General features: G+C 66.4%; 103 protein-coding genes and 1 riboswitch (2 of these 104 running past the window's edge). Of the genes, 52 read left to right on the plus strand and 51 right to left on the minus strand.

The window, feature by feature from the left end; genetic code table 11:
• The 4 genes from QX041_RS26100 to QX041_RS26115 all read right to left on the minus strand — a co-directional run.
• On the minus strand, window positions 1-143 hold the beginning of the coding sequence (locus tag QX041_RS26100) for a bifunctional [glutamine synthetase] adenylyltransferase/[glutamine synthetase]-adenylyl-L-tyrosine phosphorylase (RefSeq protein ID WP_316167009.1). Its footprint begins 2,815 nt before the window's first position; the window shows 143 of its 2,958 coding nt (coding positions 1-143); the start codon lies at window positions 141-143; its stop codon lies off the left edge, out of view.
• The gene (locus tag QX041_RS26105; protein ID WP_315716154.1) at window positions 140-1,600 is read right to left on the minus strand and encodes a sensor histidine kinase; all 1,461 of its coding nucleotides are present in this window, start codon (window positions 1,598-1,600) and stop codon (window positions 140-142) included. The genes QX041_RS26100 and QX041_RS26105 overlap by 4 nt, the downstream gene beginning before the upstream one ends.
• Window positions 1,584-2,264 carry a response regulator transcription factor gene (locus QX041_RS26110; protein ID WP_315716199.1) on the minus strand — a complete coding sequence of 227 codons (681 nt, stop codon included), beginning with the start codon at window positions 2,262-2,264 and terminating at the stop codon, window positions 1,584-1,586. Before QX041_RS26110 ends, QX041_RS26105 begins: the two co-directional genes overlap by 17 nt.
• A gap of 288 nt (window positions 2,265-2,552) precedes the next feature.
• On the minus strand, window positions 2,553-4,136 hold the full coding sequence (locus tag QX041_RS26115; RefSeq protein ID WP_315828278.1) for a Do family serine endopeptidase: 1,584 nt from the start codon (window positions 4,134-4,136) through the stop codon (window positions 2,553-2,555).
• A gap of 1,238 nt (window positions 4,137-5,374) precedes the next feature.
• Here QX041_RS26115 and QX041_RS26120 point away from each other — a divergent pair.
• Window positions 5,375-6,076, plus strand: coding sequence for a hypothetical protein (locus QX041_RS26120; RefSeq protein WP_315828277.1), 702 nt, complete (start codon window positions 5,375-5,377; stop codon window positions 6,074-6,076).
• Between the two features lie 422 nt (window positions 6,077-6,498).
• Here the strand turns inward: QX041_RS26120 and QX041_RS26125 are convergent, their stop codons facing one another.
• The 11 genes from QX041_RS26125 to QX041_RS26175 all read right to left on the minus strand — a co-directional run bounded on the left by QX041_RS26125 (window position 6,499) and on the right by QX041_RS26175 (window position 19,498).
• On the minus strand, window positions 6,499-8,502 hold the full coding sequence (locus QX041_RS26125) for a methyl-accepting chemotaxis protein (RefSeq protein WP_316167010.1): 2,004 nt from the start codon (window positions 8,500-8,502) through the stop codon (window positions 6,499-6,501).
• 569 nt (window positions 8,503-9,071) lie between these two features.
• Window positions 9,072-10,415, minus strand: a complete 1,344-nt coding sequence (locus QX041_RS26130) for a HAMP domain-containing methyl-accepting chemotaxis protein (protein ID WP_316167011.1) — start codon at window positions 10,413-10,415, stop codon at window positions 9,072-9,074.
• Window positions 10,416-10,745: 330 nt separating this feature from the next.
• Window positions 10,746-11,231, minus strand: coding sequence for a cytochrome c-type biogenesis protein (locus tag QX041_RS26135; protein ID WP_316167013.1), 486 nt, complete (start codon window positions 11,229-11,231; stop codon window positions 10,746-10,748).
• A gap of 5 nt (window positions 11,232-11,236) precedes the next feature.
• A complete protein-coding gene (locus QX041_RS26140; RefSeq protein WP_316167015.1) occupies window positions 11,237-13,216 on the minus strand; it encodes a heme lyase CcmF/NrfE family subunit in 1,980 nt (659 codons plus the stop codon).
• On the minus strand, window positions 13,213-13,731 hold the full coding sequence (gene ccmE, locus QX041_RS26145; RefSeq protein WP_315753052.1) for a cytochrome c maturation protein CcmE: 519 nt from the start codon (window positions 13,729-13,731) through the stop codon (window positions 13,213-13,215). Before ccmE ends, QX041_RS26140 begins: the two co-directional genes overlap by 4 nt.
• A 31-nt stretch (window positions 13,732-13,762) precedes the next feature.
• Window positions 13,763-14,866, minus strand: a complete 1,104-nt coding sequence (gene ccmI, locus QX041_RS26150) for a c-type cytochrome biogenesis protein CcmI (protein WP_315716146.1) — start codon at window positions 14,864-14,866, stop codon at window positions 13,763-13,765.
• A 138-nt stretch (window positions 14,867-15,004) separates the two neighbouring features.
• On the minus strand, window positions 15,005-15,274 hold the full coding sequence (locus QX041_RS26155; RefSeq protein WP_315716145.1) for a hypothetical protein: 270 nt from the start codon (window positions 15,272-15,274) through the stop codon (window positions 15,005-15,007).
• Window positions 15,275-15,380: 106 nt separating this feature from the next.
• The gene (locus QX041_RS26160) at window positions 15,381-16,847 is read right to left on the minus strand and encodes a hypothetical protein (RefSeq protein ID WP_316167017.1); all 1,467 of its coding nucleotides are present in this window, start codon (window positions 16,845-16,847) and stop codon (window positions 15,381-15,383) included.
• 110 nt (window positions 16,848-16,957) lie between these two features.
• On the minus strand, window positions 16,958-18,334 hold the full coding sequence (locus QX041_RS26165) for a sensor histidine kinase (RefSeq protein ID WP_316167019.1): 1,377 nt from the start codon (window positions 18,332-18,334) through the stop codon (window positions 16,958-16,960).
• Window positions 18,335-18,396: 62 nt separating this feature from the next.
• Complete coding sequence (locus QX041_RS26170; RefSeq protein WP_006614547.1) at window positions 18,397-19,071, minus strand: response regulator transcription factor; 675 nt, start codon at window positions 19,069-19,071, stop codon at window positions 18,397-18,399.
• 274 nt (window positions 19,072-19,345) lie between these two features.
• The gene (locus tag QX041_RS26175; protein WP_315756472.1) at window positions 19,346-19,498 is read right to left on the minus strand and encodes a hypothetical protein; all 153 of its coding nucleotides are present in this window, start codon (window positions 19,496-19,498) and stop codon (window positions 19,346-19,348) included.
• Between the two features lie 255 nt (window positions 19,499-19,753).
• Between QX041_RS26175 and QX041_RS26180 the strand changes: the two genes are divergently transcribed.
• From QX041_RS26180 to QX041_RS26195, 4 genes are all read left to right on the plus strand, one after another.
• On the plus strand, window positions 19,754-20,728 hold the full coding sequence (locus QX041_RS26180) for a Ku protein (RefSeq protein WP_315828270.1): 975 nt from the start codon (window positions 19,754-19,756) through the stop codon (window positions 20,726-20,728).
• A 468-nt stretch (window positions 20,729-21,196) separates the two neighbouring features.
• A complete protein-coding gene (locus QX041_RS26185) occupies window positions 21,197-22,198 on the plus strand; it encodes a LysR family transcriptional regulator (RefSeq protein WP_315753057.1) in 1,002 nt (333 codons plus the stop codon).
• A 60-nt stretch (window positions 22,199-22,258) separates the two neighbouring features.
• A complete protein-coding gene (locus QX041_RS26190) occupies window positions 22,259-22,609 on the plus strand; it encodes a hypothetical protein (protein ID WP_316167021.1) in 351 nt (116 codons plus the stop codon).
• The gene (locus QX041_RS26195; protein ID WP_315753059.1) at window positions 22,606-24,102 is read left to right on the plus strand and encodes a porin; all 1,497 of its coding nucleotides are present in this window, start codon (window positions 22,606-22,608) and stop codon (window positions 24,100-24,102) included. Before QX041_RS26190 ends, QX041_RS26195 begins: the two co-directional genes overlap by 4 nt.
• 214 nt (window positions 24,103-24,316) lie before the next feature.
• Here QX041_RS26195 and QX041_RS26200 read toward each other — a convergent pair whose 3' ends face one another.
• Window positions 24,317-24,481: a Flp family type IVb pilin gene (locus QX041_RS26200; protein ID WP_315716136.1), complete on the minus strand. Its 165-nt coding sequence runs from the start codon at window positions 24,479-24,481 to the stop codon at window positions 24,317-24,319.
• A 382-nt stretch (window positions 24,482-24,863) separates the two neighbouring features.
• Between QX041_RS26200 and QX041_RS26205 the strand changes: the two genes are divergently transcribed.
• The 4 genes from QX041_RS26205 (at window position 24,864) to QX041_RS26220 (ending at window position 32,157) form a co-directional block, all read left to right on the plus strand.
• Complete coding sequence (locus QX041_RS26205) at window positions 24,864-26,396, plus strand: thymidine phosphorylase family protein (protein WP_316167022.1); 1,533 nt, start codon at window positions 24,864-24,866, stop codon at window positions 26,394-26,396.
• Between the two features lie 46 nt (window positions 26,397-26,442).
• Complete coding sequence (locus QX041_RS26210; protein WP_316167023.1) at window positions 26,443-28,035, plus strand: MBL fold metallo-hydrolase; 1,593 nt, start codon at window positions 26,443-26,445, stop codon at window positions 28,033-28,035.
• Window positions 28,036-28,293: 258 nt separating this feature from the next.
• A complete protein-coding gene (locus tag QX041_RS26215; RefSeq protein WP_316167024.1) occupies window positions 28,294-30,411 on the plus strand; it encodes an OmpA family protein in 2,118 nt (705 codons plus the stop codon).
• A 12-nt stretch (window positions 30,412-30,423) separates the two neighbouring features.
• On the plus strand, window positions 30,424-32,157 hold the full coding sequence (locus tag QX041_RS26220) for a cell envelope biogenesis protein TolA (protein WP_316167025.1): 1,734 nt from the start codon (window positions 30,424-30,426) through the stop codon (window positions 32,155-32,157).
• A gap of 195 nt (window positions 32,158-32,352) precedes the next feature.
• Here the strand turns inward: QX041_RS26220 and QX041_RS26225 are convergent, their stop codons facing one another.
• Together QX041_RS26225 and QX041_RS26230 are read right to left on the minus strand one after the other, a co-directional pair.
• Window positions 32,353-33,936 carry an MDR family MFS transporter gene (locus QX041_RS26225; protein ID WP_316167027.1) on the minus strand — a complete coding sequence of 528 codons (1,584 nt, stop codon included), beginning with the start codon at window positions 33,934-33,936 and terminating at the stop codon, window positions 32,353-32,355.
• Between the two features lie 168 nt (window positions 33,937-34,104).
• Complete coding sequence (locus QX041_RS26230; RefSeq protein ID WP_315753066.1) at window positions 34,105-34,617, minus strand: YcgN family cysteine cluster protein; 513 nt, start codon at window positions 34,615-34,617, stop codon at window positions 34,105-34,107.
• Between the two features lie 342 nt (window positions 34,618-34,959).
• Here QX041_RS26230 and QX041_RS26235 point away from each other — a divergent pair, with 342 nt between their 5' ends.
• The 5 genes from QX041_RS26235 (at window position 34,960) to QX041_RS26255 (ending at window position 40,638) form a co-directional block, all read left to right on the plus strand.
• Window positions 34,960-37,239: a PBP1A family penicillin-binding protein gene (locus tag QX041_RS26235; RefSeq protein ID WP_316167029.1), complete on the plus strand. Its 2,280-nt coding sequence runs from the start codon at window positions 34,960-34,962 to the stop codon at window positions 37,237-37,239.
• 14 nt (window positions 37,240-37,253) lie between these two features.
• A complete protein-coding gene (locus QX041_RS26240; protein ID WP_315716128.1) occupies window positions 37,254-37,835 on the plus strand; it encodes a DUF1214 domain-containing protein in 582 nt (193 codons plus the stop codon).
• A complete protein-coding gene (locus tag QX041_RS26245) occupies window positions 37,832-38,416 on the plus strand; it encodes a DUF1254 domain-containing protein (RefSeq protein ID WP_315716127.1) in 585 nt (194 codons plus the stop codon). The genes QX041_RS26240 and QX041_RS26245 overlap by 4 nt, the downstream gene beginning before the upstream one ends.
• 119 nt (window positions 38,417-38,535) lie before the next feature.
• A complete protein-coding gene (locus QX041_RS26250) occupies window positions 38,536-39,039 on the plus strand; it encodes a CYTH domain-containing protein (RefSeq protein ID WP_315828263.1) in 504 nt (167 codons plus the stop codon).
• Window positions 39,040-39,147: 108 nt separating this feature from the next.
• Complete coding sequence (locus tag QX041_RS26255; RefSeq protein WP_315753069.1) at window positions 39,148-40,638, plus strand: acetyl-CoA hydrolase/transferase family protein; 1,491 nt, start codon at window positions 39,148-39,150, stop codon at window positions 40,636-40,638.
• On the opposite strand, the gene QX041_RS26260 is transcribed toward QX041_RS26255, so the two are convergent.
• A complete protein-coding gene (locus QX041_RS26260; RefSeq protein ID WP_315828262.1) occupies window positions 40,625-41,473 on the minus strand; it encodes an MBL fold metallo-hydrolase in 849 nt (282 codons plus the stop codon). The genes QX041_RS26255 and QX041_RS26260 overlap by 14 nt on opposite strands.
• 97 nt (window positions 41,474-41,570) lie before the next feature.
• Here QX041_RS26260 and QX041_RS26265 point away from each other — a divergent pair, with 97 nt between their 5' ends.
• Entirely contained in the window at window positions 41,571-42,470 is a 900-nt protein-coding gene (locus QX041_RS26265) for a LysR family transcriptional regulator (RefSeq protein ID WP_316167031.1), read from the plus strand.
• Here the strand turns inward: QX041_RS26265 and QX041_RS26270 are convergent.
• Together QX041_RS26270 and QX041_RS26275 are read right to left on the minus strand one after the other, a co-directional pair.
• The gene (locus tag QX041_RS26270) at window positions 42,467-43,228 is read right to left on the minus strand and encodes a hypothetical protein (protein ID WP_315828260.1); all 762 of its coding nucleotides are present in this window, start codon (window positions 43,226-43,228) and stop codon (window positions 42,467-42,469) included. The genes QX041_RS26265 and QX041_RS26270 overlap by 4 nt on opposite strands.
• A 19-nt stretch (window positions 43,229-43,247) precedes the next feature.
• Window positions 43,248-43,436 (minus strand): hypothetical protein, encoded by a 189-nt coding sequence (locus tag QX041_RS26275; protein ID WP_315716121.1) that lies wholly within the window; start codon window positions 43,434-43,436, stop codon window positions 43,248-43,250.
• 398 nt (window positions 43,437-43,834) lie between these two features.
• Between QX041_RS26275 and QX041_RS26280 the strand changes: the two genes are divergently transcribed.
• Window positions 43,835-44,788: a DUF2336 domain-containing protein gene (locus tag QX041_RS26280; protein WP_315828259.1), complete on the plus strand. Its 954-nt coding sequence runs from the start codon at window positions 43,835-43,837 to the stop codon at window positions 44,786-44,788.
• Window positions 44,789-44,820: 32 nt separating this feature from the next.
• On the opposite strand, the gene QX041_RS26285 is transcribed toward QX041_RS26280, so the two are convergent.
• From QX041_RS26285 to QX041_RS26295, 3 genes are read right to left on the minus strand one after another with little or no spacing between them, the layout of a single operon-like run.
• The gene (locus QX041_RS26285) at window positions 44,821-45,171 is read right to left on the minus strand and encodes a DUF1491 family protein (protein ID WP_315716119.1); all 351 of its coding nucleotides are present in this window, start codon (window positions 45,169-45,171) and stop codon (window positions 44,821-44,823) included.
• Between the two features lie 50 nt (window positions 45,172-45,221).
• The gene (locus QX041_RS26290) at window positions 45,222-45,908 is read right to left on the minus strand and encodes a peptidoglycan-binding domain-containing protein (protein ID WP_315828258.1); all 687 of its coding nucleotides are present in this window, start codon (window positions 45,906-45,908) and stop codon (window positions 45,222-45,224) included.
• The gene (locus QX041_RS26295) at window positions 45,901-47,664 is read right to left on the minus strand and encodes a PAS domain-containing sensor histidine kinase (RefSeq protein WP_315828257.1); all 1,764 of its coding nucleotides are present in this window, start codon (window positions 47,662-47,664) and stop codon (window positions 45,901-45,903) included. Before QX041_RS26295 ends, QX041_RS26290 begins: the two co-directional genes overlap by 8 nt.
• A gap of 451 nt (window positions 47,665-48,115) precedes the next feature.
• Between QX041_RS26295 and QX041_RS26300 the strand changes: the two genes are divergently transcribed.
• Both QX041_RS26300 and QX041_RS26305 read left to right on the plus strand, forming a co-directional pair.
• Window positions 48,116-48,577, plus strand: coding sequence for a DUF5330 domain-containing protein (locus QX041_RS26300; protein ID WP_315753074.1), 462 nt, complete (start codon window positions 48,116-48,118; stop codon window positions 48,575-48,577).
• A gap of 74 nt (window positions 48,578-48,651) precedes the next feature.
• On the plus strand, window positions 48,652-49,077 hold the full coding sequence (locus QX041_RS26305; protein WP_316167032.1) for a SufE family protein: 426 nt from the start codon (window positions 48,652-48,654) through the stop codon (window positions 49,075-49,077).
• A gap of 9 nt (window positions 49,078-49,086) precedes the next feature.
• On the opposite strand, the gene QX041_RS26310 is transcribed toward QX041_RS26305, so the two are convergent.
• Window positions 49,087-49,503 (minus strand): MucR family transcriptional regulator, encoded by a 417-nt coding sequence (locus QX041_RS26310; RefSeq protein ID WP_315716114.1) that lies wholly within the window; start codon window positions 49,501-49,503, stop codon window positions 49,087-49,089.
• A 230-nt stretch (window positions 49,504-49,733) separates the two neighbouring features.
• Complete coding sequence (locus QX041_RS26315) at window positions 49,734-50,651, minus strand: hypothetical protein (protein WP_316167034.1); 918 nt, start codon at window positions 50,649-50,651, stop codon at window positions 49,734-49,736.
• Window positions 50,652-51,092: 441 nt separating this feature from the next.
• On the opposite strand from QX041_RS26315, the gene QX041_RS26320 reads away from it, so the two are divergent.
• Together QX041_RS26320 and QX041_RS26325 are read left to right on the plus strand one after the other, a co-directional pair.
• Window positions 51,093-52,745, plus strand: coding sequence for a glycosyltransferase family 39 protein (locus QX041_RS26320; protein ID WP_315716112.1), 1,653 nt, complete (start codon window positions 51,093-51,095; stop codon window positions 52,743-52,745).
• A gap of 105 nt (window positions 52,746-52,850) precedes the next feature.
• A complete protein-coding gene (locus QX041_RS26325) occupies window positions 52,851-53,630 on the plus strand; it encodes a class II aldolase/adducin family protein (RefSeq protein WP_316167036.1) in 780 nt (259 codons plus the stop codon).
• Between the two features lie 108 nt (window positions 53,631-53,738).
• Here QX041_RS26325 and QX041_RS26330 read toward each other — a convergent pair whose 3' ends face one another.
• The 5 genes from QX041_RS26330 to groES all read right to left on the minus strand — a co-directional run bounded on the left by QX041_RS26330 (window position 53,739) and on the right by groES (window position 57,534).
• Window positions 53,739-54,272 (minus strand): hypothetical protein, encoded by a 534-nt coding sequence (locus QX041_RS26330; RefSeq protein ID WP_315828255.1) that lies wholly within the window; start codon window positions 54,270-54,272, stop codon window positions 53,739-53,741.
• A 90-nt stretch (window positions 54,273-54,362) separates the two neighbouring features.
• Window positions 54,363-54,812, minus strand: coding sequence for an Hsp20 family protein (locus tag QX041_RS26335; RefSeq protein ID WP_315716109.1), 450 nt, complete (start codon window positions 54,810-54,812; stop codon window positions 54,363-54,365).
• Window positions 54,813-55,062: 250 nt separating this feature from the next.
• The gene (locus QX041_RS26340) at window positions 55,063-55,293 is read right to left on the minus strand and encodes a hypothetical protein (protein ID WP_315716108.1); all 231 of its coding nucleotides are present in this window, start codon (window positions 55,291-55,293) and stop codon (window positions 55,063-55,065) included.
• A 261-nt stretch (window positions 55,294-55,554) separates the two neighbouring features.
• Complete coding sequence (gene groL, locus QX041_RS26345; RefSeq protein WP_316167038.1) at window positions 55,555-57,177, minus strand: chaperonin GroEL; 1,623 nt, start codon at window positions 57,175-57,177, stop codon at window positions 55,555-55,557.
• Between the two features lie 42 nt (window positions 57,178-57,219).
• Window positions 57,220-57,534 (minus strand): co-chaperone GroES, encoded by a 315-nt coding sequence (gene groES, locus QX041_RS26350; RefSeq protein ID WP_316167040.1) that lies wholly within the window; start codon window positions 57,532-57,534, stop codon window positions 57,220-57,222.
• A 222-nt stretch (window positions 57,535-57,756) separates the two neighbouring features.
• Between groES and QX041_RS26355 the strand changes: the two genes are divergently transcribed.
• Together QX041_RS26355 and QX041_RS26360 are read left to right on the plus strand one after the other, a co-directional pair.
• The gene (locus tag QX041_RS26355; RefSeq protein WP_315753079.1) at window positions 57,757-58,851 is read left to right on the plus strand and encodes a trypsin-like peptidase domain-containing protein; all 1,095 of its coding nucleotides are present in this window, start codon (window positions 57,757-57,759) and stop codon (window positions 58,849-58,851) included.
• Window positions 58,852-58,996: 145 nt separating this feature from the next.
• On the plus strand, window positions 58,997-60,208 hold the full coding sequence (locus QX041_RS26360; protein WP_316167041.1) for a GGDEF domain-containing protein: 1,212 nt from the start codon (window positions 58,997-58,999) through the stop codon (window positions 60,206-60,208).
• Between the two features lie 59 nt (window positions 60,209-60,267).
• Here the strand turns inward: QX041_RS26360 and QX041_RS26365 are convergent, their stop codons facing one another.
• Together QX041_RS26365 and QX041_RS26370 are read right to left on the minus strand one after the other, a co-directional pair.
• The gene (locus QX041_RS26365; protein ID WP_315828252.1) at window positions 60,268-61,671 is read right to left on the minus strand and encodes a M20/M25/M40 family metallo-hydrolase; all 1,404 of its coding nucleotides are present in this window, start codon (window positions 61,669-61,671) and stop codon (window positions 60,268-60,270) included.
• Window positions 61,672-61,830: 159 nt separating this feature from the next.
• Entirely contained in the window at window positions 61,831-63,441 is a 1,611-nt protein-coding gene (locus QX041_RS26370; RefSeq protein WP_315716102.1) for a helicase HerA-like domain-containing protein, read from the minus strand.
• Window positions 63,442-63,776: 335 nt separating this feature from the next.
• Here QX041_RS26370 and QX041_RS26375 point away from each other — a divergent pair, with 335 nt between their 5' ends.
• The 11 genes from QX041_RS26375 to QX041_RS26425 all read left to right on the plus strand — a co-directional run bounded on the left by QX041_RS26375 (window position 63,777) and on the right by QX041_RS26425 (window position 73,511).
• Window positions 63,777-63,983: a hypothetical protein gene (locus tag QX041_RS26375; protein ID WP_316167043.1), complete on the plus strand. Its 207-nt coding sequence runs from the start codon at window positions 63,777-63,779 to the stop codon at window positions 63,981-63,983.
• Between the two features lie 68 nt (window positions 63,984-64,051).
• Window positions 64,052-64,459 (plus strand): DUF4332 domain-containing protein, encoded by a 408-nt coding sequence (locus tag QX041_RS26380; RefSeq protein ID WP_315716100.1) that lies wholly within the window; start codon window positions 64,052-64,054, stop codon window positions 64,457-64,459.
• Window positions 64,460-64,534: 75 nt separating this feature from the next.
• The gene (folP, locus tag QX041_RS26385; RefSeq protein WP_316167045.1) at window positions 64,535-65,392 is read left to right on the plus strand and encodes a dihydropteroate synthase; all 858 of its coding nucleotides are present in this window, start codon (window positions 64,535-64,537) and stop codon (window positions 65,390-65,392) included.
• The gene (gene folB, locus QX041_RS26390) at window positions 65,389-65,757 is read left to right on the plus strand and encodes a dihydroneopterin aldolase (RefSeq protein WP_315716098.1); all 369 of its coding nucleotides are present in this window, start codon (window positions 65,389-65,391) and stop codon (window positions 65,755-65,757) included. Before folP ends, folB begins: the two co-directional genes overlap by 4 nt.
• Window positions 65,758-65,762: 5 nt before the next feature.
• A complete protein-coding gene (gene folK / locus QX041_RS26395; protein WP_316167231.1) occupies window positions 65,763-66,254 on the plus strand; it encodes a 2-amino-4-hydroxy-6-hydroxymethyldihydropteridine diphosphokinase in 492 nt (163 codons plus the stop codon).
• A gap of 100 nt (window positions 66,255-66,354) precedes the next feature.
• Window positions 66,355-68,217 (plus strand): methylmalonyl-CoA mutase subunit beta, encoded by a 1,863-nt coding sequence (locus tag QX041_RS26400; RefSeq protein WP_316167046.1) that lies wholly within the window; start codon window positions 66,355-66,357, stop codon window positions 68,215-68,217.
• Window positions 68,218-68,219: 2 nt separating this feature from the next.
• Window positions 68,220-68,684, plus strand: a complete 465-nt coding sequence (locus tag QX041_RS26405; protein WP_315716096.1) for a GFA family protein — start codon at window positions 68,220-68,222, stop codon at window positions 68,682-68,684.
• A gap of 17 nt (window positions 68,685-68,701) precedes the next feature.
• Window positions 68,702-70,858 carry a methylmalonyl-CoA mutase gene (scpA, locus tag QX041_RS26410; protein WP_316167047.1) on the plus strand — a complete coding sequence of 719 codons (2,157 nt, stop codon included), beginning with the start codon at window positions 68,702-68,704 and terminating at the stop codon, window positions 70,856-70,858.
• 201 nt (window positions 70,859-71,059) lie between these two features.
• Entirely contained in the window at window positions 71,060-71,833 is a 774-nt protein-coding gene (locus tag QX041_RS26415; protein ID WP_316167048.1) for an RsiV family protein, read from the plus strand.
• A gap of 35 nt (window positions 71,834-71,868) precedes the next feature.
• A complete protein-coding gene (gene meaB / locus QX041_RS26420) occupies window positions 71,869-72,858 on the plus strand; it encodes a methylmalonyl Co-A mutase-associated GTPase MeaB (RefSeq protein WP_315753091.1) in 990 nt (329 codons plus the stop codon).
• Entirely contained in the window at window positions 72,855-73,511 is a 657-nt protein-coding gene (locus QX041_RS26425; protein ID WP_316167049.1) for a pyroglutamyl-peptidase I, read from the plus strand. Before meaB ends, QX041_RS26425 begins: the two co-directional genes overlap by 4 nt.
• Before the next feature lie 40 nt (window positions 73,512-73,551).
• Here the strand turns inward: QX041_RS26425 and QX041_RS26430 are convergent, their stop codons facing one another.
• Entirely contained in the window at window positions 73,552-73,839 is a 288-nt protein-coding gene (locus tag QX041_RS26430; protein ID WP_315716090.1) for a GlsB/YeaQ/YmgE family stress response membrane protein, read from the minus strand.
• Window positions 73,840-74,067: 228 nt separating this feature from the next.
• On the opposite strand from QX041_RS26430, the gene QX041_RS26435 reads away from it, so the two are divergent.
• Window positions 74,068-75,441: a TIGR03808 family TAT-translocated repetitive protein gene (locus QX041_RS26435; protein WP_316167051.1), complete on the plus strand. Its 1,374-nt coding sequence runs from the start codon at window positions 74,068-74,070 to the stop codon at window positions 75,439-75,441.
• Between the two features lie 4 nt (window positions 75,442-75,445).
• Here QX041_RS26435 and QX041_RS26440 read toward each other — a convergent pair whose 3' ends face one another.
• From QX041_RS26440 to QX041_RS26455, 4 genes are all read right to left on the minus strand, one after another.
• Entirely contained in the window at window positions 75,446-76,105 is a 660-nt protein-coding gene (locus QX041_RS26440) for a TIGR03809 family protein (RefSeq protein ID WP_316167053.1), read from the minus strand.
• A gap of 436 nt (window positions 76,106-76,541) precedes the next feature.
• A complete protein-coding gene (locus QX041_RS26445; RefSeq protein ID WP_316167054.1) occupies window positions 76,542-78,185 on the minus strand; it encodes a S8 family serine peptidase in 1,644 nt (547 codons plus the stop codon).
• A 33-nt stretch (window positions 78,186-78,218) separates the two neighbouring features.
• The gene (locus tag QX041_RS26450) at window positions 78,219-79,067 is read right to left on the minus strand and encodes a hypothetical protein (protein ID WP_316167057.1); all 849 of its coding nucleotides are present in this window, start codon (window positions 79,065-79,067) and stop codon (window positions 78,219-78,221) included.
• Window positions 79,064-79,633 carry a sigma-70 family RNA polymerase sigma factor gene (locus QX041_RS26455; protein WP_008961196.1) on the minus strand — a complete coding sequence of 190 codons (570 nt, stop codon included), beginning with the start codon at window positions 79,631-79,633 and terminating at the stop codon, window positions 79,064-79,066. Before QX041_RS26455 ends, QX041_RS26450 begins: the two co-directional genes overlap by 4 nt.
• A 322-nt stretch (window positions 79,634-79,955) precedes the next feature.
• Between QX041_RS26455 and QX041_RS26460 the strand changes: the two genes are divergently transcribed.
• Window positions 79,956-81,119: a GGDEF domain-containing protein gene (locus QX041_RS26460; protein WP_316167058.1), complete on the plus strand. Its 1,164-nt coding sequence runs from the start codon at window positions 79,956-79,958 to the stop codon at window positions 81,117-81,119.
• On the plus strand, window positions 81,116-82,225 hold the full coding sequence (locus tag QX041_RS26465) for a DUF2336 domain-containing protein (protein ID WP_316167060.1): 1,110 nt from the start codon (window positions 81,116-81,118) through the stop codon (window positions 82,223-82,225). Before QX041_RS26460 ends, QX041_RS26465 begins: the two co-directional genes overlap by 4 nt.
• A gap of 12 nt (window positions 82,226-82,237) precedes the next feature.
• Here QX041_RS26465 and QX041_RS26470 read toward each other — a convergent pair whose 3' ends face one another.
• Both QX041_RS26470 and QX041_RS26475 read right to left on the minus strand, forming a co-directional pair.
• Entirely contained in the window at window positions 82,238-82,876 is a 639-nt protein-coding gene (locus QX041_RS26470; protein WP_316167061.1) for a DUF1109 domain-containing protein, read from the minus strand.
• A 2-nt stretch (window positions 82,877-82,878) separates the two neighbouring features.
• The gene (locus QX041_RS26475) at window positions 82,879-83,424 is read right to left on the minus strand and encodes a sigma-70 family RNA polymerase sigma factor (RefSeq protein ID WP_315753097.1); all 546 of its coding nucleotides are present in this window, start codon (window positions 83,422-83,424) and stop codon (window positions 82,879-82,881) included.
• Between the two features lie 324 nt (window positions 83,425-83,748).
• Between QX041_RS26475 and QX041_RS26480 the strand changes: the two genes are divergently transcribed.
• The 6 genes from QX041_RS26480 (at window position 83,749) to QX041_RS26505 (ending at window position 89,204) form a co-directional block, all read left to right on the plus strand.
• Entirely contained in the window at window positions 83,749-84,138 is a 390-nt protein-coding gene (locus QX041_RS26480; RefSeq protein ID WP_315753098.1) for a hypothetical protein, read from the plus strand.
• An 84-nt stretch (window positions 84,139-84,222) separates the two neighbouring features.
• Window positions 84,223-85,002 carry an enoyl-CoA hydratase gene (locus QX041_RS26485; RefSeq protein ID WP_315828241.1) on the plus strand — a complete coding sequence of 260 codons (780 nt, stop codon included), beginning with the start codon at window positions 84,223-84,225 and terminating at the stop codon, window positions 85,000-85,002.
• Window positions 85,003-85,250: 248 nt separating this feature from the next.
• On the plus strand, window positions 85,251-86,669 hold the full coding sequence (locus tag QX041_RS26490; RefSeq protein WP_315753100.1) for a TolC family outer membrane protein: 1,419 nt from the start codon (window positions 85,251-85,253) through the stop codon (window positions 86,667-86,669).
• Window positions 86,670-86,754: 85 nt separating this feature from the next.
• A complete protein-coding gene (locus QX041_RS26495; protein WP_316167063.1) occupies window positions 86,755-88,419 on the plus strand; it encodes a caspase family protein in 1,665 nt (554 codons plus the stop codon).
• Window positions 88,420-88,509: 90 nt separating this feature from the next.
• Window positions 88,510-88,827, plus strand: a complete 318-nt coding sequence (locus QX041_RS26500) for a DUF3303 domain-containing protein (RefSeq protein ID WP_315768158.1) — start codon at window positions 88,510-88,512, stop codon at window positions 88,825-88,827.
• Window positions 88,812-89,204, plus strand: coding sequence for a hypothetical protein (locus QX041_RS26505; RefSeq protein WP_315716076.1), 393 nt, complete (start codon window positions 88,812-88,814; stop codon window positions 89,202-89,204). Before QX041_RS26500 ends, QX041_RS26505 begins: the two co-directional genes overlap by 16 nt.
• 34 nt (window positions 89,205-89,238) lie before the next feature.
• Here QX041_RS26505 and QX041_RS26510 read toward each other — a convergent pair whose 3' ends face one another.
• Entirely contained in the window at window positions 89,239-90,438 is a 1,200-nt protein-coding gene (locus QX041_RS26510; RefSeq protein WP_316167065.1) for an adenylate/guanylate cyclase domain-containing protein, read from the minus strand.
• A gap of 205 nt (window positions 90,439-90,643) precedes the next feature.
• Window positions 90,644-91,993, minus strand: a complete 1,350-nt coding sequence (locus QX041_RS26515; RefSeq protein ID WP_316167067.1) for a carbohydrate porin — start codon at window positions 91,991-91,993, stop codon at window positions 90,644-90,646.
• 963 nt (window positions 91,994-92,956) lie between these two features.
• Between QX041_RS26515 and QX041_RS26520 the strand changes: the two genes are divergently transcribed.
• Window positions 92,957-93,595: a leucine-rich repeat domain-containing protein gene (locus tag QX041_RS26520; protein WP_316167069.1), complete on the plus strand. Its 639-nt coding sequence runs from the start codon at window positions 92,957-92,959 to the stop codon at window positions 93,593-93,595.
• 171 nt (window positions 93,596-93,766) lie between these two features.
• Here QX041_RS26520 and QX041_RS26525 read toward each other — a convergent pair whose 3' ends face one another.
• From QX041_RS26525 to alaS, 3 genes are all read right to left on the minus strand, one after another.
• Complete coding sequence (locus QX041_RS26525) at window positions 93,767-93,898, minus strand: hypothetical protein (RefSeq protein ID WP_315828236.1); 132 nt, start codon at window positions 93,896-93,898, stop codon at window positions 93,767-93,769.
• A 531-nt stretch (window positions 93,899-94,429) separates the two neighbouring features.
• Window positions 94,430-95,659 carry a cyclic nucleotide-gated ion channel gene (locus QX041_RS26530; protein ID WP_316167071.1) on the minus strand — a complete coding sequence of 410 codons (1,230 nt, stop codon included), beginning with the start codon at window positions 95,657-95,659 and terminating at the stop codon, window positions 94,430-94,432.
• Between the two features lie 2 nt (window positions 95,660-95,661).
• Complete coding sequence (gene alaS, locus QX041_RS26535; protein WP_316167232.1) at window positions 95,662-98,358, minus strand: alanine--tRNA ligase; 2,697 nt, start codon at window positions 98,356-98,358, stop codon at window positions 95,662-95,664.
• 181 nt (window positions 98,359-98,539) lie between these two features.
• Window positions 98,540-98,651: riboswitch (glycine riboswitch) on the plus strand.
• 145 nt (window positions 98,652-98,796) lie between these two features.
• On the opposite strand from alaS, the gene gcvT reads away from it, so the two are divergent.
• The 3 genes from gcvT (at window position 98,797) to gcvP (ending at window position 103,348) form a co-directional block, all read left to right on the plus strand.
• A complete protein-coding gene (gene gcvT / locus QX041_RS26540; RefSeq protein WP_316167073.1) occupies window positions 98,797-99,945 on the plus strand; it encodes a glycine cleavage system aminomethyltransferase GcvT in 1,149 nt (382 codons plus the stop codon).
• A gap of 9 nt (window positions 99,946-99,954) precedes the next feature.
• On the plus strand, window positions 99,955-100,320 hold the full coding sequence (gene gcvH, locus QX041_RS26545; RefSeq protein WP_315716067.1) for a glycine cleavage system protein GcvH: 366 nt from the start codon (window positions 99,955-99,957) through the stop codon (window positions 100,318-100,320).
• 154 nt (window positions 100,321-100,474) lie between these two features.
• On the plus strand, window positions 100,475-103,348 hold the full coding sequence (gene gcvP, locus QX041_RS26550) for an aminomethyl-transferring glycine dehydrogenase (protein ID WP_315716066.1): 2,874 nt from the start codon (window positions 100,475-100,477) through the stop codon (window positions 103,346-103,348).
• Here gcvP and QX041_RS26555 read toward each other — a convergent pair.
• Together QX041_RS26555 and recA are read right to left on the minus strand one after the other, a co-directional pair.
• Window positions 103,327-104,538, minus strand: coding sequence for a DUF1835 domain-containing protein (locus tag QX041_RS26555; RefSeq protein WP_316167075.1), 1,212 nt, complete (start codon window positions 104,536-104,538; stop codon window positions 103,327-103,329). The two genes, gcvP and QX041_RS26555, sit on opposite strands and share 22 nt — an antisense overlap.
• A gap of 165 nt (window positions 104,539-104,703) precedes the next feature.
• The gene (gene recA / locus QX041_RS26560) at window positions 104,704-105,798 is read right to left on the minus strand and encodes a recombinase RecA (RefSeq protein ID WP_315828231.1); all 1,095 of its coding nucleotides are present in this window, start codon (window positions 105,796-105,798) and stop codon (window positions 104,704-104,706) included.
• A gap of 582 nt (window positions 105,799-106,380) precedes the next feature.
• On the opposite strand from recA, the gene QX041_RS26565 reads away from it, so the two are divergent.
• Together QX041_RS26565 and QX041_RS26570 are read left to right on the plus strand one after the other, a co-directional pair.
• Window positions 106,381-106,674: a hypothetical protein gene (locus QX041_RS26565; RefSeq protein ID WP_315716194.1), complete on the plus strand. Its 294-nt coding sequence runs from the start codon at window positions 106,381-106,383 to the stop codon at window positions 106,672-106,674.
• Window positions 106,675-107,935: 1,261 nt separating this feature from the next.
• Window positions 107,936-108,175 (plus strand): DUF6894 family protein, encoded by a 240-nt coding sequence (locus QX041_RS26570; RefSeq protein ID WP_012045383.1) that lies wholly within the window; start codon window positions 107,936-107,938, stop codon window positions 108,173-108,175.
• A 339-nt stretch (window positions 108,176-108,514) separates the two neighbouring features.
• On the opposite strand, the gene QX041_RS26575 is transcribed toward QX041_RS26570, so the two are convergent.
• Both QX041_RS26575 and QX041_RS26580 read right to left on the minus strand, forming a co-directional pair.
• Window positions 108,515-108,760: a hypothetical protein gene (locus tag QX041_RS26575; RefSeq protein WP_315828229.1), complete on the minus strand. Its 246-nt coding sequence runs from the start codon at window positions 108,758-108,760 to the stop codon at window positions 108,515-108,517.
• A gap of 120 nt (window positions 108,761-108,880) precedes the next feature.
• Window positions 108,881-109,177, minus strand: coding sequence for a hypothetical protein (locus QX041_RS26580; RefSeq protein WP_316167077.1), 297 nt, complete (start codon window positions 109,175-109,177; stop codon window positions 108,881-108,883).
• Between the two features lie 260 nt (window positions 109,178-109,437).
• Here QX041_RS26580 and QX041_RS26585 point away from each other — a divergent pair, with 260 nt between their 5' ends.
• Window positions 109,438-109,896 carry a PaaI family thioesterase gene (locus tag QX041_RS26585; protein ID WP_409977944.1) on the plus strand — a complete coding sequence of 153 codons (459 nt, stop codon included), beginning with the start codon at window positions 109,438-109,440 and terminating at the stop codon, window positions 109,894-109,896.
• Window positions 109,897-110,039: 143 nt separating this feature from the next.
• Window positions 110,040-110,291, plus strand: coding sequence for a PilZ domain-containing protein (locus QX041_RS26590; protein ID WP_315716061.1), 252 nt, complete (start codon window positions 110,040-110,042; stop codon window positions 110,289-110,291).
• A 15-nt stretch (window positions 110,292-110,306) separates the two neighbouring features.
• Here QX041_RS26590 and QX041_RS26595 read toward each other — a convergent pair whose 3' ends face one another.
• A complete protein-coding gene (locus QX041_RS26595) occupies window positions 110,307-112,280 on the minus strand; it encodes a pyrroloquinoline quinone-dependent dehydrogenase (RefSeq protein ID WP_316167078.1) in 1,974 nt (657 codons plus the stop codon).
• 279 nt (window positions 112,281-112,559) lie between these two features.
• A complete protein-coding gene (locus QX041_RS26600) occupies window positions 112,560-114,071 on the minus strand; it encodes a caspase family protein (protein WP_316167079.1) in 1,512 nt (503 codons plus the stop codon).
• A 222-nt stretch (window positions 114,072-114,293) separates the two neighbouring features.
• Here QX041_RS26600 and QX041_RS26605 point away from each other — a divergent pair, with 222 nt between their 5' ends.
• Window positions 114,294-114,716, plus strand: coding sequence for a hypothetical protein (locus tag QX041_RS26605; RefSeq protein ID WP_316167080.1), 423 nt, complete (start codon window positions 114,294-114,296; stop codon window positions 114,714-114,716).
• Window positions 114,717-114,923: 207 nt separating this feature from the next.
• Window positions 114,924-115,343 carry the start of an HD-GYP domain-containing protein gene (locus tag QX041_RS26610; protein ID WP_316167081.1) on the plus strand. It continues 627 nt past the right edge of the window, so 420 of the gene's 1,047 nt are visible here — the first part of the coding sequence; its start codon is at window positions 114,924-114,926; its stop codon lies off the right edge, out of view.

A 115,343-nucleotide genomic window follows, 5' to 3' on the forward strand; every position in this document is an offset into this window, starting at 1 on the left:
GAGGCGGCCAAGGACGGCTCGAGCTCGGCGAGCCACTCGTGGAGGCGCTGTTCGGCTTTGTCGGGCGCACGGACATGTGGGCCGGCAACGAAACGTTCGGCCAGCATCTGCCCGTCCGCGTTTCCCGGCGCGGATGAGATCATGCGGCCTTCTGTGGCACATCCTGCGCCGGCGCCGCAAGCTTCGCGGGCACGCCGGCACCAGCCGGCAGCACCAGCGTCGCGATCAGCCCCGGCCTGGCATCGGCGAGCCGGAGCTCGCCGCCATGCAGGGTCGCGACGGCGGACGCCAAGCTGAGACCGAGGCCGGAACCGGGCAAAGTGCGGCTCGCCTCCAGCCGCACGAAACGCTCGACGGCGCGCTTGCGCTCGGCCTCGGGAATGCCCTCGCCATGATCGGTCACGCTGAGCAGCACCTGTCCGCCCTCGCGCCGCGCCTCGATCAGGATTTCGCGGCTATCAGCGGCGGCGGCGGCATCGAGCGGCAGCGCCGCCGGCTTGCCGTATTTGATCGCGTTCTCGACGAGATTGGCGAGCGCCTGGCTGATCAGCTCGCGATTGCCATGCACCGGCGCGGCCGCGGCCTTGACCCGCAAGGTCATCTCATTGTCCTCGGCCAGCGGCTCGTACAATTCGTGGATGCCGCCGGCGACCTCGGCCGCATCGAACTCGACCATGTCGCCGCGCGCCTGCCCGGACTCCGCCCGCGCGATCATCAAGAGCGCGTTGAACGTGCGGATCAGGCCGTCGGATTCCTCGATCGTGCGCTCCAGCGCCGCGCGATATTCGTCCTCGGAGCGCGACTTCGCCAGCGCCTCCTCGGCGCGGTTGCGCAACCGCGTCAGCGGCGTCTTGAGATCATGCGCGATGTTGTCGGAGACCTCCTTGAGGCCGGTCATCAGCGCCTCGATGCGCTCCAGCATCGCGTTGAGATTTTCCGCCAGGCGATCGAGCTCGTCGCCGCTGCGCCCGACCGGCAGACGGCCGGAGAGATCGCCATCCATGATCCGCCGCGTCGTGCCGGTCATGGCATCGATCCGGTGCAGCACGCGCCGCGCGACAAAGATGCCGCCGCCGATGCCGAGCACCACCACCACCAGTACCGACCATTGCGCCGCCTTGGCGACGATGCCGAACAGGCGGCGGCGCTCCTCGAGATCGCGGCCGATCAAAAGCCGAAAACCGCTGGAGAGCTGCGTGACATACACCAGCGCGCGATGGCTGTGCTCGGTGCTGTCGTCGAGCCGCCGGTAGAACGTCTCCGACCAGCCGGACGAGCCCATCACGCCCGGCGCCAGCGAGCCGACATTGCCGGCGATCGCCTGCCCGGTCGGCGTGGTGATGAGATAGAGATTGGCGCCCGGCCGCAGCGCGCGGCTCTCGATCGCGCCGACGATTCCGCGCAGGCCCCAGCGGGCGAAGATGTCGGTCATCTCGCTGATCTCGGAGGTGACCGTGGTCGAGATCTGCTCGGTGATGAGCCGGCGGGTGTTCCAGGCGAAATAACCGAGCAGCGAGGCGGCGAACAGCGCAAACAACAGCAGATAGACCAGCGTCAGCCGGAACGCCGTGGTGCGGATCAGCTTACCGAAGGCCGTCACGGATCATGTACCCCGCGCCGCGGATGGTGTGGAGCAGCGGGCGGTCGAACCCCTTGTCGATCTTGGAGCGCAGCCGCGAGATGTGGACGTCGATCACGTTGGTCTGCGGATCGAAATGATAGTCCCAGACGTTCTCCAGCAGCATCGTGCGCGTCACCACCTGCCCGGCATGCTTCATGAGATATTCGAGCAGGCGGAACTCGCGCGGCTGCAGCGTCAGCTCATCCTTGCCACGCGCGACCCGGTGCGACAGGCGATCGAGCTCGAGATCGCCGACCTTGTAGGTGGTCTCCTCGGCCGGGCCGCCGTGGCGGCGCGACAGCACCTCGACGCGGGCGAGCAGCTCGGCGAAGGCATAGGGCTTCGGCAGATAATCGTCGCCGCCGGCGCGCAGGCCCTTGATGCGGTCATCGACCTGGCCGAGCGCCGACAGAATGAGCACGGGCGTCCGGTTGCCCTTGTCGCGCAGCGCGCCGATCAGCGACAGGCCGTCGCGCTTGGGCAGCATGCGGTCGACCACCAGCACGTCGTAATCCCCGCTGTCGGCCATGGCGAGCCCCTCCTCGCCGTCGCTGGCGAGGTCTGCGACATGTCCGACCTCGCGGAACGCCTTGACCAGATAGTCGGCGGACTCGCGGTCGTCTTCGATGATCAGGAGGCGCATTGCGGAAACGGGGGCGGCGGTCACGGTTCGATGTCCATCTACATGGACCGGCCGCCGTTTCCGTGCAAGGCGGCATGGGCCCGGGGTTGATCGGCAGCAAAGTGGGCGGTGAGGCTGGGGGACCTCACCGCCCGAGTTCCTTCCGACGGAGGGGGGGCGTTGTCCAACGGAAGGTTTGCGGGAGCGGAACTTTAAGCCCGCCCCCAGGAAGAGCCACCGGCGCGGGGGCACATGCCGGCGGTCTCCCATCTCGTAAGGGCCTTATCTCGTAAGGGCCTTGGCCCTCGCTCAGCCCTTGGCCAGCGGCACCGCGACGAAGCGCGACTGCCCGCCGCTCTTCACACGCATCAGCACGCTGTTCTTGTTGTCGGCCTTGGCGGCGTTGATCGCTTCGCGCACGTCACCGGCCGAGGTCACCGACTTGCCCGCGACCTCCAGGATGACGTCGCCTTCCTTGAAGCCGCGATCGGCGGCCGCGCTCTTCGGATCGACCTCGGTGACGACGACGCCGTCCTTGCCGGCGCCGGCGACGCTCGACGCGGGCGCCACGGTCATGCCGAGCTTCGGCACGTCGGCGCCGCGGGTCGGGCTCGCATTGTCGCCGCCGGTGTCGGCCTTGGCCTCGATCGTGTTCGGCAGCTTGCCGAGCGTCAGGTTGATGGTCTTGTCCTCGCCCTTGTGCAGGACGTTGAGCTTGACCGAGGCGCCCGGCGCGATGCCGCCGATGGTGCGGGCGAGCTCACGCGCGTCCTTCACCGGCTCGCCGTTGACCGCGGTGATGACGTCGCCGGACTGGATGCCCGCCTTCGCCGCCGGGCCGTTGGCCTGGGGCTCGGCGACCAGCGCGCCCTCGGCCTTCTTCATGCCGAGGCTGTCGGCGATGTCCTGCGTCACCGGTTGGATCTGCACGCCGATCCAGCCGCGGCTGACCGAGCCGTTGTCCTTGAGCTGCGCCACCACGCTCTTCACCGTCGAGGCGGGGATCGAGAACGCGATGCCGACGCTGCCGCCGGAGGGCGAGTAGATCGCGGTGTTGACGCCGACGACATTGCCGTCGACATCGAACGCCGGACCGCCGGAATTGCCCTTGTTCACGGGCGCGTCGATCTGGATGAAATCGTCATACGGGCCGTTGCCGATGTCGCGGCCCACCGCCGAGACGATGCCGGCCGTCACCGTGCCGCCGAGGCCGAACGGGTTGCCGACCGCCAGCACCCAGTCGCCGATCCGCGGCTTGCCGTCGGCGAGCTTGGCGAACGGGAAGTTCGTGCTGCCCTCGACCTTGATCAGCGCCAGATCCGTGCGCGGGTCGGTGCCGATCACCTTGGCGCTGTAGGTCTTGCCGTCGTCGGTCGTCACCTCGACCTTGTTGGCGCCGTCGACCACGTGGTTGTTGGTCACGGCATAGCCGTCGGCGGAGATGAAGAAGCCGGAGCCCTGCCCGGTCACGGCGCGACCGCCACCGCGGCCGCCGCGACCCGGCATGCCGGGAATGCCGTTCTCACCGCCGAAGCGGCGGAAGAAGCGCTCCATCGGCGAGCCCGGCTGGAACGGCGTATCGTCGTCGCTGTCGTCCTTGGCGACCTTCTCGGCGATGTTGACCTTGACCGAAATCACCGACGGCTTCACCCGCTCCACGATGTCGGCAAAGCCGACCGGGCGCGCGACCTTGCTGACCTCGTTGGCGACCTGCGCATGGGCCGAGGTCGAGAACAGGTCGAGCGGCGCCCCCTGCGGCGACAGGCCATAGGCGGCGACGCCGAGGCCCGCGACGACGGAGGCCATCAGCGCGAACTTGCGCGCCGAGAACAGCCCGCGCCGGGGCTGGCGATAGGACGGAAGGGAGGACAGGTCGGTCGGACGGTCAGTCATACGGTTTTCTCCGCAAGCGATTTTGGTCAAGGTCTAAAACTTGGGTCCCGGGCTGTGCGCCCCGTTCGCCAGTGAAGATGGGGGCTGCCGCCTTACGGCGTGCTGGCTGCGGCGTTAAACTTCTGTAATGGATGGACACGAACACTGCGGCGGAATGGCGCAGATGGTGGAGCGAGGCGGAAAAGCCTTGCGAGACCAGGGGCTTGCCCACGTCCCGGCCGCCCCGTAGCGGCCATCATTTTGGCCGGTCCGACCAAAGTCGTAACCCCCGTAGGGCGGGTTGGCCGCAGGCGTAACCCGCCGCCTTTCCAACAGCCCCGATCCAGCCGCCGCACATCCGCCCGCACCTGAGCCAGCCCCCGGCGGATGACGCTTGCGCTCATCCGCCTACCCGTCCGGTGCGCTCGCAATGACGCCCGGAGCAACTATCCTGATCCCCACTATCAAACAGCATGTGGAGAAAACTAACCGCGCGTCGAGCCTCCACATCCTCGCGACGCATCCCGCGCCCGAGTCATGCCCTTCAAACTCGCACCCTCGCATCGAGGGCACAGGGAAGGCCGGGCGCTGGCCGCGCCCGTGGCCCGCCTGCGGAAAAAAATGCAGGCGGCAGGTACCACAGGTCTGGCCGAACACGCCCGGCCCTCCCTGTGCGATGGTGTTAACGGTTATACGTGATCTCCCCGGGGACCGGCTGTCTTGCCCCCGTCACCGGCGGATCATCACCACCGGCTTGGCCGCAGCATCGGGCGACCAGGACCACACGATTTCACATCCGTGATCCGCCGTTCGTCGGCGAGGCCAAAGCCCCGCTGCGGCAGCCCGCGTCCATCGCATTCCGCAACCCGCGTCCGTGACGATCGCGATACGCTCCCTCAGCGGTACGGAACGCGGTGGAAGATACGGGTGATTTGGGGGAGAACGCAAGAGGATTTTTGATTTTCGGAATAAAGCCACCCATTTTACGACCCCACGATTTGGCTAATAGGAAGGGCCGCAACGAAATTCGGGAAACGATCAGCCGTAATCCCTATAAATTTTCGGGATTGCAACTTCAGGCAACACCCCGCTCCGAATGAACTCTGATACTCTAGCTTGCGATTCAATTCGCCAGTCATTGCATTGCTGTCAGGCATCTCCAATCAGCTTGACGACGCCGCGAAGCGAGCGCCCCAACAGTGATACGCAATCTCACATTATGGGTCGGAGCTTCTGCTGTACGTGTGGGAAGACTATGGGTGCCTGCTCGCAACACTGAAACGGTGCTGGCGAGGTACACCAAGCAAACTTTCTGTCTCACTGGCCACGAGCAGTTCCCATATTGTTTTCTAGGCTCCGCAACGGCAGTTCGATGGCACGACAAGTACTTTCTTTTATGGTGTCGCCACCAAACGAAAGATTACGCACCTGATGATGTCACGATCCCAATCGAGGACGGAAAGATACTTGTGTCGGGATCGCGCCTTCTTTTCGTAAGCACCGATAGCAGCAGTATTGACGAAGATTTCAACGATCTACAGGCAATGGAGTTCGTGCCTGAAAACTATCAATCTCCAAATCTTGAATCGGCATTCTTTCCAATCCAGGAGAGCGATGCGTGGAACGGAAATTCCGACACTCAATTCTACCTGTTTGGTTATCCTACGGAGTACCGAAGCGTTGACTACGAGATCCCGCATGTACATCTAAAACAGGTAGTCACCACCGGAAACTACATCGGAGCGAGCCATGCCCGGCATGTGCATCGTATAAAGATCACAGGCAAGACGCCTTTTTCTCAAGACGGCTTGAGTGGCGGCCCCATCTATCATATCGCACGAGACAGGAATTCCTACTTCGTAGGACTTGCTGGAATAATGATACGCGGTGGAAATCAGCACGTTTACTTCATCGACGTCCGGTTTATTTTGTCGCTTCTCCGATCGGCTTGGCCAGCATGATCAGGAGCAAGCACAGCCGGACGAACGTTGCGACACCAAGGTTTATCTCTGAAGCTCGTGTGTTCCCGGATCGCGCCATGTATTTTCAGCCGCAGGTGTGACGCGAGCAGCCGCCACAAACTCCACCGTCGTCCCCGCGAACGCGGGGACCCATAATCCGCGGCGGTCCTTGCTTAGAACGACTGGTCCCACATCTCGCCAACGACATCTTCCTGTGGTTATGGGTCCCGGATCGGCGCGTGCTGCGCACGCTTGTCCGGGACGACAGCGGAGCGCTTGGTGACGGCTCGCCCATCGACGATCCGAAGGGCGGCTTAGCCGAAGACGTAAGCCGCCGCGTTAGTGGTCGGGTGGCGATGGCGGATTACGCTGCGCTAATCCGCCCTACTCGTCCGACGCCGGAGCTACACACCGTGCTCCCATCACGCCACCTGCAACGACCCAAGGAACCTGCTCACCTCGCGCTTCAGCCGCCCGCTCTCCGCCGACAGCGACCGTGCCGCCGACAGCACCTGCGACGACGCAGACCCCGTCTCCGACGCTCCCCGCTGCACGTCGTCGATGTTGCGGGAGACGCGCTGGGTGCCGTTGGCGGCGTGCTGGACGTTGCGGGAGATTTCTTGCGTCGCGGCGCCCTGCTCTTCGACGGCGGCGGAGACGGCCGCTGCGATCTCCGACAGGCGGCCGATGGTGCTGCCGATCTCCTTGATCGAGCCGACCGACTCCGCGGTGGCGGCCTGGATGCCGGAGACCTGCTGGGCGATCTCGCCGGTGGCCTTGGCGGTCTGCTCGGCCAGCGCCTTGACTTCGGCCGCGACGACCGCGAAGCCGCGGCCGGCTTCGCCCGCGCGCGCCGCCTCGATGGTGGCGTTGAGCGCCAGCAAATTGGTCTGGCCGGCGATGCTACTGATCAGCTCGAGCACGTCGCCGATGCGGGTCGCGGCCTTCGACAGGGTGCCGACGCGCTCATTGGTGCGGTTGGCCTGCGCCACGGCCTCGCTGGCGATGCGCGCGGATTCCTGCACTTGGCGGGAGATCTCGCTGACCGAGGACGACAGCTGCTCGGCGGCGGAGGCCACCGTCTGCACGTTGGACGAGGCCTCCTGCGAGGCGGCGGCGACGTCGGCCGACAGGTCCTGGCCGCGCGCGGCCGTGCTGGTCAGCGTCCCGGCAGAGGCTTCGAGCTCGCTAGAGGCGTGCGACACCGCATCGACGATCTCGCCGACCGCCTGCTCGAACTGGCGGGCGAGCTTCGCCATGTCGTCCCGGCGCTCGTGCTCGCGGCGCGCCTCGGCGTCCGCATGCTCGGCGCGCAGCCGCTCGGTCTCGGCCATGTTGTCCTTGAACACCTGGATCGCCGTCGCCATGGCGCCGATCTCGTCGCTGGCGCCGCGGCCGGGAATTTCGACGGCGACGTCGCCGCTCGCGAGCCGCCCCATCGCCCGCGTCATCGACGCCAGCGGGCCGACGATGCTGCGCGCGATCAGGACCGCGACGAGGCAGCCGAACAGGATGGCGGCGGCGCCGACCAGCATCTGCAGCGAGATGGTGCTGTCGATGGCGCCCTCGGCGCGCGCGCGAGAAGCGTGATAGTCGGCATTCACGCCGGCCTCGGCGGCCTTGAGCGTGTCGATGCTCCGGGCGATCAGCGGCTCGATCGCGGTGGCGTAGATGTCCTCGGACTTCAGCGCGGCGGCGGCGGTGGCCTCGAACGCGGTCTTGTTCAGCTCCAGCGAGGCCCTCACCGGCGCGATCGCGGCCAGCACGCCCGCCGGCGGCGACGCGCCCTCCAGCGTGGCGAGCCGCTGCTCGACATTGTCGACGCCGGCGCGGAAGGCGGAGGCGGACTTGGTGTCGCGCAGCGCCAGGAAGCGCCAGGTCGCGATGCGGACGAGCTGCAGGCGGGCGTCGATGTCCGCGACCGCGGTCATGACCTCCGGCTCCTTGCTGATGCGCGCGGCGATCGACAGCTTGGCGGCCTTGGCGGCGAGGTCCTCGCCGCCCGGCAGCAGCGCGGCGCGGCCGGTCTTCATCTGCTTGACCGCATCCTGCAACTGATCGCGCTGGGTCTTCATCTGCGCGATCTCGCCGGTGAGATCGCCATAGAGCTTGCGCTGCTCCGCCGACAGCCAACCGGCGGTGGCCGCCTGCAGCAGCGCGGTCGCCGCCGCCTCGCGCTCGGCGGCCTCCTTGAGCGCCGGCTCGTTGGCGTCGTGGATGTAGCGCAGGTTGGCGCGCTGGATCGCCTGCAAATGGTTGGAGATCTGCAGGATGCGCGCGGTCGCGTCCGACAGCGCCGACATGCTCGCGACCTGGTCGCGCACGGCCCACAGGTTCCACACCGCCACGGCCGCCATCACGGCACCGGCGACGATGAGCGCCGCAAAGCCGGCGTAGAGACGCCCCCTGATCTTCAAGCTCATCATGTCCTCGTCCGCTCCCCCAAGAGCGGCAGGCGGGCGAACTGACGTCGCCACGCGCCTGCCCCGCAGCATCGGCCGCCTGGCTGGCGACTCACAGCTATGCTGTATGCACGATGGGGGATATTTACTAATAGCGGGTTAGACGGCCGCGGCTCGCAGCTGCCGGTGTGACGCGAGCGGCCTCCACCAACTCCGATGTCGTCCCTGCGAACGCAGGGACCCATACTCCGCGGCGGTTGTCGTGAAACAAGACTGGTCCGACATCCCGCACAACAGCATCTCCCTGTGGCTATGGGTCCCTGCGTTCGCAGGGACGACAGCGGAGGACTGGGTGACGGCTTCGCGTGATGGCGGGGACGACGCTCTCTCCGCCGTCATTCCGGGGCGCGCGTGAGCGCGAGCCCGGAATCCATAGCCACGACTCGCAGTTGGTGGAGCAATACGCCGAAACGGCCCGTCGCCACCACAACCGCTCGTGGTTATGGATTCCGGGCTCATTCGCGTGCCGCGAATGCCCCGGAATGACGGCGGAGATGATGGCTGGCTGTTGTCGTGCGGCGCTAGCCGCCCGATCAGCTTGCCTTCACGCTCACGATGAACGCATCCACCTCGCGCTTCAGCGTCTCGGCCTGTTGCGACAGCTCGCCGGCGGCGTCGCGGGCCTCAGAGGCGAGGCGGCCGGTTTCGGCGGAGGTGGAGCTGATCTGGGCGATGTGGTTGGAGACGTCGAGGGTGCCGCGGGCGGCTTCCTGGACGCTCCGGGAGATGTCCTGGGTGGCGTTGCGCTGCTGCGAGGTGTCGACCTCGATGCCGGACATGATGGCGCTGATCTCGCTGAGCGTGGTCGAGATGCCGTCGATGGCGCCGCGGGTCTCGGCGGTGATGCCCTGGATGCTGGCGACGTGGGCCGAGATCTCGTCGGTCGCCTTGCTGGTCTGGTTGGCGAGGTTCTTCACCTCCGAGGCGACGACCGAAAAGCTCCGGCCGGCCTCGCCGGCGCGGGCGGCCTCGATGGTGGCGTTCAGCGCCAGCAAATTGGTCTGCGAGGCGATCGCCTGCACGAGCTGGACCACGGCCCCGATCTTCTCGGCGGCGTCCGACAGCGCGTGGATGGTGTTCTTGCTCTTCTCGGCCTGCGAGGCCGCGCCCTCGGCGCGCTGGGTGGCGTCGGAGACGCGGCGGCTGATGGTGCCGATCGAGCTCGTCATCTCCTCGGTCGAGCCGGCCACGGTCTGGACGCTGCGATTGGCGTGGTTGGCGGCGGCCTCGACCGCATTGGCCTTGGCCGAGGTATCGTTGGCGGCGCGCGACAGGGTCTCGGCATTGCTCTTCAGCCGGATGGCCGAGGACGCCACGCTGCTGACGACGCTGGCGACGAGGTCGTTGAAGGAATGGATGCGGCCGTCGAGAAAGCGCGAGCGCTCGCCCTGGCGCTGCGCCTCCTGCAATTCGCGCGCGGTGAGGCGCTGGCGCTCGATGCCGTTGGTCTTGAACACCTCGAGCGCGCCGGCGAGCTGGCCGATCTCGTTGCTGAGGCCGAGGCCGGGAATGCGCGTGTCGTATTTCTGGTCGGCGACGTCGCGCATGGCCGAGACCATCGCGGCGAGCGGGCGCAGGATGCCGTTCTGCACGGCGGCATAGGTCATCAGGCAGACGGCGCTGGCGAACACCGCGATGGCCGCGCAGGCCATCAGGAAGTAGGAGAACGCCGACTGCGCCTGGTGATAGATCAGCATCGCATGATCACGCGCCGGGCCGCTGAGATTGGCGAAGTCCGACGACAGGCTGGTGATCTGGTTGTTGAGATAGAGCACCGCGATGAAGCCGGTGCCGCCGCCGATCGCCAACAGCATGAGGAGAGAGGCGACGACGCCTCCCACGAGGAAGCGGATCGTCAGATTGCTGTTGGAGAACATCGGCTTTGCCCGGGTACGTCAGACGGAATGTCAACGCACACTTCCAGACAAAGGTAAAATAAGCTGAAAGCGCGGGTAGGTGCGGAGCACGGGAAAGCACGGGGGTTTTGCGGATCGACGGCGCGTTCTCATTTGCTGCGCACGCTTCTTACTCGCGACAGCCGGCCTTCGCACCACGCGCGCTTTCAGCCCGCCTCTCTCCGTCGTCATGGCCGGGCTTGACCCGGCCATCCACGTCGTCCGGCACTCTGGGATCCACGTGGATGCCCGGGTCAAGCCCGGGCATGACGGAGTAACTAACTGGCAGGGGATCGTGGCGTTAGCGGATCATCACGTCGCCGGCGGCTTCTCGGCGGCCATCAGCGCGGCGAGCCGCGCCTCCTCCTCGGCCGTCAGCTTCGGCGTGGCCTCCGCGCCGCGCTGGCCGCGGCGGCGGACCTGCCACCACAGCGCCAGGCCACCGCCGAGCAGCAGCACCGGCGGCAGCAGCCACAGCAGGAGGGTCTGGCGCTCGAACCGCGGCTTCAGCAGCACGAACTGGCCGTAGCGCGCGACCAGGAAGTCGAGCACTTGATTATCACTATCACCGGCGGCGAGACGCTCGCGCACCAGCAGGCGCAGGTCGCGCGCCAGCGGCGCGTCGGAATCGTCGATCGACTGGTTCTGGCAGACCATGCAGCGCAGCTCGCGCGACAGCGCGCGGGCGCGCTGCTCCTTGGCGGTGTCCGACATGACCTCGTCGGGCTGCACCGCATGCGCCACCGGCGAGCTCAACAGCAGCAGCGCGAGCGCGAGGAAGCCAAGACTGCGTCGCATCCGCCCTACTCCGCCGGCTGCAGCGCGCGCGCGGCACGCGCCGGCCGCGGCGCGCCGACGCGCAGGCGCCGGTCGGACAGCGACAGCAGGCCGCCGAACGCCATCAGCACCGGACCGAACCAGATCAAGAGCACCAGCGGCTTGTGATAGATGCGCACGGCCAGCCCGCCGTCGGCGGTGGCATCGCCGAGCGAGACGTAGAGCTGGCTGACGCCGCGCGTCATCAGGGCGGCTTCCGTCGTCGACATGCCGCGGGTGGCGAAGCTGCGCTTGCTCGGCGTCAGGACGCTGAGCTGCCTGCCGTCCTCGCTGATGACGAAGGTGCTGACGACCTCGCTGAAATTCGGGCCCTGGCGCTGGCTCATGCCGTCGAACTTGATCTGGTAGCCGGCGAGATTGCGGACGTCGCCCGGACGCAGCGTACTGATCAGCTCGCTGTTCCAGGTGGTCTCGCAGACGATGCCGAGCAGCGCTATGCCGAGGCCGGCATGCGCGAACGCCGTGCCCCACACCGAGCGCGGCAGGCCGGCCGTCCGGTGCAGCGCGGTCCTGAACGGCACGCGGGCCACGCCGCTGCGCTCGACCAGATCGACGACCGAGCCGGTGATGACGAACACGCCGAGACCGATGCCGAGCGGCGCCAGCGCGCTGCCGCCGCGCGCCCAGGCCCAGACGATCGCGATCGCCACCAGCGCCACGACGCCGGCCGCGAGCAGCCGTTGGGTCGCCGCGACGAGGTCGCCGCGCTTCCACGCCAGCATCGGGCCGAACGGCACCATCAGCAGCAACAGCGCGAACAAGGGGCCGAAGGTGATGTTGTAGAACGGCGCGCCGACCGAGAGCTTGAAGTCGAGCGCCTCCATGATCACCGGGTACAGCGTGCCGAACAGCACGGTGGCGCAGGACACGGTGAGCAGCAGATTGTTCAAGACCAGCGCGCCCTCGCGCGAGATCGGCGCGAACAGGCCGCCCTGCTTCAGCGCGGTGGCGCGGCCGGCGAACAGCGTCAGGCTGCCGCCGATGAACAGCACGAGGATGCCGAGGATGAACACGCCGCGCGTCGGATCGCTGGCGAAGGCGTGCACCGAGGTGATGACGCCGGAGCGCACCAGGAAGGTGCCGAGCAGGGACAGCGAGAAGGTCAGGATCGACAGCAGGATGGTCCAGACCTTGAGCGCGTTGCGCTTCTCCATGACGACAGCGGAGTGCAACAGCGCGGTGCCGGCGAGCCAGGGCATCAGCGAGGCGTTCTCGACCGGGTCCCAGAACCACCAGCCGCCCCAGCCGAGCTCGTAATAGGCCCAGTACGAACCCATGGCGATGCCGAGCGTCAGGAAGATCCAGGCCATCAGGGTCCACGGCCGCACCCAGCGCGCCCAGGCGGCATCGATACGGCCTTCGAGCAGGGCTGCGATTGCGAACGAGAACGAGATCGAGAAGCCGACATAGCCGAGATAGAGCATCGGCGGATGCACGGCGAGGCCGATGTCCTGCAGCACCGGATTGAGATCGCGGCCCTCGATCGGCGGGTTGGCGAGCCGCGCGAACGGATTCGATGTGGTCAGGATGAAGAGATAGAACGCGGTCGCCACCCAGGCCTGGACCGCGAGCACGCGGGCGCGCAAGGACAGCGGCAGGTTGTTGCCGAAGGCCGCGACCATGGCGCCGAACAGCGCCAGGATCGACACCCACAGCAGCATCGAGCCTTCGTGGTTGCCCCACACGCCGGTGATCTTGTAGAGCAGCGGCTTCATCGAATGCGAGTTCTCGAACACGTTGGCGACGGAGAAATCCGAGGTCACGTGCAGGGTGATCAGCGCGATGAAGGAGAGACCGGCGAACAGCAATTGCGCCAGCGCGGCCGAGCGGCCGACATTCATCAGGGCGACGTCACGCTGATGCGCGCCGAGCATCGGCACGGTGGACTGGATCAGCGCCAGCGCAAGCGCCAGCACCAGGGCGTAATGTCCGCTCTCTGCAATCACTGCGTCGCTCCTGCCGCGCTCTTGTCAGTGCCCTCGCGCATCGACACCGGGCCCGGTTTGGCGCCGCCTTTCGGCTTGCCGTAATCGTCCTTCCAATGGCCCTGCTTCTTCAGGGCATCGGCCACTTCCTTCGGCATGTAGGTCTCGTCGTGCTTGGCGAGCACGGTATCGGCCTTGAACACGCCGTCGGCATCGAGCGCGCCCTCGGCGACGACGCCCTGCCCTTCGCGGAACAGATCCGGCAGGATGCCCTTGTAGGCGACCGGCAGCTTGGCGCCGCCATCGGCGACCTCGAAGCTGACGGCGAGATCGTCGCCGCGCTTCAGCGAGCCCGGCTGCACCAGGCCGCCGAGCCGGAAGCGCTTGCCCGGGCCGATATGCTTCTCTGCGACCATGGTCGGGGTCGAGAAGAACACGATGGAGTCGCGCAGCGCGTTGAGCACCAGCCCTGCGGCGACCGCGAGCACGAACAGCGCCCCGCCGATGATCGTCAAACGCCTCTGCTTGCGTGTCATCCCTTGATCCCGTTGGCGGCGGAAGCGCCGCTCATCCATCCAAGCCGAAAGTCTTCACGCCCTCGTTGAGCTGCCGCAACCGCTCGGCATCGCCGGACACCGCCTGCCGCGCATCCGACAACGCCCCCTTGGCCTTGTCGAGATCGCCCATCACGACATAGGCGCGCACCAGGCGCAACCAGCCCTCGACGTCGTCGCCATTCTGCTTCAGCCGCGCCGCCAGCCGGTCGACCATGCCGCGGATCATCGTCTCGCGGTCACCGTCGCTCATGCTCTTGGCCGCGGCCATCGCCTCGCTCGGCAGCGCCGGCACCTCGCCGCCGCCGACCCGGCCGAGCGCCGCCGTCACCAGCGGCCGCCACGGCGCATCCGCCGGCGCCTTGCCCAGCATCGCCCGCCAGATGTTGGCCGCATCGTCCTTGCGGCCGTCCTGCTCGGCGGCGAGACCGAGATAGTAGTTCGACTTCGGCTCGTCGGCCTCGAGCGCGTGAGCCCGCTCGAACTCCGCCTTGGCCTCGGCAGTGACGACGCCGCCAGCGGCGGCCGTGATCATCTCGCCGAGATCGGCGCGCTTGGCCGCGCCGTCGCCGGCATAGGTGATCATGTTGCGATAGGCCCGAATCGCGTCATCGGTGCGGCCGAGCCGCGCCAGCACCGGGGCGAGCACGGTCCAGCCGCGGCCGTCGGTCGGGTTCTTCTGCAGGTGCTGCTCGACCTGCGCCACCAGCGTTTCCAGCGGCTGCGTCCCGTTGGGCGGCGCCGCGCGTGCGGTGAGCGGGAAATCCGGCAGTTGCGGCGAGCCGAGCGGCAGGTAGACCGCGAGCGCCACGATCGGCACCCCGATCAGCGCCAGCACGGCCGACGCGCGGCGCAGGCCGAGGCTCGGCTTCCCCGCGGCCTCGCCCTCCTGGTCCGCGGCGGCCAGAAGGCGGCGGCCGATCTCGACCCGCGCGGCTTCCGCCTCGACCTTGCCGATCAGCCCGGTTTCGACGTCGCGCTCGATCTCGGCCAGCTGATCCTTGTAGACGACGACCTCGCGACCGCCAGACGCGGCCCGCGCGCCCAGGCCGAGCGGCAGCAGGACGGCGAAGATCGCCGCGGCCGTCATCACGGCGAACACGAACCAGAGAGTCATCGGACAGAGTTCCAGTCAGCGCCCACCGGCAGGCGCGCCTCGCGCCGCTTTTAACCAGCACCGTTCCCGGCGGCAATTCACATTTGCCGCCGTGGTAGCGCAACCGTCCGCGCCAAAAAACTCAGGAGGATTACGTAATTAGGGGACCTCGAACTCAGCGCTCTTGGCGAGATAGCTGCCGTGCCCGTTCAGGGCCATAAGGAAATAGGTGCCCGGCCGGACATGGTCGGTGAGCCTGATCCGCAGCGACCCGACCGGGACCGGAGAGGCGATGGTGGTGACGGGATCGGGAAGTGGCGCCCCGCTCGTCTTGTCGACGAGCACGACCTTGGCCTTGATCATGAGGTTGCGATAGGTCGCGCGGACGACGCGGTTCTCGACCTCGACGAAGTTGATGACGGAAATCATGGTCTTGATGAAAATGGATGGAACTTGGCGGAACCTATGCGTGGCCCCGGGGCGAGGTCAACCTGAAATTGCAAAATCAAAAACGTCGACAGACTAGCAGAAAATCTCAACCGGCGCGCGAGGATTTTCGCTCGCCGTTCATCGCGTTCTCGGCCGACCTGCTCATCAATTGGGCGTAGTCGTTGCCGAACAGGACGTGACAGAAGCGGATCGCCGCCGACACCTGCGACTGCCGATAGGCGCGCGCCCGCGCGTCGCCCGAGCGCAGCGACTGCACCAGCGCTTCGGTGGCCTTCTCGACATATTGCTGCAGATCGGAATAGGTCCGCAGCGTCACCTCGTTGATCGCGAGCTCGCTGGCATAGTTGCGGCAGACGGCAACGAACTCGATCAGTGCCGCCACCTCCTCGACCTCGCTGCCATCGACGCCGGCGCCGGCCGGAATGTCCTTGTCGGCGCGCTGGCGCAGGATGCGGCGGACGCGGCCAGGCACGCTGTCGATCTCCGATTGCAGGGCATTGGAGATGTCGGCGCGGATCGCGGTGAGCTGCTTGCCCCAGTTCGAATCCGAGCGCAGGTCGAGCTCGGTGCGCAGGCCGCGAACGCCGTCATGCAGCGTCTTCAGCGTATCGCCGAGATCGGAGAAATGACCGCGCCGGATGTCGGCGCGCAGCACCGAGGCGAGACCGGCGAGATCGTTGAGCGCGATGGTGACGGCGACGCCGAACGGGGTCGCGGCGACCCTGATCTCGTCATCGGAGGCGGCGATCTTGGTGGCGAGACGGATGATCTGCCAGGGCGCGGCGAGCCGCTGCATCACCAGCGACAGTGCGAACGGCAGCATCGAGGGCGTCTGCAGCGACGGCACGTTGATGGCTTCGGTGACGGAGGCAATCTGCGAATCGCCGAGCACGCGGATGATGCCGGGCAGCCGGCCGTTGAGGCCGTCGAGCGCCTCGCGGTTCTGCAGCACCAGCGCGATCGGCAGCAGATCCTCGATCACGCTGGGGGCGCCGATGCGGGCCAGCGCGCGCTGGCGGTCGCCGGTCGCGTTGGGGCCGACGAGGTTCATCAGCGCCTCGGCGGCGGCGCGCTGCAGCTTGCGTGCGGCCATCTCGACCTCGCGCGAACTGTCGCCGGAGACCGACATCGCGGCCTCGAATTCGGCGTAGCGCTCCGGCGCGCCTTCGCGACCGAGCCACTGCCAGACCGGCAGCAGCGAGGCACGGCGGATCTGGCCGGGACGGAGAGGACCGGTGGAATCGGTGAGGAACGGGTCGAGCGGCCGGAACAGCCGACGCGGGCCATCGCCGCTCTGGCGGCGCTCGTCGCGGCCTTGCGGACGGGCGACCTCGATGGCGGGTTGGGGCCGCGCCGGGTCGGCTGCTGGAGCGGGAGCCGCCGGCGCGACGGGCCGCACCACCTTGCGCAGCTGCTCGAGCACCAGGGTCGCCACGGCGACGTCCTGGCCGCGCTCGATGGCGCGCTCGAATTCGCGCATCAGGAGCGACTGCGCGTTCGGCGGCAGCTGCCCGAGATATTCCCTTAACCGCTCGTGAGCTGTCTGACCCATGCGCCGGCGTGCAAATTTCCACGGCGAGAGCGCACATCGCGCACCCCTGCCCGAACCATAGCGTCCGCGGTATTAAGAACACCTTTAGGATGGCGAAATTCGCCGCCCCGTCAAACGCCGGGAAGTCTCAGCTCCGCCCGCAGTCCCCCGGTCGGGGCATCGCCCAGGGTCAGGCGGCCGCCATAGAGCGCAGCCAGATCGGTGACGATCGACAGCCCGAGCCCCGACCCCGGCTTGGATTCGTCCAGCCGCTGGCCGCGCCGCAGCACCTGGGCGCGCTCGGCCGCCGAGAGGCCGCGGCCATCGTCATCGACCACGATCCGCAGCATCGGCGAGGCCCCGGACTGGGCCGGCGGCTCCACGGTGAGCTCGACCGAGACCCGCGAAGCCGCCCATTTGCAGGCATTGTCGACCAGATTGCCGACCATCTCCTCCAGATCCTGGCGCTCGCCGCGAAACCTCGCGGCGGGATCGGCGGTCGCCTCGACCACGATGCTGCGGTCGCGGTAGATCTTTTCCATGGTGCGGCGCAGCGCCTCGACGGCCGGCGCCACCTCCGTCACGGTGGACACGATGGTGACGCGCGCGGCGATCCGCGCCCGCTCGAGGTGGTGAGCGACCTGGTCGCGCATGACGTCCGCCTGCTCCATCACCTTGGCCGCGAACGGGTCCGCCGCATGGGTCGCCGCTTCGTTCACGATGACCGAGAGCGGCGTCTTGATGGCATGGGCGAGATTGCCGACATGCGTGCGCGCCCGCTCGACGATCTCGCGATTGGCGTCGATCAGGGCATTGGTCTCGCGGGCCAGCGGCGCGATCTCCACCGGAAACTCCCCTTCCAGCCGCTCGGCGCGCCCGGACCGGATGTCGGCGATCGATTCGGAGATGCGTTTCAGCGGCGCGAGGCCATAGCGGACCTGGAAGATGGTCGTGAGCAGCAGCACGATCCCGAGCGCGGTGAAGGTGCCGCCGAGGTAGTAGTCGAAGCTGCGGGTCTCGTCGAAGATCTCCGAGGCATCGCCGGCGACGCTGACCAGGAACTTGCCGTCGGAGCCGAGATCCACCGGGCGCTCGACCATGCGCAGGTCCTGGTTCTCCGGCCCTTCGACATAGCCGATCCGGATCCCGGCCGCCGTCAGCTCGATCCCCTGCTCCTCCAGCTTGGGCAGCTTCTTGTCCCACAGCGAGCGCGAGGCCCGTACCTCCGGCTTCTCGGCGTCGGTGCGGGTGATCTGCCAGTACCAGCCGGACAGCGGCAGCTCGAACAGCGGCTCGCCCAAGGACTGGAATTGGCGGTCCGGCGGATCGTCGGGGGTGGCGACCTCGGCGATCAGGGTGCGGAGATAGAGGTTGAGCCGGCGATCGAAGGCGCGCTCGGTCGCATTGCGATACACCGAGGACAGCACGATGCCGGTGATGGCGAGGATGACCACGAGCCACGCGGTCGCGGACAGGAACAACCGGGTGGCAAGTGAACTCTGGCGCATGACCGCAAACTAGCGAAACGGCCGGCGCCCGGCCACCTCGAATGGCTGGCTCCGGAAACGGATCAGGCGCCTGCGGCCGGCGGCGGGGTCAGCAGGTAGCCGAGGCCGCGCACGGTCTGGATGACGTCGCAGTCGAGCTTCTTCCTGATGCGGCCGACGAACACCTCGATGGTGTTCGAGTCGCGGTCGAAGTCCTGGTCGTAGAGATGCTCGACCAGCTCGCTGCGCGAGACGACGCGGCCGGAATGATGCATCAGATAGGATAGCAGGCGGTATTCGTGTGAGGTCATCTTGACGGGGTTGCCCGACACGCTGACCTTGCCGGTGCGGGTGTCGAGGGTGACCGGCCCGCAGGTCAGCTCGCTCTGGGCGTGGCCGGCCGAGCGGCGCAGCAGCGCGCGGATGCGCGCCAGAACCTCTTCCAGGTGGAAGGGCTTGGCAACGTAGTCGTCGGCACCGGCGTCGAAGCCCTGGACCTTGTCGCTCCAGCGGTCGCGCGCGGTGAGAATCAAGACCGGCATCGCCCGGCCATTGCGCCGCCACGCCTCCAGCACCGAAATGCCGTCCATCTTGGGCAGGCCGATGTCCAGCACGACAGCGTCGTAGGGCTCGCTGTCGCCCAGATAGTGCCCTTCCTCCCCATCGAACGCACGGTCCACGACGTAGCCGGCGTCGCTCAGGGCCGTGGTGAGCTGACGGTTGAGATCCGGATCGTCCTCGACAACGAGCAGACGCACGCTTGCCTCCAAAGCTGAACTGCACGATTTCCGCCCTCAAGATGAACCGGAAGGCCGTGAACCGTGCATGAACGGAACCCGAGCGACCAGGTTACTTTTTGGTCATCTCGATCGGGACCGCCGGCAGGGGCCGACAGAATTGGGGCGGATATAAGCTCTGAAAGACGGGCATGAGAAGACCCGCCGCACGGATGGCGGGGCTCGAACGCGGATCTGAGGGACGCGGACGGACGTTACCCGGCCACGCAATGGAGCGGATCGAACGGTCCTCGCGTCAGGTGCGGAAGAACACGAACCAGATCAGGCCAAGGACGAGCAGCGCCAGTCCGGTGGAGATGGCCAGGATCGCCAGGACGGACGGTCCAGGCTCGCCCTGCCGCGCTTCGGTGGGGGTCTCGACGATCTGCGTCGGTCGTCTGGCTGCCATGGTGCCCTCAGCTCACTGTTATTCGCATTCCGAGCGGTGAAGCGGTCTGTCACGCACTCCCGTTGGCAACGTCGGCAGCCAGATGATGTTCCGGGGCGGCGCCCCCTGCGACGGGTTAACGCCGATCCGAGAATCTGCCGGCCAGCTTGTTGAATCCGCAGCCTCGGGTGTTATCCTCGCGGCTGCCGCGAGAACGACGCCCGCAGCAGTCCGGTTCGGAGCAAGCCGTTAGTTCGGAGTTAAGTGGAGTAGGTCATGGCCCCGCGCGCCAATTGGAAGGGTTTTCTGCGCCTGTCGCTCGTGACCTGTCCGGTCGCGCTCTATCCGGCGACGTCGGAGTCCGAGAAGGTCTCCTTCAACCAGATCAACCGCAAGACCGGCCACCGCATCAAATACAGCAGGGTCGATGCCGAGACCGGCGAGGAAGTCGCCAATGACGACATCGTCAAGGGCTACAAGGTCGACACCGACACCTACATCGAGGTCACCAAGGACGAGCTCGAGGACATCGCGCTGGAATCGACGCACACGATCGAGATCGACGAGTTCGTGCCGCGCACCGACATCGACAGCCGCTATCTGATCCGTCCCTATTATCTCGTCCCCGACGGCAAGGTCGGCCACGACGCCTTCGCGGTCATTCGCGAGACCATCCGCAGCATGGACAAGGTCGCGATCGGCCGGGTCGTGCTCACCAATCGCGAGCACATCATCTCGCTGGAGCCGCTCGGCAAGGGCCTGATGGGAACGCTGCTGCGCTACCCTTACGAGGTGCGCAACGAGGAAGAATATTTCGACGACATCCAGGATGTGAAGATCACCAGCGACATGCTGGATCTCGCCAAGCACATCGTCGAGAAGAAATCTGCCGACTTCCAGCCGGAGAACTTCGAGGATCACTACGAGGCCGCGCTGATCGAGCTCATCAACAAGAAGCGCAGCGGCGTGACCATCGCCGCCAAGGCTGCACCGAAGTCGAGCGGCAACGTCATCAACCTGATGGACGCCCTGAAGCGCAGCCTTGCCAGCGAGGGTGACAAGGCGCCCGCCGCTGGCGCCCCCGCGCCGAAGGCCAAGGCCAAGAAGCCGAAGAAGCGCGTCGAAGGCCAGCGCGAGATGCTGCTGCCGATCAGCGGCAAGAAGGCCAAGGACGAGCCGAAGAAGGCCGAGGAGCCGAAGAAGTCGGAGAAGCCGGCACGAACCACCGCACGCTCACGCAAGGCCAGTTGAGGCTTCGATACGGCGAACGACATCTGAACCTTCGCGCGGCGCACGGGTCCCTGTGCATAACGGTCGCTCGACCGCGACTACGGCGAGTTCCAGCTGTTGCCGTGGGCACGCCATCGCGCGTGGTGTTGCGGGTCATCCACCAAGGACACCGCATCGATCGTCCCCCCAATTGGTGGAAAAAATATCTGCCTAGGTCAGGTAAGTCGATCCTGCGATGGTGGTCCGGCGATCAGGCGCGGATTTGTGATCGTTTCGACATCACTTCGATGCTTGCGGAATGATCACGTCGCACCTAGCTCTGCGGCGCGGGATGGTGATCCGGGCGTAAGCTTCCTGATGGAAGATTGATGTGCCTGATCGGTCGGGACGACGCTGGCGAAGTCGTCCCAGCCGCACGACGCGGCGTATCAGGGGGATGTGGATGTTTCAGCACGATGCGGACCAACGCCGGGCGCAGTACGCCTAGCGATGGCACGGGTTCAGCTGTCCGAGCTCTCCGCTTTCGCAGCCGTCGCGGATTCGTTGAGCTTCACCAAGGCGGCCGCTCATCTCGGCTGCTCCTTGCCGACCATCAGCCAGACCATCAAGAGCCTCGAGGAGCGGCTGGACGTCAGGCTGTTCAACCGGACGACGCGCAGCGTGGCCCTCACCGAGGCCGGCGAGCGCCTGCTGGCGGAGATCCAGCCGATTCTCGAACGGGTCGACCAGGCCATCGAGAGCATCAACGCGTTCCGCGACAAGCCGATGGGTACCCTGCGCCTGACCGTATCCCGTGTGTTCGCCGTGAGAGGGCTCGGGCCCCTGATCAGGTCATTCCTGGCCGAATACCCGGACATCCATATCGAACTGGCTGTCGACGACACCAACAGTGACATCGTGCGCAATCGCTTTGATGCCGGCATCAGATCCGGCCACCGGGTGGAGCGCGACATGAAGGTCATCCGCGTCTTCGACGAGTGCAGCTTCGTTGCGGTTGCCGCCCCCGGCTATCTCGCGGCGCATCCCGCGCCGGCCGTGCCCGAGGATCTCCAGGCCCATAATTGCATCCGACATCGGGTCCCTGCCGACGATACGCTGCAGCCCTGGATCTTCGAAAAGGGCGGCGAGCGCACCGAGATTGCCGTGGACGGCTCCCTTATCGTCAACGACTTCGATCTCGCGCTGAATGCCGCGCTCGACGGCATCGGCGTCGCGTATCTCGTCGAGCCGATGATCGAGTCGCATCTGGCCGACGGACGGCTAATGCGGCTGCTGCCCGGCTGGCGCTACGCGACGCCCGGACTGTTCCTGTACCATCCGAGCCGCCGGCAACCGCCGATGCCGCTGCAGGTCTTTCTCGACTTCGTCAAGCGCTGGCGCAGCGGCGTCACGCTGGACGCAATGTCGCGCGCGGCGGATTACGACGCACGCGGGTTGGTAGCAGCGACGTCACATCGAACGTCGATTCACGTCGAGCCCAACCGTCGCTGAGATCGCGTTGCGAGGCTGGAGAGGTCAATCGCGCGTCGGCAGCGGCGCTGCGAACGCGCCATGATGTACGCAGCTTTCGATGTGCACCGGGATTGTTCGGGATTCCCATCTAACCTATTCACGATTATCACCATTAACAAATCGACACCGCGAGGCCAAAACCGCGGCGTGACTGCGTCGATGCTGGTGCGTGCGAGCAGCGTGTTAACGACGATCGAGTGGGCTTCGAACAAAGCAGAGCGCATTCATCAAATTGAAATTGGCTCATGCACACTTCATTCAACCATTCCGCCGGCCGCGCTGATCGAGCCGTCGTCGGAATCAGAGGTGTGGGAGCGGCAATCTGGCGAAGCCAGGGGCGACACGCGGGGGGCCGTGTGCATCGCCATCAACCGGAGAAACGGGAAATGAAGACGTTGAGGGGCCTGCTACTCGGAACGGGAGCAGTGATATTGTCCGCCGCGGCGGCGCAGGCTGCGGATCTTCCACTGAAGGCCAAAGCCGTCGAATATGTGAAGGTGTGCTCGCTGTACGGCACGGGCTTCTACTACATTCCCGGTACCGACACCTGCATCAAGCTCGGCGGCTATCTGCGCGCCGAGACCGCGCTGTGGACCAACAGCAACTATGGTGGCGCCTATTCAGGCCAGGCCGGCGCCGATAACCGCCTGAGCAACCGCTATCAGACCCGTTCGCGCCAGGATCTGAACATCGATACGCGCACCGCGACCGAATATGGCGTGGTGCGTACCTATTTCGAGACCGTGCTGAACTGGACCTCGGGCTCCTATGGCGGTGCGGGCGCCGGCGCGACGTCCTACACCGGCGACGCCATCTCGGGCGGCATCGTCGGCGTCTACTACGCCTTCATCCAGTTCGCCGGATTCACGATGGGCAAGGCCGTGTCGACCTTCGACGCGCCCTGGACCAACTATCCTGGCAACAATTTCGACGGCCTGGTCGGCGGCAGCGGCTCCAACAACGGCGTCAACCAGTTCACCTACACCGCCGATTTCGGCCAGGGCATCACCGCCGCGGTCTCGCTGGAAGACCAGACGCAGTTCTTCACCACCAACATCTGGAACACCTCGGGCATCACCGCGGCCGGCGTGCTCGGCGGCAATTATGGCTCGAGCAGCTTCGGCGGGACGGTGTCTCCCGACATCATCGGCATGGTTCGCGTCGACCAGGCGTGGGGCATCTTCCAGGCGTCGTTCGCCGCGCATGACAATCATGCCGCCTATTACGGCGCGTCCGAGACCTCGGGTCATCCCTCCGACAAGTGGGGCTGGGCCGCGCAACTGGCGCTGTCGATCAAGAACATCCCGACCGGTCCAGGCGACGTCGTCAACCTGCAGGCGGTCTACACCGACGGCGCGAGCCGCTACAACTTCCAGAGCCTCGCCAACACGACCTATTCGATGTATGGCAGCACGGGCGTAGCCGGCGCCTATCAGAGCATCGGCTTCGCCGGCGTCGGCGACGCGGTGTTCGGCACCGGCACGGGCCTGTCGACCGTGCAGACCTGGGGCATGCGCGGCGCCTTCACCCACAATTGGGATCCGCGCTGGAATACGGCGCTGTATGGCGCCTATGCCCAGGTGCGCTATGGCCAGACGGGATCGAGCCTCATCTGTGCCGGCATCGCCGCCACCGGGATGCTGACCGCGGGCTCGACCTGCAATCCCGACTTCAATCTCGGACAGATCGGCCTCATCACCCGATGGACGCCGGTCAAGGGCCTCACCTTCTCGGCCGACGTGACCTACAGCCACCTCGACCAGAAATATTCGGGCACGGCGATTGCTCCGGCCGTCACGAGCACGGCAAAGCCGGCCGCGATCTACCAGCTCAAGGACCAGGACACGGTGAGCATGCTGCTGCGCGCCCAGCGCAACTTTTGAAGCTGGACTGTTGAACCTCTGACTGCTCGACGAGCTTCCGGCGATGCCCCCGCCGGAAGCTTCGTTCGTGGAGACAGGCGGCGCGTCGCACGCAACAGAATGGGATGGGGCACAATGCAGCAGGCGTCGTGCACAATCACGACGCCTGTGACTTGATCGGCCAATGAGTTGATCACGCGCCGACTTGATCGCGCGGCAATTTGACCGGCGGGCTCTACTTGATCGAGGTGTTGATCGCGGTGAACTTGCTGCTCAGTCCCGAGCCCAGGCCATTGACGGCCGCCAGGATCACGATGCTCAATCCGCCGGCAATGATGGCGTATTCGATCGAGGTCGCGCCAGCCTGATTCTTCAGGAAGCTCGCAATCAACTGCCGCATCTACCTCTCCGGTCGGGCTCGATCATCTGACGCGCCGGAAGGGCGCGCCGAGGCCGGGATGGACGCCCCGCCGGAAACCCTCCGTCATCGGCTTGAACAATCGGTTAACCCGATGAGGTACCTGCGCGGCCCAGATTCGGAGCCGGCATTCCATCGCAGGCCCGCCCTCGCCCGACCTCCGAGATCCGAACCGGAGTGCAAGCAACTGAACTTGCTTCGCTTTATTCTCAGTCCGCGGCCCCCGGCCGGTTGGCGGCAAAGCCGAGCCGCTGAATCCTCGTCCGACACATTCAGAAAAAATTCGGCTTATCCGCCAGATGCCACGTCATGATCTGGGTCAACGGCGATGGCGTGGACCGCCTTAAAGGTTATCCTGGTCGCTATGAGCACAACAGATTCCGCCCGTCCCCAGCTCAAGATCCGCAGCGTCGCGCTCGACACCGGCCGCGAGAACGTGGTCGTGATCTCCCGCCGCTCGAAGGCGTTGCGGCCCGAGGTGTTCCGCGGCTTCAGCCGCGTCGAGCTGCGCTGCAACTCGCGGACGCTGCTGGCGACCCTTCTGATCACCGACGACGACGCACTGGTCGGCCCCGACGAGATCGGCCTGTCGGAACCGGCGATGCGGCGCTTCGCCGAGCCGGCCGGCACGCGGGCGACGGTGTCGCCGGCGACCCCGCCCGAGAGCATGGAAGCGGTGCGCGCCAAGATCCGGGGCGAGACCTTGAGCGACCAGGCGATCGCTGCCGTGATCGAGGACCTCACCCACTACCGCTACTCCGACATGGAGATCGCGGCTTTCCTGATCGGCTCAGCCAGCTTCATGAGCTCCGGCGAGCTGCTGGCGCTGACGCGCGCGATGGCCAATGCCGGCACGCAATTGAAATGGCCCGAGCCGGTGGTGGTCGACAAGCACTGCATCGGCGGCATTCCCGGCAACCGCACCTCGATGGTGGTGGTGCCGATCGTCGCCGCCCACGGCCTGACCATTCCAAAAACCTCCTCGCGCGCGATCACCTCGCCAGCCGGCACCGCCGATACGATGGAGGTGCTGGCGCGGGTGAATGTCGGCGCCGACGAGATGAAGTCGATCGTCGCGGCCTGCAACGGCTGCGTGATCTGGGGCGGCCACGTCAATCTGTCGCCGGCCGACGACGTCCTGATCTCGGTCGAGCGCCCGCTCAGCCTCGACACCCGCGAGCAGATGGTCGCCTCGATCCTGTCGAAGAAGCTGGCCGCCGGCTCGACGCATCTGCTGCTCGACCTGCCGGTCGGGCCGACCGCCAAGCTCACCAGCGGCGCGGAGGCGATGCGGCTGCGCAAGCTGTTCGAATTCGTCGGCGACCGTTTCGGGCTCAAGGTCGAGGTGATCACGACCGACGGCCGCCAGCCGATCGGCAACGGCATCGGTCCGGTGCTGGAGGCGCGCGACGTGATGGCGGTGCTGGGCAACGAGCCGTCGGCGCCTGCGGACCTGCGCGAGAAGTCGCTGCGGCTCGCCGCGCATCTGCTCGAATATGATCCGAAGCTGCGCGGCGGCGCCGGCTATAACAGGGCGCGCGAGCTGCTCGACAACGGCGCGGCGCTCAAGCAGATGCTGAAGATCATCGATGCGCAGGGCCCGCCGGAATGCCGCAGCGAGCTCGGCGATCTCGCCTTCGACGTCAAGGCGGAGCGCGACGGTGTCGTGTCCGCGATCGATTGCCTGCGGCTCAATCGCCTGGCGCGTACCGCCGGCGCGCCGGTGAACAAGGGCTCCGGGATCATGCTGTTCAAGAAGATCGGCGATCGTGTCGATCAGGGTGAGCCACTCTATCGCGTGTTCACCTGCGATCCGTCGGAGCATGATCTGGCCGCAGCCGCAGCCGCCGCCAACCACGGCTATGGCTTCGCCGACGGCGCGAATGGTCGTTCGTGATGAACCGTCGTCGAGCATCGATCCATCGTCCTCGGGAGACCGCCGCATGAGTGTGACCGTTCGCTTCTGCGGTGCCGCGCATACCGTCACCGGGTCCTGCTATCTGGTCCAGACCGACAACGGCCAGATGCTGATCGACTGCGGGCTGTTCCAGGGTCCGAAGACGCTGAAGGAGCTCAACTACGGCGACTTCCCATTCCGTCCCGCCGATATCGACGCAGTGCTGCTGACGCATGCGCATATCGACCATAGCGGCCTGCTGCCGAAGCTGGTGCGCATGGGCTTCGACGGCAAGATCTTCGCCACGCGCGGCACCATCGATCTCTGCTCATGGATGCTGCCCGATGCCGGCAACATCCAGGAGCAGGAGGTGCTGGCGCTGAACCGCCGCAACATCGCGCGCGGCCGCGGCGAGGTCAGCCCGATCTACACCCAGGCCGACGCCATCGCCGCTCTGCAATACTTTCAGCCCGTCGCCTACGAGACCTGGACCGACGTCATGCCGGGCATTCGCGCCCGCTACTGGAATGCCGGGCATCTGCTGGGCTCCGCCTCGATCGAGATCGAATTCGCAGGACAAGGCGCCGATGGCGGACCGCTGCGGTTGCTTGCCTCCGGCGATGTCGGGCCCGACGCCAAGCTCTTGCAGCCGGACCCGAAAGCGCCGGAGGGCTTCGACTACGTGATCTCGGAGGCGACCTATGGCGACCGGATTCGCGAGCCGACCACGCCGGAGCTGCGCCGCGGCCGTCTGGCCGGCGAGGTGCGCGACGCGGCGGCGGCCAAGGGCGCGCTATTGATCCCGGCCTTCGCGGTCGAGCGGACGCAGGAGCTGATCGTCGATCTGGTCGGCCTGATGGAGCGCGGCGAGATTCCGGCCGCGCCGGTGTTCCTGGACTCGCCGCTGGCGATCCACGCCACCGAGGTGTTTCGCGCGCACACCGAGAGCCTCGACGGCGGCAGCGATGTCGGCCGTCTGTTGTCGTCGCCGCATCTGCGCTTCACCGAGACGGTCGATGAAAGCAAGGCGATCGCCAAGCTGACCGGATTTCACATCGTCATCGCCGCCAGCGGCATGTGCGATGCCGGTCGCATCCGCCATCATCTCAAGCGCTGGCTGTGGAACAACCGCGCCACCGTGCTGCTGGTCGGCTATCAGGCTACCGGCACGCTGGGGCGCTTCCTGCAGGACGGCGTCAAGGCGGTTCGCATCCAGGGCGAGGAGATCAAGGTCGCGGCCCGCATCCGCATGATCGACGACTATTCCGGCCACGCCGACGGCGCCGAGATCGCCCGCTGGATCGCGGCCCGCCGCCCGATCGCGCGCGGCCTTTTTCTGTCCCACGGCGAGGATGCCGCGATCGCGGCGCTGGCAGCGCGCGTCGCCGAGCGGATCGTGCCGACCGCGAAAGTGTTCTCCCCCCTGCTCGACGACGTCTACGAGCTGACGAGCGCGGTGCCGACGCCGCTCGACGTCGCGCGCCGGCGGCGGCTGGCACCGGAGGCGGTCACCCGGCTGGACTGGCACAACGACATGTCGGGCCTGCTGCTCGACATCCACGAGCGGATCGAGCAAGCCGCCGACGATCGTGCCCGCGGCGTCATCATCCGCCGCCTGCGCCGGGCGCTGGAAGAGTGATGCGAGCGGCGTAGCCGCGAAGGCTGCGCGCCTGCGATGTTCGTCGTCGAACGGTCACACTTTGATCGCACCTTGAGGACCATCAGGTGCGGTGCGAAGCTCGCAGACGGCGACGCTCTCGCAGCTTGTGCATATTGAAACACACAACGTGCCGACGGCTGGTCTCCGAGAGCTGTTCTGATAGGCTCGACACGTGGTTCATGACAACGGAACGATCCGGGTGAACCGGGCGCAGGTGGGGAAACGAGGGGCTCTCACATGCATCAACCATCGAAATGGTGGGCGGGACTGATCGCTGTTGCCGTGCTCTGGCTCGCGGCCGTGAGCTTCAAGACGGCTGATGTCGAGGACGACATTGGGCCGCGGGCACGCGCCGCCGTCGCGGCCGCCGTCCCGGACACAGCCGCGGCCCTCAAGGTCACGGTCGCGGGCCGTGACGTTCGCATCGCAGGGCCGGAGTTCAGTCCCGATCAGTCGACGAAACTGGAGGACGCCGCATCGGTCAGCGGCGTCCGGCTCGTCGAGGGCACCTACGACAAGCTGCCGACACCGAAGCCCTATGCCTTCCGCGCCACGCGAAACGGCGGCCAGCTCGTGCTCGAAGGCGCGGTGCCGACGCCCGCCGTTCGGAATGCCGTGCTCAATGCCGTCCGTTCGTCCGGCGGTGAAGTGGTCGATCGCCTCTCCTATGCGCTGGGAGCTCCGGCCGACTTCGCGGCCATCGCGAGCCATGGATCGGTCCAGGCCGCCAAGCTCAATGGCGGCACGTTCGCGCTCGCGGACAAGGCCTATTCGATCGCGGGTGCCGCCGCCTCATCGGACGTCTATGAGGCTGCCGTCGCGGCGACGCGGCAGCTGCCGGGCGGCGCCGTGCTCGACAAGGTGGCGATCCTGCCGCCGGAGGCAAAGCCGTTCATCTGGAGCGCGGTTCGCGAGGGCAACACGCTGGTGATGTCCGGCGTCGTTCCGAATGACGATATCAGGCGCGCGCTCGAGGCCGCCGCGATCAAGGCCTGGCCCGGCGCGTCGGTGATGCATCACATGCAGATCGCGCGTGGCGCGCCTACTGGCGATTTTGGCGCCTACACGTCCTATGCGCTGGCGGAGCTTACCAGGCTGAGCACGGGCCGCGTCGTCATCTCCGACGCCACCTACACGATTTCGGGCGAGGCGCCCTCCACCGCCGCCTACGATGAAACGATGGCCGGGATCGGCAAGCTGCCGACCGGGCTGAGCTTGGCGAAAGCCGAGATTCTGCCGCCGGAGATCAAGCCCTATCGCTGGTCGGCGGAGTTCGACGGCACCGGCTTGAGCCTCACAGGTCTCGCGCCGAACGGAGCGGCCCGCGATGCGATGCTGGGCTCCGCCAGTGGACAGTTCGACGGCAAGCCGATCAAGAGCCAGATCGGCATCGCCCGCGGCGCCCCGGATGGCGACCTTGCCAAAGCGAGCGCGAGCCTGCTGCAGCAGCTCGCCAGGCTGTCGCAGGGGCGCGCCGAGATCAGCGACACCCAGGTCTCGCTCAGGGGCGTCGGGCTTGCCAACGTCACCGGCGCAGCCGTGCGCGAGCAACTGGCCGGCGCCCTGCCCGCGCCGTTCGCGCTCGCGTCCATCGACGTCCGCGACGGCCCGGTCTCGCCTTACGCGTTCGGACTGCAGAAGCAGGACGGCCGTGTTATGCTGAGCGGCTACGTGCCTGATGACGCCGCCCGCCGCGATCTCGTCGACGCCGCCACGACGACCTTCATCACCGAGACGGTCGAGGACGGTCTGAAGATCGGCGACGGTGCGCCAAAGGATTACGTGCAGTCGCTGAAGGCGACGTTCCCGGCGCTGGCGCGGCTGTGGTCCGGCGCGCTGACGGCAAAGGACGCGGCGATCACGGTCGACGGGCTCGCCATCTACGACAAGTCGGCCGAGCAGGTCCGCAAGGAGCTCGCCGAGGCGGTCGGCAGCGGCTTCAAGCTCGACGACGTCAAGATCGGCGTCAAGCCGGAAGGCCCGCCACTCGCGGTCGCGGAGTGCCAGCCGGCGTTCAACGGGCTGCTCGCCAAGGGCCGCGTCCGCTTCAGCACCGGCAGCGCCGAGCTGAGCCGCGCCTCGCTGGCGCTGCTCGATCACCTGATCGAGGTTGCGCAGCGCTGCAAGGATGCCGAGATCGCGATCGAAGGCCACACCGACAATGTCGGCGACGAAGCTGACAACATGGACCTCTCCAAGCGCCGGGCGGCGGCGGTGGTCGGCTATATCGGCGACGCCGGCATCGACACCTCGCGCATGACCTCGGAGGGTTACGGGCAGACCAAGCCGGTCGCCTCCAACGACACGGCCGAAGGCCGCGCGCAGAACCGCCGCATCGAATTCGTCGTCAAGTGAGGCGCTGACATCATGATGTACGACCTTGCGACATTTCCGTTCTGGATCATCCTCGCCGTCGGCATCGGCGGCTTTGTCGGCTGGCGCACCTGGTCGGACGAGCCGCGGCCGGACTGGCTGAGAAGCTGGCTGCTGCCGGCGACGCTCGCCCTCGTCATCGGGATCCTGATGGCGCTGCTGACAGTGCTGCCCGGACGTGCCGGCCTGTGGCTCGAGGTCGGCCTGCTGATGGTCGGCGCCTATGTTCTCGGCTGCCTGATCGGCGGACAGCTCAGGGAATATGTCGGGCTGGGTGACACCAGTGCGATGTCGCCGGGCGGTCCTGGAAACAGCGTCGCGTTCGCCGGCGCAACCGCGGCGGCTCGTCCTTGGGCGGACAGCCCATCCCCGGCTGCGCAAGCCGCAGCCAGCGTCGAGGCCGATCGCCTTGCCACTGAAGCTGCCGCGAAAGCCGAAGCCGAACGTGTTGCGGCCGAAGCCGCTGCAAGGGCGGAGGCCGAGCGTCTAGCCGCCGAAGCGGCCGCAAAGGCCGAGGCTGAGCGGCTCGCCGCGGAAGCCGCGGCAAGGGCCGAGGCTGATCGCCTGGCGGCTGAAGCCGCAGCGAAGGCCGAAGCCGAACGTCTCGCTGCCGAGGCGGCGGCGAACGCCGAGTCCGAGCGCCGTGCTGCGGAGGCCGCCGCGAAAACCGAAGCCGACCGCCTCGCTGCGGAAGCAGCCGCGAAAGCAGAGGCCGATCGTGTTGCGGCGGAAGCGGCTGAAAAGGCCGAAGCCGAACGCTTGGCCGCCGAAGCAGCGGCGAAAGCCGAAGCAGACCGTCTTGCGGCAGAGGCCGTTGCGAAAGCCGAGGCGGAAGCCCGGCGTCTCGCGGCCGAAGCGACCGCGAAAGCCGAGGCCGATCGCCTCGCCGCCGAAGCGGCCGCACGCGCGGAAGCCGATCGCCTTGCCGCCGACGCCGAGGCGGAACGGCTTGCCGCCGAGGTCGCCGCATCATCGGCCCCGGAGAGCCCGGCCTCGGCCGACGACAGGCCGCCGGCCCTGCCCGCGCCCGAGGGCGCCGCTGACGATCTCAAGCTGATCAAGGGCATCGGACCCAAGAACGAGCGCATCCTCAATGACATCGGCGTGCATCATTTCAGCCAGATCGCGGCATGGTCGCCTGACCATGCGAGCTGGGTCGGCCACCACATGGCCTTCCCCGGCCGCATCGAGCGCGAGCATTGGATCGCGCAGGCCAAGCTGCTCGCCGCCGGCCTCGACACCGCGCATTCCAGCGCGGTGAAGTCCGGCGCGATCACCATCGACGAACACGCCGACGCGCCGCTGAGCGAGGACGAGGCGAGCTACCTCCTGGCCCACCTGCCGGCGCTGATGCCGCCCGTCGAGAACGAGGACGTCCATGGCGGCGCCCGCCCGCTCGGGCTCGTCGCGCCGCGCGGCGGCCAGGCCGACGATCTCAAGCTGATCAAGGGCATCGGCAAGCAGAACGAGGCGCGGCTGCACGGCCTCGGCATCTGGCATTTCGCGCAGATCGCGGCCTGGACCGCCGAGCACGCCAAATGGGTCGGCTCGTATCTGGCGTTCGCAGGACGAATCGAGCGCGAGCAATGGATCAGTCAGGCCAAGGAGCTCGCAGGCGGCGCGACCACGGAATTCGCCCGCCGCGTCGAGGCTGGTCTGGTCAAGTCATCCGCCGACGACGGCTCCCGCGGGCAGGACAACGTCGAGATCGTGCAACCACGCGAGTAGCGGCGCCAACTGGAGCATGATCCGGAAAAATGGAAACCGGTTTTCCGAAAAGATCATGCTCAAACAAAGAGATGAGATCATGATGCGCTTCCGTGGAATCGCATCATGATCTAAACGAATCGTCGGGTATGCAAAGGCGCTGACTTGCCCTCTCGTCACGCGCGATGGTGATGGCGCCGTGCCCACCCTGCTTTCCTACTCGGCGAGCTCGACCGCCTCGCTGCGCGACGGGCCGGCCAGCGGCCGCTCCTCCATCAGCATCATGCAGACCGAGGCGCAGGCCAGCATCGCGGTGGCCGCGGCATAAACGAAGCGGAAGGCATGGATCATGTCGGCTTCCGCGATGCCGCTGACCGCGCCATGGGCGCCCTCCGCCAGCGAAATGTCGGCGCCCAGCGCCATCAGCAGGATGGCGCTGAAGGCCGCAACCGTGAACGAGGACATCATCGAACGGAAGAAGTTCATCGCGCCGGTGATGGTGCCGATCTGGGAGCGGTCCACCGCGTTCTGCAGCGACACCACCGAGATCGGGAACGCGGTGCCGAGCCCGATGCCGTAGATCGACAGCAGCACCATCAGCCCCCACAGCGACGGCGTCGTCACCGTCATGACCGCGGCGGCGATGGTGCCGATGATCGTGCCCACGATGGCGACGCGCTTGTAGTGCTTGACGCGGGCCATGGTGCGGCCGGCAATCGCGGCACCGAAGGTCGAGATCGCCGCGATCGGAATCAGGCCGAGGCCGGCCTGGCTCGGGGTCAAGTGATAGACCAGCTCGTAATAGAGCGGCAGATGGACCGTGAGCCCGATCAGGGCGCCGAGTGCGCAGCCGCTCGCCAGCATGCCGTAGGGCACCACCGTTCCGCCCATCAGCGACAGCGGCAGGAACGGCTCATCGGCCCGCTTGGCGTGCCAGACGAAGGCCAAGCCGAGCGCCACCGCACTGCCGATCATCGCCAGCAGCGTCGGCGACAACCAGGCCAGCTTGTGGCCACCCCAGGTCAGCACCAGCATGAACACGACGGCCGAGGCCATCAGCAGCAGGCCGCCGGCCCAGTCGACCTTGCGCAGCCGGTGGTAGACCGGCAGCCGGCCCATCTTGGGCAGCAGCAATGCGAGCGCCGCGATCGCGAGCGGGACATTGATCCAGAAGATCATCGACCAGTGCAGATGGTCGGCGAAGAAGCCGCCGATCACCGGCCCGAGCAGGCCGGCGAGCAGCCAGACCCCGCTGAAATAGGCCTGGTACTGGCCGCGCTCGCGCGGGCTGACGACGTCGGAGATCACGGTCTGGACCACCGGCATGATGCCGCCGCCGCCGAGCCCCTGCAGGCCGCGGGCGAGGATCAGCACCGGCATGTTCGGCGCCAGCGCGCAGACCACCGAGCCGACCACGAACAGGCTGAGCGCGGTGATGATCATCGAGCGGCGGCCATAGATGTCGCAGAGCGTGCCGAACACCGGCGCCACCGCGGTCGACGCCAGCAGGTAGGCGGTGATCACCCAGGAGAGATTGGTGACGTCCTGAAACTCGCGGCCGATGGTCGGCAGCGCGGTCGCCACGATGGTCTGGTCGAGCGCGGCCAGGAACATCGTCAGCAGCAGGCTCATCAGGATGGTGCGCACCTCGGCCTGGGTCAGCGGCACCGGCGGCGCAAGCGACGGCGCATCCTCGATCGCCTGAACCTGCGGCGGAATGGCCGGCAGCTCGGCGGCGATCTCTTCGGGCAGGGATTGGGACGCGGCAGGGTAATGCGTCTGCCGATCAAACTTGTTCATGGGATGAATGCCGTGCCCGGGCGCGACGACGCCGCGCGGATTCGCTGTCTGGCGAACTACTTAAGGCATAATTTTCCCGTGCGGCAGCGGGTCGGGTGCATGGGTGCATTCCGACAGCACGGGAACGGTCGCATCATCGTGACTTGCTGCGGGTGCGAGGTGATCGCGCTATTTCGGCCGTCGCTTCAACTTGGCCCGCTTCGGCAGCAGCACCGGCCACTGCACGATGTGGTCCTCGAGCTGGTCGTCCGGAACGTCGTCCTCGGTGCCCTCGACCCGGCCGCGCACCGAGACGCCGGCTTCATGGACCGTCTGAGGATCGCCCGAGATCAGGGGATGCCACCAGTAGAGATCGCGCCCCTCAGCCACGAGGCGGTAGCCGCAGCTCGGTGGCAGCCAGGTCAGCGTGCGGACGTTCTCAGGTGTCAGGCGAACGCAATCCGACACCTGTTCGGAACGATTCGGGTAGTCCTTGCAGGCACATAGCCCGGCATCCAAGAGCTTGCAGGAAATGTGGGTGAAGTAGATGTCGCCGGTATCCTCGTCTTCCAGCTTCTCCAGGCAGCAGCGCCCGCAGCCATCGCAGAGGCTCTCCCATTCCACCTCGGACATCTCTTCCAAGATCTTGGTTTTCCAGAACATTCCCTCCTGGCCCGAGGGACGTTTGAGCGGTGCGGTCATCGGGCGATTCTCAAAGAGGGCGTGAGGTGGCCGCCATCTAGGTGCCCGGCCCCGAGCCGCGCAAGGGGCTTTGCCGATTACGGCGGCACGTTAGCATTGTGCATCAAATTATGAGCGGAACCATTGGTTTGTGACCCCCGCTCGGCTAGATAGATGATTGAGTCACTCCGGCGGCGGCGCCGGCAATGCGGCTTGGGGTCAGGTGCTCGGGTTCGGGCGGCTGACTGTGCAGTGCCATGGGTTTGCCGCAACAATCGCGCAAGACCCTTCGATGGCCCCCAGCCCCACTTGCTGAGTGCTTTCGAAGCCAGCTGACACGCTTTCGAAACGACCAGGGTTCCCGTGCGGCAGATCATTCCAGACGATTGGAAGAAGCGGATCAACAATTTCCGCCTGGATCTCGACGCCCGCTTCGATTCGGCGCTGTTCTCCTCCCTGCGCGGCACCCGCGAGCTGTATGAGCGCTATTCGGCGTTCATGGACCGCTTCTATGTCGGCGGCTGGAAGCGCTGGGTGTTCGTCGAGCCGTTCTCGGAGGCGGCCACGATCGGGCTCGGCTGCCTGGTGCTGATGCTGGCGCTCGCGATCCCCGCCTTCCGGGAAACTGCCGATGAGGACTGGCTGAAGAAGTCCGACCTCGCCGTCACCTTCCTCGACCGCTACGGCAACCCGATCGGCAGCCGCGGCATCAAGCACAATGATTCGATTCCGCTGGAGGACTTCCCGGACAATCTGATCAAGGCGACGCTCGCCACCGAGGACCGCCGCTTCTACGACCATTTCGGCATCGACATTGCCGGCACGGCGCGCGCCCTCGTCACCAACGCCCAGGCCGGCGGCGTCCGCCAGGGCGGCTCCTCGATCAGCCAGCAGCTCGCCAAGAACCTGTTCCTGTCCAACGAGCGCACCATCGAGCGCAAGGTCAACGAGGCGTTCCTGGCGATCTGGCTGGAAACCCGGCTGACCAAGAACGAGATCCTCAAGCTCTATCTCGACCGCGCCTATATGGGCGGCGGCACCTTCGGCGTCGACGGCGCGGCACACTTCTATTTCAACAAGTCGGTGCGCGACATCAACCTCGCCGAAGCCGCGATGCTTGCCGGGCTGTTCAAGGCGCCGACCAAGTTCGCCCCCCACATCAACCTGCCCGCCGCCCGCGCCCGCGCCAACGTCGTGCTCGACAATCTGGTCGATGCCGGGTTCATGACCGAGGGCCAGGTGTTCGGCGCCCGCCGCAACCCGGCCTTCGCAGTCGACCGCCGCGACGAAAGCTCGCCGAACTACTTCCTCGACTACGCCTTCGACGAGATGCGCAAGCTGGTCGACACGTTCCCGAAATCCTACACCGAGCGCGTCTTCGTGGTGCGGACCTCGATCGACATGACCGTGCAGCATGCGGCCGATGAGGCGATCGAGAACCAGTTGCGCCAGTTCGGCCGCGACTATCACGCGACCCAGGCGGCAACCGTCGTCTCCGACCTCGACGGCGGCATCCGCGCCATGGTCGGCGGCCGCGACTATGGTGCCAGCCAGTTCAACCGCGCAGTCGACGCCTACCGGCAGCCAGGATCGTCGTTCAAGCCTTACGTCTACACCACCGCACTGCTGAACGGCTTCAAGCCGACCTCGATCGTGGTCGACGGCCCGGTCTGCATCGGCAACTGGTGCCCGCAGAATTATGGCCATTCCTATTCCGGCTCGGTGACGCTGACCCAGGCGATCACCCGCTCGATCAACGTTGTCCCGGTCAAACTGTCGATCGCGCTCGGCGGCAAGGAGGGTCCGAAGGCCGGCCGCGCCAAGATCATCGAGGTCGCGCGGCGCTTCGGCCTCAAGGCGCCGCTGCCCGACACCCCGTCGATGCCGATCGGCTCCGACGAGGTCACGGTGCTGGAGCACGCGGTCGCCTATGCGACCTTCCCGAACAAGGGCAAGGCGGTGACGCCGCATTCCGTGCTGGAGGTCCGCACCGGCGCCGGCGATCTGGTCTGGCGCTGGGACCGTGACGGGCCGAAGCCGAAGCAGGCGATCCCGGCCTCGGTTGCCGCCGACATGGCGGGCATGATGAGCCACGTGGTCAGCGAAGGCACCGCACGCCGCGCCGCACTCGACGGCATTCCGACCGCCGGCAAGACCGGCACCACCAACGCCTATCGGGACGCCTGGTTCGTCGGCTACACCGGCAACTTCACCTGCGCGGTCTGGTACGGCAATGACGACTATTCGCCGACCAACCGTATGACCGGCGGCTCGCTGCCGGCGCAGACGTGGCACGACATCATGGTCGCCGCGCATCAGGGCGTCGAGGTGAAGGAGCTGCCCGGCGTCGGCATGGGCGAAAAGCTGCCGCAGTCGGCGTCCGCCGCGATGGCACAGGCCGGCCAGCCGAAGACGCTGGAGATCAAGCCCGGTCCGCCGCCGATCCTGACCCGCCGCGGCGCCGAGGTGCTGGTTCAGGTCGAGAAGATGCTGGACGATGCGGCGCGCCTCGCCGAGAAGGCCGCGCCTGCCGATCCGCGCAAGCCCGGCAAGCCGGTCTCATCGAGCGCGCTGGCCTTCCCTGAGAACTACGCCGCGGCAACGGCCGACGGCGTCACCACCCCTGCCCTGCGCAAGAACTGACGTCAGCGATCCCCGTGCGGCTGCTCTTCATCACCTTGGTTACGCTCCTGATCGCCACCGGCGTCGGCATCGGCGCGACGTGGATGACGACGACCCGCGGCACCGAGTTCGGTACGCTGACGATCGGCGCCTGGACGGCGCGTCCGAAAACCGGCACGGCCGATGTCGACCCCTATGCGCGCGCGACCATCACCCGCAATGGCGAATTGCCGATCGGCACCGGCGACGGCGTGGCCTTCACCGCCACCACGGACGACAAGAGGAAGCCGCTCGACGGGCGCTGCGACATCCTGGTCAGCGGCGTCACGCCACCCGCCCGGTTCTGGACGCTCACGCTCTACGACCGCAAGGGCCACCTCGTCGCCAACACGCTGCAGCGCTACGGCTTCACCAGCCAGGAGCTGGTACGAGGTGCCGATGGCTCCTTCGAGATTCGTGTCGCCGCGCGCTCGCGCTCCGGCAACTGGCTGCCGACCGGCGGCATCGAGCGCTACGCGCTGATGCTGCGGCTCTACGACACGCCGGTCGGCGTCGCGACCCGCACGCAGCGCGACGCACCGATGCCGTCGATCACGACAGTAGGTTGCCCATCATGATCCGGCTGCTGTTCACGGTCGTGGTCGGCGTGCTGCTCGGCGGCGTGGTCCATCTCGTCAGCGTGCTGGCGCTGCCGCGGATCTCGACCCAGGACGCCTACTCCCGGCTGACGCCGATGACCAAGCTGAACGCCGTGACGCAGTTGCCATTGGCCGATCCCGGCAATTCACCGATGCCGTTCATGGATCCGGCGTTCGCCATGGCGATCTGCCGCTATGATCTGTCCGACGGACCGCTCAAGCTCACGGTTCCGGTGAGCCAGGCCTATACGTCGGTATCGTTCTACACGCGCAACGAGATCGCCTACTACGCCATCAACGACCGCTCCGCCGGCAAGCGCGTGATCGAGCTCAACCTGATGACCGAGGCGCAGCACGAAGACCTGCCCGAGGACGAGGAGATCACGGCCGCCGACCGGCTGATCATCGATTCGCCGACGACGACCGGGTTGATCGTGCTGAAGGCCCTGGCCGCCGAGCCCGGTCTCATGCCGCAGGCGCAGGCCTCCCTTGCAGCGGCAAGCTGCGGCGTACAGACCGAGGCACCGGCCAAGGCCGAGAAGCCGCGCGGCAAACGATAAGTCAATACGACGTCCTAGACGAATTCGACAACACTCTCTTCATCCTTGGTGGCATAGTCGTTGTCGCGCGCCGCTGCTATGATGGATCAGGACGGCGGCGCTTCGCTCAACATCAGGTCATGCCTCTCGAAATCGAACGGAAGTTTCTCGTCAAGTCCGATGCTTGGCGGGATCAGGCGACGCACAGTGAACGCCTTCGCGACGGCCTCGTCGCACGTCAGGACGGCCTCAAGGTCCGCGTTCGCTGCTATGGCAACCGGACGACGCTGTGCGTGAAGAGCGGCCGCCGCGGCCTGATCCGAGATGAATTCGAGTACGATATTCCCGCGGACCACGCCGCGATGCTGTTCGCGCATTGCAGCGGACGCATCCTCGAGAAGACGCGTCACTATGTGCCGGCCGAAAGCGGCGTCTGGGAAGTCGACGTCTACCACGACGCGCTCGAAGGCGTCGTCATCGCCGAGATCGAGCTGCCGACCGAAACGACCATCGTGACCCTTCCCGACTGGGTCGGCGACGAGGTCACCGGCGACCCGCGCTACAGCAAGGCCAACATGCTGACGGAGCGCTCGCGGGCGGCGAAAGTCCGGGAGCTGCGGCGCGCGCGCCTTGCAGGGCTGTGATGCACGCACGGGCCGTTGCGGCTTGACCCCTGTCAAATCACCCGTCGAGGGCACACCTTAAACAGCGCGGACTTGGCGGTCTGAACGATCGCGCATGGAGTTTGCACGATGAGTTCATCGCAGGTGATGTCACAGGCGCTGCGCGCCAAGATCATGTCGGCCGACGAGGCGGCCGCGCTGGTCGAGCCCGGCAACCATGTCGGCATGAGCGGCTTCACCGGGTCGGGCTACCCGAAGGCGGTGCCGCTCGCGCTGGCGCGCCGGATCGAAGCCGCGCATGCGCGCGGCGAGCCGTTCCGCGTCGGCGTGTGGACCGGGGCGAGCACCGCGCCCGAGCTCGACGGCGCGCTCGCCCGGGCTGATGGCATCGACCTGCGCCTGCCCTATCAGTCCGATCCGGCGACACGACAGCGCATCAACGCCGGCAGCATCGACTATATCGATCTGCATCTCAGCCATGTCGCACAGTTCGTGTGGTTCGGTTTTCTCGGCCATCTCGACGTCGCCGTGATCGAATGCGCCGGCATCCTGCCCGACGGGCGGCTGATCCCCTCGACCTCGATCGGCAACAACAAGACCTGGCTCGATCTGGCGGACCGCGTCATCATCGAAGTCAATTCGTGGATGAACCCGGCGCTGCTCGGCATGCACGACGTCTATTACGGCACCCGCCTGCCACCGCATCGCAAGCCGATCCCGATCCTGGCGCCCGGCGACCGCATCGGCGAGACCACCTATCGCTGCAATCCGGACAAGGTCATCGCGGTCGTCGAGACCCACGCGCCCGACCGCAACACGAGCTTCGCCGCCCCCGACGACGTCTCCGGCGCGATCGCCGGGCACATCCTGGAGTTCTTCGCGCACGAGGTGAAGCAGGGCCGCCTGCCGCGCAATCTGCTGCCGCTGCAATCGGGCGTCGGCAACGTCGCGAACGCCGTGATGGCCGGGCTCGACGACGGGCCGTTCCCGCATCTCACCGCCTACACCGAGGTGCTGCAGGACGGCATGCTGAACCTGATCCGCTCGGGGCGGATGGATCTCGCCTCCGCGACGGCATTGTCGCTGAGCTCGGAAGCGGCGATCGAATTCAACCGCGAGATCGAGTTCCTGCGCGACCGCATCGTGCTGCGGCCGCAGGAGATCTCCAACCACCCCGAGGTGATCCGCCGGCTCGGCGTCATCGCCATGAACGGCATGATCGAGGCCGACATCTACGGCAACGTCAACTCGACCCACGTGCGCGGCAGCAGCATCATGAACGGCATCGGCGGCTCCGGGGACTTCGCCCGCAACGCCTATCTGTCGATCTTCATGACGCCCTCGACGGCGAAGAATGGGACGATCTCCTGCATCGTGCCGATGGTCACCCATGTCGACCACACCGAGCACGACGTGCAGGTTCTGGTGACCGAGCGCGGCCTCGCCGATCTGCGCGGCCTGTCGCCCAAACAGCGCGCCCGCACCATCATCGATCAGGCGGCGCATCCAAAATTCCGGCCGGCGCTGGCGGATTATTTCGAACGCGCCTGCCGCGATTCGACCGGCAAGCACACGCCGCATCTGCTCGAGGAGGCGTTCCGCCTGCTCAGGCCGGAATGAGCGCTGCGGCCCGATCACCGCAGCGGCACGCCTCGTAGGCGACGGGATCGTGGCTGTTCACGATCGTGACCCGGTCGCCATGGTCGCATTTCAAGCGCCGCAGCCGCTCCTGGTTGGCGATCCGCATCGTGCGATCCTGATCGCCCTTGCGCTGGAACAGCCCGAGCAGCAGCGGCATCCGTGGCCGCGGATCGAGCTGGCCGTGGAAGAAATAGGCATCGCCGGCGTGCAGCAGCCATTTGTCGCCGCGTCGCACGGCGACGCCGCAATGGCCGCGGGTATGGCCCGGCAGAGGAACGATCAGGATGTCGCCGCTGCGATCCACGGCAGCGCGGACACCGCGAAAGCCGAACCAGTCCTCGCCGTCGTCGCCGTAGAACTGCCAGTCGGGACGATGCCGCCATTGGCCGGCGACATAGCGACCGCGCGGCGGCGCCGGAGACCCCTCGACGGCCATCGCATGCTCCCCGCGATGAACGTGCACCTTGGCCTTCGGGAAATCGCCGATGCCGCCGGCGTGGTCCCGGTCGAGATGCGTGAGCAGGATGTGCCTGACGTCGTCGGGCGAGAAGCCCAATGCCTTTACCTGCTGCAGCGCCGTCTCCGACGCATCGAGAAGCGGCGCAGCCTGCCTCACCCAGCGTGCCCCCAATCGTGCGGGCGCCGCGATGTCGCCGGTGCCGATACCGGTGTCGACGAGGACCAGGCCGTCATCACTCTCGATCAGCAGGCAGTGGCAGACGAGGCGGGCGCGCGCGAACAGGCCGCCGCTGCCGCTCACCAGCCGGCCGCCGCGTGGGCACATCGTGCCGGTGTTGAGGTGGTGGACGCGCATCGATCTTCTCCTTCATTGCCGATATCGGGCGCATCCTTGCGGGCCGGGCAGAGATAAGTAAAATATTGATCAGTGATACGCATCATAGGCTGCTCCTATGGATATCCGCGAGCTCCGCTATTTCTCCGCCGTGTTCGAGGAACGCAGCCTGACCAGGGCAGCGGCGCGCTGCTTCATCTCGCAGCCATCGATTTCGCTGGCGATCGCCAACCTCGAGGCCGAGCTCGGCACCGAGCTGTTCCTCCGCCACCGCAAGGGTGTCGTGCCGCTGGAGGCGGCCGAGCGCCTGCAGCCGATCGCGCGCCGGATCGTCGGCGAAGCCGATGCCGCCCGCAACCTGTTCCGGCACGGCGCGCCGAAGCAGGCGCTCAAGCTCGGGCTCATGCGCACCCTCGACGGCCGGCGCGTGACCGCGCTGCTCAAGCCGCTCACGGCGCGCGAGGATCTCAGGCTTCACATCGTCGGTCCGACCGAGCGGGCCGACGGACGCATCGTCTCAAAAAGCCTGGTCGGCGACGGCGAGCATTTCCTGCCGCTGTGGAGCGAGCGCTATGTCGCGGCTTTGCCGCTTGCGCATCCGCTCACGCTGAAGCCGCGCCTGCGCGCGGCCGACCTCGCCGACGTCGCCATGATCGACCGCTGCCATTGCGAGCACAGCGCGCTGGCGCGACGCAGCGGCGGGCCGCGCGAGATCGCCGCCATCGCCGAAACCGAGGATTGGGCCCTGGCGCTGGTCGCAGCCGGCGTCGGCGTCGCGATCGTTCCCGAAGGCGTCGTGCACGGCCGAAGCGACGTTGCGGTCCGCGAGATCGAGATGACGTTGAAGCGCCAGGTCGGACTCGCCTACTCCGCCGCGCGTGCTCCATCCGAGGCGCTGAAGATCTTGATCGCGACGCTGCGCGCGGCAGCGCCGCAGAAGCTCCGTGCGACAGCAGGGCGGCAAAAGGGAGCACCGGCCAAGCCAGGCCGGCGCCGGAGCAAGGTCGCGCCGGGCTAGCCCCGCGTCGTCAGCGGCCGTTCGATCAGGGGCCGCGCGGCGACCGGCGGATTGGCGGTCTGAGCCGCCAGTTCGTGGATCAGGCGATCGGCCTCGGCGGCCATGCCGTCGGGCGCCTGCAGCACCAGGCGCTCCAAGGCCCAGCGGTAGGACGAGACGCGCTGCTCCAGGCTGATCTGCACCCATTGCACGATCAGCGAGTTCTCCTGCATGCGCGCGACGGCATCGGCTTGCTCGCGCGGCGAGAGCTCGGTCATGTATTTCATGCTGGCATCGCGCTTGCGATCGAGATCGATGACGCGGATGGCCGACGCGAAGAACGGCTCGAAGCGGGTGATGTCGTCGCGCACGTCGTCGATCAGCTGGGTGTAGCGCGAGGCGTGCGAGCGGTGCGGCTCGTCGATCAAGGCCCGCCCATAGGCTGTGCGGTCGAACACGACCTTCTGGCGCCACGGCGAGGCCGACGGCTGATAGTCGCCGAACACGCTCTTCCAGGCAGGGCGCGAATGCGGTGGCTCGATCAGCGGATAAGCGAGATCGCGCAGCTGGCGCTCATTGTCGGTCAGTTGGAACTGCGACGGCTTGACGCCGACGCTGGCGGTGGCTTCCGCCCCGATCCATTTGTGCATGTCGTCATTGCGCATGTCGGCGCGGGTGCGGCCGAAATCGCCGCCGCTGCAGGCGCCGAGCAGTCCGCCGACGAGAACGAGTGCGAACACCGGCAGCGCGCGCCGGACCGGATTCACGATGGCCGGCATTCCCCTTTCCCCCGACCTGTCAGCGGCGACGGCGACGGCGGCTTGGCGCTGTGCCCTCGCGGGGTCCGCTATCGTCGGTCGTGGTCTCGCGCTCGATCCGAACGACGGGAAGAATCAGGATCGTTCCCATGCCCTCCTGCGGCGCGCCGGTCACGGCAGGCCGCGCGCGACGCGCAACGTCCGCCGGGAATTCAATGATGGTCGCCATGTCCACTCTCTTTCGTGCCCGAAGTTCTTACCCCCTGAAAACTCCCCGTCGCCCGAACTTCGCAGGCAAGAGGGCACGCAGAACTGACGATCACGAATGCCGGCGCATGAAGCTGCACGTTGGCATTCGGCGCGGCGAAGATCAGGCTGGCCGCGTGACGCGGCCAAGGCGAGATCATCGAACGGATCGATTAAGATCAGGACGTGGTTAAGAGGATATTAATGCGCGGGCCGCCCGACACGGATCGCGTGCACCGGCGGGAGAGAAGGCAAGCCAGCGTTGCGCCTTTGTCTCACCGGGTCATTTCGGCCCATCTTCACCGATTGTTTTCCTTAACGCCGTATTAAAACAACTCCGCTCTAATCGGCGCAACGATTGCCGAAGTTGCGTACCCCGACATGACAAGATCATCGCTGTTCCCCGGCTTCGACGGGTTGCTCACGCTCTCGCGCCGCGAGGGCGTCGACATCAAGCCCACTCTGCTGCGCGTCCTGACCGACCTCTATGTCCAGGCGAACGCGCATTCCGCCGACGAGGAGCGGCAGTTCGTCGAATTGGCCTCCCGTCTGGTCGACGACGTCGACGATGCGACCCGTGCGGCGGTGCGTGCGCGGCTGGCGATCTATCCGGCGACGCCGATCGAGATCCTGAACAAGCTGGGCTTGCGCCCGGCGCAGAGCGAGCCGACGCCGCCGCTCGCCGGCCCCATTCCCGCATCGCTTCGCTCGTCGCCTCCGATCCCGCCGCGCGACGACGCGGCGTCCGGATTGTCGATGCAGCCGAAGGATGCCGCCGAGCTCAGCGAGATGTTCATGCGCGCCGCCTCGCACGAACGCATCGCCATCCTGCAGAACCTCGCCACCACGCCGCTGAGGCCCGCCGCGCCGACGCCGTTGCACCGCGCGGTGCATGCGATCGAGGCGCTGGAGATGGCCGCGTTCAACGCCGACGTCGAGACGTTCACGATCGAGCTCGGCGAGAGCCTGATCCTGCCCTCACGCATGACCCACGAGGTTGTCAACGATCCCCATGGCGAGCCGCTGGCCTGCGCCGCAAAGGCGCTCGGCATGCCGGCGCCGGTGTTCGAGCGCGTACTGCTGTTCCTCAAGCCCGAGATGGGCCAGTCCGTCCAGACCGTGTTTCGGCTGTCACGCTTCTACGAGCGGCTCAGCGAGCGCGCGGCGCTGATCATGCTGGCGGCCTGGCGCGGCTCCGGGATGGCCGCGATCAGGGCCAAGCATCGCACGGCGCTCTATGACGACGAACGTCAGCACGTCCGTGGCAGCACGGCGCGGGCCGGCACCGCGACGAGGCCGATCGTGCGCACGGGGACCGATGGCTTCAAGCGCTGACGCGCGATCGCTGTCCCGAATCTTAGCGATGATCAGGGACGCTCGCGCACGAGATCGAGAAAATGACGGCCCTGCCTGTCCTCGGTCTCGATGATCCAGGCGTCGGGATCGAAGCGCAGCTCCTTGACGAGCCGCTCCTCGATCTGCGCTTCCGCGATCGGCTGCGGCGATATCGGTACGAAGAAGCGGTCGATCGGCTGGCTGTCGTCATAGACGGTCTGCGGGGCGGGGACATAGAGCTGGGCCGTGCCATCCATCATCGCGACCTTGACGAAGACCGCGCCGGCTTCCTCCGCGCCACGGTGGCGGATCGCGCTGAACGCGCCGGCCGACTGGCAACGCCGCAGATAGGCGCTCACCCAGATGCTGCTCTTCAATCGCATGATGGTTCGATGCAGGTGCAAGCGCGCTGCACGTCGCAGCCGCCCCTGCTCTATTCGATCGGATGACCGATGACAATCGCAAGCTCGCGCACCAGGCGGTCCGACACCTGGCCCGTTACCGGCAGCTTGCGCTCGCGCTCGAACTTCTGGATCGCGGCCAGGGTGTCGGAGCCGACCATCCCCGTCGGCTTCAACTGGCCATAGCCGTATTCGGTCAGCGCACGCTGGACCGCGGCGACACGACGGACATTGCCGCCCTGCTGCGTCGGTTGCGGACGCGGCACGTTGCCCTGACCGCCGCTGACCGAGCGGACGAGATCGGCCAGAGGATCGGCATATTTCTGATCCGGACGCGGCTCGGTGGCGCGTTGCTCGACCGCCCTCTGCTCCGCCGCCCTGGTTTCGGCGGGCCGCGTCTCGATCACCTTCGGATCCAAAGGCGAGATGTCCATCGGCCGGGGCCGCGGCAGCGGATTGGAGCTCGTCAGATGGGGCGGAATGGTCACAATGGACCCGAACATCGGCGCCGGATGCGGTCCCGATTGCAGGAACACGGCATTGACGACGATGGCGCTGCCAGCCGCGCAGGCCAGCAGGCCCGCAAACAGATCCTTCGGACTGTAGAGCATGGCCCGCAGCAGCCAGCCGCGCCCCTCCGCCACGTCGACGACGGCCGCAGCGGCGCGCTTGCGACGGCGCGGCGGCGCCGGATCATCCTCTGCAGCTCGTCTAGGCACTCTTCTTCACCTGCATGACCTGCCCTGGCTGGGCGGAGCGCGAGGGTGACAGCGGCGTGACGGTGGCGCCCGCAGCGGCCTCGGCCACGAAGTTGATCGGCAGCGCGATCGTGACCGTGGTCCCCTCGTCGATCTTGCTTTCTATCGACATTTCGCCGCCGTGCAAGGTCACGAGGCTCTTGACGATCGACAGCCCGAGGCCGGTTCCCTCGTGACGGCGCTGGTAGGTCTTGCCGGCCTGGAAGAACGGATCGCCGATGCGCTTGAGATCATCGGCGGCGATGCCGACGCCGGTGTCGGTGATTCGCAGCAGCAGGCGCGCGCCGTCGACGCCCGCCGAGACTGTGACATGGCCGCCGCGCTCGGTGAACTTGATGGCATTGGAGACGAGGTTGAGCACGATCTGCTTGAAGGCGCGCGGATCACCGGTGACCATCGGCAGGTCCTGCGGCACGTCGGCCGACAGATCGACACCGTTCTCGCGCGCCCGCAGCGCCAGCAGGTTGCAGCAATTGATAAGCGCCACTCGCGGCGCAAACGGCTCCGGCGTCAGCTCGAAATTGCCGGACTCCATCTTCGACATGTCGAGGATGCCGTTCACGACCGACAGCAGATGCTGGCCGGAATCATTGATGAGCTGCGCATATTCGCGGCGCCGCGCCGCGTTCAGCACCAGCACCTGCTCCTGCATCAGCATCTCGGAGAAGCCGATGATGGCGTTCAAGGGCGTGCGCAGCTCGTGACTCATGGTGGCGAGGAATCGCGTCTTCGCGGCGTCGGCGCGCTCGGCGGCGCTGCGCGCCAATTCGAGCGCCTGCTCCTGCAGCTTGCGATCGGTGACGTCGCGCATGACCGCGACCACCTCCTGCTCCGACCCGCCCGGCGCCACGCCGATGCGGTCGAGCGGGCGGCAACGCATTTCGACCCAGATGAAATCGACCGGATGATGAAAGCCGCGGCCCTCGCCCGGCGCATCGCGACGCAGGCGGAACTCGACACTCGAGGCTTCGCTGCCGCCCGCCGCTTCCGACAGCGCCGTGAGATAGGCCGGCCGGTCGGCGACATGGACCCGTTCGAACAGGCCGTGGCCGTGCAGCTGCGCGACCGGCGCGCCGAGCAGCGTCTCGGCCGCCGGCGAGATGAACATGACCGCGCCGTTGCGGCGGTGACGGGAGATCACGTCGCTCATATTACGCGCGAGCAGGCGATAGCGCTCCTCCTCCATCGACAGCAGCGTCACGCTGGTGCGCGCGAGCGTGTCGGCGGCAAACGCGAGCACGGCCGCATAGAGCGTGGCTGAGGCGACGCCGAACGCGAGCAGCCCGGTGCGCAAGGCGGGGTTGGTCTCGGGCTTCGGCAGCCAGCCGAAATGACCGATGAGGATCAGCAGCAGCGCGCAGCACAGTGCGAGCCCCGCGGAGAACACGACGACGCGGCGCGAGGCCGAGAACGAGGCTTCCAGGGGGACGACGATCAGCCACACCGCGGCAAAGGATTCGATGCCGCCGGTCTCGATCGACACCGCCATGATCAGCGCCGACAGTGCCAGCGACGACAGCGCGCAGGCGCTCTCGTAGCGGCCGGTGCGCGACAGATACCAGGACAGCAGAATGGGCGCGATCAGCCAGGACAGCGCGCCGACCTCGAGCGCGCTCGGCGCACCGCGCATCGCGAGAAAGGCAGGAAACACGGCGAAGGCGGCGAGGCTGCCCAGCAGGCGCGGCGCGATGAAGGCGCGATGGCGCGCGCGCGTCATCGCATCAGTTCGAGCCGATGGATGCAATAACGCATCGAGACAATCGCGGATGATACTCAACACACTCACGGCTCTCGCGCCTCGGCCTGTCGGTGGTTCTCACAAAGAGAACGCGCCGGGACGCCCCCTGTCGTCGGAAGTCACCGTGTCAGACTCGCATTAAGCGAACGCTAAGGGCCAGACTGCGGTGAGCCCGCCATTCGGCCGGGATGGTGAATGCATCGTTTCCGGCCGGGCCTGCGGTTGCGAAAGCGGCGCGATCTACAGCCGGTTGCACGGCGCGTGCGCCCGGCGCCAATGAAAAATTTACTCCGAAAAAAATCCAGCGCCCGACTTCGCGAAATCTCAACCAATTAAGCCCAATGCAAGCAGTCGCGACATAGAACAATCAGCTGCGATCCCGTTGCGCGACTTGAGCACGCGAGATCAGCAGCACGGTCGGGGTTGCGTGATGTTCTTTCTGCTTCGGATGGCATTCTGGCTCGGACTCGTGCTGGTGCTGCTGCCGCGCGAGAAGAGCCCGGACGCCGACAAGCTGCCGCAGATCAATGCGCACGAAGCCGTGCAGGCCGCGACCGCGGCCGTCTCCGACATGAGCCAGTTCTGCAAGCGCCAGCCGCAGGCCTGCGAGGTCGGCGGCCAGGCCGCGACCGTAATCGGCCACCGCGCCCAGGAAGGCGCGCGCAAGATCTACCAGATCATCACCGACAAGTCCGACGCCGCGGAGAAGCCGGCCGGCGCCGACAAGTTCATCGGCCCGGTGAAGCCGGCCAGTCTCGACAAGCGCGGCAACGATCACACCGGCTCGATCGACGCCCCCGTGCTCGAGGAGATTCCGCCGGGTGACGCGCCGGCCGATACGCTCTCGGCCGACGATCTCGCCGCCGAATGGCATCTGCCGCCGACGCCCTGAAGCGACGGAACCGACTGTCGCTTTCGTCCTCCCGAACGCCTATATGAAGGCCGACATCGGGACCGAAGAGCATCATGACGATCGACGACATCCGCGACAATTTCGCCCTGCTGGACGACTGGGACGACCGCTACCGCTACGTGATCGAGCTCGGCCGCACCCTGGCGCCGATGCCAGAGTACGAGCACTCCGCCGCGAACAAGGTGCAGGGCTGCGCCAGCCAGGTCTGGCTGTCGAAGCACGTCGATCACAGCGGCGCCGTGCCCGTGCTGAACTATCTCGGCGACAGCGACGCCCACATCGTTCGTGGTCTGATCGCAATTCTGCTGACACTGTATTCCGGGCGGACTCCGCAGGAGATCATGACCATCGATGCGCCCGCGGTGTTCGACGAACTCGGGTTCCGCGAGCATCTGACGCCGCAGCGCTCCAACGGCCTGCGCTCGATGGTCGAGCGCATCCGCGCCGACGCTCGCGAGGCGCTCGCCACGGCGTCCTGATCGGTTCGGCTACTTCTCCCGCTCGGGCCGCTGCTGGCCCAGGCCCATCTTCTTGGCGAGCTGCGAGCGGGTGACCGCGTAGTTCGGCGCCACCATCGGATAGTCCGGCGGCAGGTTCCATTTGTCGCGGTATTGTTCCGGCGTCATGTTGTACTGCGTGCGCAGATGTCGCCGCAGCGACTTGAAGCGCTTGCCGTCCTCGAGACAGACCAGATAGTCCGGGTGAATCGATTTCTTCACCGGGACCGCTGGCCGCGCCGGCTCCGGCGCGGGCTCGCTTCGTCCCGCTGCGACCCGCGTCAGCGCCGCATGCACCTGGCTGATCAGAGAGGGAATCTCCGCCGCCGGTGTCGGGTTGTTGCTGAGATAGGCCGACACGATGTCGGCCGTCAGATCGATAAAGCTCTTGCCGACCGCTTCGGTCATCGAACCCTCATCCCGCTCCGCCCTGCGACCGTCGATCGCAAAGTATCCCTCGATCGCAAGTATCACTCGCGCCGAGTGGCAGCGTTGTCTCGCGATTCTGCAAGCAATATGGGCAAATGACTGGCAAAATAACAAGATAGTGAGGACTTCTTCTTGAGAAGTCTGTCACCCGCCAAGTACTGCGTACCGTACGCCAGCCGAATTCAACCTGACCGTGTGATCCGGCCGCGTCAGGTCCGGCCTTCGAGATGGGTGCGCAGCTCGTCGATCGACGCAAAGCGCATCATCCCTTCGGGCATCTGCGCCTCGATCGAGCCGTCGGAATAGAGCGAATAGGCCATCCCATCCACCACACCCGACTTGACGATGCTGACGGCCGGCGCGTCCAGGTCCTTCGGCTCAGGCAGCGGCGGGGTTGGCTCGGGTTCGACGAAGGCCGGGGCGGCCCGCGCCAAACGCCGCGGGAACGGCGGGCGCAGAGGCTCCGGCGTCCGCTCCGGTCGAGACCAGCCGTCCGACGGGCCCGACTCGGTCGCGGCAGGCTCGTCCAGCGGCACGGGCGGCGGTGCGCTGAGGGGCGGTGACCGGAAATCCGTCGGCAACGGCTCGGCGCCGCGCTTCTCCGCGCGCTCCCGTTCCCGCCGCGACGACGACGCAAATAGCAGGTTGCGCTTGGGCCGCTCGGCGGGTTCGGCTGGCGGCTCGTCCGGCGCCGGCAAGGGCTCGGAGGCGCGCAGCGAGCCTGACAAAGGAGACGAGGACAGAGGCGACGACAACCCCGAGGACAGGGGAGACGACAGGTCCGGCATGCGGGGACGCGGACGTGGCGAGCCCCCCTCGCGCCAGACGTCCTCCGTCGGCGGCACCGGGGCGGTCTCGAAGTCGGTCTTGCTGGCGCCGAGCGGGAGCTGCAGAGGCTTGGCCTCGGACTCGGCGCCCGGACCCGACCTCAGCCGGCTCGAAATCACCTTCAGTTCGCTGAGGACGGCCGCCAGTCCGAACAGGATCAGCCCGCTGCAGACGCCAAGGGTCCCCGACAGGATCAGCGTATTGCCGACGCTGAACTCCTTGACCGGAATTCCCCAGGCGATCGCCCCGAGCCCGGCCAACACGGCGAGGGCTCCGGCGGCCAACATTGCACTCATCATCGAACTCATCCCCTAATGCGCCGGTTCCGGACGGTGTCCCGACCGAAATCACATTAGATAGCTGCGGTTGCGCGCGTCCTTGAATCCGGTTTCTAGTCCAAATCCGCGACAATTTGCAGCGGAAGTTCGGCCAATCCTGCTGAAGTTCTCGTCCGCCGTGCAGCCATCGTCATGATGTCGCCACAATATACATCGGCCAACCCTCGGCATTCATTGAGGTTCCTCCCGGGCTCTTCCGGCCCCTGTGGTTCAGCGGGCGTTCATTTGACTGTGCCAATATGGCGCTCAGCAGCCGAAATTCGGGTCCCCGCTGCGCTGCGAGAAGCATACCTTCCCATAATTCCGACACCTCGGAAGCCGGGACGCGCTATACGGAGGCGGGGAACACAGGCCTGAAACGCGGAAGCGGGGTCGCCAGGGGACGCCGGGTCACACTCAGCCATGACAACGATAACCACTTCGGTTCTTGAGACCCCGACGCGGCGGTCCCTCGAGCGGACGTATGACGATCTTGCACTGTTCGTGCTTGCCGCGGTCGCGGTGGTGGCCGGACTGACCTTCCGGGATTACGGCCTCGGCTGGGACGATTACACCCATGCCGAATATGCCGATCTGTTGCTGCGCATGTACGGCTCCGGTTTCAGGGACCAGGCGGCGCTGTCGTTCGCCAACCTGTATATGTACGGTGGCGGCTTCGACATGGTTGCAGCCCTGCTGCACAAGATCCTGCCGCTGGAATTGTTCGAGACGCGCCGGCTGGTCGGGGCCGTCGTCGGGCTGATCGGCCTTGGCGTGACCTGGCGCCTGGCGCGTCGCATCGGCGGTCCGGTGGCCGGCCTCGCCGCGCTGCTGCTGCTGGCGCTGTGCCCGATCTTCTACGGCCACATGTTCATGAACCCGAAGGACGCCCCCTTCGCGGTCGCCATGGTGGTGCTGCTGATGGGTCTCGTGCGCCTTGCCGAGGAGTACCCCTACCCCTCGCCGCGCACCATCCTGATCCTCGGCCTCGGCTCCGGCTTTTCGATCGGCTCCCGCATCCTGGGCGGCATGGCTGTCGTCTATGCGATGGTCGGCTTCATGCCGCTGTTCTTGGAGGAGTACCGCACGCAAGGGCCGCGCGAGACGATCCGCCGCTTCGCCCACGTGCTCTATGTGCTGATCCCCGGCCTGATCCTGGGCTACCTGATCATGGGGCTGATCTGGCCCTGGTCGATCATCGAACCGGCCAACCCGTTCCGGGCCCTGACCTATTTCTCGCACTTCTTCGAGAAGCCGTGGAAGGAGATGTTCGACGGGGCGCTGGTCTCGGTGCCGGACATGCCCTGGTCGTATTTGCCGACGCTGTTCGCGCTGCAACTGCCCGAACTGATGATCGCGCTGTTCGTCGCCGGCGTCGTGGCCTCGATCATGTCGCTGTCGCGGCCCGACGTGCCGGCGCGCCGGAAGAGCATCCTGCTGATGCTGACGCTGGCGGCGACGCTGCCGATCCTGATCGCGATCGTCAAACGCCCGGCGCTCTACAACGGCATCCGCCACTTCGTGTTCGTGATCCCGCCGATGGCGCTGCTCGGCGGCATCGCCTTCTCCTGGCTGCTGTCGTGGCTCAACGCCGACGAACGCCGCAGCTGGCAGCCGGTGGCAATCGCCGCGTTCTGCTTCGGCCTGCTGCTGCCGCTGGCGGAGATGATCCGGCTGCATCCCTATCAGTACACCCACTTCAACTTCATCGCCGGCACCGTGCGCGAGGCCGACACCCGATTCATGCTCGACTATTGGGGGCTGGCGCTGAAGCAGGCCTCCGACGGGCTGAAGGAGCAGCTCGACGAGCGCCAGGAGGTGCCGCCGATCGGGCACAAATGGAAGGTCGCGGTCTGCGGCCCGCAGCGGCCGGCCCAGGTCGCGCTCGGCCCCGATTTCACCATCGGCTGGGACAGCCACGCGGCCGACTTCGCCATGACGCTCGGCGAGTTCTACTGCAAGGGACTGACTGCCCCTGTCATGGTCGAGATCAAGCGCGACGACGTCGTGTTCGCCCGGGTCTACGACATCCGCGGCCGCAGCATCTCCAGCCTGCTGTCGATCCCGGCGCCGTGAGCGGCCTGCTCAGCCGCGCGACATGACTGCTCCCCCTGCCCCGCGCCTTGTCGCGCGGCGGCGGGCCGCCTAGGCTCGGGTCAGCCCTGGAAATCGGAGAATGCCATGTCGCCCGCCGAAGCGCGCCTCAAGGAAGTGCCGTCGAACATGTCCGAGGCCGAATGGTCGCAGCGGGTCAATCTCGCCGCCGCCTATCGCCTGGTGGCACTGTTCGGCTGGGACGACCTGGTGGACACTCATATCTCGGCCCGCGTGCCCGGCCCCGAGCATCACTTCCTGATCAACCCCTACGGCCTGCTGTTCGAGGAGATCACCGCCTCCAGCCTGATCAAGGTCGACCTCTACGGCAATCAGTTGTCCGAGAGCGAGTACAGCATCAATCCCGCCGGCTTCACCATCCATTCCGCGATCCATGAGGTCCGCGAGGATGCCGGCTGCGTGATCCATCTGCACACGCTCGACGGCGTCGCGGTGTCGAGCTGCGCCGACGGCCTGCTGCCGCTCAACCAGATCGCGCAATACGTGACCCACGACCTCGCCTATCACGACTACGAGGGCGTGGCGCTGGACCATGACGAGCGGCCGCGGCTGCAGCGCGACCTCGGCAGCAAGAACCACATGCTTTTGCGCAATCACGGCACCCTGACGGTCGGCCGCTCGGTCGCCTCCGCCTTCGAGCGCATGTATCACTTGGAGCGTGCCTGCTCGATCCAGGTCCGCACGCGCACGCTCGGTCCCTCGGCCTATCCCGTGCGCGACGAGGTCATCGACAAGAATGCGAAGCTGTTCGACAACGAGGATCGCGTCGAGCTGCGCTCCACCCAGCTGGTCTGGCCGCCGCTGCTGCGCCGGCTCGATCGCCTCAATCCGGGCTACCGCAATTGATTGTCGCCCGCTGATCGGCTAGTCTGAACCCATCACCCTCTACGCTTTTCGGAATGAAACGCCGCCCAATTCCGGGCGGCGTTTTTATTCGTGCGATGACGTGCCCCGTCAGCAGCATCCTGCCCGAGCCATGCCCTGCCGCTCGGACGGGCCGTGCAGTTGCTGCAATTCCTCGGCCAGCCGCCGCTCGACGAAGCGCCGCTCGTGCTCGGCAAGGCGGGTGGCGAGCAGCTTGCGATAGCGCCGCACATTGGCCTCGCGCGAGAACCGCAGGCGGGCGGCGGGCCGCATCCTGCGGCTCGCGGCGCTGTCCATCGCGGCGCCATCGGCTTCGACATCGACGCGCGGAACGATGCGCATGGCCGCCCCGCCGCGTGGGCGCGGCGGCTGATCCTCGCGGTCGAGCTGACGCAGCGCGCCGAGCACGTCGGCCAGATAAAGCGGCCTGGCGATACCCGGGATCTTGCGCAGGCCCGGCTGCGACTCGACGGCATACATGTCCGACGCCCAGGACGACAGGATCAGCCGCTTCTCGGCCAGTGACAGCTTGCGGTCATTCAGCAGGTCCGCCGGCGACTCGTAGTGCGAGACCGGATGGAATCCGGCACTGCCCGCGGTGATCGAAAAACGGTGCTCGCTCATGGCGTCTCTCCTCTTCCACTCCTTTCACCAGAGACAGATGCTGCAACGGCGCGGGCGACACGCCGCCCGCGCCGTAGCTCGAACAAGGCGTCAGGCCGCCTTCTGCTGCGCGATCTTCTCGACCGGCGCCGTGCCGATGGCGATGCGGCGCGGCTTCATCGCCTCGGGAATCTCGCGCACGAGCTCGATCCGCAGCAGGCCGTTGTCGAACGCCGCGTTGGTCACCTGCACGTAGTCGGCGAGATTGAACTGCCGCTTGAACGGCCGCGACGAGATGCCCTGATAGAGGTATTCGCGGGTCTCCTTGTCGCCCTTGCGTCCTTCCACCGTGAGCACGTTGTGCTCGGCGGTGATGGACAGTTCGTCCGGAGCGAAGCCCGCCAGCGCCAGCGAAATCTGGTAGCGGTCGTCGCCGATCCGCTCGATGTTGTACGGGGGATAGTGGTCCTCGACCGCGCGCTGGGTCTCGTCGAGCAGGTCGAACAGACGGTCGAAGCCGATGGTCGAACGCCACAGCGGAGAGAAGTCGTAGGTCCTCATAGCCAAGTCCTCCTAGGAGCAAGATGGATACGAAGGAGCGCCGAGCCGATGCGGACTTCAAAGTCCCGGAGATGTCCGAGTACCAAGAGACTTCTGAGTACCAGACAACCGGTCAGCGCCCAGATTTCGACCGGGCCCTGATGGCACCCGGCGCCGCCGAAGCGGCAGCAGACGAATTAGAAAAGCCGGCATCCATTTCAAGAGGAACGGATCGATTTTTTTCGCAGCCTTTTTCGCAGCGCAAAACCCGTCAGGCGGCCACGGCGGACAGCCGCTGCAGCCGCATCGTCGCCTCCCGCAGCACGCTGACCAGCCGGTCGCGCTCGCGCTGATCGATGTCGCCACGCGACAACACGGCCTGGCAGTGCGCCACCACGCGTTGCTCGCTCTCGATCAAGAACCGCGTCAAGCGACGGGGATCGCCCATGCTCATGACGGAGGTCGGGTTGGGCGGCGGATGATCGTATTGCCAGGCTGGCATGATCGGGCCTGCGAGCTCGCGCTGCTGATGAGACCGGGCGGCGCGGCAGCGCTCAACCACACCTCCCGTCGACCGTCGGTCCGATCACAGCCGGCTCACTGAACGCAATTGTGGCCGGTTCTGGACGAACTGCGATCGCCAACCTGATTGATAGCTGCCCGTTGTGGCCGATCCACGACCGCACAGGGCAGCGATCAGTTGTTTGTAGATATTTCCTTCAGGCAGCCGAGGCTGGCTGCGGCCAGCCCCGGCTTCATCAGATCAGAAGTCCATCGACGGCGCGGCCGCGGCGGCGTCCGCCTTCTTCGGCTTGTCGGCCACCAGCGCCTCGGTGGTGATCAGCAGCGAGGCGACCGAGGCCGCATCCTGCAGCGCGGTACGGACCACCTTGGCGGGGTCGATCACGCCGGCCTGCACCAGATCCTGGTACTCGCCGGTCGCGGCGTTGAAGCCCCAGCTGTAGGTATCCTTCTCCAGCAGCTTGCCGACCACCAGCGAGCCGTCGTCACCGGCGTTCTGCACGATCTGCCGCACCGGCACCTGGATGGCGCGCCGGACGATGTCCACGCCGGCCTTCTGGTCGGCGTTAACAGTCTTGACGCCGTCGAGCACCTTGGTGGCGCGCAGCAGCGCGACGCCGCCGCCGGGCAGGATGCCCTCCTCCACCGCGGCGCGGGTGGCGTGCAGCGCATCGTCGACGCGGTCCTTGCGCTCCTTGACCTCGACCTCGGTGGCGCCGCCGACCCGGATCACCGCGACGCCGCCGGCGAGCTTGGCGAGCCGCTCCTGCAGCTTCTCGCGGTCGTAGTCGGAGGTGGTCTCCTCGATCTGCAGCCTGATCTGCTGGGTGCGCGCCTCGATGTCCTTCCTGGCGCCGGCGCCGTCGACGATCGTGGTGTTCTCCTTGTCGACCACGACCTTCTTGGCGCGGCCGAGCATCGACAAGGTGACGTTCTCGAGCTTGATGCCGAGATCCTCGGAGATGGTCGTGCCGCCGGTGAGGATCGCGATGTCCTCCAGCATGGCCTTGCGGCGATCGCCGAAGCCCGGCGCCTTGACGGCGGCGATCTTCAGGCCGCCGCGCAGCTTGTTGACGACCAGGGTGGCCAGCGCCTCGCCTTCGACATCCTCGGCGACGATCAGCAGCGGCTTGCCGGACTGCACCACGGCTTCGAGCAGCGGCAGCATGGTCTGCAGACCCGACAGTTTCTTCTCGTGGATCAGGATGTAGGGATCCTCGAGCTCGACCCGCATCTTCTCGGAATTGGTGACGAAGTACGGCGAGACGTAGCCGCGGTCGAACTGCATGCCTTCGACCACCTCGAGCTCGGTGTCGAGGCTCTTGGCCTCCTCGACCGTGATCACGCCCTCATTGCCGACCTTCTGCATGGCCTCGGCGAGGAAGCGGCCGATCTCGTTGTCGCCATTGGCCGAGATGGTGCCGACCTGCGCGATCTCGTCATTGCTGGTGATCTTCTTGGCGTGCGACTTGAGATCCTTGACGATCGCGTCGACGGCGAGATCAATGCCGCGCTTCAGATCCATCGGGTTCATGCCGGCGGCGACCGACTTCGCGCCTTCCTTGACGATGGCCTGGGCGAGCACGGTGGCGGTGGTGGTGCCGTCGCCGGCGAGATCGGCGGTCTTCGAGGCCACCTCGCGCACCATCTGCGCGCCCATGTTCTCGAACTTGTCCTCCAGCTCGATCTCCTTGGCGACCGTCACGCCGTCCTTGGTGATGCGCGGCGCGCCGAACGATTTCTCGATCACGACGTTGCGGCCCTTGGGACCGAGCGTGACCTTCACGGCATTGGCGAGGATGTCGACGCCGCGCAACATGCGATCGCGCGCGTCGGTCGAAAACTTCACGTCCTTGGCAGCCATGTTCGTCGTCTCCTTTCTCTCGATGACTGTCAGTTGAGGGAATCACGCAGCCTTCTTGGCCGCGACGGGCGTGTCGATGATGCCGAGCAGATCGCTCTCCTTCATGATCAGAAGATCCTTGCCGTCGATCTTGACCTCGGTGCCCGACCATTTCCCGAACAGCACCCGGTCGCCGGGCTTGACGTCGAGCGGCACCAATTGCCCCTGCTCATTCCGCGCGCCAGGACCCGCGGCAACGATCTCGCCCTCCTGCGGCTTCTCATTGGCGGTGTCGGGAATGATGATGCCGCCCTTGGTCTTCTCCTCGGCATCGATACGGCGCACGAGCACGCGGTCGTGCAATGGACGGAAATGCATGCACATCCTCCTTTACAGATCAGCGATGTCATAAGCCTCGGGTCCCATCAGGCCCCCGAGCGAGCAACGACCTAGGAAAGCCGAACTTTTCGTTCAAGAGGGTCACGTAAATTTTTTGGCACTCTCGGGGAACGATTGCCAGTGCGGCTCTTGAACCGGGCCGGCCGCTTTCCCAGTTCTGTCGTCGCCAAAAAATCCTGATCGCGCTTGTTGGGGATCACGATGCAGCTTCCGCCTTTTCTCCGGGCCGTCCTGGCGCCTGCCATTCTGCTTTGCCTGATGACCGGGCCTGCCTTGGCCCAAATTCCCGATCTCAAGCTCGGCCGGGTGCCGACGCTGGCCCCGCTGGTCAAGGAAGTGACGCCCGCCGTCGTCAACATCTCGGTCGAAGGCAAGGTCCGCCAGGACAATCCGCTCTACCAGGACCCGCTGTTTCGCGAGTTTTTCGACGTCCCCAAGCAGGTCGAGAAGCAGATCAGCGCCACCGGCTCGGGCGTCATCGTCGATGCGCAGCGCGGCTACGTCATGACCGCCAATCACGTCGTCGAGCACGTCACGACAGCGCAGATCCGCACCAAGGATGGCCGCAAATTCGCCGCCCGCCTGGTCGGGCGCGATCCCGCCACCGATATCGCGCTGCTGCAGATCAGGGACCCCATCGACCTCAAGGCCATCGCGCTTGGCGACAGTGATGCGCTCGAGGTCGGCGACTTCGTGATCGCCGTCGGCAACCCGTTCGGTCTTGGCCAGACCGTCACCTCGGGTCTCGTGAGCGCGCTCGGACGAACCGGCCTCGGCAAGCAGGGCTACGAGGATTTCATCCAGACCGACGCTGCGATCAATCCCGGCAATTCCGGCGGCGCGCTGATCAATCTGCGCGGCGAGCTGGTCGGCATCAACACCGCGATCATCTCGCCCGGCGGCGGCAATGTCGGCATCGGCTTCGCCGTCCCGATCAACATGGCGCGGCGGGTGATGGAGCAGCTCGTCGCCAACGGCCGCGTCGATCGCGGCCGCATCGGCGTGACCCTGCTCGACCTGGATGCGCCGGCCGATGGCCGGATTCAGGGCGCGCGCGTCGCCGACGTCACCGTGGGCTCGCCGGCCGAACGCGCGGGACTGCGCAAGGGCGACATCATCGTGAAGGCGAACGACATGCCGGTGCGCAGCGCCACGCAGGTGCGCAACCTGATCGGCCTCACACCGGTCGGGCAGCGCGTCCGTCTCGTGTTCGAGCGCGACCGCGCGCTCGGCAATGCGACGGTGGAGGTCGCACCGGTCACCGAAGAACGTGCGCGCGCGAGAACCTCGGGCTGAGAATTCAACTTCAGTTCGTTGTTAGCTGCGCATACCACGTGGAGTAAATTTTTACCGTGCATCAAGCATGCAGCGAGACGCCGATACCTCTCTAAACGCCTGTTAAGTGCTATCGCGCTTATTGCAACCCCGCGGAGGTATTGAAATGCGGGGTGATGGTTTGGCGTTCAGTTTGCCACGCTGGCGCGTGACGCGCTGGCTGGCCGACCCGGGATATCCGGTGTCATCAGATATCCGCCGCGCATTGACGCGTGAGCTCTACGGCTGCTGGTCGGTGTTCGCCGGCGGCGCCATCAACACCGTTGCTGTCGCCGCAGCGCTCGCACTGCGTACGCCGAGCCCGCTCTTCATCACCTGGTTCGTGCTCGAAGTCGCGATCTGCCTGTCGCGGCTGATCGTGATGATCATTGCCTACCGCCGCGCCCGCGAGCGGCTGGCGACGCCGACCGACATCCACATCCTGCTGTCGGTGGCCTGGAGCGCCAGCGTCGGTTTCGGCGTCGGCATCAGCCTCGCGTCCGGCGACTGGGTGGCCGCGTCACTGACCTGCATCTCCTCGGCCGCCATGGTGGGCGGCATCTGCTTTCGCAATTTCAGCGCGCCGCGCCTGGTCGGCACGATGATCCTGTTCAGCATCGGCCCCGTCATCCCCGGCGTCGCGACGTCGCATGAGCCGTTGTTGTTCGCGATGTATCTGCAGATGCCGGTCTACTTCCTCGCCATGACCGGCGCGGCGTTCCGGCTCAACAAGATGCTGGTGGCGGTCATGCAGGCCAAGCGCGAGAGCGACGAGCGGGCGCGGCTCGATCCACTCACGGGCCTGTCCAACCGCGCCGGCCTGGTCGATGCGCTGCAGAGCAGGCTCGACGCCGGCGGCGATCGGAGCTTCGCCGTCCTGTATCTCGATCTCGATGGCTTCAAGCCGGTCAACGACACCTTCGGTCACGCCGCAGGCGACGAGCTGCTGAAGATCGTCGGCCGGACGCTGCGGCAGACCGCCTCTCGCGGCGACGTCATCGCCCGGATCGGCGGCGACGAGTTCGTGGTGCTCGCCGGCGATGATGCGCTCGACCACGCGCTGGCGCTCGGCGAGCGCATCATCGAGGTGATGACCTCGCCGATGGCCCTGCCGGGCGGCGCGCATGTCCAGATCGGCATCAGCATCGGCATCGCCGTCGCGCCCGAGCACGGCACCGATCCGGAAGCCCTGCTGTTCGCGGCGGACGCCGCATTGTATGAAGCCAAGTCGAGCGGGAAATCCTGCTGGCGATTGGCTTCGGCCGAAGCCAATCTCGCAGCGCTGCGCAAGATCGCCGGCGGCGATCTTGCGGCGAAGTCGGTCGCCAGCGCGGCGTGAGTTCAGCCTCGTGCAAACAATCAGCGCCGTCGCGGTCGTAGCCCGGACGAGCGCCTGCACTACCGTGGCATCTCCGCGAGCGCGGCGAGGATGCGGGCCCAGGAGCGGATGCCCTTGTGATAGCTCTTGAGGTCGTATTTCTCATTCGGCGAATGGATGTTGTCGTCGTCGAGACCGAAGCCGACCAGCAGTGAATCGAGACCGAGCGTCTTCTTGAAGTCCGTGACGATCGGGATCGAGGCGCCCGAGCCCATCAGGACGGTCTCCTTGCCCCACTCCTCGGTCAACGCCTGCCTGGCAGCCGCCAACGGCTTCATGGTCCAGTCGAGCGCGATCGCAGCGCCCGCCGAATGATCGCCGAACTCGACCGAGCAGTCGCCGGGGATGCGCGCCGACACGTAGTCGCGGAAGGCCTTGCGGATCTTCAGCGGGTCCTGGCCCTCGACGAGGCGGAACGAGATCTTCGCATGCGCCAGCGACGGAATCACGGTCTTGGAGCCCTCGCCGATATAGCCGCCCCAGATGCCGTTGATGTCGCAGGTCGGCCGCGACGAGATTTGCTCGATCAGCAGACGATCCTTCTCGCCGGCGGGGATCGACAGGCCGATCGGCTTGAGGAAGCTCTCGGGCGTCAGGTTGAGCTTCTTCCACTGCTCCAGGACCTCCGGCGGCACATCCTTCACGCCGTCATAGAAGCCGGGGATGGTGATGCGCCCGTCGGCGTCGAACAGGCCGCCGAGGATCTCGGTCAGCACGCGGATCGGATTGCGCGCGCCGCCGCCGAACACGCCGGAATGCAGATCGCGATTGGCGGCCTTGATCTTCACCTCTTCATAGAGCAGCCCGCGAAGCGAGGTCGTGATCGCCGGGGTGTTCGGGTCCCACATGCCGGTGTCACAGACCAGCGCGAAGTCGGCCTTGAACTCGTCCTTGTTGGCTTCGAGGAACGGCACGAAGTTCTTGGAGCCGACCTCCTCCTCGCCTTCGATCAGCATCGTGATGTCGAGCGGCAGCGCGCCCGTCACCTTCTTCCAGGCGCGGCAGGCCTCGACGAAGGTCATCAGCTGGCCCTTGTCGTCCTCGGCGCCGCGCGCGACGATGATCTTGCGGCCGTCGGCATGGTCGGCGACCACGGGCTCGAACGGCGGCCGATGCCACAGCTCGAGCGGATCGACCGGCTGCACGTCGTAATGGCCGTAGAACAGGACATGTGGCTTGGCCGCGCCATGGCCGTTGCTCTTGCCGACCACGGCCGGATGGCCGGCGGTCGGCCGCACTTCGGCGGCGAAACCGAGCGTCGCAAGATCCTTGGCAAGATGGTCGGCTGCTGCCTTGCAATCCCCAGCGAAGGCCGGATCGGCCGAGATCGACTTGATCCGGATCAGCGCAAACAGCCGCTCCAGGCTATTGTCGAAGTCGGCGTCGATGTGGTCGAGAACGGATTGAAGCTGCGCATTGGCCATGGCCACCGGATCCTTCGCATGTAACGGCTATCGGCCCGCTTGTAGCTCCGTTGCGCGGTCCGGGCCAGCCTCATGCAAAGGCAGCAAATGCCGCCTGCCCCCCAATCGGCGCAGATGACATGACAAGGCCATCACGCCGACCGGGAACACGACACCATATCAACGCCGCAGCAGTCCACCTAGCGCGCCACGCACGAGGGAGCGGCCGATCGAACTGCCCAAGGAGCCGCCGACCTGCTTGCCGAGATCGGCCGCGATCCCGCCCACCACCTTGTCGGAGACCGAGCGGGCGACGTTGCGCGCGATCACCTGCGTGGTCGAGAGCTGGCCGCGCTTGACGTTGGTGCCGAAAATCGTCGCGGCGATGTCGCCGATCTTGCCGAGCACGCTGCCGGAGGAGGCTTCCGTCGTCGCGGCGGTTCCGCTGATCCGCTTCTGCAGCAGCTCGTAGGCGGACTCGGCGTCGATCGCGGTGTCGTATTTGCCCTTGACCGGGCTCGCGGCGATGATCGCCTTGCGCTCCTCGGGCGTGACGGGTCCGATGCGCGCCGACGGCGGCCGGATCAGGACGCGCTCCACCATCGCCGGCGTACCGTTGCCCTCCAGGAACGACACCAGCGCCTCGCCCTTGCCGAGCTCGGTGATCACCTTGGCGGTGTCCAGCTTGGGATTGGGGCGGAAGGTGTCGGCGGCCGCGGCCACCGCCTTCTGATCGCGCGGCGTGAAGGCGCGCAGCGCGTGCTGCACGCGATTGCCCAATTGCCCGAGCACCCGGTCAGGAACATCGAGCGGATTCTGCGTGACGAAATAGACGCCGACACCCTTCGACCGGATCAGCCGCACCACCTGCTCGATCTTGTCCATCAGCGCCTTCGGCGCATCGTTGAACAACAGATGCGCCTCGTCGAAGAAGAAGACCAGCTTGGGCTTGGCGAGATCGCCGACCTCCGGCAGCTCCTCGAACAGCTCGGACAGCATCCACAACAGGAACGTCGCGTAGAGTCGCGGGCTCTCCAGCAGCCTGTCGGCGACGAGGATGTTGATCATGCCGCGGCCGTCGCGGTCGGTCTTCATGAAGTCGGTGAGCGCCAGCGCCGGCTCGCCGAAGAACTTCGTGCCGCCCTGGTTCTCGAGCACGAGCAACTGCCGCTGGATCGTGCCAACGGTCGCGCGCGTGACATTGCCGAACGACTGCGCCGCCTTCCGGATCGGCGCCAGCGGATCGGCCTCCGCATCCGCACCCTTCTTGCCGGCCTCCGGAATGATCGCGTCGAGCAGCGCGCGCAGATCCTTCATGTCGATCAGGGCGAGGCCGTTCTCGTCGGCCACGCGGAACGCGACGTTGAGCACGCCTTCCTGGACATCATTGAGGTCGAGCATCCGCGCCAGCAGCAGCGGTCCCATCTCGGTAACGGTGGCGCGCACCGGATGGCCCTGCTCCCCGAACACATCCCAAAATACCGTCGAGAACTGATCGGGCTGATAGGTGAGGCCGAGCTCGGTGGCGCGCTTGAGGATGAAGTCCTTCGCTTCGCCGGTCTGCGAGATGCCCGAGAGATCACCCTTGATGTCGGAGGCGAAGACCGGAACACCGGCACGGGCAAAACCCTCGGCCATCACCTGTAGCGAGACTGTCTTGCCGGTGCCGGTCGCGCCGGTGACCAGTCCATGGCGATTGGCAAGCGCAAGCGTCAACCAGGCCGGCTGCTCTCCGGCACCCACGAAGATCTTGTCGTCGGTATCAGCCACGGGTTTTCCGGATGGTGCCATGATGATCCATCTTTCGAGAGAGAATGTTTCGCATCACACGTGGTGCGGAGCATCGCGCGCGATAACATAGTTGAGTTTCGCGAGTTGGAACCAGCGTCAGGGTGCCTCACCTCTTCGCACGGCACGCACTCTTCTTAGCATTGGTGCTGCGCGATGCGCACGTTTGATCCGTGGATTCAACATCCGGTCTTGCATCGCTGCAACAGTTCATCGTCGATCGCGAATCGATTCGCGCACCGAGCCGGCTCCTCGCTTGTAATTCACGGATCGTCCGATCAAGATGAATTCAGCGAGAGGACATCCGGTCGTGGGGGACCGGATGAGACGGGGTTCACATGAACGAGTTGATTGAGCCGCTGGCCAGAACGGCCGGCATCAGTAAAGTCGTGGCTGAAATCATCGGCATCGGGCCTGACTTCCTTAGCGGCAATGGACGGCAATGGCAGGCGCCGCAGCCGTCAGCCGGTGAACTTTTTGCGTTCGGCCGCGACCAAATCGAAGCCGATCAGTTGGCACGATCGCGACAGGCACACCCGGCCTGAGCCCGGTTGCCCCAAGCCCGACCGCCCGGGCCATATCACCTGAAGCACCTTCGCGCGCGCCGAGTATCATGACATATCCGATCACCGAACTCGAAGGCATGACGACCTTCTATGCCGCCAAGCTGAAAGCTTTGGGCATCCGGACCACCGACACATTTCTCGAAGCCGCCCGGACCGTGAAAGGGCGTAAGGCGCTGGCCGCCAAGACCGGCATCAGCGAGCAGCAACTGCTCGATTGGGCAAACGCCGCCGATTACATGCGCATTCCCGGCATGGGCAAGGCCAAGGTCTGCCTCGTCCGCGCAGCCGGGGTGACCACCGTGCGCGAGCTGGCGCACCGCAATCCCGCCCGGCTGGCGCAGAACATCAAGGAAGTGAACACCCGGCGAAAACTGGTTCGGATCCTGCCGTCGGAGAAGTCGGTCGGCCAGCTCATCGAAAGGGCGCGCCGGCTGGAGCCGAAGATCAGCTATTGACCAGCCTCTAGATTGACCGCGCTTGTGCAGCGCGACACCTTGACTTGAGGGTGGCAACCGCGCAAAGCGGCGCCTATGAGCGCCATTTCGCCGCACTCCGCCCCGGACCTCGCGTCGAGCCACCCGCTGCTGCGGAGCTGGCTTTCGCGTCCATTCCCGGCGGTGATGGGCATTCTCAACGTCACACCGGATTCGTTCTCGGACGGCGGCCGTTTCGATGCACCGGAACGCGCCATTGCGCAGGCCGAGCGCTTGATCGCGGCCGGCGCCGACATCATCGACATCGGTGCCGAGTCCACCCGGCCCTACAAGGGCGCGGTGCCGGTCACGGCCGAGGAGGAACTGGCGCGCCTGCAGCCGATCCTGCCCGCGGTCGTCGCACTCGGCGTGCCCGTGTCGATCGACAGCATGAAATCTCAAGTTGCAGGCTACGCGCTGGACCATGGTGCTGCGATCGCCAATGATGTGTGGGGTCTGCAGCGCGATCCCGCGATGGCCGATGTCGTCGCCGCGCATGGCGCGCCGATCGTGGTGATGCACAACCGTGCTGCCGTCGATCCGGAGATCGACATCGTCGCCGACATGATCGGCTTCTTCACGCGCTCGCTCGACATCGCGGCCAAGGCCGGCATTCCCCGTGGGAACATCGTGCTCGATCCAGGCATCGGCTTCGGCAAGACGGCGGAGCAGAGCATGATTGCGCTGGCCCGGCTCGATGCATTCGCATGCTTCGGGCTGCCGCTGCTGGTCGGCGCATCGCGAAAACGTTTCATCAGCACCGTGGTGGCGTCGGAGCCGCAGGAGCGGCTCGGCGGCTCGATCGCGGCGCATCTGATTGCGGCTCGGCGCGGTGCTGCAATCATCCGGGCGCATGACGTCGCCGAAACGGTTCAGGCCGTACGCGTGGCCGCGGCAATCGAGGCACTGCGATGACCGATACGATCTTCATCAAGGGCGTTCTCATCCACGCGCGTCATGGCGTGATGGAGCATGAGAGCGAGGTCGGCCAGCGCTTCGTGATCGACCTCGAGCTCTACACCGACCTTTCGGACTCCTCGCGCAGCGACCGCCTCGCCGACACCGTGTCCTATTCCGACGTGGTGGAGACGGCGACGGCGGCGTTCAAGGACTCCAACTACCGCCTGCTCGAACGCGCGGCCGGCGCGGTGGCCGATGCGATCCTGTCGACCTTCGCCCGCATTCGCGCCGTCAAGGTCACGGTGCACAAGCCGCATGCGCCGATCGCCGCCATCTTCGAGGATGTCGGCGTGGTGCTGACGCGCTCGCGGCATCCATGACGGCGATGGCGAGCGCGCTGGTTGCTCTCGGCGGCAATGTCGGCGACGTCAGGGCGACGTTCCGGCGCGCCATTCCGGAGATCTGTGCGCGCGCGTCGGCGGCGCTTATCGCGCGCTCGTCCGACTACATCACGCCGCCATGGGGCGAGGAGCAGCAGCCGCCCTTCATCAATGCCTGCATCGAGATCGCGACCGCGATGCCTCCACGGCCGCTGCTCGGCGTTCTGCACGCGGTCGAGCGCAGGTTCGGCCGCAATCGCGCGCAGGAGACGCGGTGGGGTCCGCGGACGCTCGACCTCGATCTGATCGCCTATGACGATTTCGCGATCGACACCCCCGATCTCACGCTGCCGCACCCTCGGCTGTTCGAACGCGGCTTCGTGCTGGTACCGCTGGCCGAGATCGTGCCGGCGCGACAGATTGCCGGCCGCCGCGTCGATGAGGCCGTGCTCGCCGTTTCGCGCGACGGAATCCGGCCGTTGCCGTCAGCCGAATAGCTGACATCTCCGGCCAAACAACCGTTTGGCTTGGCCGTCCTGACGTGGCATTTTGCGCCACAACAATCGCGATAACAGACGCCCGGGAGACGCGATCCGCATGACGACCGAGACCGACGATCTGCGACTGGCCGCCGATTTTGCGCCGGCCGGCGAGGCGGACTGGCGCAAGCTGGTCGATGGCGTGCTGAAGGGCGCGGCCTTCGAGAAGCTGGTCGGCAAGACCTATGACGGGCTCGAGATCCAGCCGATCTATCCGCGCGCCAAGCATGCCGCGCCGGCCGCCGGCCGCGCGCCATCGGCGCCTTGGCAGATCATGCAGCGCGTCGATCATCCCGATCCGACCAAGGCCAATGCGCAGGCGCTGATCGACCTCGAGAATGGCGCGACCGGCTTGTCGCTGGTGTTTGCCGGGTCGAATGCCGCGCACGGCTTCGGCCTCGCCGCCAGCCCCGACGCAGTGGCGCGCGCGCTCGATGGCGTGCATCTCGATGCTGCGATTGCAATCGAATTGCACCTCGGCGACTCGCTCTCGCGCGCCTCGCTTCTCGCCGACACCGTCAAGCAGCGCGGCATCGAGGCCGCGGCCTGCGACATCCGGTTCGGCCTCGATCCGATCGGGCATGCGGCCGCTCGCGGCGCAAGCTCGCATGACGCATCGACGCTCGGCGGCAACTCGGGCGCGCTGGTCAAGCAACTGCACAAGGCCGGCTTCAAGGGCCCGTTCTTCGCCGCGGACGGCCGGGTCGTGCACGACGCCGGCGGATCGGAGGCGCAGGAGCTCGCTTTCGTGCTCGCCTCCGCCGTCGCCTATCTGCGGGCGCTCGAAGCCGAAGGCATCGCGCTCGAGACCGCGCGCGGCATGATCTATGGCCGGCTCGCCGCCGACACCGATCAGTTTCTCACGCTGGCGAAATTCCGCAGCCTGCGGCGGCTGTGGGCGCGCATCGAGGAGGCCTGCGGCCTGGCGCCAAAGCCGCTTTTCATCTCGGGCGAGACGGCTTGGCGCATGCTCACCCGGCGCGATCCTTACGTGAACATGCTGCGCGCCACCATCGCGACGTTCGCGGCCGGATTGGGCGGCGCCAATGCCGTGACGGTGCTGCCGCACACGGCCGCACTCGGCCTGCCCGACGCGTTCGCGCGCCGTGTCGCCCGCAACACGCAATTGGTGCTGCTGGAGGAAAGCAATCTCGCCCGCGTCGCCGATCCCGCCGCCGGTGCCGGCGGCATCGAGGCGCTGACCAGCGAGTTGTGCAGCGCCGCCTGGGCACTGTTCCAGGAGATCGAGAAGGCCGGCGGCGTCGTTGCGGCGTTGCAGGCGGGCCTCATCCAGGCCAAGGTCGCCGCGGTGAAGCAGGCGCGCGATGCGAACATCGCCAAGCGGCGCGACGTGCTGACCGGCGCCAGTGAGTTTCCGAATCTCAACGAGGCCGAAGTCGCCGTGGAAGCGGTCGCCCCTCTGGCCGCGCCGCTGGCGGCCAAGGCTGCGCTCAGCTTCGCACCGCTCACGCCGATCCGCCTCGCTGAAGGATTTGAGCGGCTGCGTGACCGCTCCGACAGCCTGCTGAAGAGCCAGGGACAGCGCCCCTCGGTCTTCCTCGCCAATCTCGGCACCGCCGCCGACTTCACCGCCCGCGCGACCTTCGTCCGCAGCTTCTTCGAGGCCGGCGGCATCGCCGCGATCGACGGCCAGGGCGGCGCGGATCCGGCCGCGCTCGCAGATGCATACCGCGCCTCCGGCGCCGCGATCGCCTGCCTCTGCTCGTCGGACAAGGTCTATGCCGAGGCCGCGGTTCCGGCGGCCAAGGCCCTTCAGGCCGCGGGCGCACGACATATCTATCTGGCAGGCCGGGGCGGCGAGCGGGAAGCTGCGTTGCGCGAAGCAGGCATCGGCAGCTTCGTGTTCGCCGGCGGCGACGCGCTGAAGACGCTCGAGGACGCCTATACGCATCTGGAGTGAGCATGACCGACGACACCAAGCCTCTCCTGACCGGCGGCTGCCAATGCGGTGCCGTCCGCTTCGCGTTCAAGACCACGCCGAACAAGGTCAGCATCTGTCATTGCCGGATGTGCCAGAAAGCCTCCGGCGCGCCGTTCGCCTCGTTCGCTGAGATCGACCGCGAGCACTTCGCCTGGACGCGCGGTCAGCCCGCCGCGTTCCGTTCATCCACGATCGCCGAGCGCTTCTTCTGTCCCGCCTGCGGCACGCCGCTCGGCTTCGGGCGTATTGATGGGCCGCGGATCGAGATCATGACCGGCAGCTTCGACCGGCCGGACCGGGTGGTGCCGACGCGACAATATGGCTCGGAGTCGCGACTTGGCTGGGTGGTCGCGATCGCCAATCTGCCGAGCCAGACGACACAACAGAACTATGGACCTGAGAAGATGGCGACCATCGTCAGCCATCAGCATCCGGACCACGATTGAGACGAGGACGCCGGACCATGAGCCGCATTCCCGATTTCACCGCGATCGCGTTCGAGCCCACGGCCACGCCGGCTCCCGCAGGCCCAGCCGAGCCGTGGCTCACGCCCGAAGGCATTCCGGTGAAGCCCGCCTATGGCGAGGCCGATCTCGCCGGCATCGACTTCCTCGACACCTGGCCCGGCATCGCGCCCTATCTGCGCGGCCCCTACCCGACCATGTATGTCAACCAGCCATGGACCGTCCGGCAATATGCCGGCTTCTCGACGGCCGAGGATTCCAACGCCTTCTACCGCCGCAACCTCGCCGCCGGCCAGAAGGGCCTCTCGGTCGCGTTCGATCTCGCCACCCATCGCGGCTATGATTCCGATCATCCGCGCGTCGGCGGCGACGTCGGCATGGCCGGCGTCGCGATCGACTCGATCTACGACATGCGCACCCTGTTCGCCGGCATTCCGCTCGACCAGATGAGCGTGTCGATGACCATGAACGGCGCGGTGCTGCCGATCCTGGCGCTGTTCGTCGTCGCCGCCGAAGAGCAGGGCGTGCCGCCGGAGAAGCTGTCGGGCACCATTCAGAACGACATTCTGAAAGAGTTCATGGTGCGCAACACCTACATCTATCCGCCCTCGCCCTCGATGCGGATCATCTCCGACATTTTCGCCTTCACCTCGCAGAAGATGCCGAAGTTCAATTCCATTTCCATCTCCGGCTATCACATGCAGGAGGCCGGCGCGACGCAGGATCTCGAGCTCGCCTATACGCTCGCCGACGGCGTCGAATATCTGCGCGCCGGCATCGCCGCCGGACTCGACGTCGACCGCTTCGCGCCGCGGCTGTCGTTCTTCTGGGCGATCGGCATGAACTTCTTCATGGAGGTCGCCAAGCTCCGCGCGGCGCGCCTGCTGTGGGCGAAGCTCTTGAAGCCCTTCAACCCGAAAGACCCGCGCTCGCTGTCCTTGCGTACGCACAGCCAGACCTCCGGCTGGTCGCTGACCGCGCAGGACGTCTACAACAACGTCGTGCGAACCGCCGTCGAGGCGATGGCAGCCACGCAAGGCCATACCCAGTCGCTGCACACCAACGCGCTCGACGAGGCGCTGGCGCTGCCGACCGACTTCTCCGCCCGCATTGCCCGCAACACCCAACTGTTCCTGCAGCAGGAGAGCGGCACCACCCGGATCATCGATCCCTGGGGCGGCTCGTATTATGTCGAGCGCCTCACCCGTGACCTCGCCGCCAAGGCCTGGGGCCACATCCAGGAGATCGAGGAGCTCGGTGGCATGGCCAAGGCGATCGAGGCCGGCGTGCCGAAGCTGCGCATCGAGGAGGCCTCGGCCAAGACCCAGGCCCGCATCGACACCGGCCGCCAGTCGGTGATCGGCGTCAACAAGTACAAGCCGACCGACGAGCCGCCGCTCGACGTGCTCAAGGTCGACAATTCCACCGTGCGCCGGCTGCAGATCGACAAGCTGTCGCGGCTCAAATCCGAGCGCAGGCAGGCCGAGGTCGATGCGGCGCTGTCGGCGCTCACGCGCTCGGCCGGCGACGGCAACGGCAACCTGCTGGCGCTCGCGATCGACGCGGCGCGCGCCAAGGCCACCGTCGGCGAGATTTCCGACGCGCTGGAGAAGGTGTTCGGCCGCCATCGCGCCGAGATCAAGTCCATCACCGGCGTCTACAAGCGGGAGATCGCCGCCATGTCCGGCAAAGCCGAGAAGCTGCAGGCGCTGATCGAGGCGTTCGAGGAGGCTGAGGGCCGCCGGCCACGCATCCTGGTCGCCAAGATCGGCCAGGACGGCCACGACCGCGGCCAGAAGGTGATCGCGTCGGCCTTCGCCGACATCGGTTTCGACGTCGACATCGGACCTTTGTTCGCCACCGCCGACGAGGCGGCGCGGCAGGCGGTGGAGAACGACGTGCACATTCTCGGCGTCTCATCGCTGGCGGCCGCGCATCTCACCGCGGTGCCGGAGCTGAAGGCCGCGCTCAAGAAGCAGGGCCGCGAGGACATCATGATCATCGTCGGCGGCGTCGTGCCGCCGCAGGATTATGATGCGCTGTACAAGGCCGGCGCCGAGGCGATCTTCCCGCCGGGCACCGTCATCGCCGACGCCGCCGAGGAGCTGATCCAAAAGCTCAATGCGCGGCTGGGGCACAGCGAGGCGGCGGAGTAGTCCGACTGCGTCACACCCCACCGTCATTCCGGGGCAAGGCCAAAGGCCTTGAACCCGGAATCTCGACATTGTCTTGCGTCCATTCCCGAGAGCGTCGAGCTATTGACGCGCTGTAATCAATCGCCGCGCGTTCGATCTGGGCACGATCGAACCTTTGCGGTACGTGCGCGCACAGACAACCAAACCCGGATCACAAGCCTCATGTATACTACCAAACTGCTTGTCGCCGCCCTGTTCGGCCTGCTCACCCTCTCGCCGGCGATCGCCGCCGAAGCCAAGCCCGATGCGTCGATCAAGACCAAGGCCGCCGAGGCCAGCGTCACGCTGAGTGCCGACATCAAGGCCGATCCGGCGCTCGCCGCGAATTGCCTCGCCGAAGGCCGCAAGTGGATGGACAAGCAGGCCGCGGACGCCGCCAAGGACTACAAGGCGGACAAGGAACTGTTCCGCGACGGCCCTTACACCTATGGCCGCGACTATTCGGTGCGTTCGATGGTCGCCGATCGCTATGTCAGCGTGCTGCGCAACGACTACATGGACACGCATGGCGCCCATCCCAACCGGACGGTCGACACCATCCTCTGGGACAAGGCCGCCGCCAAGCGCATCTCGATCCGCCCGTTCTTCAACGAGACCGCCGACAACGGTCCGACCATGACCGCGATCAGCAAGGCGATCATCGCCTCGCTGCGAGCAGAGAAGAAGGCGCGCGACGCCGGCGACACTGACGAGTGGTGGTTGAAGAGCGTCGAGCCGAAGCTGCTCGGCATTGGCGCCGTCACGCTCGCGCCCTCGACGCTGGCCGGCAAGAGCTCGGGCCTCACCTTCCACTATCCGCCCTACGCCGTTGGCGCCTACGCGGAAGGCGACTATGTCGCCTTCGTGCCCTGGGAAACGCTGAAGCCCTATCTCAGCGCGGAGGGGCAGGCGATCTTCGGCGGCGCGAGGCCGAAGGGGGATGCGGAGGAGAACTAGCTGGCCGGGCCGCTCGCATCCGCTATAACGGGCGCATGTCCTCTCGTTCTCCTTCGCCAAATACCACGACCTTGGCCGACGATATCAGCGCCGGCAGCCGCGCGGCGCTGGCGCGCGCGATCACGCTGGTCGAGAGCCGCCGCGCCGACCATCAGGCCGCCGCGCGCGAACTGGTGCAGGCGCTGCTGCCACGGACGGGGCACGCGATCCGCGTCGGCATCACCGGCTCGCCCGGCGTCGGCAAGTCCACCACGATCGATGCTCTCGGCATGTTCCTGATCGGACAGGGCCACAAGGTCGCGGTGCTCGCGGTCGATCCGTCCTCGGCGCGCACCGGCGGTTCGATCCTCGGCGACAAGACGCGGATGGCGCGATTGTCCCATCACGAGCACGCCTTCATCCGCCCCTCGCCCTCGTCGGGCACGCTCGGCGGCGTCGCCGCCAAGACGCGCGAGGCGATGCTGCTGTGCGAGGCCGCAGGCTTCGACGTGATCCTGGTCGAGACGGTCGGCATCGGCCAGTCCGAAACCGCGGTCTGCGACATGACCGATTTCTTCCTCGCCCTGATGCTGCCGGGCGGCGGCGACGAGCTGCAGGGCATCAAGAAGGGCCTGGTCGAGCTCGCCGACATGATCGCGATCAACAAGGCCGATGGCGACAACGTCAAGCGCGCCAACATCACCGCCGCCGACTATCGCGGCGCGCTGCATCTGCTCAGCCCCCGCTCCGAGCACTGGCATCCGCCGGTCGTGACCTATTCGGCGATATCAGGCACGGGCATCGCCGAGCTGTGGCAGAAGGTCCTGGATCATCGCAAGGCGATGATCGCCTCCGGGGAGTTCGCCGCGCGGCGGCGCGACCAGCAGGTGAAATGGATGTGGACCATGCTGGAGCAGCGCCTGATGGCGCGGCTGCGCACCGATCCATCCATCCGCGCGAAGGTGAAGAAGCTGGAGAGCGACGTCGCCGAGGGCCGCGTCGCGCCGGCGCTCGCCGCCGAGCAGCTCGCGGAGATGCTGACATGAGCGAGCGGCCGCGCATCCTGATCACCGGATTCGGTCCGTTTCCCGGCGCGCCGTCCAATCCGACCATGCCGCTGGTGAAGCGGTTGTCCGAGCTGCGGCGGCCAGCGCTGGACGACGTCGCCATCAGCAGCCACATCTTTCACGTGACCTATGCGACCGTGGATCGCGAGCTGCCCGCGCTGATCGCCGAGCGGCACCCGCATGCGCTAATGATGTTCGGCCTCGCCGGGCGAACGTCCTATCTGCGGATCGAGACGCGCGCCCGCAACGCGATCACCACGACCTTCCCGGATGCCGACCGCCACGTCGCGCGCAAGGGCGTGATCGTCCCGGGTGCACATCCGATGCCGTTCGGCCCGCACATGGCGCGGCTGCTGCGCGCGGCGCGCGCCACCGGCATCGATGCCCGGGCCTCGCGCGATGCCGGCAGCTATCTCTGCAACTATCTGAGCTGGCGCGCGATCGAGGCGACCAAGGCCGCCGAAGGGCCGCGGCTCGCCGCCTTCATCCACATTCCTCCCTTGCCGCGTGCCGGCACGGCGTTGCCGCACGGCAGTTCGCGCATCACGCTGGAGGGGCTCGTCGATGCCGGCGAAGCGATGCTGACGGAGCTGGTCAAGCTCGTGCGACAGGCGTCCTGTCGCACGAGCTGACGCCGATGGTGGTATGACCGCTGACGGTCAGCGCGGGATATCAGATGCTCCAGCGGCGCCGACCGCCAAATCCCCCACCGATCAAGCGCAGCAGGAGCAACAGGACCACGGCGCCGATGAAGGCGTTGATGATCGCGGCGACCAGTCCGACACCCAGATGAATGCCGAGCTGCGGCAACAGCCAGTTGCCGATGAAGGCACCGAGGAGGCCGACGATCAGGTCGCCGATCAGGCCGAAGCCGCCGCCTTCCATGACGCGGCCTGCGAGCCAGCCCGCGACAATGCCCACGAACAGAATAACCAGTAGACTCTCATTTGACAGATGCATGACCCTCTCCTCGCCGATCCATTGCGGGAACAATGTCCCCGAGTCCCATTGGTTCCCTCGGGAGAGGCTCACCGGTTCGACGGGCAACCCACGCCGGCGGGCGATCTGACGTGAAGATTTAACCCTACCGCCAACAATCCCGGGCGCAGGCGCTCATCCTCGGCATCAGCATTGAGACTTTCAGCTTAAGTCGTGGCCGCACATCATCTTTTGCGCGAGACGCTGACCATGGATGTCAATCGCCGCCGCATTCTGGCTGGATCGGCTGCCGGCGTCGCCGGGGCATTGGCCCTGCCGGCGGATGCCGCGCAGGCCACCCTCCTGATCTCCACACTCGGCCGCGACGCCACGCAATATGGCATCAAGCCCAACAGTCCCGACGACCAGACCCGCGCGCTGCAGCGTGCGATCGACGAGGCCGCCCGCGCCCAGGTGCCGCTGGCGCTGCCGCCGGGCACCTACAGGACCTCGATGCTGCGGCTTGCCAGGGGCAGCCAGATGGTCGGCGTCCGGAGTGCCACCAAGCTCGTGTTCACCGGTGGCGGCCCGTCGATGCTGTCAGCAGAAGGCGCTGACGGCCTCGGCGTCAGCGGCGTCGCGCTCGACGGCGGTGGCATTGCCCTGCCCCAGCGGCGCGGCCTGCTTCACGTTGCAGCCGGCAACGATGTCAGGATCCATGATTGCGAGATCACCCGCTCCGGCGGCAGCGGCATCTGGCTCGAGCAGGTTTCCGGCGACGTCAGCGGCAACGTCCTCACCGACATCGCGGTCACCGCGATCGTGTCGTTCGATGCCCTCGGGCTGATCGTGTCGCGCAATACCATCAAGGGGACGCGCGACAACGGCATCGAGATCCTGCGCACCGCGATCGGCGACGACGGCACGATGGTGCTCGACAACAGCATCACGGACATCAAGGCCGGCCCCGGCGGCTCGGGCCAGTACGGCAACGCCATCAACGCCTTTCGCGCCGGCAACGTGATCGTGCGCGGCAACCGCATCAGGAACTGCGACTACTCGGCAGTGCGGGGCAACTCGGCCTCGAACATCCAGATCGTCGGCAACAGCGTCAGCGACGTGCGCGAGGTCGCGCTCTACTCTGAGTTCGCATTCGAGGGCGCCGTCATCTCAGGCAATACGGTGGATGGTGCCGCCTTCGGCGTCTCCGTCTGCAACTTCAACGAAGGCGGCCGCATCGCGGTGGTCCAGGGCAACATCATCCGCAATCTGATCCCGAAGCGGCCGATCGGCACAGCACCCGACGACGATGCCGGCATCGGCATCTATGTCGAGGCGGACTCCGCGGTGACCGGGAACGTGGTCGAGAATGCCCCGTCCTACGGCATCGTCGCCGGCTGGGGTCGATATCTGCGCGACGTGGTGATCTCCGGCAACGTCGTCCGCAACGCTCTGGCCGGCGTCGGCCTCTCGGTCGTGCCGGGCGCGGGCACGGCGCTCGTCAGCAACAACATCATCTCCGGCACGCCCCGTGGCGCGGTCATCGGGCTCGATCACATCAAGCCGGTGACATCGGACCTGACGCAGGACGGTGCGCAGCGATTTGCCCATCTGACTGTCAACGGCAACGCCGTCAGCCGGTAACAGACTAATAAGCGACCGCCAGCGCTGGATAGCGGCGCTCGATGGCATCGAGATCGACCACCGGCTCGTCATACTCGGCGTCGGATTGAATGCCGATGCTCAAGGCCTGCTCCAGGGCGAACATGTCGATGCGGGACGGCGCGACGGTCGGCTCCGGCGCGATGTCGTCTTCGGCCACATAGTCGGGTTCGATGACGTCGTCCAGTTCCAGATCATCCGCGGCCAGCTCGATCTCGGGCTCGACGATGATCTTGGACTCCGCAAGGATGGTTTCGAGCGAAGGCGGCAGCGCAATGGGGCGCCGCTCGATGGGATGATTCTCATGCAGACGGAGTTTGATCGGCTCAGGCTCGGCGGGGCGCGCGGGCGCCGGTGGCGCAGCCACAACGGCAGCCGGCCTCTGGCTGGGCACGATGCTCACCTGCTCGGGCTCGGCGCGGGATAGCGCCTGCCAGGTCTGCACCGCGGCCTTGGCGTGCCGGATATCGTCGAGGAGAGACTGCTCGGTGTAGTAGCGGCGCCAGCGGCCGCTCTGGAACAGCTCGGTCAGATGGTCCAGGCGCCTTTCAGCAAGCGCGCACCAGCGTGCAGCCAGTTCGCGGCTGCAAGCCACGTCCGGTCGATGTGTCATGGGGGAGCCCGTGAGATAAGGGGACGGACGCACTCGGCACGAATCAACGCAACGTGACGTGAATATTTTGTGGAAAAGGTTAACAAAGTCTAGCTAATGCCATGTTGTTTGGCGGCCAAACCGTAGTCGTGCGGAAATTCTGTCCGTGTTTTTTCGGGCTTTGGCCAGGCGCGGAGCGCGAACGCGACCAACGGCATCCCTAGACAACCCAAGGATGTTCGACTCGGGGTGCGCGAGACACTGCCGGATATCGACGTTGCCGGGCTTCGACCTCGCCTAAAATGAAAGACCCGTCCGGGGGGACAACCGGACGGGTCGAGCCATATGGGCGCTTGGGGTGGATGGGCGCTCGCGCCGTATATAGCCTTGGGGAGGGGATCACCGCTCCCACATGCTTTCTGTCGTGATCGCCCCGCTGCACGTTCAAGGCGAGCGGGAGATTTTCGGAACGTTCACGAAAACGTTGGCGTCATTGCTGCGCGGGCCGAAGCGCGTCGCCGGCTGGAGATGCCTCGGTCACCGCGGCCGACGCCGGGCGCAACTCGCGGGCCGCCGCGGGCTCCGTTTGCAGCCCCGCAGAAGGCACAGCAGCAGCAGGCGCATCCTGCGGCGCGGCCACGGCCTGGACCGCCGCCAGGGCATCCGCCTGCCCTGCCCCGAACAGATCGTCGCGTCCGGGCGGCCCGAGATCGCGCGCGGTCCCGGTCAGCACGGTCCGCACCGTCTCCGGCTTCAGCGCCGGATTGCGCTCGAGCACCAGCGCCGCAAGCCCGCTGACATAGGCCGCGGAAAACGAGGTGCCCGAGATGATCTGATATTTTCCGTCCGGCGCCGGCAGGAAGATCTCGGCGCCGGGCGCGGCCAGCGCGATGTAATTGCCGCGGTTCGACGCCGGCAGCAACTGGTCCCTGTCATCGGTCGCACTGACGGCGATGACGTTCGGATTGCCCGCAGGATACAGCGGCGGCGACTTGGCCCCGGCATTGCCGGCCGCGGCGACCATCACGACGCCCTTGGAAGCGACGGCCGCGATCGCGCGCTCGATCACCGCATCCTTCGGGCCGGCGAAGCTCATGTTGACGATCTGCGCGCCGTGCAGAACCGCGTAGTCCAGCGCCTTCAGGATCACATAGGAGCTGCTCTCCGGCCCGCCGCCTTTCTTGGCCATGCCGAAGGCGCGGATGGCGATGATGCGTGCATAGGGCGCGCTGCCCATCAACCGCTTGTGCGACACGATCACGCCGGCGATGCCCGTGCCGTGCACATGCGGCCCCTCGTCACCGCCGAGTGCGTCGAACGCGTCGAACGACGCGTCGGCGAATTCCGGGTGCTTGAGATCGACCGCGGAATCGATCACTGCGATGGTGACGTTGGAGCCCTGGGCCAGCCTGTGCGCTTCGGGCAGCCGCAGCTTCGCCAGCGCGTATTGCGCGGGATCGCCCTCGGCGGGCGGTGCGTTCTGCTGCTGCAGCGTGTAGCGGTAGTTCGGCTGCACCGAACGCACCCTGGCATCTGCCGCGAGCGCACGGCTAACCGCCTGCACCGAGCGGCGATCGGTGATCCGGAACAGACCGATGGTGGCGCCGATCAGCGGAAAGCGCTGCGAGCTGATGCGCTGCAGGCCATGGCGGCGCGCCAGCGCGTCGGCCTGATCGGCCGAGAGCCCGTCATCGATTTCGGCGACGATCTCGTTGGCGATGGTCCGCGGGTCGACCGCGGCCGCAGCTTTCGGCTCGCCCCGCTGCGTCACCTTGGCGGACCTGCCTTTGTCCAATCTTCCTTGGGACCGCCGGCCCTGCCCGTCCGCCGTCACCGGCCGGCGGTCGAGACATTCACCCGAGGCGCTGCGATCCGCCGGGTCGCAGGAGGTCTGCAGGTTCGGTGCAAATCGCGCATTGGGCAAGGTCGGGCGCACGGTCATCGCCGTCGGCGGCGGCGCACGCATCGCGGTGCCCGGGTTGATGCTCGGCACCCGGCTCGGGATGTTGATGTTGGGCGAACGCATCATCGCCTGGGCATGGGCACTGAGGTCGCCACCTGCGAAAGCAGGCATTGCGACGACAATCAGCATCGCGACCGATCTGGCGAACTGTAGCGGCGAAGTAGACGACATGGAGCCTCCGAATGACGTTCGGACGGCACGGGCCTATTGCGCGGCCACCGCGAGGCTGACGATCTTCTCGCGCGCCAGACGGCCGATCAGGCTGTCGGCCTCGGCCTTCGACAACGGCCGGTCGCCGAGTTGCAGCTTGAACAGGCCGCCCTTGGCGCCCTCGACGATCGAGGCCTGGTAGCTGTCGAGCAGCGCCGAGATGTCGGCCATGCGCGCATCCGGCGCGAACCGCACCAGCGCATAGGCGGGCGCGGTCGATCCGGCGACCTGCGGTCCAAGGCCGCGGATCAGCGGTGCGGCGGGGGCCGGGGCCGGTGCTTCGGCCATCCGCGAACGCGTCATGCTCTCGGGCGCCCGCTCCGCCGGGGCCGGCGCAGCGGCGCTCGGCGGCGGCGGCGCGGCCATCGGCCTGCTCGCGGGCTCGGGCGCCGCGGTCTTGTCCTGGACCGAGGCGGTCTGATAGGTCGCAGTCTGCGAGCGCATCAGCACGGCGCCGATCACGCCGGCCTGCGCCAGCACCAGCAGCGCGCCGAGGCTGACGGTCCACGCCAGGGTCCGCGGCGACAGGCTGTCGAAGAAATCCATCAGCCGCGCGCCGAAGCCGCGCGGCGCGGCAGGCTTCTGCACCGGATCCGCCTCGATCGCCGCGAACAGCTTCTGCATCGCACGCATCGACGGCGCGCCGAGGCTTTCGTTCAGCGCGATGGTCTCGGCATACTCCTTCTGGATTTCCGCATACTGCCTGGCGAGATCGGCATCGTTGGCGAGAGCCTCCTCGACCCGGCGCATGTCGCGCGCGCTCAGCGTGCCGGCGGCGTACCACGGCAGCAGGAGTTCGATCTCTCCGGGCTCTTGCTCCAGCATCTTGCTCAAAGCCATCATGGCCAGCCTCTCTCAATGCCGGCCGCTTTCAGGAGTTCGGCCAATTTCTTGCGCGCATAGAACAGGCGCGTCTTGACGGTGTTTTCCGGAATTCCGACGATCTCGGCCACCTCCTCCACGGACTTCTCGTGGTAGTAGACGAGATCGACGATCTCCCGGTGATCAGGCGAAAGCGCCGTCAGGCACTTGCGCAATGCTTCGCCGGTATTCTTCTTCTGGACCGCGACCTCCGGATCGTCGGAGGTATCCTCGATCGCGTTCGCGGCCTCGTCTTCCAGCTCAACGTCCTTCCGGCGCCGAAGGGCCGACAGGGCCTTGAACCGCGTGATCGCCAGGAGCCAGGTGGAGACGGCAGAACGGCCTTCGAACTTGCCGGCCTGACGCCACACGTCGAGAAAGACCTCGCTGATGAGGTCTTCCGCGACCTGCTCGTCCCGCACGAGCCGGAGCCCGAAACGGTACACCCTGACATGGTGCCGTCCGTACAGCACCTGCATGGCGAGCCGGTCGCCTTGAGCGATCCGGGCAATCAGGGTTTCATCTGACGCCGCTGCTGTCACGCTCAATGGCCGTCTCGCAAGATTGGTCTGGAGGATTGACGTCGCGGTTCGAACACAACCGCAAAAATCTTCAAAATACCGGAAAGATACGTCCCGAAATGTGAGTTGGCGCACAGACTTGCAGATTTCGCTGCAGCGCCCAGGTCGATCGTGACCAGCGGGTTCCCGCCTACCATGTTCCGCCCGTTCCCGCCAACTGCACGCCCTGAAAGCCGTAGATTCCCCGTCGCAGCACGACGCCGGCGGCCTCTTCGTCCATGCCCATAGATACCAAAGTTAAATGCTTTCCCACGTAGATTTTAAGCCAACGACGAAGAATCGCGAGCACATGGGCACGACGGCACCGCCTATTCCCAGTCCGAATGTCGCTGAGGCCGGGGACGCGCAACCGTCTCCGGCCAGCGACCTGCGCGCGCGTCGTGCCGGGCGGCGCCGGCAGATGCTGGCGCTGGTCGCCGGATGCTACCTGATCGACGCCGTCATCCTGCTGATCTACGCCGAGGCGGGAACCGTCCCGGTCACGATCGCGCCAGCCTACGCAGCGACCGGCATTCTGACCGTCGCGCTGTGGACCGCCCTGTCGGAGAGCGGCTTCAACGACCGTTTCCGCGACCACTACCTCGTGGTGCCGCAATCGCTCGCCAGCATGATGATCACGGTCGCGTTCTGCTACATCGCGCCCGAAGTCAGCATCCTCTTCCTGTGCACGCTGTACATCGTCGTCGCCTTTGCCTCGCTGCGGGCGACGCCGCGCCAGAGCGCGATCTGCTGGACGTTCCTCGCGATCGGGCTGGCGGGATTGTTCCTGCTCACCGACAAGCCGCTCGGCATGCCGCACGACAGCGGCCTCGAGCGGCTCGCGACGCTCCTGGTCTTCCTCCTCACCATCGCCGGCTGCATGTTCCTCGGCATCTTCTCCAGCGCGCTGCGCGAGACGCTGTACCAGCGCGGACAGAAGCTCAAGGAAGCCTATCGCCGCATCGAGGAGCTGGCCGAGATCGACGAGCTCACCGGCGCGCTGAACCGGCGCTCGATCATGGATGTGCTGGACGAGGAGATGGCGCAGGCGCGGCAGGGCGGCCAGCCCTGCTCGGTCGTGCTGATCGATCTCGACTGGTTCAAGCGCATCAACGACACGCATGGTCATCCGACCGGCGACGACGTGCTGCGCACCTTCGCCATCACCATCTTCGCCAACATTCGCGGCAGCGACCGCTTCGGCCGCTACGGCGGCGAGGAATTCCTGCTGGTGCTGCCGGGCGCACCGGCCGATGCCGCGGCGCGGCTCGCCGAACGATTGCGCCAGATCATCGCCGGCCTCGACTGGAGTGCGTTTTCGGCCGGCCTGCAGGTCACGTTCTCGGCCGGCGTGGCCACCCCGCGCGGCGACGAGACCGCCGATTCGCTGCTCGCCCGGGCCGATCGTGCGCTCTACGACTCGAAGGCGCAGGGCCGCAATCGCGTCACCAGCGCCTGCGCCGTCCCGGCATGACCCCGAAACCCGCCCCGAACGAAAGCCTGCTCGACGAGCTCGAGGACACGCTCGCGCACGGCACCGTCGCCCGGCGGGTCGAGACCCTGCGCAAGGTGACGGACCTGTTCGTCGACGGCGCGACGGACTTCGCCGATGACCAGGTCGCGCTGTTCGACGACGTGTTCGAATGCCTGATCGAGCACATCGAGATCTCGGCCCGCGCGCTGCTCGCGCGGCGGCTGGCGCCGCTGGCGTCGGCGCCGCCGCGAACGCTCTACCGGCTGGCCGATGACGACGCCATCGATGTCGCAGGCCCCGTGCTGTCGAAGTCCGAACGGCTCGACGAGGCCGCGCTGATCCGCACAGCCGAGACCAAGAGCCAGGCGCATCTGCTCGCGATCTCGCTCCGGCGCGTGCTCAGCCGCGCCGTCACCGACATCCTGCTCAGGCGCGGCAACGACGAGGTCGTTCACAGCACCGTCAGCAATCCCGGCGCCGACGTCTCGGAGGCCAGCCTCGACACGCTGGCGGATCGCGCCGCGCTGGACGAAAACCTCGCCGCGTGCCTCGCCATGCGGCCCAATCTGCCGCGCCACCTCTATCTGAAGCTGGTCGCCAAGGCGTCGGCCACGGTCCGCGCGCGGCTCGAGGCGGCAAACCCGAAGCTCGCGCAGGAGGTCTCCTCGGCGGTGCGGACGGCAGGCCGGCGGGCGCGATCGAGCGCGGTGGCGCTGACCAGCCAGACCGAGATCGCGCACGCGCTGGTGCGCTCACTGCATGCCGAGGGCCGGCTCGACGATCGTCTCGTCGTGCAGTTCACCGAGCAGCGCAAGTTCGACGAGGCCAATGCCGCCGTGGCAGCCATGGCCAACGTGCCGGTCGCGGTCGCCGAGAGCATCATGATCGAAAGCCGCGCCGAGGGCGTCATGATCCTCGCCAAGGTCGCAGGCCTGTCATGGCCAACGGTGAAGTCGATCATCCTGATGCGCGATGGGCTCGCCACCACCGCGACGACCGATCTCGACGCCTGCAAGGCCACCTATGAGCGGCTCCGGCGGTCCACCGCGCAGCAGGTGCTGCGCTTCCACCGCGTGCAGGACGCCGCAACGCCGATGCAGGTGTAGTCGCCTCCTGGGCTAATAGCGCAGCACCCTCGCGCCGATGAGCGCCCCGAGCCCGGCCACGATCAGCGCGGCCACCGTGTACCAGGTGGCCACGAACAGCGGCGAATCGTCGGTGCAATGCGCGGCATAGAGCGTCGCCGCCATGCCCGCCGAGACCAGCCCGGCGATCGCGCCCGTCATCGCCGGACGCGACGGCGCGCCATGGCGCAGGCCGAACAGCGCGGCGGCCAGCAGCGGCAGCGACAGCACGGGAATGGCGCTCATGCACACCATCGAATTGTGGCCGACCAGCCGCGCCATCATCGGCGTGCGCTGCGGCAGCATCATCTCCGCCGCCATGCCGCCGACGAGGACGAGGATCGGCGCGATCAGGAGCCAGCTCCAGCCCTGCAGCGAAGCTTCGGGGCGCGACAGATGCAGGCTGATGACCAGCGCCGGGATCGCCAGCGCCGTGGTGACGACGAACTTCAGGTCGAAGAACGGATTGCGCACCGCGAGCCAGATGTCCGGCCGGACGCCGAGGCCGATGAGCAGCATTGCGGTCGAGACCGGCGTTGCCGCCATCAGGGCCAGCGCCAGCACGATGCCGACCGGCTGCGCGCGCTGCGCATTGTCGGCCGAGAGGGTGCGGATGAGCTGATCGGTGTCCATGGTCAGGTATCCCGTAGCTTGGCCGTGAGGCTTGCGAGTGCCCGGTGCAGCGCCACCCGCACCGCGCCCTCGCTCATGGAAAACTTCTCCGCGGTCTGCTTGATCGAGGCAGCCTCGACTGCGATCGACTGCAGCACGTCGCGCTGACGCTGCGGCAGGGTCTTCAGCTGCGCCTCGACCTCGCCGGCCGAGACGGTGGGCGCCGGCGGCTCGTCGGCCAGCGTCTCCGAGAAATCGTCGATGTCGACGAACACCCGCCGGCCGCGCCGGCGCAGCATGTCGATCAGCTTGTTGCGCGCGATCGCGAACAGCCAGGGCGCGAACGGCGCATGGACGTCCCAGGTGTGCCGCTTGAGATGAACCGCCAACAGAATTTCCTGCACGATGTCCTCGGCCTGGTCGGGGGGCTGACCGGCGCGCGCCAGCCCGCGCCGTGATGCTGCGCGCAACACCGGCGTGATCGCCCTCAGCAGGCGATGATAGGCCTCGTCGTCACCGGCGACGGCCTGGCGCATCCAGCCCGTCCACTCGTCGTCACGCTCGCGCAACTCCGCTCCACCCCCAGCAATTCGCCCGAATCGTCAGTTTGTTACTCTCGCGGCATCCTGATCACTAATTCGTGATGCGGACATTGGCCTCGGAACCATCCGAGTTACGCCACAACGAGAGCACGCCACCGGGCAAGTCTTGGAACCGCTCCATAGCACCGAATCGAAAGGCGCATGATCAGGTTTAATGGGCCGCGCCGCAAAGTGCGGCGCCGCCCAGCTTTTGCCGTGAGCGGCAGGAAGATACCCATTTTCTGCCCCGTTCTCGACATCTGTCGGGGTCTCACTCCGGCCTGGGCTGGCGGGATGGGGAGAGAGCCGACGATGACGATCCAAGCCAGTGGACGTTCAGCATTGATCATTGCCGCCGCGTTCGTTCTGGGCCTCGTTGGCACTGGATTCGCCCGCGCGGCCGAACAGCAGAGCTACAGTCCGTTCTTGCCGGTCGGCTCCGAGAGCGCTCCGGCGGCGAAGCAGGACGGATTCCCGGCGCCGATGCCGGTCGAAGCCCAGGCTCAGGCCGCACCCGCGGCGGAATCGGCCGACGCCGCCCCGAGCGATGCGCCAGCGGCCTCGGACGTCACCGTGAACATGGTCACGGTCAGCAATGACGACAGCTCGGGCTGGGACAAGGCCTCGATCATCGGCAAGATCTTCATCGCCTGCGGCACCCTGCTCACCCTGGGCTCGGCGGCACGAATGTTCATGATCTGAGGCGCCGCGCGGCGCTGCACCTACTTGATGCGCACCGATCCAGCGGGCACATTGCCCGCTGTTTTGATTTGTCGGGGTGGGATCATGAGCGTTTACGAGCACATCATCGTCGAAGGCAAAGGCGCGGTCGGAATCATCACCCTGAACCGGCCGAAGATGCTCAACGCGCTGTCGTTCGGCGTCTTCCGCGAGATCGCCGCCGCCGTGGATGATCTCGAGGCCGACGACGCCATCGGCTGCATCGTGATCACCGGCAGCGACAAGGCGTTCGCCGCCGGCGCCGACATCAAGGAGATGCAGCCCAAGAGCTTCATCGACATGTTCTCGAGCGACTTCACCGCGATCGGCGGCGACCGCGTCGCGCGCTGCCGCAAGCCGACGATTGCGGCGGTCGCCGGCTACGCGCTCGGCGGCGGCTGCGAGCTCGCGATGATGTGCGACTTCATCATCGCCGCCGACACCGCGAAATTCGGCCAGCCCGAGATCACGCTCGGCACCATTCCGGGCATCGGCGGCACCCAGCGCCTGACGCGCGCGATCGGCAAGGCCAAGGCGATGGACCTCTGCCTCACCGGCCGCATGATGGATGCGGCCGAGGCCGAACGCTCCGGCCTCGTCAGCCGCATCGTGCCGGCCGACAGGCTGATGGATGAGGTGATGGCTGCGGCCGAGAAGATCGCATCGATGTCGCGCCCGGCAGCGGCGATGGCCAAAGAGGCCGTCAACCGCGCCTTCGAGACCCCGCTGTCCGAAGGCATGAATGTCGAGCGCAACCTGTTCCACGCCACCTTCGCACTGGAGGACCGCGCCGAGGGCATGGCCGCGTTCATCGAGAAGCGCAAGCCGGTGAACAAGAACCGCTGAGATTGCTGCGGGTCACTCGCAGCTGAACGAATCGATCTGCCTCTCATGTCGCCGGGTGCACCTCACCCGCTTACCAAGCGCATATCCGCGCGCCGGGCCGCAGCACTGCGACAAACGGTCTGTGGCGAGCACGCCACAACAAACCATGGAAAAGCCCGCCAGATTCCACATCGGCGGTTTGTGTGTGGCCGCCATCCGCCCTAAACAGGTAAACAACTGGTTAAGACAGTGAGACGCGGCGGAGTCGGATGGTGGGTCGAGCCAAAGAATTTGGCGTCGGCAAGATGCGTGTGCGAAGGATCGGCCTCGGCCTGACCCTCGCGGGCAGCCTTGTCGTCGTGTGCTCGCCCGCGCGCGCCGAGGATCTCGCCGCCGCGCTCGCGAAAGCCTATCAGACCAATCCGGCGCTGAATGCGGAGCGCGCGCGCCAGCGCGCCACCGACGAGAACGTGCCGCAGGCGCTGGCCGGCTATCGTCCGCAACTGATCGCGAGCCTCGGCGCCGGCCTGCAGGCGGTGCGCAATCTGCTGCCCAACAACACGATCCAGACCGCGACATTGAAGCCCTGGACCATCGGCGTCACCGTTACGCAGACGCTGTTCAACGGCTTCCGGACCGCCAACAGCGTCCGCATGGCCGAGCTGCAGGTGCAGTCGGGCCGCGAGGCGCTGCGCAATGTCGGCCAGGGCGTGCTGCTCGACGCCGTCACCGCCTACACCAACGTGCTCGCCAACCAGTCGCTGGTCGAGGCACAGCGCTCCAACGTCGCCTTCCTGCGCGAGACGCTCTCGGTCACGCAGCGCCGTCTCAATGCCGGCGACGTCACGCCGACCGACGCCTCGCAGGCCGAGGCGCGGCTGTCGCGCGGGCTGTCCGATCTCAACGCCGCCGAGGTCAACCTCGCCATCAGTCAGGCGACCTATGCCCAGGTCATCGGCATGGCGCCGGGCCAGCTTCGCGCGGCCGACCCGATCGATCGCCTGCTGCCGCGGAGCCGCGAGGACGCGATCGCGCTCGGCAACAAGGAAAATCCGGCCGTGGCCGCGGCGAGCTTCGACGTCGACGTGGCCTCGACCTCGATCAAGGTCGCCGAGGGCGCGCTGCTGCCGAGCGTGACCCTGCAGGGCGGTGTCAGCCGCAGCCGCGATTCGGATCAGACGCTGGGTACCTTCGGCACCGACCAGGCCTCAATCGTCGGCAGCATCACCGCGCCGATCTATGACGGCGGCACGGCGGCGTCGCAGACCCGCCAGAGCAAGGAGCTCGCGGCGCAGAGCCGCCTCGTGCTCGACCAGGTCCGCAACCAGGCGCGAACTGCGGTGGTCAGCGCCTGGGTTGCCAACGAGGGTGCCAAGGTCGCCGTCAGCGCCTCCGAGGCCGAGGTGAAGGCCGCCACCATCGCGCTGCAAGGCGTGTCGCGCGAGGCCCAGGGCGGCCAGCGCACGACGGTCGACGTGCTGAACTCGCAGGCCGATCTGATCCAGGCCAAGGCACGGCTGATCGGCGCGCAGCGCGACCGCGTCATCGCCTCCTATACGCTGCTCAGCGCGATCGGCCGGCTCGACGTCAAGAACCTCAATCTGAATACGCCGGACTATCTGCCCGAGGTGCACTACCACCAGGTGCGCGACGCCTGGCACGGCCTGCGCACGCCCTCCGGACAGTAGTGCGAGCGGTCATCGCTCAAGGCCGACGACCTTGCTTTGCCGATATTGCCGGATAGTCTGACGCACGACCGACTCCGGGGCTGTCATGACGGCATTGCGTTACCTGTTGCTTGTTCTCGTTCTCATCAGTTCAGGCAGCACCGCCGCGCTGGCGGACAAGCGCGTCGCGCTGATCATCGGCAACTCCGCCTACAAGACTGTCGCCAGGCTATCGAACCCGGCCAACGATGCGAAGCTCGTCGGCGACATGTTCCGCAACGCCGGCTTCGAGCGCGTCGACGTCAGGCTCGATCTCGGCGTGCAGGAGATGCGCCGGGCCTTGCGCGAGTTCGGGGCGCGGGCGCGCGAGGCCGAGGTCGCGGTGATCTACTACGCCGGCCACGGCATCGAGCTCGACGGCACCAACTATCTGATCCCGACCGATGCCGCGCTGGAGGCGGACAGCGACGTTCTCGACGAGGCGATCGCGCTCGAGCGCGTGCTGTTCGCGATCGAGCCGGCCAAGCAGTTGCGCCTCGTCGTGCTCGACGCCTGCCGCGACAATCCGTTCGCCAAGACGATGAAGCGCAGCGTCGCCTCGCGCAGCATCGGACGCGGCCTCGCCAAGGTCGAGCCGTCGAGCCCGAACACGATGATCGCATTCTCGGCCAAGGCCGGGTCGACCGCCGCCGACGGCGACGCCAGCAACAGCCCGTTCGCAACGGCGCTGGTGGCGCATCTGCCAAAGCCCGGCCTCGATCTGCGCCGCGCGTTCGGCTTCGTCCGCGACGACGTGCTGAAGGCGACCGGCTATCGCCAGGAGCCCTATGTCTACGGATCGCTCGGCGGCAACGACGTGGCGCTGGTGCCGGTCGTGCAAGCTCCGAGCGCGGCGGCCGATTCCGACGCGGCGATGCGGCGCGACTACGAGCTCGCCGAGCGCATCGGCAGCGAGGCGGCGTTCGATGCCTTCATCGAGAAATATCCAAGCGGATTCTACGCCGCGCTCGCCAGGGCGCAGCGCGCCAAGCTCGCGCCGGCGGCAGCCGACGTCGCCGCGCCCGCCGCGACCGACGTCACGCGCAGCCCGCCCGAAGCGTCAGGGCAACGTGCGGACAAGCCGCCCGCGGCGTCGGAGCCTGCCAAGCCCGCGATCGTCGCGGCGTTGCCGCCGCCCGCGGACAAGGTCGCGCCGCCGAACCTGGCACGCGAGCTTGCCGGCGAGCTGCGGCGCGTCGGCTGCAGCACCGCCGACAGCGACGGCACCTGGGACATCAACGCGCGCCGGGCGCTGGAGCGCTTCAACAAGCAGGCCGGCACCCGGTTCGATACCAAGCTCGCCAGCCTCGACGCGCTCGACGCCGTCAAGGCGAAGACAGCCCATGTCTGCCCGCTGCTCTGCCCCAAAGGCCAGCGCGCCGACGGCGAGAGCTGCGTCGCCATCGCCTGCCCCGCCGGTCAGGCGCGCGACGGGGATGGCGATTGCGTGAGGCGCAAGGACGAGCCGATCGCGAAGAAGCCGGACGAGGCGCTCAGGCACGACGAGCCGGCGCGCAAGAAGGAGCCACCGGTGGCGGCGCGCTCCGAGCCGGAGCCGAAGCGCGTCAGCGGCGGCGGCCGCTGCACCAGCATCAGCCAGCGCTGCGCGATCGAGATCGGCGGCCGCTGCAATCCCGCCACCGGCCATTGGGAATACGGCCGCAACGGCGCCGGCGGCAACACGATGTCGTTCAACAACTGCATCGGCCGGATGATGGCCGGGCGGCGCTGAGCGGACGGCCGCGTCCGGAGACGAGACAACCGGGGCGATCTGGAACAGGCGCGCGAACTCGCCCACAATGGGCGGCAACCGGAGGCGCGCATGCTGTTCATGGTGATCGAACGTTTCAAGGACCGCGATCCGATCCCGGTCTACCGCCGGGTGCGCGATCCCGGCATCACGTTTCCCGATGGGCTCAAATATCTCGGCAGCTGGATCGAGCCGAACTTCGACCGCTGCTTCCAGCTGATGGAATGCGACGACGCACGCCTGCTGCAGCAATGGATCCTGTCCAACGCCCGCGACACCGGCATGACCTTCGAGATCGTGCCGGTGGTGACCAGCGCGGAGACGCGCGAGGTGGTGGCGCCCTTTTTGGATGAGAATCCACTCGCGGGCGGACGATGCTCGACATCCTGACGCAGGTGCTCGCCGCATGCATCGTCTCCTACGCGATCGCTGTTCTAATGCCGTCGTGGCGGGCGTTGCTCGTGGCGACGCTGATCGTCGTGCTGCTGACTGCGTTCGACGGGATACGGCATTGGTGGTCGCCAGCGTCGGATCGTTGTCACAGCACCTGTACACTCAACGATCTGCTCGCCATTCCGCTGCTGCCGATTGCGAGAGCAGGCTTCTTGACCGGAGCAGCGATCCGCGCACTGACCTTCCTTCCGCATGCCCAAAGACTGTCGTCGCGGGCGATCATCATGATCTTGGTTGCCGGAGGGCCCATCGCCATCGCAATCGTCTTGTTCGCGCCGGATGTTGTTTTCTGGCACCCGCCCCGGCTGGGCTAGGCTCAGTCGATCGACACGGCCCTGCCCGAATTCGCTACCCCTCGAACGAAAACAGCTCGATCGGGTCGCTGAAGCCGCGTACCGGAAATTCGCCGACGCGCTCCAGCGCGAACGGGCCCTCGACGAGCTCGGCAAACGCACGCGACATCAGCACGGGACGGCCGACCTGCTTGGTCAGCGCCTCCATGCGCGAGGCCATGTTGACCGCGGGTCCGATCACCGTGAAATCCAGACGTGTCTGCGAGCCGATGTTGCCGTACATCACGTCACCGACATGGATGCCGATGCCGTAGCGGAGCGGCGCCCGGCCGCTCTCGGCGTGGCGTGCGTTCAGCTCCGCCATCGCCTGCCTGGCGCCAGTCACGGCATGCAGCAGGTTGGCACAGGCTGCGGGCTCGGTGAGCGGAAAGATCGCGAGCAGGCCGTCGCCGATGAACTTCAGGATCTCGCCGCCGTGCTGCGTGATCGGTTCCACCATCGCGTCGAAATAGCCGTTGAGCAGATCGATGACATCGTCGCGCGGCCAGTTGTCGGAGATCCTGGTGAAGTCTCTGAGGTCGCAGATCATGATCGCCGCGCGCACCGTCGTGCCGCTGCCGCGCCGCGTCGCTCCCGCCAGGACCATCTCGGCCGCATGCGGCCCGACATAGGTCTCCAGCAACGTCCGCGCCAGGCGGTTCTTGATGCGAATCTCGCTCACCAGCGCCAGCACCGGCAGCAGCCGCTGCAGCGCGTCGATGTCGGCCTGGTCGAAGCCACCGTGGCGATCGGTCGCGAACGTCACGAAATGCCGCTTGCCGAGCGTGTGATATATCGGCCAGGCGACGTAGTCGGTCAGGCCCTGCGCCCGCATCTCGTCATAGATCGCATGCTGACGGCCGAGCCTGGGATCGCGCGCCAGATCTTCGCGAATCTCCTCGGCACCGCCGTAGATTTCGGCGCCGGGGCTGCCGATGAATTCGGACCGCTCGCGGACGTCGTAGTCGATGCGGGCGATCTCGGCCCCTTGCATGCCGTCGCTCCACAGCATCCGGGCGCCGAGCCATTGCGGATGGTTGATCTGAACGTGCAGCGAGGCGCGCTTGAGCGGAATGCCGGCGCGCTGCAGCCGGATGCACATCTGCGCGAAGATGTTGTCGATGAAGCGCTCGTGGCGGGTGCCGTTGGTGAGCCAGTCCACGACCTCGTCGCCCAGGCGCTGGCCAGGGGCGAGATGGACGTCTGTTGCGGTCATGGCGATCTCCTGGCGGCTCGGCGTCGCGGTCCAGGAGATGTCGTGCCGCAATGCGAAAGAGTCAATCGACGTCATCGCATCGCGGCCCACCCGGATGGGCAGGATACGCCAGCTCCTCATCGGATCGGCGAGCCGGGACAGCCGAGACGCCTCGCGCAGATGGGGCGGATGCTGCACATCCACCCCATCGGCTCACGTCGCAAGATCAGAAGTGGACGACCGTCCGCAGGCCGAGCACCACCGCATTGCCGGTCTTCAAGCCGGCGGCGTTGAAGCCGCGTCCGCCCGGATTGATGACATACTGGGCGTCGAACTTCAGGTTCATCCAGCCCGTCGCCTGCCAGCCATACCAGGCCTCGATCGGCACCTCGTTGCCGCCCGCATTCGGCGTCAGCGCCGCCGAGTTGACATGCGTGGTGCCGACCGCGAAGCCGACCTCGTCGTCGGGACGGAACGAGAAGGTGCCGGTGTGCTTGACGCCCCAGGAGATCTGGTAGTCCTGATACGCGGTGCGGTGATCGGCGACGCTGGTGTTGAGGAAGGTGTACCAGCCCTGCGCCTTGGGACCCTCGACCGTCAACCGCTGCAGGATCGATTCGTAGAAGCCGTAGCGGCCGCGCTGGCTGCTGAGGTTCTGATCGCCGACGCCGGGGCCGCCGGCATACACGCCGGTGATGCCGGGCAGACCGCCGTCGATGGTCGAGGCGCTGTCATACCAGCCGCCGACGCGCCAGGTGCCGTTGAGCGGACCGCTCGGTTCATACACCACCTCGACCGGCACCAAGACGCCTGCGGCCGGATTCGAGCGCGGAATGCCCGGCGCGAGATAGACGCCCGCGTCCGACGTCGTCAGATAGTTCGGATTGGCGTCGTAGACGCCGACCGACAGCTTCCACTCCTTGGTGAAGTTGTAGTGCACGACGCCGGCCCACTGGCTCACCGGCCAGTTGTAGATGTAGCCGCCCTGGATGTTGCCCGGCTGGCCGCCGCAGAAGGTCAGGTTGATGAACTCGCACTGGCCGAAGAAGAAGTCGGAGCCGACCGGCAGCCGGCCGCCCTTGAGCACGAGGCGATCGTCGAACAGCTTCTGCTGATAGTAGAACTCGGTCAGGCGCAGGATGTTGCCGCGGCCGAACACCTCGTTGGTCAGTTGCAGCGCCGGAATGCCGGCCTCGCTGTTGAGATTCTTGCCGAAGCGATCGACCAGCGTCACGCCGATCATGCCGCCCTGGATGCCGGCGAGCTTGGCCATGTCGAACTTGGCCTCGAACCACAATTGCCCGGCATTGGCCGCGGTGTTGCGCGAGCCACCCGACAGATTGGTGACGGCTTCGTCGCCGAGCGTGAGCGCGAGCGAGATGCCCTGCTCCTTCAGCCTGGTCCGGCCGAGATCGCCGAACAGATACGGCCGCGTCCAGAAATCATCGACACCCGCATAGGGAATCGGCGGCGCCTTCATCGGCAGATCGGCCGCGACCGCACCACCGCCACCCAACAAACAAGACAAAGCAACCCCTACGCCGCACATGCGCGCGGTCGTCGCAAACCCACTCATTTTTCCTGCTCCTCGCAGCGTCCCCAGGCTCTGGATGTTGTTCTGTCGCGCCCGGCCCAGAGCCTCCGTCCCGGCACGCGCTTCCCCACGGCTCATCCCCGGCAGCCGCCCATTCGAGGGGCGATTTCGTCAACCTGAGATTGGATGGCAATCCTAGCAAGCGCCGAGGCGCCTTTGAATAGTCATATTATATTTGGGAGTCGGTATAACCGTAACTGTGACATCAGCGTCACATGCCGCATTGCGGAATATCTGCTGTTCAGATCCGACCACGTGAAGCCGGCCGTATGTCGCTACGCTCACGAGCGGCTCGCCTGGAAGCACGATGTCTCCGCGCGTCATTGGAGAGGAGCTGCGAGTTCGAGAGCTCTCGGGCCGAGACAACTTCCTAGCGAGGCTGCGCATCTTGAACGAGGGCATTCCACTCATCGCGAACGGCGTCCCGAAGCAGACCAGGAGGGATCGCGCCCACGTTCTCTGGCGCAAGATGACTAGGCTGTGGGCTGCATGTCTCGATCAGGAAATTGACGGCATCGTCTGTTGTCTCAACCCCAGCGGCTTTGGCCGTCGGTGCATACGTGCGGACGCAGGCTTTGAGGTTAGAGACCACTTGACGCAGTCTGTCGTTCTCAGCCCGTGCTGATACTAACAGCGCAGCGGCAACAAGCAGCAATGCAATTGCCGTTCTCAAGGCATCGATCCCCATGACATCCAGCCCATCAGAATTGCATCGGCAGTTATGCGGTTTAAGTGTGTAAACACCAGTTACGCGTCAGCCGAGGGTCAGCCAGCTTCGGAGAAAAAAACTGCCTTGTGGCGTCACTGCAAGCTTACTTCCAGTTGCACCCTGATAGCGTAAACTTCCGCCGCGGACCGAAAGGCCCGAGACGGGCCAGAAGCGCCCTTGGTCTCCGGGTGAAGTCGAGGCATGATCCGGCCGTGAGGAACGCGTCGGACTTGCACTTGTCGTTGTGGAAACAGGCGCTCGGCGCCGTACCGGATCATGTCTGGGATCGGACGAACCTGCAATCGCTCGTGCTGGCCGACAATCGCCTGGTGGAGCTCTCGGACAGGGTCGGCGAGCTACACGCCCTGAGAACGCTGGACCTGGGCCATAACCTGTTGCGGCAGATTCCGGCTGCGCTAGGCGAACTCGTCGGCCTGAGCGACTTCCTGTACTTGCACGACAACGTGCTGAAAGAGCTTCCGCCGTCGTTGGGGCGACTTACCCGGTTGCGCTACCTCAACATCAGTGCAAACGAATTCGAGAGGCTGCCCGACGCGGTTACCGAGATGTCGGGACTTCTCGAACTTCGCGTGACCGACAATCGCCTGACGACTCTGCCGACGACCATTTCCAAGCTGACGCGGCTGCGTGAGCTGCATCTCAGGAACAACAGCTTGACCCATTTGCCGGAAGAGATCGGTTCAATGGTGGAGCTGCGGCAGATCGACTTGAGAGGGAACCCTGTCGCCGCATTGCCGGAAGCGCTGCTCAAGCTTCCACGCCTCGAAAAGCTCGATCTGCGCTGGGTGACGACGATTTCCCACCCGGACTGGTTCGCTGAGCTCAAGGAACGAGGTTGCGCGATTTACCTGTAACGCTTGCGTTTGCAACGTCCGCACAAGCCGCCGTCTCGAACGTTTGAGCGCGAGGGCCATTGTGCCGCAGACGGCCGCCGACTTGCTGCGCCGGGCGAGTCGGAGCGATCGGGCCAAATTCGGTCGTGACCTGTCGTCGTTGATTTGCCCGACGAGCAGCGTCCCGGCCGTTCATGCAACGAAATTGGTCTCGGCCACCCCAAATCGGCCTTTGCCGGAACGGCGCATTTCATCAGCAGCTTCAACGCCATCGCCCGTTTCAAGAGCTTCGTGCAAAAATAAACCACTTCCGAAAATCAGCAAATCATGTCTATTCTCTCCACGTTCCGGTCTGGATGAGGGGCGTACGCGTCGTCACGACACGTTGGGCCGGCAATGCGGTGGACGTGAGGGCATCAGCGCGCTTCATGCGCGGACGATTGATGCGCTCGCGGACGTGAAGTCGCGTGGTCCTGACACCCCGAAGCTGGTGTCCCCGCGGCGGCGAGCGAGACGCGCGTCGTCGCGCACGGTGGCCAACAAGCCCGGTGCACCGAGGAGATCGCGTATAAGCGTTAAAACCGCCGCGCAGGGAATGCCGGATGAACCGGCTTTGCCTGTGGTACCTGCCGCCTGCATTTTTTCAGCAGGCGGGCCATGGGTGAGGCCCTCACCCGGCATTCCCTGCGCCCTCATCACTATCGAGGGCGGACGTCTTCCGCATCTCCTGGGTGCAATCGCGCCGCGGGATGGTGCGCGCGCGCCCGGCTGTTTGACTCGTTGGAAGATGGAATGAGACGCGCGCCTGCTCTGCGCCTGCCTTCGCCAACGACGTACGGAATCCGCGCGCCGCCCCTACCCGTCCGTCTGGTCGTCGTGCTCGGCCTGCGACAGCTCGGCGAGGGCGAGGTCGCCGGAATCGGCCATGCGCGCCTTGGCGATGGTCCGGACATGCGCGGCCAGCGCCGGCATGCGCGCGATGAGCGCGTGGAAATCCTGCGCGTCGAGCAGCAGCAGCCGGGTCTTGCGCGTCGCCGTCACGGTGCCCGAGCGCTTGGTCCGGTGCAGCAGCGCGATCTCGCCGAAGAACGTGCCGTCGGCGAGCTTGACGCATTGCGTCGGCAGCTCGATCTCGACCTCGCCGGCAGTGATGAAATACATCGACGAGGCGGCATCGCCGCGCCGCACCAGCACCTCGCCGGATTCGATCGTGCGTGCACGCAGCAGCCGCATGATGTCGGCGATTTCGGACGCCGAAAGATGCGAGAACAGCGGCACCCGCGCCAGCATGCCCCAGGTGACGACGAAGTCGCGCCGCTTGATCTCCTCGGCGAACGCGGTGGAGATGATCGCGACCGGCAGCGCGATCATGGCGAAGCCCCAGATGATCGCGAACACCGTGATGATGCGGCCGAGCGGCGTCACCGGCACGACATCGCCATAGCCGACGGTGCCGAGCGTCACGATCGCCCACCACATCGCGTGCGGGATGGTGCCGAACTTGTCGGGCTGGACGTCGCGCTCGACCGCATAGAGCAGCGAGGCGAACAGCAGCACCGCGCCGGCCAGGATGACGAGGCAGCCGATCAGGATGCGCCGCTCGGCCTGCACCGCCGACAGCAGCGAGCGCAGCGCCGGCGAATAGCGCACCAGCTTGAGGAACGGCAGCACGATGCACACCGCTTCCAGGCTGCGGTCGCCGAGCACGAGCGCAATCGCGGCCGGCACGAAGGACAGGAGATCGATCAGGCCGAGCGCTGACAAGGCGTAGGCGAGCCGCTCCCGGTGCGGCGACTGGCGCCGCGGCATGTGCCCCGCCACGCTCCAGAGCCGAGCGACATACTCCGCGGCAAACACGATCAGCGAACAGACCTTGATCGCTCGCAGCAATCCGCCAATGGCGGCCGCGATGTCCGGGTCGGAGGCCAGCACCACCGCCAGCACGTCGAGCGTGATGACGAGCACGATGAACTGGACGACGCGCGAGCCGTGCGTGCTCGGCAGATGGTCGTGCTCGAGCAGCTCGTACAGCCGGTCGCGCAGATCGGGATCGCGAACGCTCTCGCCCGGCCCGAGCGTCGGCACGGTCAGCCTGCCTTGCTGATCGCGCTCTCGATCGCGGCCAGCGCAGCCTCCGCCTTGGAGCCGTCGGGACCGCCGGCCTGGGCCATGTCGGGACGGCCGCCGCCGCCCTTGCCGCCGAGCGCCTCGGACGCAGCCCGCACGAGGTCGACCGCATTGAAACGCGAAGTGAGATCGGCGGTGACGCCGACCACGACCCCGGCCTTGCCGTCCTCCGAGGTCGCGACAAGCGCGACCACGCCGGAGCCGAGCTGCTTCTTGGCGTCGTCGGCCAGCGATTTCAGATCCTTCATCTCGATGCCGGAGACCGCGCGCGCCATCAGCTTCACGCCGCCGACGTCGCGGACGCCGGCAGCAGGCGAGCCATTGCCGATCGAGGTGCCGCTGCCCATCGCGAGCTTCTTGCGCGCGTCCGACAGCTCGCGCTCGAGCTTCTTGCGCTCCTCCATCAGCGCGGTGATGCGGGCCGGCACGTCCTCGACCGTGGTGCGCAGCTCGGCCGCCGCCGCCTTGGCGAGCGAGAGGTTGTGGTTGGCATGCGCACGGGCGCCGCGCGCCGTCAGCGCCTCGATGCGGCGGACGCCGGACGCCACCGCACTCTCCGAGGTGACCGCGATCAGGCCGATGTCGCCGGTGCGCCTGACATGGGTGCCGCCGCACAGCTCGACCGACCAGCCCAATGTATTAGAACCTTGGGCGTTATTGCCGTGATCACGCGCGGCGTTGCCCATCGAGACGACGCGGACCTCGTCGCCATATTTCTCGCCGAACAGCGCGCGGGCGCCGGCCTCGCGGGCGTCGTCGAGCCCCATCAGGCGGGTCGTAACCTCGGCATTCTCGAGCACGACGTCGTTGGCGATGTCCTCGACGCGGGCGAGCTCTTCCGGGGTGATCGGCTTCGGATGGACGAAGTCGAAGCGCAGGCGGTCCGGAGAGACCAGCGAGCCGCGCTGGGCGATGTGGTCGCCGAGCACCTGGCGCAGCGCCTCGTGCAGGATGTGGGTCGCCGAGTGGTTGGCGCGGATCGCCGAGCGCCTGGTGTGGTCGACGTCGAGCTGCAGCGCCGCGCCGAGCTTGAGCGTGCCCTGCTCCACGGTGCCGATGTGCGCGAACAGGTCGCCAGCCTTCTTCTGGGTGTCGGTGATGCGCACGCGGACGCCGTCGCCGGTCATGAGGCCGGTGTCGCCGACCTGGCCGCCGGACTCGCCGTAGAACGGGGTCTGGTTCAGGACGATGACGCCGCTCTCGCCGGCCTTGAGGCTGTCGACCTCGGCGCCGTTCTTGACCAGCGCGGTGACCGCGCCTTCGGCGGTCTCGGTCTCATAGCCGAGGAACTCGGTGGCGCCGAGCTTCTCGCGCAGCGGGAACCAGACGGTCTCGGTCGCAGCCTCGCCGGAGCCGGCCCAGGCGGCGCGCGCCTTGGCACGCTGGCGGTCCATGGCGTCGGTGAAGGAAGCCTGGTCGACGCTGATGCCGCGCGACTTCAGCGCGTCCTGGGTGAGATCGAGCGGGAAGCCGTAGGTGTCGTACAGGGTGAAGGCGACGTCGCCGTCGAACATGTCGCCCTTCGAGAGCGAGGCCGACTTCTCGTCGAGGATGGCCAGCCCGCGCTCCAGCGTCTTACGGAAGCGGGTCTCTTCGAGCCGCAGCGTCTCCTTGATCAGCGCCTCGGCGCGGATCAGCTCCGGATAGGCCTGGCCCATCTCACGCGAAAGCGTGCCGACGAGCTTGTGCATCAGCGGCTCGCGGGCGCCGAGCAGTTGGGCGTGGCGCATCGCGCGGCGCATGATCCGGCGCAGCACATAGCCGCGGCCCTCGTTCGAGGGCAGCACGCCGTCCGAGATCAGGAACGACGAGGCGCGCAAATGGTCGGCGATGACCCGGAGCGACGCCTTCTGCGGGCCCTGCGGGTCGGCATTGGTGAGGTCGGCGATGGCGCGGATCAGGGCGACGAACAGGTCGATGTCGTAATTGTCGTGCTTGCCCTGCAGCACCGCGGCGACGCGCTCCAGGCCGGCGCCGGTGTCGATCGACGGCTTCGGCAGCGGATTGCGGACCCCGCCCTCGAGCTGCTCGTATTGCATGAACACGAGGTTCCAGATCTCGATGAAGCGATCGCCATCGGCCTCCGGCGAGCCGGGCGGGCCGCCCCAGATCTTGTCGCCGTGGTCGTAGAAGATCTCCGAGCACGGGCCGCACGGGCCGGTGTCGCCCATCTGCCAGAAATTGTCCGAGCCGGCGATCCGGATGATGCGCGATTCCGGCAGGCCGGCAATCTTCTTCCAGAGCCCGAACGCTTCGTCGTCATCGATGTAGACGGTCGCGGTCAGCTTGTCCTTCGGGAGGCCGAACTCCTTGGTGACGAGCTTCCAGGCGAGCTCGATGGCGTTCTCCTTGAAATAGTCGCCGAAGGAGAAGTTGCCGAGCATCTCGAAGAAGGTGTGGTGCCGGGCGGTGTAGCCGACATTGTCGAGGTCGTTGTGCTTGCCGCCGGCGCGCACGCATTTCTGCGACGTCGTAGCGCGGTTGTAGGGCCGCTTCTCGACGCCGGTGAAGACGTTCTTGAACTGCACCATGCCGGCGTTCGTGAACATCAGGGTCGGGTCGTTGCGCGGCACGAGCGGCGAGGACGGCACGATCTCGTGGCCGTTCGCAGCGAAGAAATTGAGGAAGGTCGACCTGATCTCGTTGACGCCGCTCATAGCAATCCAATCGAAGAAGTCCGGGAATTCGGCGGCAATGCTTTTAGACAAGGCGACTTCGCGTGTCCAGAAACTGTGCAGAAACATCATGGGCTTGCTGCACGGCTCCTAAAGCTGGTTGAAAGCCGCCGTGACGCGTTGACAGCTTGCGCGGGCTGGTGTTTGGTCCCGGACATAGACGACAGTCGCGTCGGGAGAGACTGGCCTTTTGAGGTTCTGGTTGAACGTCAAGGGTCGGCGCCGAAGGAGCAACCGCCCCGGAAACTCTCAGGCAAAAGGACCCTCGCGACTGATACTGCATCTGGAAAGAGACGCTTGTCCGGTTTTGACCGGGACGCGTCCGCCGACGGGATAATACTCTCAGGCACAGCGACAGATGGGGCTTCGGTGGCGTTTTTCGGGACTGGTCCCGAGGAACCGCGCGAGGACCCCTGATCGATGGCTGAACCGGCTGCCCCCCCTTTTTTGAAGCGAACGCCGCTCCATGCGCTGCACGTCAGCCTTGGCGGCAAGATGGTGCCCTTCGCGGGCTATGAGATGCCGGTGCAGTACGCGCCCGGCGTGCTCAAGGAACACCTCCATACCCGCAGCGCGGCCGGACTGTTCGACGTGTCCCACATGGGCCAGGTCGCGCTGGTGCCGAAATCCGGCAAGGTCGCCGACGCCGCAGCCGCGCTCGAGCGGCTGGTGCCTCAGGACGTCATCGGCATTCCCCCGGGCCGGCAGCGCTATGCCCAGTTCACCAATGCCGAGGGCGGCATTCTCGATGACCTGATGGTGGCGAATTTCGGCGAGCACCTGGTGCTGGTGGTCAACGCCGCCTGCAAGGACGCCGACATCGAGCTGCTGCGCGACGGGCTGTCCGACGTCTGCGAGGTGCAGCCGCTGACCGACCGGGCACTCCTGGCGTTGCAGGGGCCGAAGGCCGCGAGCGTGCTGGCGAAATTCTGCGCTGATGCCGAGGGCATGCGTTTCATGGATTCCGGCCCGCGCACGGTCGACGGGCTCGCCAGCTACGTCTCGCGCTCCGGCTACACCGGCGAGGACGGCTACGAGATCTCCGTTCCCGCCGCCAAGGCCGAGCAGCTCGCCGAAGCGCTGCTGTCGGACAAGGACGTGCTGCCGATCGGACTGGGCGCCCGCGACAGCCTGCGGCTCGAGGCCGGGCTCTGTCTCTATGGCCACGACATCGACACGGCGACGACCCCGGTCGAGGCCGCGCTGGAGTGGTCGGTGCAGAAGGTCCGCCGCAGCGGCGGCGCGCGCGCCGGCGGCTTCCCCGGCGCTGACAAGATCCTTGCCCAGTTCGATGGCGGTGCGACACGCCGCCGCGTCGGCTTGAGGCCCGAGGGCCGCGCGCCGGTGCGCGAGGGAGCTGCGCTGTTCGCGTCGGCCGATTCAGCCGAGCCGGTCGGCCAGGTCACCTCTGGTGGCTTCGGCCCGACGCTGAATGCTCCGGTCGCGATGGGTTACGTGCCGACCACTCTCTCTGCGCTCGACACCCCGTTGTTCGCCGATGTGCGCGGCCAACGCCTGCCGCTGCGCGTCGCCGCCATGCCCTTCGTTCCCAACACCTACAAGCGCTGAAGGACGTCCATGACCACGCTCTACACCTCCGACCATGAATGGCTCAGCATCGATGGCGACACAGCCACCATTGGCATCACCGACTATGCGCAGGCCCAACTCGGCGACGTCGTGTTCGTGGAGCTGCCGCAGGTCGGCCGCGCGCTGAAGAAGTCGGAAGCCGCCGCCGTGGTCGAATCGGTCAAGGCCGCCTCCGACGTCTACGCGCCGATCACCGGCGAGGTGGTCGAGGTCAACCAGGCGATCGTCGACGAGCCGGCGCTCGTCAACACCGACGCCGGCGGCAAGGCCTGGTTCTTCAAGCTCAAGATCGCCGACCGGGGCGAACTCGGCGGCCTGATGGATGAGGCCGCCTACAAGGCGCATACGGCGTGAGACGCGCGGTGCGTAGCCCGCATGAGCGGAGCGATGCGGGACCGGCGGTCCCGGGTCGCTGCGCTCGCCCGGGCTACGGTCTGCCGATCTCGCCGTCGCTGTTTACTGGATGCCCCGCCGTCGCGGGGCATGACGAGGCATAGAGGATTTGCTCATGACCACGCCGCTCAAGCCGCTCGATGATGCCGCCACCAGCTTCGCCCGCCGCCATATCGGTCCCTCGCCGCGCGACGTCGCGGCGATGCTGGAGACCGTCGGCGCCAAGAGCGTGGCGGAGCTGATGGCGCAGACGCTACCCGGCACGATCCGGCAGACGGCGCCGCTCACCCTCGAGCCGGCGCTGAGCGAGCCCGAAGCATTGTCACACATGCGCGCACTCGCCGCACGGAATCAGGTCTTCACCTCGCTGATCGGCCAGGGATATTCCGGCACGCTCATGCCGGCGGTGATCCAGCGCAACATCCTGGAGAACCCGGCTTGGTACACGGCCTACACTCCCTATCAGCCGGAGATCAGCCAGGGCCGGCTGGAGGCGCTATTCAACTTCCAGACCATGATCTGCGATCTCACCGGGCTCGACGTCGCCAACGCCTCGCTGCTCGACGAGGCCACGGCGGCGGCGGAAGCGATGGCTCTGGCCGAGCGTTCGGCGCGGGCGAAGACCAAGGCGTTCTTCGTCGATCGGAACGTGCATCCGCAGACGCTGGCGGTGCTGCGCACCCGCGCGGAGCCGCTCGGCTGGCAGCTGATCGTCGGCGACCCCGCCGAGGATCTGGACGGCACCGAGGTGTTCGGCGGCCTGCTGCAATATCCGGACACGACGGGCGCGCTGCGCGATCCGCGCGCCGCGATTGCCAAGCTGCATGACAAGGGCGCGCTCGCGATCCTCGCCGCCGACCTGCTGGCGGTGACCGTGATTGCCTCGCCGGGGGAACTCGGCGCCGACATCGCGATCGGCTCGGCGCAGCGCTTCGGCGTGCCGATGGGCTATGGCGGACCGCATGCGGCCTACATGGCGGTGCGCGATGCGCTGAAGCGGTCGCTGCCCGGCCGCATCGTCGGCCTCTCCGTCGATTCACGCGGGGCTCCCGCCTATCGGCTGGCGCTGCAGACCCGCGAGCAGCACATCCGCCGCGAGAAGGCGACCTCGAACATCTGCACGGCGCAGGTGCTGCTGGCGGTGATTGCCGCGATGTACGCGGTCTATCATGGCCCCGACGGGCTGAAGGCGATCGCCCGCACCGCGCATCGGCGGACCGCGGTGCTGGCTGCAGGGCTGCGCAAGCTCGGCTTTGCGCCGGAAAGCGAGGCCTTCTTCGACACGGTCACCGTCGAGGCCGGCGCCAAGTCCGAGTCGATCATCGCCCGCGCGGAAGGCGAGCGGATCAATCTCGGGCGCGACGGCAGCAGGCTGCGGATCGCGCTCGATGAGACCACGACGGCCGATGTCGTCGAAGCCGTCTGGCGCGCTTTCGGCGGCGAGCTCTCCTACACGACGATCGAGGCGGAAGCGCGCGAGGCTCTGCCGGCCGAGCTCAAGCGGCAGCGGCCGTTCCTGACCCATCCGGTGTTCCACGCGCATCGCTCCGAGACCGAGATGCTGCGCTATCTGCGCAAGCTCGCGGACCGCGACCTCGCGCTCGATCGCGCGATGATTCCGCTCGGCTCCTGCACGATGAAGCTGAACGCGACGACCGAGATGATTCCACTGACGTGGCCGGAATTCGCCAGCCTGCACCCGTTCGTGCCGCGCGCGCAGGCCGCCGGCTATCATACGATGTTCGCCGATCTGACCGACTGGTTGTGCCGGATCTCCGGCTATGACGCGGTGTCGCTGCAGCCGAACTCGGGCGCGCAGGGCGAATATGCCGGCCTCCTGGCGATCCGCGGCTACTACGCCGCCCGCGGCGAGGGCCATCGCACCATCTGCCTGATTCCTTCCTCCGCCCACGGCACCAACCCGGCCTCGGCGCACATGGCCGGCATGGAGGTGGTCGTGGTCGGCTGCGATGCAGGCGGCAATGTCGATCTCGCCGATCTCAAGGCCAAGGCGGAAGCGCATAGCGCCAAGCTCGCCGCCATCATGATCACCTATCCCTCGACGCATGGCGTGTTCGAGGAGCACATCCGCGACATCTGCGACATCGTCCATGCCCACGGCGGACAGGTCTATCTCGACGGCGCCAACCTCAATGCGCAGGTCGGCCTCGCCAGACCCGGCGATTACGGCGCCGATGTCAGCCATTTCAACCTGCACAAGACCTTCTGCATTCCGCATGGCGGCGGCGGCCCGGGCATGGGCCCGATCGGCGTGAAGGCGCATCTGGCGCCCTTCCTGCCCGGTCACCCTGCGACCGACGGCGCGAGCGCGCATCCGATCGGGCCGGTCTCGGCCGCCCCCTACGGCTCGGCCTCGATCCTGACCATCTCCTACATCTACATGCTGCTGATGGGCGGCGACGGCCTGACCCGCGCCACCGAGATTGCGATCCTCAACGCCAACTACGTCGCGGCGCGGCTCGATGCGCATTTTCCGGTGCTCTACCGCAACGAGCGCGGCCGCGTCGCGCATGAATGCATCATCGACCCGCGGCCGCTCAAGCAGAGCAGCGGCGTCACCGTCGACGACATCGCCAAGCGGCTGATCGACTACGGCTTCCACGCGCCGACCATGAGCTTCCCGGTGGCGGGCACCTTGATGATCGAGCCGACGGAATCGGAGTCCAAGGCGGAGCTCGACCGCTTCTGCGACGCCATGATCGCGATCCGGAAGGAGATCGCCGAGGTCGAACAGGGCCGCTTCGGAATCGAGGCCTCGCCGCTGCGCCACGCGCCGCACACGGTGCACGACATCGCCGACGACGATTGGAACAGGGCCTACCGGCGCAGCGAGGGCTGCTTCCCCGCGGGCACCTCGCGCACCGACAAGTACTGGTGTCCGGTCGGCCGCGTCGACAACGTCTACGGCGACCGCAATCTGGTGTGCTCATGCCCGCCGGTGGCGGACTACGCCCAGGCGGCGGAGTAAGCCTCCTCACACATGTTCCAATGGATCGGGCGCCACGGCTCGCGACAATCAATGACGTGAGGCGTGCCGGGATCCGGAGCGATGAGCACCGCATGCCAGCGCCAGAGATTGGCGTTGATCAATTCGGTGCCGCCCCACCAGCGCCGGATCGGATTATGGCTGCTGAAATCCTCCTCGCCGGCCAGGATCGCCTTGCCGAGCGGCGTCAGCGACAGCGTGCTCGCCTTGTAGCGCTCGAGGCGTTCACGGCTGTCGTGCATCTCGACCGAGAACGGCCGTTCGGCGAGGCCCGAAATTGCCGGCGCCGGCGCCAGTGCCAGACCGTCGAGCAACGCGCCTCCCTCCCAATAGTCATAGACGCGGCGTTGAAAGCGATCCCGATGATGCGGCAACAGGTCGAATGCGTGCTGATAGCCGGCTGACAGCAATTCGAGGATTCTCAGCTCCGATGCTCCGAGGCCAGTCGCAACACCGGGAAGCTCATCGAGCATCTCCTGCACGCAGCGGCGAAGCTGCGGCAGCGCACTGAGATCCTGCTTCAACAGATCGAACCAGGCTTGCGGCGTCGGCGCCCGAAACGCCTGCCATGCCAGATGGCCCAAATCGAGATGCTCACGCGCAAGCTCTACGCCGGCAATGGTCCGACCGGCGAGTCGCCCGGCCGGGGCATCGGATAGCGGAACATCGACATGCCGCAATACGATCTTCGTCGCGATCTCCGCGTGATGGCGCAGATAGTCCAAGAGCCAGATCAGCACCAACTGGTCGTTCGGACGGGTCCCCATCCACAGCTCGACGCTATCGCAACGGTCGACAAGTTCGAGAAAACTCTGACTCCGCCCGCCGACCGCCATGAAGTCGCCACGCGAGGCGAAATCCAACCAATGCCCGCGCTTCGGTCGCGCGGTGCGCTGGACGAGATAAGCCGATAACTCGGCATCTGATGGCAACGGTCCCCATACGAAACGATGGAGAATTGGCACCACCAAGTCGGCAAACCCGCCTCTCCGAAGCGCTCCGGCGCTGGGATCATCGGCCGCTAGAATCAAACGCGTCATGCTGTTGGCTCCGGCACGACCTGATTGGCTCAAGACGCTATCAACACGTTCGCGATCGGCTCCCGGCGCCCAGGACTGGCGTCGGAAGTGTCGGTGCCGCCGCGCGGATCCGGTCTGCTCGTCCGCGCGCACGCTTTCGATTATTCGCGCTGAAGATCGTATCCGGCGCTCGGAAACTCAGGCTCACTGCATTCGGTCATGCAGCAACCGCAGATTTCGGCAGAACACCACACATCTGCAAACGGGCGCCGGAACGTCGGCAACGCAACGTCCACGGCACCCGCTGCCGTCTTACCTCTACTCCTCCGCCGGCTCCTCGCCGTCGGCGTCGGCGTCGCGCTCGGCGTTGCCGGCCAGGATCTGCTCGGCGATCAGGCCGGAGTTCTGGCGGATCGCGGCTTCGATCTTGGCGGTCATGTCCGGATTGGCCTTGAGGAACGATTTCGAATTCTCACGTCCCTGCCCGAGACGCTGACTATCGTAGGAGAACCAGGCGCCGGACTTCTCGACGATGCCGGCCTTGACGCCGAGATCGAGGATCTCGCCCATCTTGGAGACGCCCTCGCCATACATGATGTCGAATTCGACCTGCTTGAACGGCGGCGCCAGCTTGTTCTTCACCACCTTCACACGGGTGGAATTGCCGATCACCTCGTCGCGCTCCTTGATCGCGCCGATGCGGCGGATGTCGAGGCGAACCGAGGCATAAAACTTCAGCGCGTTGCCGCCGGTGGTGGTCTCCGGCGAGCCGTACATCACACCGATCTTCATGCGGATCTGGTTGATGAAGATCACCATCGTGTTGGACTTGTTGATCGAGGCCGTCAGCTTGCGCAGAGCCTGGCTCATCAGGCGGGCCTGCAGGCCCGGCAGCGACTCGCCCATCTCGCCTTCGAGTTCGGCCTTCGGCACCAGCGCCGCCACGGAGTCGACCACCAGCACGTCGACCGCACCGGAACGCACCAGGGTGTCGCAGATCTCCAGCGCCTGCTCACCCGTATCCGGCTGCGAGATCAGAAGCTCGTCGATGTTCACGCCGAGTTTGCGCGCATACACCGGATCGAGCGCATGCTCGGCATCGATGAAGGCGCAGATGCCGCCCTTCTTCTGCGCTTCTGCCACCGTGTGCAGCGCCAGCGTGGTCTTGCCCGAGGATTCCGGCCCGTAGATCTCGACGATGCGGCCCTTCGGCAAACCGCCGATGCCGAGCGCGATGTCGAGCCCGAGCGAGCCGCTGGACACCGTATCGACATCCATCGAACGGTCGTTCTTGCCCAGCTTCATCACCGAGCCCTTGCCGAACTGACGCTCGATCTGGGACAGCGCAGCGGAGAGCGCCTTACTCTTATCCATGGAGGAACCTTCGACGATACGCAGGGCGGTGGCGGACATTGGCGCTCCTTATGGCGGGGATTCGCGGGATGGACAAACGGTTAACGAGGTCGGCCAGCAATCTTGAGGTGAATGTACTCCATCCGTTCTTTGTTCGCAATATGTTCTTCTCGACATTCACACCTCTCTTTCACAAACCCCTGACAACCCGCGGGAGACACGCCTGCCGCTCGAGGGCCGAGGGCCGGCGCGCGGTGCACCGCGCACCAGCGAGGGAGCGCTGCCCGATCAGCGCGCCCGGAAGCGAAGTACGGCATGCGGGATGCTGGATGACGGCGACTGCGAAGGGATCCCGATCCGGCTGGAGGCGGAAGCCATGCGCGCGAACGGCGCGGCCGCCGACCGGTGATCGCGCGGACTACGACCAGCCTGCGCGAGCGCTCCAACCTCGCTTTCCACGCCTGCGGCATACACAAAATCAATTATAAGTAGTTATTGTCGTCTCGGCCGTGCCCTATCATCCTGCTGGTCCTTCTCTCTGAGCCTCGCAGACCGCTTCCAATTTTCGGAACCAGCATGACCGGATCCAACAACGAACAGACCCTCACGCTGTGGCGCCCTGTCGGCCCAAAGGAGCTTGCCTTGATCGAGGCGTCGGGCATGCGTGCGTTTCCGCCGCGCCTTCCGGAGCAGCCGATCTTCTACCCGGTGCTGACCGAGGACTATGCCGTGAAGATCGCACGGGACTGGAACGTGCCGGCGAGCGGCGCCGGCCACGTGCTGCGCTTTGCGATCCTGCGAGGCTTCATCGACACCTACGAGGTGCGCGAGGCCGGCGGCCGCAAGCATCGCGAGTACTGGATTCCCAGCGAAGACCTCGCCGACTTCAACGCCGCAATCGTTGGACCGATCGTGCTTGTCAGGTCTTTTCCTTGAAACTACCAACTCCTACACGCGTGCGTAGATCGCACATTCCGTGGTTCTCCTGAGAGGAACGAAGTTCCATCGCCTCTTCTGCTTTTGTTCGGCTCGTCGTGCGTGCAGGCGCACGATTTCGATGCAGACGCGCAGCCGCGCGCAAGCGGCGGCCGGCCATCAGGTTCCGCATCACGTGGCGTGCAAGCACTCGACGGCCACCATATGACGGACGACAGATGAAGCGACGAACCTCGGACGCCCCCGTGTCGGACCCTGCCCAAGAATGCGTTAGCGCGCCATTGGCGCGGCTCCTCATGCCGGCCCGAGGAATGGCCCGGAAAAAACCCGCGTGATCCGCATCACGCGCGCCGGCGCTCACGACATCTTCAAGCCACAAACCATTGTCATAAACTTTGGGTTGCGTTATAGAATCGTGGTTGTCGTACGTCTGAGCAGATTTTTGATCAGCCCCGGATTTGTTTGTTCGTTGCGATGATGGTCGCCGCACATCGTCTAGTTTATCGCCTTTGGTGTGCCGTCGACCGATCCCTTGCAGCCTGTCAGCTCCCGCACTTGCAGGCTCCGTCACACGTAGGCGCACGGCCCTGAAACCATCCGCGCCGAAAGAAAGCCCCGGACGACGTCCGGGGCTTTCGACGTTGATAGCTCCGCTCGGGATGCATCTCCCTCCGTCATTGTCGTGATGTCGGGGAACGGATCGCGTGCGTTGCGCTTCATATTGGCGATGACAACAAATGACGTGACGTGCCCGTCCTGCAGGGCCGGCCTTCAAAGGATCGAGCTTCACTCGCAGCAAGACGCCGCGGGAGAGAGGCGTTGTCCGGCCTGCGATGAACTCTTGGAAATGGTCGACGGCGCGACGCAGATCGCCTACCGACTGACAGTCGTGCCGGAACGGATCTTCGACCACAGCCAGGTGCGCGTCCCACGGCGGCCGATCGAGATTGCAACCTTGATCTGACGCAAGGCACGCCTACAGATTTCGCACTAATTTAATCGTGTCACTGCCGAACTGCCCTCGCTGGGAAGCTACGACGTTGACGCCGAGCCTCGGACCGCAGCGGTCCGAGGCTCATTCGTTGGCCCGCGATTCGTCCGGTTGCGCCGCACATCACCAACGGCAATCAGCCTAACCGAAGCGATCAGCGCGACCGACCGTATTTTACCGGAATTGATCCGAGTGGGTTTTGCGCTTCCATTTGTGGTGCGTACATCAAACCCAGCGGCCTGGGGCGGTCAGGGCTCACCGGTTTTGGCAATGCCGCTCTATTTCTTTCGTATCCGCAACGGCCACTTCTCAGGCGCGTCCGAGTATGGGACCGAGTGCGCCGACCGCAACGCAGCCTGGAAAGAGATGACCACCGTCTGCGCCGACATGGCCAGCAGCATCTCGCGCAAGCTCGCCGAAAACTCCGAATGGCAGATGGAGCTGCTCGACGAGGCAAGGCAGCCGGTCTTCCGCATCCGGATCGTCGCCGAGTCGCTGGATCAGGCCTGACGGCTCGCCACACCTCTTGTGGATCGTCGCAGGCGAAAGATGCAACCCAAGATTGTAGTCAACGAGGTTGACTGCGCGTCATTTCGGCAGCCGAACTTGATCGAGATCAAAATGCCTGTCTGCATCTTGGCAGACATTTAAATTTGTATGGGTAATCTGATCTTCAAATGTCCGCGAACGGGGATGAACGTGCAGCATTGGCTGGAAGAGCCGAAGCCGGGCGATCCCACGTGCTCCTATGAAACCGTGGTCTGCAAGGCCTGCACGCGGCTTCATTTCATCAATCGGGATACACGCAAGCTTCTTGGCGAAAAGGAATGAGGCGCTCGCGGCAATCGTTCAATCGGCGCTGGGAAGCCGCCGCATCGTGAACTCGATGGCCCCATCGGGAAGCTCGCGCCAGCTTTCGACGGCGCTCATGTAGCCGGCCTTGGGATAGCGGGTCAGATAGTCGCGGGCCTTGGCGCGCGCTTGCTCGCGCGGCAGCGTGAACGTGTCGCGAACGTAGCCGTCGCGAGCCCCCACGGCGCCCTTCTGGCGCCGGGCCGCCATCCGGCTAGCAATGTCCCGGGGGCGCATCCCCATCGACGAACTCCAACGCGCTGCCACACCGTCAATATAGACGGGGCCGCGAGGAATCCGAGTCCGCAATCGGCAAGCGGGCCCGGAAGGGTCAGAGCCCGCCCGACCCGAGCGTGATAAATCTCAGTTGGTGCTGCCGGCAGCCTTCGGCTTCTTGGCCGCGGTGGTCTTCATGGCAGGCGCCGCCTTGGGCTGCTCGGCCGCCCGGACGTTGCCCCAGGGATCGGTGCTCGTCTTGGCGTCCGGAATCTTGCGCATGGTGTCCCTGTAGGCCTGCTCCCGCGCCGCTTCGGCCTCTTTCTCCTCGGGCGACTTGGAGGGACCGTCGGCGAGAAGGTTGATGTTGGGCATCTGCGCCATTGCGGGAACCGCCCAGCCGGCCAGCACGGCGACCGCCATCGTCACGATCAGCTTCTTCATTGGTTACTCCCCGGTATAGGCGCCTTATACCATCGCTTCGCCATGCGCCAAGCCCGCGGCACTGTGCCGGAACGGTGGAGCGCAGGTCGGGATGTTCACGGCCGCATCGTCTGCGCGCACCTGCCGTCTGTTCCACGGCGTGCCATCATCATAGTTTTCCAACTCCGGCCTTTTCAAGCCGCCGCTCTGCGGCAACATTCCGGCGGCTCCGCCGATCGCGGCGAGGCAAGTCGATGCCGAGACACGTCGATGACACGATCATGGAAGGACCTCCGCGCGTGCCGAACGAGACCCTGAACTTCACCACCGACGACGCGAGGCGCATCCTTGATGACGTGTTCGCGCCCTGGATCAAGGATCTTGGCTTGATTGTCGAGGACATCGCGCCGTCTCCGCAGGGCGAAGCCGGCGCCATCCTGCGCATGCCGTTCTCGCCGCGGCTCTGCCGCGACAATGGCGTCGTCTGCGGCCAGGCGCTGATGGCTTTTGCCGATACCGCGATGGTGATCGGGATGGTCACCGCCAGCGGCGGCTACCGGCCGATGACCACTGTCGACCAGACCACGCATTTCATGCGCGCCATTGCTTCCGCCGACGTGATGGCCGATGCACGCGTGGTGCGGATGGGCCGCACCATGAGCTTCGGCCGGGTCACACTGACCAGCGCCGGCGATGGCAAGCCGGTGGCCATGGTGTCGAGCGCCTTCGCGATGCTCTGATCCGCGGCCTGCCGGGTTAACGAAACGTGAAGGCGACGGCCCTGGCTTCGCACGCCGGATTCATCTGATCGAAACGCGAGCCTGATTTATTTTAGGTGCTTTTGACGCGAAAGGTGACGCCGTCCGGCACCGGAATACAGGCCATGAGCGAGACGAGTGACAAGCGCATTGCACCGAGGCATCGGGTGCTGAAGCAGGGCAGGCTGGCATTCGACGGCGGCGGCGCGGTCGATTGCATGGTCCGCAACATGTCCGACACCGGCGCCAGGGTCGAGGTGGTCAGTCCGGTCGGTCTGCCCGAAGCCTTCACGCTGGTGATCCCAGCCGACAAATTCACGCGGCGCTGCCACGCAGTCTGGAGCCACGACAAGCGGATCGGCGTGGCCTTCGACTGATAGCGGTCCGGCGGGCTAGACCCGCCGCAGGCGCCATCGCCACAACGTCACCAACAGGCCGACCAGCACCCCGGCCGCGAGCAGGGCGCCGGCGGCGAACCGTCCGCCCGGACGATCAATCGTCCGTGACCATAGCGAGGGACCTTCGCCATCGCGCGCCAGCCGAAACGCCACGACGCTGTCGCCGAGCGACGTTCCCGCCTCCGAATGGCCGCCGGCTGCGATCACCACGAATTGCTCGCCCTTCCATTCATAGGTCATCGGATTGGCGACGCCCGGCGCGGGCAACCGGCCCTGCCAGAGCTCCTGACCTGAGACAGCATCAAAGGCGCGCAGATAGGCGTCCATTGCGCCGGTGAAGACGAGGCCGCCGGCTGTGACCACGACGCCGTTGACGAGCGGCGTACCCCATTTGAACGCCAGCCCGAGCGGTGCGCGATCCTCGGTGGTGCCGACGGTCGAGCGCCACAGGATCTTGCCGGCCTTGAGATCGACCGCGACCATTTCGCCCCATGGCGGCCGGTTGCACAACAGGCCGAGCTTGGACATGGCGACCACCCGCGTCACCGCGAACGGCGACCCGCGCTGCAGCCCGACATCGGCACCACGCGGCGGCGTCATCCCATCAGCTTCCGCGCGCGGGATCAGCCGGACGATGTGGATGGCACGGCTGACATTGGCGTAGAGGATCTGATGGACGGGATCGAACGCCGCCCCGCCCCAGTTCACGCCGCCGCCGGTCATCGGAAACAGCAACGTGCCCTGGATCGTGGGCGGCGTGTACAAACCCTCATTGCGCAATGGCGCGAGCTGATCGTCGCAGGAGGAATCCAGGACGCGCGGCACGGCCCTGAAAATATCATCCGCTGCGAAGCGCTGATCGAGCAGCGGCGGCACATGGGTCGGAAATGGCTGCGTCGCCGATAGAACCTCACCCTCGGCGGCGCCTTGCGGCACTGCGCGCTCCTCCACCGGCCAGACCGGCGCGCCGGTGTCGCGGTCGAGCACGAACACGAAGCCCTGCTTGGTCGGCTGTATGACGACGTCACGCGCCCCCTGCCCGGCATCGATCCGCGCCAACGTCGGCTGCGCCGGCAGATCGTAATCCCAGACGTCGTGGTGCGTGGTCTGAAACGACCAGGCCAGTTCGCCGCTTTCGATCCGCAAAGCGACCACGGAATCGGCATGCCGGTTGTCACCCGGACGCGCACCGCCGAAGAAATCCGGACTGGGCGACGAGGTCGGAAGGAAGACGAGGCCGCGCGCCTCGTCGACCGACATCGGCGCCCAGACGTTCGCATGTCCCGCCGCGATGCCGTCATGGATCAACGGATCGAAACTCCAGCGCAGCGCGCCGGTGCGCGCATCGAAACCGCGGACCGTGCCTCTGGGCGCATCGACCCGCACATTGTCGCCGATCGATGAGCCGACCACCACGACACCCCCGCCCACCACCGGCGCCGAGGTGATCTGGAACTCGCCCGGCCATAGCAGGTCCTTGGAAATGTCGATCCGCACTTCGCCGTCCGATCCAAAGCCCGCGCAGGGCTGTCCTGTTTGCGCGTCGAGGGCGATCAAGCGAGCATCGACCGTGCCCATGAACAACCTGCTGCGGCATGCCGCGCCGGCCGGCGCCTGCTCGTCCACCCAATGGGCAACGCCGCGGCAGGCATAGCGATTGGCCGGGCGCCGCCCGTCACCGACCGTGGGGTCGAAGCGCCAGCGCTGCACGCCGGTGCCGGGATCGAGCGCGACCACCTCATTGAACGGCGTGCAGAATACCAGGCTGTCCTCGACCAGGATCGGCGTCGCCTCGAACTTGGTCCGCAAGGCTGCCGCGGGCGGCCGGCTCTGCAGATCCCCGGTGTGATAGTCCCAGGCAGGCACCAGCCGATCGACATTGGAAGGCGTGATCTGCGCCAGCGGCGAGAACCGCGTTCCACCGGCATCGCCGCCCCAGTGCTGCCAGCCAAGGGCCGGCACGACCATCAACTGGCTCCCGACGAGGACCGCGCAAACACCTGCTCGACGCAACGACATGACCCTTCCCTCCCGCAGACTGCATCCGAAGCGACGCACCGGGACGATGAAAGCAGCCTTCGCGGGCGGATCGAGCGGGATGGGACGGGCGGCGGCATCCGCGGGACGAGTGGTGAGGAGCGATGACGAATGGCAGAACCGAGAGGATGACCCGAACGAACGTCCCCCGCCAAACATCAGTGGCCGCCCTTGCGGGCGGCCACATCGATGCGCAGACGTCAGCCAGCTTCAGTAGCCATAGCCGCGCCGTGTCGGATAGTTCTGAGGTGCCCGCCCATAGCCACCGCCATAGCCGCCGCCGATGCCGATCCCGATACTGACCGGCGGCGCCACGCGCACCGGCGGTCCATAATACGCGCGCGGCGGAGGCGGTGGCGCGTAGACGACGACATCGTCGTCAGGGTCGCGTCGGGGCGTGCGGCCGGCGCGCTTGGGAGGGTCCTCGTCGCGCTTCCTCGCCGGCTTCTCTTCGACCCGCTTCGGCGTCTCAGACTTCCGGGCCGGCGGAGGCGTCTGCGAGCATGGGCAGGTCGGGCCTGCCGCCGCTACGGCCGGCACGACCGGCAGGGTTGCCGAAGCGGCGGCCGGGATCGCCGCATTGGCGGCCGCCACCACCGACGTCACCACGGGCCGGTTGCGCAGGCGCTCGATCAGCTTGCGCGCGGTCGGGGTCAGGTCGCTGTTCGGATAGCGGTCGAGAAAGCCCTGATAGGACGCCACCGTATTGATCAGCACCGCCTCGTTCCAGGCTGCCATCCTGTTGTGGAGGTCGAGCCATTCCCGCGCCTGCGGGCCATAGGGCGGCGCGGTGTAGAGCGTCACGAAGGCCTCATACGCCTCGACGCTGCCGTCGCCGACGATGATTTCGTTGGCGGCCTCGATCGGCTTGCCCTCCAGGCTGCGCTTCCATTCGTCGACGCTGCGCTTGGCGACGACCGGCCGCGCGCCGGCATTGGCAGCGCCCCCATCCGCCGCCCCGACGAAGCGAAAATCCTCCGTCAAGGACGACGAATCCCACGGCGTCTGCCGGCCCTCGGTGACCTTGTTCACCGCAACGCGCACGCGCTTGAACGCCTGCTCGATGGGAAGGCCCGGCTCCCGCGCCGCCTGCAGCAGTGCCGTGGTATAGGGGCTGTTGGCGCCGGTGCCATCCTCGGCTTCCGCGCCGGGCGAGGTCGAGTAGGACAGGAAGGTGCCCGGCGCTCCCGTCTTTGTGTCGACCAGCGCAAGGCCGCGGCCCGCGTTCTGGCTGATGGCGGGAAACGGATTGTTGCGGCAGGCATCGAGCAGCAGGATTCGCATCCGGCTCGGCACCGAATTGAGCGTGTTCAGGAGATCGTTGAGACGCACGGCCTGCAGCGGAATGTCCGCTTCACGTCGCGGATCGACGTCCACGGGTACGAGATAGTTCTCGCCGTCGATCTGCAGTCCGTGGCCGGCATAGAACACCAGCGCCACCGTGTCGGGTCCCTTGGCCGCGATCTTGGCGGCGAAGTCGCCGACCTCCCTGTTGAGGTCCCGCTGCGACAGATCGGCGGCGGTCGTCACGTCGAACCCCGCTTCACCCAGCATCTTCGCCATTGCCTTGGCATCGTTGGCGGGATTCGGCAGCGCCGTCACCGAACGATAGGCCGACTGCCCGATCACCAGCGCCAGCCTGCTGCTTTCAGCCAATGCGGGAGCAAGGCCGGCAAACAGGCCGCCGGCGAGCAATGCAGCCCTGAGAGCGTGCCGAAACATGGGATCTCCAATCTGCTCATGGCGTGCCTGTTGGTCGAGCCGGTTCGCGGCCCGGTTCATCCCGACGAGCACAATCCGGTGAGCACGATGCCGGACGGCCGGCGCCGTTCGGGCGCGCATGACTGCCGCCGGCCGCGACCGGACATCGTTGCTGCACGAGTTTCCCGCAGCAATGCCTCGATCTCTCGCTAGCGTGCGCGCCGCAATGGGGGACGATGCGGCATGCGGCGGATTGCGTCACGCGTGGGGCTGCTCTCGGGGCTGCTCTCGGCCCTGCTCCTGATCGGCTGCGCCGCCGACAGCAATGCGCGCCTGCCGGCCTTCATGCGGGCCAAGGCGCCCGAGCCGCCGCAGCCCGAAGCCGCGCCAGATGTCGCGCTTCTCGTGCGCAAGAATCTCGACATGATCTTCGTCGCAACGACGCTGCCACGTGATGTCGAGGCCACATCCGCCCGACATGCCGATGCCGGCGATACATGGACCGCCTGCGTGCGGGCTCAGATCATATCCGCCAGTGGGACCGCGCTCCGGCGCCAGACCTATCGGCTCTTGATCAGGCACAACGAGATCATCGACCGGCGGCGCGCGGCGGCCGGCGACGACTGTGTTTCTGAAGATTACAAAGCCGTCCTGCCGACGAAGTAATTCCTCCGAAGGCGAGCTGGATCCGCCACGCCGACTGGAACTCGTCCCGTCGGTGGGCGTGCAGGAACGGGCTACCACACCGGTCGCCGATTGTTAGTTCTTAGCTAACGCAAATCCGCAACCGCACAGCGAACGAATGGCTCAAATTTAACAATTCCTGCGGAACATCGGGGCCTAAACGCGGAATGACCCTGGACCTGGTTTTCCATGAACGTTCACCTCGTCGGCGATGACACGGCCAAGCTCGCTATGCTTCGCGGCATGCTGGCCGAACGCTGCTCGCTCACATCTGAACTGATCGGTGATGCCGACTTCAAAGGCGGCGATATCGACGCGATCGTCGTGGCCGCCGATCTGCGCCACGTCGACAACATCACCGCATTGAAGGAGATCTCCGAGCGGCTCTCGCGTATTCCGCGGCGGATCTTCCTGACCAACAACAAATCCCGTCTGTCGACGGTCCAGGCCTATGCGCTCGGTGCGACAAGTGTATTGTCGAGCACGCCGAGCCGCAATCAGTTGCTCGGAAAGCTGCTCGATGTGCGTCCAGGTTCTGCGGCCAAGAGCATCGCGGTCGACGACCGACAGGCCGCATTTGCCGGCGCGTCCTGCATCGCCTCGATGTTT

The organism is Bradyrhizobium sp. SZCCHNRI2009 (genome assembly GCF_032485115.1).
In the GTDB taxonomy this organism is placed as follows: domain Bacteria; phylum Pseudomonadota; class Alphaproteobacteria; order Rhizobiales; family Xanthobacteraceae; genus Bradyrhizobium.

Coding starts and splice junctions, on each gene's coding strand:
- QX041_RS26445 (WP_316167054.1), bottom strand. CDS start 78,185: ATGTCGTCTACTTCGCCGCTACAGTTCGCCAGATCGGTCGCGATGCTG.
- QX041_RS26185 (WP_315753057.1), top strand. CDS start 21,197: ATGGCACGGGTTCAGCTGTCCGAGCTCTCCGCTTTCGCAGCCGTCGCG.
- QX041_RS26595 (WP_316167078.1), bottom strand. CDS start 112,280: ATGGTCGTGCCGGCCCTTGGCTGGCAGCACTGGGGCGGCGATGCCGGT.
- QX041_RS26480 (WP_315753098.1), top strand. CDS start 83,749: ATGACGATCCAAGCCAGTGGACGTTCAGCATTGATCATTGCCGCCGCG.
- ccmE (WP_315753052.1), bottom strand. CDS start 13,731: ATGACACGCAAGCAGAGGCGTTTGACGATCATCGGCGGGGCGCTGTTC.
- QX041_RS26220 (WP_316167025.1), top strand. CDS start 30,424: ATGATGTACGACCTTGCGACATTTCCGTTCTGGATCATCCTCGCCGTC.
- QX041_RS26490 (WP_315753100.1), top strand. CDS start 85,251: ATGGTGGGTCGAGCCAAAGAATTTGGCGTCGGCAAGATGCGTGTGCGA.
- groL (WP_316167038.1), bottom strand. CDS start 57,177: ATGGCTGCCAAGGACGTGAAGTTTTCGACCGACGCGCGCGATCGCATG.
- QX041_RS26270 (WP_315828260.1), bottom strand. CDS start 43,228: ATGCCGGCCATCGTGAATCCGGTCCGGCGCGCGCTGCCGGTGTTCGCA.
- QX041_RS26175 (WP_315756472.1), bottom strand. CDS start 19,498: ATGGCAGCCAGACGACCGACGCAGATCGTCGAGACCCCCACCGAAGCG.
- QX041_RS26435 (WP_316167051.1), top strand. CDS start 74,068: ATGGATGTCAATCGCCGCCGCATTCTGGCTGGATCGGCTGCCGGCGTC.
- gcvT (WP_316167073.1), top strand. CDS start 98,797: ATGGCTGAACCGGCTGCCCCCCCTTTTTTGAAGCGAACGCCGCTCCAT.
- QX041_RS26580 (WP_316167077.1), bottom strand. CDS start 109,177: ATGAAGAAGCTGATCGTGACGATGGCGGTCGCCGTGCTGGCCGGCTGG.
- QX041_RS26405 (WP_315716096.1), top strand. CDS start 68,220: ATGACCGACGACACCAAGCCTCTCCTGACCGGCGGCTGCCAATGCGGT.
- QX041_RS26460 (WP_316167058.1), top strand. CDS start 79,956: ATGGGCACGACGGCACCGCCTATTCCCAGTCCGAATGTCGCTGAGGCC.
- QX041_RS26430 (WP_315716090.1), bottom strand. CDS start 73,839: ATGCATCTGTCAAATGAGAGTCTACTGGTTATTCTGTTCGTGGGCATT.
- QX041_RS26230 (WP_315753066.1), bottom strand. CDS start 34,617: ATGACCGCACCGCTCAAACGTCCCTCGGGCCAGGAGGGAATGTTCTGG.
- folK (WP_316167231.1), top strand. CDS start 65,763: ATGGCGAGCGCGCTGGTTGCTCTCGGCGGCAATGTCGGCGACGTCAGG.
- gcvP (WP_315716066.1), top strand. CDS start 100,475: ATGACCACGCCGCTCAAGCCGCTCGATGATGCCGCCACCAGCTTCGCC.
- groES (WP_316167040.1), bottom strand. CDS start 57,534: ATGCATTTCCGTCCATTGCACGACCGCGTGCTCGTGCGCCGTATCGAT.
- QX041_RS26155 (WP_315716145.1), bottom strand. CDS start 15,274: ATGATTTCCGTCATCAACTTCGTCGAGGTCGAGAACCGCGTCGTCCGC.
- folB (WP_315716098.1), top strand. CDS start 65,389: ATGACCGATACGATCTTCATCAAGGGCGTTCTCATCCACGCGCGTCAT.
- QX041_RS26110 (WP_315716199.1), bottom strand. CDS start 2,264: ATGCGCCTCCTGATCATCGAAGACGACCGCGAGTCCGCCGACTATCTG.
- QX041_RS26590 (WP_315716061.1), top strand. CDS start 110,040: ATGAGCGAGACGAGTGACAAGCGCATTGCACCGAGGCATCGGGTGCTG.
- QX041_RS26375 (WP_316167043.1), top strand. CDS start 63,777: ATGAACGAGTTGATTGAGCCGCTGGCCAGAACGGCCGGCATCAGTAAA.
- QX041_RS26330 (WP_315828255.1), bottom strand. CDS start 54,272: ATGAGCGAGCACCGTTTTTCGATCACCGCGGGCAGTGCCGGATTCCAT.
- QX041_RS26570 (WP_012045383.1), top strand. CDS start 107,936: ATGCCGCTCTATTTCTTTCGTATCCGCAACGGCCACTTCTCAGGCGCG.
- QX041_RS26300 (WP_315753074.1), top strand. CDS start 48,116: ATGTTCTTTCTGCTTCGGATGGCATTCTGGCTCGGACTCGTGCTGGTG.
- scpA (WP_316167047.1), top strand. CDS start 68,702: ATGAGCCGCATTCCCGATTTCACCGCGATCGCGTTCGAGCCCACGGCC.
- QX041_RS26320 (WP_315716112.1), top strand. CDS start 51,093: ATGACAACGATAACCACTTCGGTTCTTGAGACCCCGACGCGGCGGTCC.
- QX041_RS26575 (WP_315828229.1), bottom strand. CDS start 108,760: ATGGGGATGCGCCCCCGGGACATTGCTAGCCGGATGGCGGCCCGGCGC.
- QX041_RS26370 (WP_315716102.1), bottom strand. CDS start 63,441: ATGGCACCATCCGGAAAACCCGTGGCTGATACCGACGACAAGATCTTC.
- QX041_RS26245 (WP_315716127.1), top strand. CDS start 37,832: ATGATCCGGCTGCTGTTCACGGTCGTGGTCGGCGTGCTGCTCGGCGGC.
- QX041_RS26380 (WP_315716100.1), top strand. CDS start 64,052: ATGACATATCCGATCACCGAACTCGAAGGCATGACGACCTTCTATGCC.
- QX041_RS26180 (WP_315828270.1), top strand. CDS start 19,754: ATGGCCCCGCGCGCCAATTGGAAGGGTTTTCTGCGCCTGTCGCTCGTG.
- QX041_RS26425 (WP_316167049.1), top strand. CDS start 72,855: ATGAGCGAGCGGCCGCGCATCCTGATCACCGGATTCGGTCCGTTTCCC.
- QX041_RS26210 (WP_316167023.1), top strand. CDS start 26,443: ATGAGTGTGACCGTTCGCTTCTGCGGTGCCGCGCATACCGTCACCGGG.
- QX041_RS26585 (WP_409977944.1), top strand. CDS start 109,438: ATGGAAGGACCTCCGCGCGTGCCGAACGAGACCCTGAACTTCACCACC.
- QX041_RS26200 (WP_315716136.1), bottom strand. CDS start 24,481: ATGCGGCAGTTGATTGCGAGCTTCCTGAAGAATCAGGCTGGCGCGACC.
- QX041_RS26500 (WP_315768158.1), top strand. CDS start 88,510: ATGCTGTTCATGGTGATCGAACGTTTCAAGGACCGCGATCCGATCCCG.
- QX041_RS26360 (WP_316167041.1), top strand. CDS start 58,997: ATGCGGGGTGATGGTTTGGCGTTCAGTTTGCCACGCTGGCGCGTGACG.
- QX041_RS26325 (WP_316167036.1), top strand. CDS start 52,851: ATGTCGCCCGCCGAAGCGCGCCTCAAGGAAGTGCCGTCGAACATGTCC.
- QX041_RS26265 (WP_316167031.1), top strand. CDS start 41,571: ATGGATATCCGCGAGCTCCGCTATTTCTCCGCCGTGTTCGAGGAACGC.
- QX041_RS26225 (WP_316167027.1), bottom strand. CDS start 33,936: ATGAACAAGTTTGATCGGCAGACGCATTACCCTGCCGCGTCCCAATCC.
- QX041_RS26195 (WP_315753059.1), top strand. CDS start 22,606: ATGAAGACGTTGAGGGGCCTGCTACTCGGAACGGGAGCAGTGATATTG.
- QX041_RS26335 (WP_315716109.1), bottom strand. CDS start 54,812: ATGAGGACCTACGACTTCTCTCCGCTGTGGCGTTCGACCATCGGCTTC.
- QX041_RS26250 (WP_315828263.1), top strand. CDS start 38,536: ATGCCTCTCGAAATCGAACGGAAGTTTCTCGTCAAGTCCGATGCTTGG.
- meaB (WP_315753091.1), top strand. CDS start 71,869: ATGTCCTCTCGTTCTCCTTCGCCAAATACCACGACCTTGGCCGACGAT.
- QX041_RS26470 (WP_316167061.1), bottom strand. CDS start 82,876: ATGGACACCGATCAGCTCATCCGCACCCTCTCGGCCGACAATGCGCAG.
- QX041_RS26255 (WP_315753069.1), top strand. CDS start 39,148: ATGAGTTCATCGCAGGTGATGTCACAGGCGCTGCGCGCCAAGATCATG.
- QX041_RS26125 (WP_316167010.1), bottom strand. CDS start 8,502: ATGATGAGCTTGAAGATCAGGGGGCGTCTCTACGCCGGCTTTGCGGCG.
- QX041_RS26190 (WP_316167021.1), top strand. CDS start 22,259: ATGATGTACGCAGCTTTCGATGTGCACCGGGATTGTTCGGGATTCCCA.
- QX041_RS26285 (WP_315716119.1), bottom strand. CDS start 45,171: ATGCGATTGAAGAGCAGCATCTGGGTGAGCGCCTATCTGCGGCGTTGC.
- gcvH (WP_315716067.1), top strand. CDS start 99,955: ATGACCACGCTCTACACCTCCGACCATGAATGGCTCAGCATCGATGGC.
- QX041_RS26305 (WP_316167032.1), top strand. CDS start 48,652: ATGACGATCGACGACATCCGCGACAATTTCGCCCTGCTGGACGACTGG.
- recA (WP_315828231.1), bottom strand. CDS start 105,798: ATGTCCGCCACCGCCCTGCGTATCGTCGAAGGTTCCTCCATGGATAAG.
- QX041_RS26135 (WP_316167013.1), bottom strand. CDS start 11,231: ATGCGACGCAGTCTTGGCTTCCTCGCGCTCGCGCTGCTGCTGTTGAGC.
- QX041_RS26495 (WP_316167063.1), top strand. CDS start 86,755: ATGACGGCATTGCGTTACCTGTTGCTTGTTCTCGTTCTCATCAGTTCA.
- QX041_RS26510 (WP_316167065.1), bottom strand. CDS start 90,438: ATGACCGCAACAGACGTCCATCTCGCCCCTGGCCAGCGCCTGGGCGAC.
- ccmI (WP_315716146.1), bottom strand. CDS start 14,866: ATGACTCTCTGGTTCGTGTTCGCCGTGATGACGGCCGCGGCGATCTTC.
- QX041_RS26365 (WP_315828252.1), bottom strand. CDS start 61,671: ATGGCCAATGCGCAGCTTCAATCCGTTCTCGACCACATCGACGCCGAC.
- QX041_RS26275 (WP_315716121.1), bottom strand. CDS start 43,436: ATGGCGACCATCATTGAATTCCCGGCGGACGTTGCGCGTCGCGCGCGG.
- QX041_RS26115 (WP_315828278.1), bottom strand. CDS start 4,136: ATGACTGACCGTCCGACCGACCTGTCCTCCCTTCCGTCCTATCGCCAG.
- QX041_RS26450 (WP_316167057.1), bottom strand. CDS start 79,067: ATGATGGCTTTGAGCAAGATGCTGGAGCAAGAGCCCGGAGAGATCGAA.
- QX041_RS26505 (WP_315716076.1), top strand. CDS start 88,812: ATGCTCGACATCCTGACGCAGGTGCTCGCCGCATGCATCGTCTCCTAC.
- QX041_RS26340 (WP_315716108.1), bottom strand. CDS start 55,293: ATGCCAGCCTGGCAATACGATCATCCGCCGCCCAACCCGACCTCCGTC.
- QX041_RS26205 (WP_316167022.1), top strand. CDS start 24,864: ATGAGCACAACAGATTCCGCCCGTCCCCAGCTCAAGATCCGCAGCGTC.
- QX041_RS26130 (WP_316167011.1), bottom strand. CDS start 10,415: ATGTTCTCCAACAGCAATCTGACGATCCGCTTCCTCGTGGGAGGCGTC.
- QX041_RS26260 (WP_315828262.1), bottom strand. CDS start 41,473: ATGCGCGTCCACCACCTCAACACCGGCACGATGTGCCCACGCGGCGGC.
- QX041_RS26310 (WP_315716114.1), bottom strand. CDS start 49,503: ATGACCGAAGCGGTCGGCAAGAGCTTTATCGATCTGACGGCCGACATC.
- QX041_RS26280 (WP_315828259.1), top strand. CDS start 43,835: ATGACAAGATCATCGCTGTTCCCCGGCTTCGACGGGTTGCTCACGCTC.
- QX041_RS26605 (WP_316167080.1), top strand. CDS start 114,294: ATGCGGCGGATTGCGTCACGCGTGGGGCTGCTCTCGGGGCTGCTCTCG.
- QX041_RS26315 (WP_316167034.1), bottom strand. CDS start 50,651: ATGATGAGTGCAATGTTGGCCGCCGGAGCCCTCGCCGTGTTGGCCGGG.
- QX041_RS26355 (WP_315753079.1), top strand. CDS start 57,757: ATGCAGCTTCCGCCTTTTCTCCGGGCCGTCCTGGCGCCTGCCATTCTG.
- QX041_RS26515 (WP_316167067.1), bottom strand. CDS start 91,993: ATGAGTGGGTTTGCGACGACCGCGCGCATGTGCGGCGTAGGGGTTGCT.
- QX041_RS26165 (WP_316167019.1), bottom strand. CDS start 18,334: ATGCGCCAGAGTTCACTTGCCACCCGGTTGTTCCTGTCCGCGACCGCG.
- QX041_RS26465 (WP_316167060.1), top strand. CDS start 81,116: ATGACCCCGAAACCCGCCCCGAACGAAAGCCTGCTCGACGAGCTCGAG.
- QX041_RS26415 (WP_316167048.1), top strand. CDS start 71,060: ATGTATACTACCAAACTGCTTGTCGCCGCCCTGTTCGGCCTGCTCACC.
- QX041_RS26160 (WP_316167017.1), bottom strand. CDS start 16,847: ATGGGTCAGACAGCTCACGAGCGGTTAAGGGAATATCTCGGGCAGCTG.
- alaS (WP_316167232.1), bottom strand. CDS start 98,358: ATGAGCGGCGTCAACGAGATCAGGTCGACCTTCCTCAATTTCTTCGCT.
- folP (WP_316167045.1), top strand. CDS start 64,535: ATGAGCGCCATTTCGCCGCACTCCGCCCCGGACCTCGCGTCGAGCCAC.
- QX041_RS26295 (WP_315828257.1), bottom strand. CDS start 47,664: ATGACGCGCGCGCGCCATCGCGCCTTCATCGCGCCGCGCCTGCTGGGC.
- QX041_RS26485 (WP_315828241.1), top strand. CDS start 84,223: ATGAGCGTTTACGAGCACATCATCGTCGAAGGCAAAGGCGCGGTCGGA.
- QX041_RS26215 (WP_316167024.1), top strand. CDS start 28,294: ATGCATCAACCATCGAAATGGTGGGCGGGACTGATCGCTGTTGCCGTG.
- QX041_RS26600 (WP_316167079.1), bottom strand. CDS start 114,071: ATGTTTCGGCACGCTCTCAGGGCTGCATTGCTCGCCGGCGGCCTGTTT.
- QX041_RS26400 (WP_316167046.1), top strand. CDS start 66,355: ATGACGACCGAGACCGACGATCTGCGACTGGCCGCCGATTTTGCGCCG.